The organism is Mycolicibacterium celeriflavum, assembly GCF_010731795.1.
Taxonomy (GTDB): Bacteria; Actinomycetota; Actinomycetes; order Mycobacteriales; family Mycobacteriaceae; genus Mycobacterium; species Mycobacterium celeriflavum.
On sequence record NZ_AP022591.1, the window covers coordinates 2,955,118 to 3,070,460 of the forward strand.

At 67.8% G+C, this 115,343-nt stretch carries 95 protein-coding genes, 1 tRNA gene and 1 pseudogene (2 of these 97 only partly in view); 48 read left to right on the top strand and 49 right to left on the bottom strand.

Going from position 1 to position 115,343, the window contains the following annotated elements; genetic code table 11:
• The 6 genes from G6N18_RS14430 to dcd all read right to left on the bottom strand — a co-directional run.
• Positions 1–480, bottom strand: the 5' portion of a protein-coding gene (locus G6N18_RS14430) for a maleylpyruvate isomerase family mycothiol-dependent enzyme (RefSeq protein ID WP_083007180.1). 264 nt of this gene lie to the left of the window's left edge; only the first 480 of its 744 coding nucleotides appear in the window; its start codon is at positions 478–480; its stop codon lies beyond the left edge, outside the window.
• 45 nt (positions 481–525) lie between these two features.
• Positions 526–1,836: a cytochrome P450 gene (locus tag G6N18_RS14435; RefSeq protein WP_083007188.1), complete on the bottom strand. Its 1,311-nt coding sequence runs from the start codon at positions 1,834–1,836 to the stop codon at positions 526–528.
• A gap of 81 nt (positions 1,837–1,917) precedes the next feature.
• Positions 1,918–3,255 carry a UDP-glucose dehydrogenase family protein gene (locus G6N18_RS14440; protein WP_083007182.1) on the bottom strand — a complete coding sequence of 446 codons (1,338 nt, stop codon included), beginning with the start codon at positions 3,253–3,255 and terminating at the stop codon, positions 1,918–1,920.
• 79 nt (positions 3,256–3,334) lie between these two features.
• Entirely contained in the window at positions 3,335–4,951 is a 1,617-nt protein-coding gene (locus tag G6N18_RS14445) for a DUF7159 family protein (RefSeq protein ID WP_163689890.1), read from the bottom strand.
• A 221-nt stretch (positions 4,952–5,172) separates the two neighbouring features.
• On the bottom strand, positions 5,173–6,498 hold the full coding sequence (locus G6N18_RS14450; protein ID WP_083005781.1) for an ammonium transporter: 1,326 nt from the start codon (positions 6,496–6,498) through the stop codon (positions 5,173–5,175).
• Between the two features lie 118 nt (positions 6,499–6,616).
• Positions 6,617–7,189: a dCTP deaminase gene (dcd, locus tag G6N18_RS14455; RefSeq protein WP_059098673.1), complete on the bottom strand. Its 573-nt coding sequence runs from the start codon at positions 7,187–7,189 to the stop codon at positions 6,617–6,619.
• Between the two features lie 45 nt (positions 7,190–7,234).
• On the opposite strand from dcd, the gene G6N18_RS14460 reads away from it, so the two are divergent.
• Positions 7,235–7,308: transfer RNA gene (locus G6N18_RS14460), tRNA-Gly, on the top strand.
• A 55-nt stretch (positions 7,309–7,363) separates the two neighbouring features.
• Here G6N18_RS14460 and G6N18_RS14465 read toward each other — a convergent pair.
• Positions 7,364–7,984: a LysM peptidoglycan-binding domain-containing protein gene (locus G6N18_RS14465; RefSeq protein WP_083005783.1), complete on the bottom strand. Its 621-nt coding sequence runs from the start codon at positions 7,982–7,984 to the stop codon at positions 7,364–7,366.
• A gap of 211 nt (positions 7,985–8,195) precedes the next feature.
• Here G6N18_RS14465 and G6N18_RS14470 point away from each other — a divergent pair, with 211 nt between their 5' ends.
• Positions 8,196–8,447 (top strand): hypothetical protein, encoded by a 252-nt coding sequence (locus G6N18_RS14470; RefSeq protein ID WP_083005787.1) that lies wholly within the window; start codon positions 8,196–8,198, stop codon positions 8,445–8,447.
• Between the two features lie 18 nt (positions 8,448–8,465).
• On the opposite strand, the gene G6N18_RS14475 is transcribed toward G6N18_RS14470, so the two are convergent.
• Positions 8,466–9,131: a VldE C-terminal domain-containing protein gene (locus G6N18_RS14475; RefSeq protein WP_179962308.1), complete on the bottom strand. Its 666-nt coding sequence runs from the start codon at positions 9,129–9,131 to the stop codon at positions 8,466–8,468.
• A 165-nt stretch (positions 9,132–9,296) separates the two neighbouring features.
• Between G6N18_RS14475 and G6N18_RS14480 the strand changes: the two genes are divergently transcribed.
• Entirely contained in the window at positions 9,297–10,466 is a 1,170-nt protein-coding gene (locus tag G6N18_RS14480) for a DUF7159 family protein (protein ID WP_083005790.1), read from the top strand.
• Positions 10,467–10,469: 3 nt separating this feature from the next.
• On the opposite strand, the gene G6N18_RS14485 is transcribed toward G6N18_RS14480, so the two are convergent.
• Positions 10,470–10,913, bottom strand: a complete 444-nt coding sequence (locus G6N18_RS14485) for a cupin domain-containing protein (RefSeq protein ID WP_067225892.1) — start codon at positions 10,911–10,913, stop codon at positions 10,470–10,472.
• Positions 10,914–10,937: 24 nt separating this feature from the next.
• Positions 10,938–12,659: an Hsp70 family protein gene (locus G6N18_RS14490; RefSeq protein ID WP_083005793.1), complete on the bottom strand. Its 1,722-nt coding sequence runs from the start codon at positions 12,657–12,659 to the stop codon at positions 10,938–10,940.
• Between the two features lie 110 nt (positions 12,660–12,769).
• Between G6N18_RS14490 and G6N18_RS14495 the strand changes: the two genes are divergently transcribed.
• Positions 12,770–14,275, top strand: a complete 1,506-nt coding sequence (locus G6N18_RS14495) for an FAD-dependent oxidoreductase (protein WP_083005797.1) — start codon at positions 12,770–12,772, stop codon at positions 14,273–14,275.
• A gap of 34 nt (positions 14,276–14,309) precedes the next feature.
• Positions 14,310–14,768 (top strand): nuclear transport factor 2 family protein, encoded by a 459-nt coding sequence (locus G6N18_RS14500; RefSeq protein WP_067225901.1) that lies wholly within the window; start codon positions 14,310–14,312, stop codon positions 14,766–14,768.
• Position 14,769: 1 nt separating this feature from the next.
• Here G6N18_RS14500 and G6N18_RS14505 read toward each other — a convergent pair whose 3' ends face one another.
• Positions 14,770–15,423 (bottom strand): L,D-transpeptidase family protein, encoded by a 654-nt coding sequence (locus G6N18_RS14505; RefSeq protein WP_083005801.1) that lies wholly within the window; start codon positions 15,421–15,423, stop codon positions 14,770–14,772.
• Positions 15,424–15,517: 94 nt separating this feature from the next.
• Between G6N18_RS14505 and G6N18_RS14510 the strand changes: the two genes are divergently transcribed.
• A complete protein-coding gene (locus tag G6N18_RS14510) occupies positions 15,518–17,008 on the top strand; it encodes a bifunctional phosphatase PAP2/diacylglycerol kinase family protein (RefSeq protein ID WP_067225906.1) in 1,491 nt (496 codons plus the stop codon).
• On the opposite strand, the gene G6N18_RS14515 is transcribed toward G6N18_RS14510, so the two are convergent.
• Positions 16,962–17,633: a phosphatase PAP2 family protein gene (locus G6N18_RS14515; RefSeq protein WP_083005804.1), complete on the bottom strand. Its 672-nt coding sequence runs from the start codon at positions 17,631–17,633 to the stop codon at positions 16,962–16,964. The genes G6N18_RS14510 and G6N18_RS14515 overlap by 47 nt on opposite strands.
• Before the next feature lie 48 nt (positions 17,634–17,681).
• On the opposite strand from G6N18_RS14515, the gene G6N18_RS14520 reads away from it, so the two are divergent.
• Positions 17,682–18,164: a hypothetical protein gene (locus tag G6N18_RS14520; protein WP_067225911.1), complete on the top strand. Its 483-nt coding sequence runs from the start codon at positions 17,682–17,684 to the stop codon at positions 18,162–18,164.
• Here G6N18_RS14520 and G6N18_RS14525 read toward each other — a convergent pair.
• Both G6N18_RS14525 and G6N18_RS14530 read right to left on the bottom strand, forming a co-directional pair.
• On the bottom strand, positions 18,161–19,642 hold the full coding sequence (locus tag G6N18_RS14525; protein ID WP_083005807.1) for an HNH endonuclease signature motif containing protein: 1,482 nt from the start codon (positions 19,640–19,642) through the stop codon (positions 18,161–18,163). The two genes, G6N18_RS14520 and G6N18_RS14525, sit on opposite strands and share 4 nt — an antisense overlap.
• A gap of 114 nt (positions 19,643–19,756) precedes the next feature.
• The gene (locus G6N18_RS14530; RefSeq protein WP_083005811.1) at positions 19,757–20,518 is read right to left on the bottom strand and encodes a trans-aconitate 2-methyltransferase; all 762 of its coding nucleotides are present in this window, start codon (positions 20,516–20,518) and stop codon (positions 19,757–19,759) included.
• A gap of 41 nt (positions 20,519–20,559) precedes the next feature.
• On the opposite strand from G6N18_RS14530, the gene G6N18_RS14535 reads away from it, so the two are divergent.
• Positions 20,560–21,756, top strand: a complete 1,197-nt coding sequence (locus tag G6N18_RS14535; RefSeq protein WP_083005814.1) for an alpha/beta hydrolase family protein — start codon at positions 20,560–20,562, stop codon at positions 21,754–21,756.
• On the opposite strand, the gene eccE is transcribed toward G6N18_RS14535, so the two are convergent.
• From eccE to G6N18_RS14600, 13 genes are all read right to left on the bottom strand, one after another.
• Entirely contained in the window at positions 21,743–22,660 is a 918-nt protein-coding gene (gene eccE / locus G6N18_RS14540) for a type VII secretion protein EccE (protein WP_083005818.1), read from the bottom strand. The two genes, G6N18_RS14535 and eccE, sit on opposite strands and share 14 nt — an antisense overlap.
• Complete coding sequence (gene mycP / locus G6N18_RS14545) at positions 22,657–24,063, bottom strand: type VII secretion-associated serine protease mycosin (protein ID WP_083005821.1); 1,407 nt, start codon at positions 24,061–24,063, stop codon at positions 22,657–22,659. Before mycP ends, eccE begins: the two co-directional genes overlap by 4 nt.
• 10 nt (positions 24,064–24,073) lie before the next feature.
• On the bottom strand, positions 24,074–25,459 hold the full coding sequence (gene eccD, locus G6N18_RS14550; protein WP_083005923.1) for a type VII secretion integral membrane protein EccD: 1,386 nt from the start codon (positions 25,457–25,459) through the stop codon (positions 24,074–24,076).
• Positions 25,460–25,518: 59 nt separating this feature from the next.
• Positions 25,519–26,385 carry an ESX secretion-associated protein EspG gene (locus G6N18_RS14555; RefSeq protein ID WP_083005824.1) on the bottom strand — a complete coding sequence of 289 codons (867 nt, stop codon included), beginning with the start codon at positions 26,383–26,385 and terminating at the stop codon, positions 25,519–25,521.
• Positions 26,386–26,391: 6 nt separating this feature from the next.
• On the bottom strand, positions 26,392–26,682 hold the full coding sequence (locus G6N18_RS14560) for a WXG100 family type VII secretion target (protein WP_067225929.1): 291 nt from the start codon (positions 26,680–26,682) through the stop codon (positions 26,392–26,394).
• 29 nt (positions 26,683–26,711) lie between these two features.
• Positions 26,712–27,005 carry a type VII secretion system protein EsxG gene (esxG, locus tag G6N18_RS14565; protein WP_067225932.1) on the bottom strand — a complete coding sequence of 98 codons (294 nt, stop codon included), beginning with the start codon at positions 27,003–27,005 and terminating at the stop codon, positions 26,712–26,714.
• Positions 27,006–27,057: 52 nt separating this feature from the next.
• Positions 27,058–28,569, bottom strand: coding sequence for a PPE family protein (locus G6N18_RS14570; RefSeq protein ID WP_083005827.1), 1,512 nt, complete (start codon positions 28,567–28,569; stop codon positions 27,058–27,060).
• Between the two features lie 2 nt (positions 28,570–28,571).
• The gene (locus G6N18_RS14575; RefSeq protein ID WP_067225939.1) at positions 28,572–28,880 is read right to left on the bottom strand and encodes a PE family protein; all 309 of its coding nucleotides are present in this window, start codon (positions 28,878–28,880) and stop codon (positions 28,572–28,574) included.
• On the bottom strand, positions 28,880–32,854 hold the full coding sequence (gene eccCa, locus G6N18_RS14580; RefSeq protein ID WP_083005831.1) for a type VII secretion protein EccCa: 3,975 nt from the start codon (positions 32,852–32,854) through the stop codon (positions 28,880–28,882). Before eccCa ends, G6N18_RS14575 begins: the two co-directional genes overlap by 1 nt.
• Complete coding sequence (eccB, locus tag G6N18_RS14585; protein ID WP_083005835.1) at positions 32,851–34,416, bottom strand: type VII secretion protein EccB; 1,566 nt, start codon at positions 34,414–34,416, stop codon at positions 32,851–32,853. Before eccB ends, eccCa begins: the two co-directional genes overlap by 4 nt.
• Positions 34,413–36,230, bottom strand: coding sequence for a type VII secretion AAA-ATPase EccA (eccA, locus tag G6N18_RS14590; protein ID WP_272937601.1), 1,818 nt, complete (start codon positions 36,228–36,230; stop codon positions 34,413–34,415). Before eccA ends, eccB begins: the two co-directional genes overlap by 4 nt.
• A gap of 108 nt (positions 36,231–36,338) precedes the next feature.
• A complete protein-coding gene (locus G6N18_RS14595; protein ID WP_083005841.1) occupies positions 36,339–37,229 on the bottom strand; it encodes an SAM-dependent methyltransferase in 891 nt (296 codons plus the stop codon).
• 38 nt (positions 37,230–37,267) lie between these two features.
• Entirely contained in the window at positions 37,268–38,158 is an 891-nt protein-coding gene (locus G6N18_RS14600) for an oxygenase MpaB family protein (protein ID WP_109749558.1), read from the bottom strand.
• An 81-nt stretch (positions 38,159–38,239) separates the two neighbouring features.
• Here G6N18_RS14600 and G6N18_RS14605 point away from each other — a divergent pair, with 81 nt between their 5' ends.
• A complete protein-coding gene (locus G6N18_RS14605; protein WP_083005844.1) occupies positions 38,240–38,854 on the top strand; it encodes a TetR/AcrR family transcriptional regulator in 615 nt (204 codons plus the stop codon).
• A 112-nt stretch (positions 38,855–38,966) separates the two neighbouring features.
• Here the strand turns inward: G6N18_RS14605 and G6N18_RS14610 are convergent, their stop codons facing one another.
• On the bottom strand, positions 38,967–39,542 hold the full coding sequence (locus G6N18_RS14610; RefSeq protein WP_083005928.1) for a VOC family protein: 576 nt from the start codon (positions 39,540–39,542) through the stop codon (positions 38,967–38,969).
• Between the two features lie 192 nt (positions 39,543–39,734).
• Here G6N18_RS14610 and G6N18_RS14615 point away from each other — a divergent pair, with 192 nt between their 5' ends.
• The 4 genes from G6N18_RS14615 to G6N18_RS14630 are packed head-to-tail and all read left to right on the top strand — an operon-like array spanning position 39,735 to position 44,483.
• Positions 39,735–40,877: an alpha/beta hydrolase gene (locus G6N18_RS14615; RefSeq protein WP_083005846.1), complete on the top strand. Its 1,143-nt coding sequence runs from the start codon at positions 39,735–39,737 to the stop codon at positions 40,875–40,877.
• The gene (locus tag G6N18_RS14620) at positions 40,874–41,866 is read left to right on the top strand and encodes a 2-hydroxyacid dehydrogenase (RefSeq protein WP_083005931.1); all 993 of its coding nucleotides are present in this window, start codon (positions 40,874–40,876) and stop codon (positions 41,864–41,866) included. The genes G6N18_RS14615 and G6N18_RS14620 overlap by 4 nt, the downstream gene beginning before the upstream one ends.
• Positions 41,867–41,875: 9 nt before the next feature.
• Positions 41,876–44,119, top strand: a complete 2,244-nt coding sequence (locus G6N18_RS14625) for an acyl-CoA dehydrogenase family protein (protein WP_083005848.1) — start codon at positions 41,876–41,878, stop codon at positions 44,117–44,119.
• Positions 44,120–44,171: 52 nt separating this feature from the next.
• Positions 44,172–44,483 (top strand): hypothetical protein, encoded by a 312-nt coding sequence (locus tag G6N18_RS14630; RefSeq protein WP_083005850.1) that lies wholly within the window; start codon positions 44,172–44,174, stop codon positions 44,481–44,483.
• 6 nt (positions 44,484–44,489) lie between these two features.
• On the opposite strand, the gene fadD2 is transcribed toward G6N18_RS14630, so the two are convergent.
• Positions 44,490–46,169, bottom strand: coding sequence for a long-chain-fatty-acid--CoA ligase FadD2 (gene fadD2, locus G6N18_RS14635; protein WP_083005852.1), 1,680 nt, complete (start codon positions 46,167–46,169; stop codon positions 44,490–44,492).
• Positions 46,170–46,224: 55 nt separating this feature from the next.
• Between fadD2 and G6N18_RS14640 the strand changes: the two genes are divergently transcribed.
• The 3 genes from G6N18_RS14640 to G6N18_RS14650 all read left to right on the top strand — a co-directional run bounded on the left by G6N18_RS14640 (position 46,225) and on the right by G6N18_RS14650 (position 48,547).
• Complete coding sequence (locus G6N18_RS14640) at positions 46,225–47,493, top strand: DNA polymerase domain-containing protein (RefSeq protein WP_083005854.1); 1,269 nt, start codon at positions 46,225–46,227, stop codon at positions 47,491–47,493.
• A gap of 135 nt (positions 47,494–47,628) precedes the next feature.
• The gene (locus G6N18_RS14645) at positions 47,629–48,039 is read left to right on the top strand and encodes an anti-anti-sigma factor (RefSeq protein ID WP_083005934.1); all 411 of its coding nucleotides are present in this window, start codon (positions 47,629–47,631) and stop codon (positions 48,037–48,039) included.
• Between the two features lie 136 nt (positions 48,040–48,175).
• Positions 48,176–48,547 (top strand): NYN domain-containing protein, encoded by a 372-nt coding sequence (locus tag G6N18_RS14650; protein WP_083005856.1) that lies wholly within the window; start codon positions 48,176–48,178, stop codon positions 48,545–48,547.
• On the opposite strand, the gene G6N18_RS14655 is transcribed toward G6N18_RS14650, so the two are convergent.
• Positions 48,531–49,166, bottom strand: coding sequence for a TIGR03086 family metal-binding protein (locus tag G6N18_RS14655; RefSeq protein WP_083005858.1), 636 nt, complete (start codon positions 49,164–49,166; stop codon positions 48,531–48,533). The genes G6N18_RS14650 and G6N18_RS14655 overlap by 17 nt on opposite strands.
• 51 nt (positions 49,167–49,217) lie before the next feature.
• Here G6N18_RS14655 and G6N18_RS14660 point away from each other — a divergent pair, with 51 nt between their 5' ends.
• Positions 49,218–49,652 (top strand): MarR family winged helix-turn-helix transcriptional regulator, encoded by a 435-nt coding sequence (locus G6N18_RS14660; RefSeq protein WP_083005860.1) that lies wholly within the window; start codon positions 49,218–49,220, stop codon positions 49,650–49,652.
• Positions 49,653–49,663: 11 nt separating this feature from the next.
• Here the strand turns inward: G6N18_RS14660 and G6N18_RS14665 are convergent, their stop codons facing one another.
• Positions 49,664–50,329: an IF2 family translation initiation factor gene (locus G6N18_RS14665; protein ID WP_083005863.1), complete on the bottom strand. Its 666-nt coding sequence runs from the start codon at positions 50,327–50,329 to the stop codon at positions 49,664–49,666.
• 22 nt (positions 50,330–50,351) lie between these two features.
• On the bottom strand, positions 50,352–50,900 hold the full coding sequence (locus tag G6N18_RS14670) for a prolipoprotein diacylglyceryl transferase (RefSeq protein WP_083005866.1): 549 nt from the start codon (positions 50,898–50,900) through the stop codon (positions 50,352–50,354).
• A gap of 76 nt (positions 50,901–50,976) precedes the next feature.
• Between G6N18_RS14670 and G6N18_RS14675 the strand changes: the two genes are divergently transcribed.
• The 12 genes from G6N18_RS14675 (at position 50,977) to G6N18_RS14730 (ending at position 61,652) form a co-directional block, all read left to right on the top strand.
• Complete coding sequence (locus G6N18_RS14675; RefSeq protein WP_083005870.1) at positions 50,977–52,020, top strand: CobW family GTP-binding protein; 1,044 nt, start codon at positions 50,977–50,979, stop codon at positions 52,018–52,020.
• 19 nt (positions 52,021–52,039) lie between these two features.
• Positions 52,040–53,023: a non-homologous end-joining DNA ligase gene (gene ligD / locus G6N18_RS14680; protein ID WP_083005874.1), complete on the top strand. Its 984-nt coding sequence runs from the start codon at positions 52,040–52,042 to the stop codon at positions 53,021–53,023.
• A 49-nt stretch (positions 53,024–53,072) separates the two neighbouring features.
• Complete coding sequence (locus G6N18_RS14685; RefSeq protein WP_083005877.1) at positions 53,073–54,038, top strand: YihY/virulence factor BrkB family protein; 966 nt, start codon at positions 53,073–53,075, stop codon at positions 54,036–54,038.
• 22 nt (positions 54,039–54,060) lie between these two features.
• Entirely contained in the window at positions 54,061–54,936 is an 876-nt protein-coding gene (locus G6N18_RS14690; RefSeq protein ID WP_234806234.1) for an MOSC domain-containing protein, read from the top strand.
• Positions 54,936–55,745, top strand: coding sequence for an SDR family oxidoreductase (locus tag G6N18_RS14695; protein ID WP_083005883.1), 810 nt, complete (start codon positions 54,936–54,938; stop codon positions 55,743–55,745). The genes G6N18_RS14690 and G6N18_RS14695 overlap by 1 nt, the downstream gene beginning before the upstream one ends.
• A 20-nt stretch (positions 55,746–55,765) precedes the next feature.
• Positions 55,766–56,674, top strand: coding sequence for an ABC transporter substrate-binding protein (locus G6N18_RS14700; RefSeq protein ID WP_083005885.1), 909 nt, complete (start codon positions 55,766–55,768; stop codon positions 56,672–56,674).
• Between the two features lie 12 nt (positions 56,675–56,686).
• Positions 56,687–57,397, top strand: coding sequence for a queuosine precursor transporter (locus G6N18_RS14705; RefSeq protein ID WP_083005889.1), 711 nt, complete (start codon positions 56,687–56,689; stop codon positions 57,395–57,397).
• Between the two features lie 75 nt (positions 57,398–57,472).
• Positions 57,473–58,150 (top strand): 5-oxoprolinase subunit B family protein, encoded by a 678-nt coding sequence (locus tag G6N18_RS14710; RefSeq protein ID WP_083005893.1) that lies wholly within the window; start codon positions 57,473–57,475, stop codon positions 58,148–58,150.
• A gap of 18 nt (positions 58,151–58,168) precedes the next feature.
• On the top strand, positions 58,169–59,053 hold the full coding sequence (locus G6N18_RS14715; RefSeq protein WP_067226014.1) for a 5-oxoprolinase/urea amidolyase family protein: 885 nt from the start codon (positions 58,169–58,171) through the stop codon (positions 59,051–59,053).
• A gap of 37 nt (positions 59,054–59,090) precedes the next feature.
• Positions 59,091–59,672, top strand: a complete 582-nt coding sequence (locus G6N18_RS14720) for a GNAT family N-acetyltransferase (RefSeq protein WP_083005897.1) — start codon at positions 59,091–59,093, stop codon at positions 59,670–59,672.
• A gap of 151 nt (positions 59,673–59,823) precedes the next feature.
• Complete coding sequence (locus G6N18_RS14725) at positions 59,824–60,972, top strand: uroporphyrinogen-III synthase (RefSeq protein ID WP_083005900.1); 1,149 nt, start codon at positions 59,824–59,826, stop codon at positions 60,970–60,972.
• Positions 60,969–61,652, top strand: coding sequence for a sirohydrochlorin chelatase (locus G6N18_RS14730; RefSeq protein WP_083005904.1), 684 nt, complete (start codon positions 60,969–60,971; stop codon positions 61,650–61,652). The genes G6N18_RS14725 and G6N18_RS14730 overlap by 4 nt, the downstream gene beginning before the upstream one ends.
• Before the next feature lie 19 nt (positions 61,653–61,671).
• Here the strand turns inward: G6N18_RS14730 and nirD are convergent, their stop codons facing one another.
• Together nirD and nirB are read right to left on the bottom strand one after the other, a co-directional pair.
• On the bottom strand, positions 61,672–62,019 hold the full coding sequence (nirD, locus tag G6N18_RS14735; RefSeq protein WP_083005907.1) for a nitrite reductase small subunit NirD: 348 nt from the start codon (positions 62,017–62,019) through the stop codon (positions 61,672–61,674).
• Positions 62,016–64,565, bottom strand: coding sequence for a nitrite reductase large subunit NirB (gene nirB / locus G6N18_RS14740; protein ID WP_083005938.1), 2,550 nt, complete (start codon positions 64,563–64,565; stop codon positions 62,016–62,018). The genes nirD and nirB overlap by 4 nt, the downstream gene beginning before the upstream one ends.
• Positions 64,566–64,787: 222 nt before the next feature.
• Between nirB and G6N18_RS14745 the strand changes: the two genes are divergently transcribed.
• A complete protein-coding gene (locus G6N18_RS14745) occupies positions 64,788–65,231 on the top strand; it encodes an Hsp20/alpha crystallin family protein (protein WP_083005942.1) in 444 nt (147 codons plus the stop codon).
• A gap of 55 nt (positions 65,232–65,286) precedes the next feature.
• Here G6N18_RS14745 and G6N18_RS14750 read toward each other — a convergent pair whose 3' ends face one another.
• On the bottom strand, positions 65,287–65,679 hold the full coding sequence (locus G6N18_RS14750) for a hypothetical protein (protein ID WP_083005910.1): 393 nt from the start codon (positions 65,677–65,679) through the stop codon (positions 65,287–65,289).
• Between the two features lie 9 nt (positions 65,680–65,688).
• Entirely contained in the window at positions 65,689–66,447 is a 759-nt protein-coding gene (locus tag G6N18_RS14755; RefSeq protein ID WP_083005913.1) for an isocitrate lyase/PEP mutase family protein, read from the bottom strand.
• Between the two features lie 111 nt (positions 66,448–66,558).
• Here G6N18_RS14755 and G6N18_RS14760 point away from each other — a divergent pair, with 111 nt between their 5' ends.
• Genes G6N18_RS14760 through G6N18_RS24260 form a run of 5 tightly spaced genes read left to right on the top strand, consistent with a single transcriptional unit; the run spans position 66,559 to position 70,685 of the window.
• Entirely contained in the window at positions 66,559–66,852 is a 294-nt protein-coding gene (locus tag G6N18_RS14760) for an Rv0250c family protein (RefSeq protein WP_059098733.1), read from the top strand.
• A 48-nt stretch (positions 66,853–66,900) separates the two neighbouring features.
• A complete protein-coding gene (locus G6N18_RS14765; protein WP_083005917.1) occupies positions 66,901–67,740 on the top strand; it encodes a succinate dehydrogenase subunit SdhC in 840 nt (279 codons plus the stop codon).
• Between the two features lie 33 nt (positions 67,741–67,773).
• On the top strand, positions 67,774–69,702 hold the full coding sequence (locus tag G6N18_RS14770) for a fumarate reductase/succinate dehydrogenase flavoprotein subunit (protein WP_083005920.1): 1,929 nt from the start codon (positions 67,774–67,776) through the stop codon (positions 69,700–69,702).
• Complete coding sequence (locus G6N18_RS14775) at positions 69,699–70,451, top strand: succinate dehydrogenase/fumarate reductase iron-sulfur subunit (protein WP_067226044.1); 753 nt, start codon at positions 69,699–69,701, stop codon at positions 70,449–70,451. The genes G6N18_RS14770 and G6N18_RS14775 overlap by 4 nt, the downstream gene beginning before the upstream one ends.
• A 60-nt stretch (positions 70,452–70,511) precedes the next feature.
• A complete protein-coding gene (locus tag G6N18_RS24260) occupies positions 70,512–70,685 on the top strand; it encodes a hypothetical protein (protein ID WP_165757354.1) in 174 nt (57 codons plus the stop codon).
• A gap of 92 nt (positions 70,686–70,777) precedes the next feature.
• Here the strand turns inward: G6N18_RS24260 and G6N18_RS14780 are convergent, their stop codons facing one another.
• Positions 70,778–71,887: an integrase core domain-containing protein gene (locus G6N18_RS14780; RefSeq protein ID WP_244960087.1), complete on the bottom strand. Its 1,110-nt coding sequence runs from the start codon at positions 71,885–71,887 to the stop codon at positions 70,778–70,780.
• 194 nt (positions 71,888–72,081) lie between these two features.
• Positions 72,082–72,570, bottom strand: a complete 489-nt coding sequence (locus tag G6N18_RS14785; RefSeq protein ID WP_067216845.1) for a flavin reductase family protein — start codon at positions 72,568–72,570, stop codon at positions 72,082–72,084.
• Between the two features lie 83 nt (positions 72,571–72,653).
• Between G6N18_RS14785 and G6N18_RS14790 the strand changes: the two genes are divergently transcribed.
• Positions 72,654–73,331, top strand: a complete 678-nt coding sequence (locus tag G6N18_RS14790; RefSeq protein WP_083003826.1) for a GAP family protein — start codon at positions 72,654–72,656, stop codon at positions 73,329–73,331.
• A gap of 16 nt (positions 73,332–73,347) precedes the next feature.
• On the opposite strand, the gene pe is transcribed toward G6N18_RS14790, so the two are convergent.
• From pe to G6N18_RS14810, 4 genes are all read right to left on the bottom strand, one after another.
• Complete coding sequence (gene pe / locus G6N18_RS14795) at positions 73,348–74,490, bottom strand: acyltransferase PE (protein ID WP_067216886.1); 1,143 nt, start codon at positions 74,488–74,490, stop codon at positions 73,348–73,350.
• A gap of 70 nt (positions 74,491–74,560) precedes the next feature.
• Complete coding sequence (locus G6N18_RS14800) at positions 74,561–76,306, bottom strand: AMP-binding protein (RefSeq protein ID WP_083003822.1); 1,746 nt, start codon at positions 76,304–76,306, stop codon at positions 74,561–74,563.
• 12 nt (positions 76,307–76,318) lie between these two features.
• Positions 76,319–79,321, bottom strand: a complete 3,003-nt coding sequence (locus G6N18_RS14805; RefSeq protein ID WP_083003819.1) for an MMPL/RND family transporter — start codon at positions 79,319–79,321, stop codon at positions 76,319–76,321.
• 25 nt (positions 79,322–79,346) lie between these two features.
• Complete coding sequence (locus tag G6N18_RS14810; RefSeq protein ID WP_083003816.1) at positions 79,347–80,768, bottom strand: condensation domain-containing protein; 1,422 nt, start codon at positions 80,766–80,768, stop codon at positions 79,347–79,349.
• A gap of 223 nt (positions 80,769–80,991) precedes the next feature.
• Here G6N18_RS14810 and G6N18_RS14815 point away from each other — a divergent pair, with 223 nt between their 5' ends.
• On the top strand, positions 80,992–92,004 hold the full coding sequence (locus G6N18_RS14815) for a type I polyketide synthase (protein WP_083003812.1): 11,013 nt from the start codon (positions 80,992–80,994) through the stop codon (positions 92,002–92,004).
• Between the two features lie 75 nt (positions 92,005–92,079).
• On the opposite strand, the gene G6N18_RS14820 is transcribed toward G6N18_RS14815, so the two are convergent.
• A complete protein-coding gene (locus G6N18_RS14820; RefSeq protein WP_083003808.1) occupies positions 92,080–93,159 on the bottom strand; it encodes an NAD(P)H-dependent amine dehydrogenase family protein in 1,080 nt (359 codons plus the stop codon).
• A gap of 238 nt (positions 93,160–93,397) precedes the next feature.
• Here G6N18_RS14820 and G6N18_RS14825 point away from each other — a divergent pair, with 238 nt between their 5' ends.
• Positions 93,398–95,233 carry an acyl-CoA dehydrogenase gene (locus G6N18_RS14825; protein ID WP_083003805.1) on the top strand — a complete coding sequence of 612 codons (1,836 nt, stop codon included), beginning with the start codon at positions 93,398–93,400 and terminating at the stop codon, positions 95,231–95,233.
• A 286-nt stretch (positions 95,234–95,519) separates the two neighbouring features.
• Here G6N18_RS14825 and G6N18_RS14830 read toward each other — a convergent pair whose 3' ends face one another.
• Positions 95,520–96,461: a TIGR03564 family F420-dependent LLM class oxidoreductase gene (locus G6N18_RS14830; protein WP_083003801.1), complete on the bottom strand. Its 942-nt coding sequence runs from the start codon at positions 96,459–96,461 to the stop codon at positions 95,520–95,522.
• 136 nt (positions 96,462–96,597) lie between these two features.
• Positions 96,598–97,896 (bottom strand): acetyl-CoA C-acetyltransferase, encoded by a 1,299-nt coding sequence (locus tag G6N18_RS14835; protein ID WP_083003863.1) that lies wholly within the window; start codon positions 97,894–97,896, stop codon positions 96,598–96,600.
• 47 nt (positions 97,897–97,943) lie between these two features.
• On the opposite strand from G6N18_RS14835, the gene G6N18_RS14840 reads away from it, so the two are divergent.
• Entirely contained in the window at positions 97,944–99,305 is a 1,362-nt protein-coding gene (locus G6N18_RS14840; RefSeq protein ID WP_083003798.1) for a 3-oxoacyl-ACP reductase, read from the top strand.
• Positions 99,306–99,336: 31 nt separating this feature from the next.
• A complete protein-coding gene (locus G6N18_RS14845; RefSeq protein ID WP_083003860.1) occupies positions 99,337–100,158 on the top strand; it encodes a MaoC/PaaZ C-terminal domain-containing protein in 822 nt (273 codons plus the stop codon).
• A 37-nt stretch (positions 100,159–100,195) separates the two neighbouring features.
• On the opposite strand, the gene G6N18_RS14850 is transcribed toward G6N18_RS14845, so the two are convergent.
• Both G6N18_RS14850 and G6N18_RS14855 read right to left on the bottom strand, forming a co-directional pair.
• Positions 100,196–100,825: a TetR/AcrR family transcriptional regulator gene (locus G6N18_RS14850; RefSeq protein ID WP_083003795.1), complete on the bottom strand. Its 630-nt coding sequence runs from the start codon at positions 100,823–100,825 to the stop codon at positions 100,196–100,198.
• 34 nt (positions 100,826–100,859) lie between these two features.
• On the bottom strand, positions 100,860–102,071 hold the full coding sequence (locus tag G6N18_RS14855) for a glycoside hydrolase family 3 N-terminal domain-containing protein (protein ID WP_109749494.1): 1,212 nt from the start codon (positions 102,069–102,071) through the stop codon (positions 100,860–100,862).
• Between the two features lie 121 nt (positions 102,072–102,192).
• Here G6N18_RS14855 and G6N18_RS14860 point away from each other — a divergent pair, with 121 nt between their 5' ends.
• A complete protein-coding gene (locus G6N18_RS14860) occupies positions 102,193–102,366 on the top strand; it encodes a DUF2613 domain-containing protein (RefSeq protein ID WP_082683956.1) in 174 nt (57 codons plus the stop codon).
• A 25-nt stretch (positions 102,367–102,391) separates the two neighbouring features.
• A complete protein-coding gene (locus tag G6N18_RS14865; RefSeq protein ID WP_276060548.1) occupies positions 102,392–106,546 on the top strand; it encodes a DUF3367 domain-containing protein in 4,155 nt (1,384 codons plus the stop codon).
• Here the strand turns inward: G6N18_RS14865 and G6N18_RS14870 are convergent.
• Positions 106,539–108,134 carry an MFS transporter gene (locus G6N18_RS14870; RefSeq protein WP_083003786.1) on the bottom strand — a complete coding sequence of 532 codons (1,596 nt, stop codon included), beginning with the start codon at positions 108,132–108,134 and terminating at the stop codon, positions 106,539–106,541. The genes G6N18_RS14865 and G6N18_RS14870 overlap by 8 nt on opposite strands.
• A 74-nt stretch (positions 108,135–108,208) precedes the next feature.
• On the opposite strand from G6N18_RS14870, the pseudogene G6N18_RS14875 reads away from it, so the two are divergent.
• Both G6N18_RS14875 and G6N18_RS14880 read left to right on the top strand, forming a co-directional pair.
• Positions 108,209–109,178, top strand: a pseudogene (locus tag G6N18_RS14875) (phosphotriesterase family protein).
• 1 nt (position 109,179) lies between these two features.
• Complete coding sequence (locus G6N18_RS14880; protein ID WP_083003783.1) at positions 109,180–110,658, top strand: AMP-binding protein; 1,479 nt, start codon at positions 109,180–109,182, stop codon at positions 110,656–110,658.
• Here G6N18_RS14880 and G6N18_RS14885 read toward each other — a convergent pair.
• On the bottom strand, positions 110,655–111,767 hold the full coding sequence (locus G6N18_RS14885) for an acyltransferase family protein (protein ID WP_083003856.1): 1,113 nt from the start codon (positions 111,765–111,767) through the stop codon (positions 110,655–110,657). The two genes, G6N18_RS14880 and G6N18_RS14885, sit on opposite strands and share 4 nt — an antisense overlap.
• Before the next feature lie 244 nt (positions 111,768–112,011).
• Between G6N18_RS14885 and G6N18_RS14890 the strand changes: the two genes are divergently transcribed.
• The 4 genes from G6N18_RS14890 to G6N18_RS14905 all read left to right on the top strand — a co-directional run.
• The gene (locus tag G6N18_RS14890) at positions 112,012–113,208 is read left to right on the top strand and encodes a cell envelope lipid trafficking protein PgfA (RefSeq protein ID WP_083003780.1); all 1,197 of its coding nucleotides are present in this window, start codon (positions 112,012–112,014) and stop codon (positions 113,206–113,208) included.
• An 8-nt stretch (positions 113,209–113,216) separates the two neighbouring features.
• Complete coding sequence (locus G6N18_RS14895) at positions 113,217–114,911, top strand: MmpA family trehalose lipid delivery protein (RefSeq protein ID WP_234806198.1); 1,695 nt, start codon at positions 113,217–113,219, stop codon at positions 114,909–114,911.
• Between the two features lie 78 nt (positions 114,912–114,989).
• Positions 114,990–115,223 (top strand): FitA-like ribbon-helix-helix domain-containing protein, encoded by a 234-nt coding sequence (locus tag G6N18_RS14900; RefSeq protein WP_083003777.1) that lies wholly within the window; start codon positions 114,990–114,992, stop codon positions 115,221–115,223.
• Positions 115,220–115,343, top strand: partial view of a type II toxin-antitoxin system VapC family toxin gene (locus G6N18_RS14905; protein ID WP_109749493.1) — the 5' end (the start) only. 296 nt of this gene lie beyond the right edge of the window; only the first 124 of its 420 coding nucleotides appear in the window; its start codon is at positions 115,220–115,222; the stop codon falls past the right edge of the window. Before G6N18_RS14900 ends, G6N18_RS14905 begins: the two co-directional genes overlap by 4 nt.

A 115,343-nucleotide genomic window follows, 5' to 3' on the forward strand; every position in this document is an offset into this window, starting at 1 on the left:
CGTCGTATTGCCCGCCATCAGCTCGACCCATTCGCTGATCGCATCGGCGGCGAGGTCGGGCGGCGGGTCGTAGTCGACGCCGAGCGCCAGCGCCGCATCCGCGTGGTGGACGGTCACCTCGTGCAGCCGTCGACGAATCCACCAGCCCGCCGGGCGCGGACCGCGGAAGGTCCACACCCGAGTGGCGGGGCCCGCCCGGTCGACCGCGTCGACGATCAGCCGCGCCCCCTGGTTGAGCCAGTCGGCCGCACCGTCGGGGTCGTCGGGCGGCCTGCCGCTGCGCACTTCGCGCGGATCGAGCGGAGCCATCCGGCGTTCGGCGATGATCTGTGCGGCCCAACGATTTCCGCGCCCGACATGACGGAACAGTTGTTTGAGCGTCCACTCGGGGCAAGTCGGCACGGGCGTTGACGGGTCTGCACCGCGGATCAGTTCCCCGAAGGCCCGGGTCTGGTCGAGCAGCGCGGCTCGGAAATCCACGTTCCGAACGTACTCAATACTCGATGCGGAAACCGCCCGATCGCGTCAGGACGCCGAACTAATCCGTGCGCGAGCAGTTCCCAGCGCAATCGGCAGCGACGCCCACCCGCGCAGCACCCGGGTCTCGCGCCTGCTGCCGGCACCGGCCAGCCGCGCATCGGGGAAGCGCTCGAAGAACGTCCTCAGCCCGACCTCGCCCTCGGCGCGCGCCAACGCCGCTCCCAGGCAGAAGTGCCTGCCACCGGAGAACGACAGATGCCTGCCGGCGTTCTCGCGTTCGAGGTCGAAGCGATGCGGGTCGTCGAACACGTTGGGGTCGCGGTTGGCGCCGGCGATGTAGAGGATCACGCCGTCGCCGGGCCGGACCCTCATGCCCGCGATCTCGGCGTCCTTCTTCGCCACCCGTGCGGTGAGTTGCACCGGGGGGTCGAGCCGCAGGATCTCCTCGACGGCGGTGGGCCACAACTCCGGACGCTCCGACAGCGTGTCCAGGTGCCACGGGTGGTCGAGCAGCATCCGAATTCCGTTGCCCAGCAGGTTGACCGTCGTTTCGAAGCCGGCCGCCAGCACCAGTCCCGCGGTTGCCATCAACTCACGCTGGTTGAGCCGGGCGCCTTCGTCGGACGCCACGATCAGCTGGCTCATCAGATCGTCGCCCGGATGGCGGCGCAGCTCTTCGAGATGCTCGGAAAGCCAGTCGTTGAAGCCTTCGACGCCCCGGTAGACGTTGCGGTACTGCGTCCAGGTCAGACCGATGTCGAGACTCGGCGCACCGAGCTCGCCGAACTGCAGGATGCGAGGCCTGGCCTCGTCGGGAACACCGAGGATGTCACCGATCACGGCGACCGGCAGCTGCGAGCAGTACCGGTCGACCACGTCGACGGTTCCGGCGCCTGCGAGGTCGTCGAGCAACGAATCGGCGGTGGTCTGCACCCGGTCCCTCAGTGCGGCAACGGCTCTGGTGGTGAACACCGAGGACACCAACTTGCGGTAGCGGGTGTGCTCGGGCGGTTCCACCGACAGCATCGACGGCGGTTCCAGCGGATACAGCAGGCCGGTCTTGGTGCGGTTCGCGACCCATTGCAGCGGCTTGGGCAGGTTCGATCCGATCGGCATCACGTGGTAGTCGTCGGACCGCAGCAGGTCGCTGGCGATCGTGTGGTCGACGGTGATGTGCATGACGGCGCCCTTGACCACCGGCCCTCGCGCGCGCAGTTCCTCGGTGAACGCCACCGGGTCGACGCGCACCGCCGGGTCGGCGATCAGCCTGCCCTGCACATCCCCACGGCGGGCGAGCAGCTTCGAGGCGCCGCGCACGAATCCGTGTACGGCGAGCCATCGGATCCGGTGACGGATGGGTCCGGCCCGCCGTGCCGGACGAATCGGTTCCACGTGGCCCTCCTTGACCCGATTGGCGTTCGGTCAGGTGGGCCCAGCCTACCGACCGGGCGAGACCGCCCCCCTACCGAGGCAGTGCACCTGCCAGCCGGCTTGGGTCCAGCGGTCAACATCGAGGCAATTGCGGCCGTCGACAACCACTTTCGCGTGCACGATGTCGGCCAGGTCGGCAGGGTCCAACTCGACGAACTCGCGCCATTCGGTGAGCACCAGCACGGCGTCGGCGCGTGCACAGGCTTCGGTGACCGATGTGGAGTAGGTCAGCGTCGGAAACACCCGCCGTGAGTTCTCCATCGCCTTAGGGTCGTACACGCTGACGGTGGCGCCGTTGAGTTGCAGCATGCCCGCGACGTTGAGCGCGGGCGAGTCACGCACGTCGTCTGACTCCGGCTTGAACGCGGCGCCGAGCACGGCGATGTTCGCGCCGAGCAACGAACCGCCGCAGGCGGCGGTCGTCAATTCGACCATCCGGGTGCGCCGACGCATGTTGATGCTGTCCACCTCGCGCAGGAACGTCAGTGCGTGGTTGGCACCCAGCTCGCCGGCACGCGCCATGAACGCGCGGATGTCCTTGGGTAGGCAACCCCCGCCGAAACCCAGGCCCGCGTTCAAGAACCGGCGGCCGATCCGCGAGTCGTAACCCAGCGCGTCGGCGAGCAGCGTGACATCGGCGTCGACGGCCTCGCAGACCTCGGAGATCGCGTTGATGAACGAGATCTTGGTGGCCAGGAAAGCGTTCGCGGACGCCTTGGCCAACTCAGCGGTCTGCAGATCGGTGACCAGCAGCGGCACCTGCTGGGCCAGCAGCGGCGCGTACAACTCGCGGATCGCCGCCTCGGCCGACGTCGAGTTCCGTTGCACCCCAAGCAGGATGCGGTCGGGATGCAGAGTGTCGTGCACGGCGAAGCCCTCGCGAAGGAACTCCGGGTTCCAGGCGATCTCGACGTCGACCCCCTCCGGCGCGAGTGCGCGCGCCCGGTCGCCGAGTTCGGCGGCGGTGCCCACCGGCACCGTCGACTTGCCGACGATGACGGCCGACCCTCGCAGCCGCGGCACCAGCGTGTCGATCACCGCGTGCACGTGGCGCAGGTCGGCGCCGTACTCGCCTTTCTTCTGCGGCGTGCCGACGCCGAGGAAGTGCACATCGGCGAACTCGGCCGCGGCTTCGTAGTCGGTGGTGAACGTCAGCCGACCGGCGGCGAGGTTGTCCCTCAACATGTCTCGCAGGCCGGGCTCGTAGAACGGGATCTCTCCGGAGGCGAGTTTGGCGACCTTGCCCGCATCGACGTCGACGCCGATCACCTCGTGGCCCAACTCGGCCATGCCGGCCGCGTGGGTGGCTCCGAGATAACCGGTACCGAAGACGGTGCACCGCATACGGCCTTGATATGCGGCCGGGATGAGCTAACCGCGACGCGACACTGAGCGGCAGGCCAACGTCAGGTTACGAGTGTGCCTATCCGCAGAAGATCAGGAAGCAGTTCGACCCGCCACCACCGGACGAGCCGCCCGAGCGGCGGGGCCCGTCGTCACCGGATCCCCTTCCTGGGTACCGACCGGAGCCGCTGCCGGAGTTACCGCCGGACCCGGAACCGGGGTAACTGCCCGAACCGGGATTGCTGCCCGAACCGTTGCCGGACCCGTTCTGCCACGGCGGCGTCTCGAGGTCCGGCCACTCCGGCTCCTCCGGTTCGTCCTGCCACGGCGGTGTCCACGGCGACGACTTCGGCGGGGTCCACGGCGACCGCGGTGGATTCCACGGATTCTGTGGCCGGGGGTAGTAGTACGGCGGCGGCGCCACTGCCGGCGGCAGGTAGGCCGGAACCGGCGCGGGCGCCACCGGCGCCGGGGCCGGGGGGGCGGCCGGAGCAGGCGGCGGGGCCGCCGGCGCGGGCGCGGGGGCGGGGGCTTGCGGCGCCGGGGCAGGCGCCTCGACGTAGACGGTCCGCGGAGACTGCGGCGCAGGCTGCTCCTGGACGACGGGCACCGGCGCCTTGATGGTCTCAGCCGGTGGTGGTGGCGCCTGGACCGGCTTCGCCTGCTCCACCGGCGGAGGCGGCGGCGCGGGTGCGACGGAGCTCGGCACGATCGCGCTCTGGCCGGGACTGGGTCGCTCGTCGGCGGTCGGGCGGATGCTGACCGCCAGTGAGATCACCAGCGCCACAACGCCGACGACGAAGATCGACGTCAAGGCGCTGCCGACGAGCAGGAACGGCTTGCGGTCGTCGTTGGAGGTCGGCGACAGGTCGGTTTTCGGCTCGTCGGCGTCGAGGTAGGCGCCGTCGTCGCCGGCGGGGGCGAGCTGCGTCTCCGCGCCAGCCAGCCCGGCGTACACCGAACCCGCCGTGGTGCCATCGGGGTCCTGCGAGTAGGCGAGACCGACGGTCGAGGCTTCGAACGCGGGCGCGTTGGCCGCCGCCAGCGCCGCGCCGCGGGCCAACGCCATCTCGGGCTCGTCGGGAGCATGCACCGGCAGGCTCACCAGGTGCTCGAGATGGCTCTTCACCGAGCTGACGTCGACGCCCGAACCGACGACGAACATGCCCTGGGGCCGCGTGTCCTGGGCGTCGACGGCGGCGGCCATGTCGGCGAGCACGGCCATCGCGTCCTGGCTGTGCAGGGTCCGGCCCAGCACCTTGACCACCGACCCGTCGTCGGTCTGCACGACCGAGAGCGTGGCGGTGTCGCGGTCGATGAACAGCAGCGCGGTGGTGCCGTAGCCGACCGCGCGGCCGACAGCCTGCGCGAGGGCGGCGGCGGCGTGGCCGTCGGAGACCAGCATGACGTCGTCGATGCCGCGGGCAGCAAGCAGCTCGCGCAGTTGCGCCGCTTCGGCGTGGTCGCTCCACGTGACACCGATGGCCTTGAGATCGTGGCCGCCCGCCTCGGCGCTCTCCTTGGTGCCGAGCACCGCATCCACCACCTGGGCGGCCGCGCCCGGCGTTGCCGAACCCTCAGCTTCGCTCACGTCGAAGACGTCGTGATCGACGGTCGCCCCGTCGGCTTTCTCGCCTTCGACCAGCACGATGCGGACCGTCGCAGGTGTCATCGACACACCCAGTACGATGTCCACTGCCCCTCCATGAGTATTTGCTATGTTGCCTGGATCGGCGACCGGTGCCTCGCTCCGCACAAGCCGCCGACTAGTGCTTAATCGTCCTGAGCAGCACGGGCGTTACACCCGAACCCGTATTTGCTAGGACGATCAGCCGGGCCGACTTGTGAACGGCACGGGTACGGCCGACGCCGGTATCTAGACCCTACTCGTGTCAACGACCGAAAGCGCCCGGCGGTTCAACTCTCGTCGGCGGTTTCCGCCGGTTGTGGTGTTCCGGGTGTGTCCAGCGCCCCGAGCCCGCCAAACCCCGGGCGCCTCGTCGGCACGTGGCCGTGCACACCCTCCGCGTAGGCGGTCTCGGCGTGCTGGGTGAAGTCGACACCGGTGGTCTCGTCCTCGGGGCTGACCCGGAAGCCCATCAAGCGATCGATCATCTTGGCGATCAGGTAGGAGGCGGTGAACGCGTAAGCGGCGACGACCACGACCGCCAGTGACTGCTTGCCGAGTTGCGTCAGCCCGCCACCGTAGAACAGGCCCGACGGACCAGCGGTCATCACCTCGGTGGCGATCAGGCCGATCAGCAGCACACCGACGACACCGCCGACGAAGTGCACGCCGACCACGTCGAGCGAGTCGTCATAACCCCAGCGGAACTTCAGTCCGACCGCGAACGAGCAGACCACTCCTGCGGCCGCCCCCACGATGAAGGCGCCGAGGGTGTTGACCGTCCCGCACGAGGGAGTGATCGCGACCAGGCCGGCGACCACACCCGAGGCGGCACCGAAGGTGGTCGGCTTGCCGTCGCGGATCCGTTCGACGGTGATCCAGCCGAGCATGCCGAGGCAGCCGGCCACCAGCGTGTTGAGGAACACGGCGGCCGCGGTGCCGTTGGCGGCCAGCGCCGACCCGGCGTTGAACCCGAACCAGCCGAACCACAGCAGCCCGGCACCGAGCAACACGAACGGCAGGTTGTGCGGGCGCATGGCGTCCTTCTTGAAGCCGATCCGCGGCCCGAGCACCAGGGCGAGCGCCAAAGCGGAAGCGCCGGAGACGATTTCGACGACCAGGCCGCCGGCGTAGTCGAGCACGCCGAACTCGAAGAGCCAGCCGCCCGGCCCCCATACCCAGTGCGCGACAACCGCGTACACCGCGACCGTCCACATCGGAACGAACACCATCCAGGCCGCGAACCGGGCCCGGTCGGCGATTGCGCCGCTGATAAGGGCGGCGGTGACGATCGCGAAGGTGAGCTGGAAGGTGGCGAACAGCAGTTCGGGGACTTCGCCGCGCAAGGTGGTCGGATCGATGCCGAGCATCCCGAAGTGGGTCAGGTTGCCGATCAACCCGCTGCCGGCGTCGTCGGAGAACGCGACGCTGTAGCCGGCAAGCAACCACGCAACCGTGCACAACGGGATCGAGATGAAGCACATCATGATCATGTTGAGCACGCCGGTTGTGCGGACCATGCCGCCGTAGAAGATCGCCAGCCCAGGCGTCATCAACAGCACCATCGCCGTCGCCGCCAGCAGCCAGGCCGTCGCGGCCGGATCGATCGCGTCCATGGGGCTCCTCCCGGTCGGGAAAGAGCATTTCGGCTTCAGGTTTCCGTCGCGGGGCGCGCGTGTTTCCTATTTGTTTCGTGTTTCTGGGTGGTTACCGCGTGCTCACCGTGCGCCGGGGTCAGCTGGACTTGATGAAGTTCTGATACGACCGCGACGGCGTCGGGCCCCGCTGGCCCTGGTACTTCGACCCGGCCTTGGCGCTGCCGTAGGGATGCTCGGCGGGGCTGGTCAGTCGCAGCAGGCACAGCTGACCGATCTTCATGCCCGGCCACAGCGTGATCGGGAGGTTGGCGACGTTGGACAGCTCGAGTGTGATGTGGCCGGAGAATCCCGGGTCGATGAAACCCGCGGTGGAGTGCGTCAGCAGCCCGAGGCGGCCCAGCGAGGACTTGCCTTCCAGCCGGCCGGCCAGGTCGTCGGGCAGCGTGCACAGCTCCAGCGTCGAGCCCAGCACGAACTCGCCGGGATGCAGCACGAACGGCTCGCCGGGTTCGGGCTGCACGAGGCTGGTGAGCTCGTCCTGCTGCTTGGCCGGATCGATGTGGGTGTAGCGCGTGTTGTTGAAGACGCGGAACAAGCTGTCGAGGCGCACGTCGATGCTCGACGGCTGGACCAAGGTGTCGTCGAACGGGTCGAGACTCAGTCGCTCGGCGGCGATCTCGGCGCGGATGTCGCGGTCGGAGAGCAGCACCCGACGAGCGTAGCCGCTCGGATGCTAGCCTTCGTGCTCAAACAAGCCGGTGTAGTTCAATGGCAGAACATCAGCTTCCCAAGCTGAGAACGCGGGTTCGATTCCCGTCACCGGCTCCACGCGGCGGCCGCCCACGGCATCTTTCGGTCCAGCCCACCGTTGCGTTGCGTTCAGTCAGGGAATCGTCAGCACCTGGCCGGGATGGATCAGATCAGGATTCGAAATCCCGCTGGCGTCCGCGATCACTTGATACTTGTTGCCATCGCCGTAGAAACGCTCCGCGATGGCCCACAATGTGTCGCCGGAGACGACCGTGTAGGTCCGCGGCGCGGGCGGCGGCGGCGGTGGTGGTGGCGGAGGAGGTGCGGGTGCCGCTTTGGGCTCGGGTGCCGGAGCCGGCTCCTCGACCGCCGCGGGGGCTACCTCGTCGGGCGCGGCTTCAGGCGCGGCGGGTGGCGCTTCCTTGGTGTCGGTCTTCGTCGACCAGGCCGGCCCGTCGGCGGCGTACAGCACCAGGTTGCGGTCGTCCTGCAGGACGAGCTTGACGTCCTTCTTGCCCTTGGTGTCGGTGTGCCACACCGGCTTATCGGACGTGTAGAGCACGAAGTTGCCGTCGGTCTGGACTTCGGCGCGTACCACGTTCTGGCCGTTGGTGCCTGTGGCCCACACCGCTTCCCCCCGTGCCGCCAGCACGAGGTTGCCGTCGTCTTGCAACGTCAACGTGTACGCCCCGTTGTTGGAGGTGAGCGATCCGCCCCTCTCGAGCTTCTGTCCCTCGGAGAGTGTGTCTGCCATGGCCTTACCTCTTTCTCGAAGGTTGCACTGCCGACCCTAGTGACCCACGGTGTGCCTGTATGGCGTTCTGCTCGACGCAATTCAAACGTTTGGCGAACGAACTGATGAGTCAGTTTTCTGCACAATCCGCCGCGCCTTCGCCGGTGCCGGCAATAGTCTCGACTTTGCCTCGCGTGCTTCTTGTCGAGACGCTCGATCAGGGAGGTATGACATGTTCGATCTGCCAAGGCCCGCCCGCAGACTTGCCGGTGCAGTCGTCCTCGGTGTTGCGCTGTTCGCGGCTCCCGCCGTGATCGCACTGACCGATACGCATCTGGAGTCGGTCGCGGAACCAGCATGCACCGGAAGCGAATCCGTCGTCGACGGCAAACCCACCTGTGTGCCCGCCCCCACCGCACCGGATGCGTCCAACCCGGCGAGCGGTCCCGTGGACAGCCGGGAACATGACGGCGGACACCACTGAGACCGACTTCAGGTCACCTCAGCGCAGGTAGACCTCGTCACCGTCGGGGTAGCCGCCGCCGTGGGTGGTGATGTGCACATGGTCGAAGTGGCCGTAGCCGCCACTCTGAGCACCGTCGGGGGTGTAATAAACGCCGCGCCAGATCGCGTCCTGTAATCCGAAACGCTTCGCGTTCCGCAGTGCGTACCAGACGATTTCGTTGCCGAGCGCGATCCCTTCCGCACTACCGGGATTCGGGATCATCACATCGAGCGCCAGACCGTTGGGGTGCCATCGAAGCGAATCCGGTCGCACCCCGCCGATGTTGCTGATCTCGGGGAACGCGTCGCTGATGGCCCGCGACGCCAGGATCGTCTTCACCTGAAGCCCGCGTTCGGGCGCGATCCCGGTCGGAAGCGAACGGTCGACGGTGCGGTACCGGGCCGCTGCCACCATGGCGTCGGGCATCGCGGTCAAAGGAACCTGGCCGGCCGACGGAGCCGCAAGCCGCGTCGGTGCCGCCGCCACGATCTCCACGCAACACGGCGTCGCGTCCTCGACGACGACGGGTTCGCTTTCGGGCGCCGGGCGAGCGGAGAAGTGGACGTCTCCGCCCACCGCGAAGAAGAGCGCTGCCGGGGCGATGGCTGCAGCCACGCCCATCGGTGGCGTGCGCCGCTTCTTGGCTACGGAGTGCCGTCCCACGGGGGGTTGTATATCAAATCGTTACCTTGACCGCAATTCTGCGGACCCGCCGAGCAGGTTCGGCCGCGCTCGAACGCTAACTGCTGCTCGACGCTCTCGTTCGGCACCGCGTCGGTCGGGAGGTAACCTCGGAACCTGATTCACCGCAAGAACGGGGACACAGATATGGACCTCGTGCTCGGCCTGTCGATGACGTCCAGCACGGTTCGGTGGGTGCTCGTCGAGGGCACGACCGGCGAGGGCGCCACAGTCGACCGCGGGTCGTTCGACTTCGACGCCGAGGTCGATCCCGACGATCTGCTCAACGTGGTGCTTGCCGACGTCGTCGACAGCCCCATCCATGCGATCGGCGTCACCTGGACCAACGAGGCCGAAGAGGTCGCGTCCGGTGTGCTCACGGCGCTCACAGCCCGCGGCTACGGCAATGCGATCGCGATCTCCGAACTGGAGGCGGGCGACGTGCTCGCGGCGGGCATCGCCGACCTCGCCGACTACGACGACGTCGCGGTGTGCATCGTGGAACCCGACGCCGCGGTGGTCGCGATGGTCACCGGCGACGGCGTGACCGTCGACCGCATCGCCCGACCTCTCGACGGCGCCGACGTCGTCGAGTTGCCGAGCAGCGTGATCGCGATGCTCGAGCTCAATGAATGGCAGCCGTCGGCGGTCTTCGTGGTCGGTTCGGCTCCGGACCTCGATCTGATCACCTCGACGCTCGGCGACGTCACGGAATCACCGGTGTTCTCCGCGGCCGAGGCCGACGTCGCGATGGCACGCGGCGCGGCGTTGGCGTCGGCGCGTGCGGTGAATGCTCTGGACGCGACAGGCTCCGACCAGCCCAAGACGGTGGGTGCGCTGACCTCGGTGCTCGTCGCCGCGGTGGTGACGTTCGTGGTGTCGATCTCGGCGGCGGTCGGCCTCAGCCTCACCCGTGACGACGATCCCGCACCCGCGGCCGCCAGCGCCGACGGCGAATCCGTTGCCGTCACCGAAGAGGCGCCCCCGGCCCTGAAGAAGGTGACGACGCCTGCCGAGGCAATCCCAGTGGTCGCGCAGACCATCGCCGTGGCCGCGCCTCCACCGCCGGCCGCACCCGCCGCGGAGCCGGCCTACGAACCACCGGCCTATGTGCCACCAGAGCCGGCGGCCACACCGCCCGCTCCGGCCTACACACCGCCCGCTCCGGCCTACACACCACCGGCACCCGTCTACGCACCGCCTCCGCCGGCGCCCGCCTATGTGCCCCCGCCGCAGCCGCGCCTGCGCGACCGCATCATCGAGCGGATTCCGATCATCAACCGGTTCCACGAACCGGACTACTCCTACGGGCGTTGAGCCCTACGGGCAGGCGGCCGGGGCATCATCCCGAATTGGCCGGTCGGCCGGCAGCGTGTAAGTGACCGTCGCTTCCGCGTGCTCAAAGCCCTTGTTGGACACCACATGCGGAACGCCGGCCGGGATGAAGATGGCCTGTCCCGCGGTGAAGGCAACCGGCGCGCAACCGGTCGCGGTTTGCAGGTTCACCGCGCCGGCGTTGATCACCGAGTGCTCGGGGCCGGGGTGGGTGTGCCAACCGCTGCTCGACGCCGGGGACAGCACGAGGTTCTGCACATACAGGGTCGTCGGCTGCCCCACCGCGACGATCGCGATCGGCGTGTCGGTGGTGCCCTTCGCCAGATCGGTGCGCTCGATGTCGCCCTCGGCCGGCGTGCCCGCTGCGGTCGGTGACACCGCTATCCCCGCAATTGCCATCGCCGCCGCTGCCCAACCCGCCCGGTTCATCACCGGATTATCCGACACCTGGACCTACGGGACCGGCTGGTACGGATTCTGTGGGACCTGGATCGGGATCGGAACGGGCACGAACGGCACCGTCAGATAGGTGGTTGTCATCGGCGTCGTCGTCGGGGTGGTCGTCGTGGGTGGAGTCGTCGTGGGTGGGGTCGTCGTCGTGGTCGTGGTTGTCGTGGTGGTTGTCGTGGTCGTGGTTGTTGTCGTGGTCGTTGTGGTTGTGGTTGTGGTGGTCGGTTCCGTCGTGGTGACGACCGTGGTCACCGGCGGGGGCGGCGCCTCACTGGTGACCGGCGGTGGCGGCGGCGCGCTGGTGACCGTGACGGACTCCACCGGCGGCGGCGGCGGTGCCTCGCTGGTCGCAGGGGGCGGCGCGGCCGGCGGCGGAACCGGCGAGGTGCGCGGCGCCTCGGTCACACCGGTGTTGCCCGTCGCGCTCGTCAACGCGATCGCGACACCGCCGACGGCCACGACCGCGACCGCCGCGGCGAGGCCGAAGACCATCCCCGGCAACCGCTGCCAGACGCGCGGTTCCTCGATCGGCCCGGTCGCGGCCACATACCGCACCGGCGGCCGCATCGACCCGGTGTCGTAGGGAGTCTCGTACGGTTCCACCCCGGTGTACGGCACGAGTTCGCCTGCCGCGTCGTCGTCCTGCGACCACGCCAGCGCCCGGAACGTCGCCGACCCCGGCGAGTCCACCTCCGCGGGCAGCACCGGCGCCAGCCCGGTCTGCGCTTCGGCGGCCGACGTATACGCCCCGATCAGCGCGGCGCCCACCGCGGCGGCGACCGAAGGTTGCGGTGTCGTGATCACCGCCATGCCGAAGTGCTCGGCGAGCCGCCGCCGGATCAGCGGAATGTTGGCGCCGCCGCCGACCGCGACGACAGCCCCAACATCAACGCGGTCAATTGCCTTGCGCTGCAACGTTTTATCCAACACCTGCAGAACGCCGGCGAGTGGTGTGGCGATCATCGCCTCCAGCTCACTTCGAGTCAACCGGACCGCCGCCCGGTGGCCGGGCAGCTCTGCGTCGACGTCGGTCGCTTCCTCCGCCGACAGCCGTTCCTTGGCGTGGCGGCACTCCTCTCGCAGGCGGGTCAGCGATCCCACCGCGGCCGTACTCGCAGGATCGACCCGCCCCGACGCCGCGAGCTCGTCGACGATGTGGCTGAGCACGGCCTGATCCAGCCAATCCCCGGAGAACTCCGCGTGCCGGACCGTCTCGTCGATCGGTTCCAACTCCGCGCCCGCGTCCGCCAGCGTGATGCTGGTTCCGCCGCCACCGAAGTCCAGCAGGACCACCACACCCTGCGCCGGGAGACCGGGATTGGCCTGCAGCGCCCTCAGCGACGCGGCGGCATCGGAAACCAGTCGCGCGGGCGTGCCGTCAGCGCCGAGCATCGGGTGCCCGCGCATCGCATTGCGCAACGTCTGCAGCGCCGCGGGTCCCCAGTGCGCGGGAACCGCGACGGTGACATCGTCCGACGGCTTGCCACCGGTGCTGTCGACCAGTTCGGCAAGCGCCTCGACCAGCAGCCGATCGGCCGAATGCAGCGATCCGTCCGGGGCGACCAGCGGCACCGAGTCGCCGACGCGCTCGACCAGACCGGTCATCACGACGCCGTCCGGCAGGGTGAACACCGGGCGTCGAGTCACAGGTTGATTGGCTTGATTGTCGATGCGCACCGCGACCAAGTTCGTCGTCCCGATCGACAACCCCAACGGGTCGCTCATAACGGACCACACGATAGCCGTCCGACCACGCGGAACCCGTCAGACACTCCGTGCGAACCCCGTTCGGCCGCCGCCGTTTTGGGCTGCCCCAAACGGGTATCTGCAAGGCCATGACATCTCTGTGGCTGGCAAACCGCGTCGAGCAGCCGACACCGCCCGACCCGCTGGACGAATCGGATCGGTCGGCCGACATCGTGGTGGTGGGCGCAGGGATAACCGGGCTCATCACCGCGGTGCTGTTAGCGCGGGCGGGCAAAGACGTCCTGGTGCTGGAAGCGCAACGGGTCGGCGCGGGCGCCACCGGCAACACCACCGCGAAGATCAGCCTGCTGCAGAGCACCAAGCTGTCGAAGATCGTCGACAAGCACGGTCCCAAGACGGCCGGCCAGTACGTCCAGGGCAATCGCGAGGGCCAGGAGTGGCTGATCCAGCACTGCGAGGCGCACGGGCTTTCCGTACAGCGCGAGGACGCCTACACCTATGCGCAGTCGGACAAGGGCGTCTCATCGGTGCGCCAGGAATTGCAGGCGTGCGAGACCGCGGGACTCGATGCGCAGTGGGTGGACGAGGCCGACGTGCCGTTCCCCTTCCACGGCGCGGTCCGATTGGCCGACCAGGCGCAGTTCGACCCGATGCCGTTGCTGGACAGCCTGGTCGTCGAACTCGAGGAGCGCGGCGGCCGGTTGGCGCAAGGCGTTCGGGTGCAGAAGGTCTCGACCGAGGGCGACGGACTGATCTTGACCGTCCGCACCAGCGCCGGTGAGGAATTCGAGGTCCGTACCAACCAAACCGTTCTCGCGACGGGTATTCCGATCCTCGATCGCGGCGGCTTCTTCGCCCGTCTCAAGCCGCAACGCTCTTACTGCATGGCCTACAAGGTGCCGGTCAACATCACCCGGGGGATGTACATCTCCGCCGACTCCCCCACCCGGTCGCTCCGGTACGCGCCGACCCCCGACGGCGACTTCCTGATCGCCGGTGGCGCAGGACATCCGGTCGGTCACCAGAAGAGCCCGGCGTCCTCGGTGCAGGAACTCGACCAGTGGACGAAGCTGCACTACCCCGGTGCGATGCAAACGCATTACTGGTCCGCGCAGGACTATTCGCCGATCGACGAACTGCCCTACGTCGGCCCGATCCTGCCGGGCAACGACAAGATCTTCGTGGCAACAGGTTTCGACAAGTGGGGCATGACCAACGGGACCGCTGCGGCGCTGGCGTTGTCGAGTCGCATCCTCGGCGGTCGGATGGACTGGGCGGAGGCGTTCGCCAGTTGGAGTCCGCACGAATTGTCCGGCATCCCAAAGGCGCTGCAGACCAACGCGCAGGTCGCTCTGTATCTGGCGCGCGGGTGGATCACACCGGTCACCCGAATCGCCAACCGCACGCCCGACGAGGGCGGCGTGGTCAGCGGCCCGCCGTGGGACCTCGAGGCCCGCAGCGTGGTCGACGGCCACGAGTACCGGGTGTCGCCGGTGTGCCCACACCTGGGCGGCATCGTCAACTGGAACGATGCCGACGAGTCGTGGGAGTGCCCACTGCACGGATCGCGCTTCGCGCCGGACGGCACGCTGCTCGAAGGCCCGGCCACCCGCAATCTGACATCCGCGCGCTAGCCCGCCCACACCCGTGTGTGCTGCAATGTCCGCCATGGGTGACATCGACGAGATCCAGCAAGTGAAGTTCCGGTACCTGCGTGCCCTCGACACCAAGCATTGGGACCAGTTCGCCGAAACCCTCACCGAGGATGTGGTCGGCAAGTACGGCGAGTCGATCGGCGAGGAGCATCACTTCACCAACCGCGACGAACTGGTGAAGTTCATGCGCGACTCGCTGGGACCCGAGATCATCACCGAACACCGCGTCACGCATCCCGAGATCACCGTCGACGGTGACGAGGCGACGGGTACCTGGTATCTGCAGGACCGGGTGATCGCGCCCGACTTCAACTTCATGTTGATCGGCGCGGGTTTCTACCACGACCGCTACCGGCGGACCAGCGACGGATGGCGGATCAGTGAAACCGGATACGACCGCACCTACGACGCGTCGATGTCGCTCGAGGCACTTAATTTCAAGGTCAAACCCGGTCGCGCGCTGAACATTTGATTCACTGAGCGACCGCGATCAACGCCCCCGGGCGTAGCCACCGCATGATCTCGACCAGTTTGTCGTCGGCGATCGCCACGCATCCTGCGGTCGGGCCGCCGTCGGTGGCGTGCAGAAAGAATGCGCCGCCGTTTCCGGGCACCCGTGCCTTGTTGACGCCCATCACGACCGCGTGCACGTACTGCGGGATGTCGAGATTCTCGGTGCCGCTGGCCGGATCGGTGTCGAACGGACACTGGGCCTTCTTGCAGACCTGCATGGTGTTGTAGGTGGGGCTTTTCATGTCGCCGTCCCACCAGTGGTCGGGTCCGACCTGGACATACGGCAGGCCCCCGCCTGGGTTGGGTGCGGTGCCGAACGCAAAGTCGAGTGTGAATACGCCCATGGGCGTTTTCATTTCGCCGTCATGGGTCTGCGGCGACATGCCATTCGCCCCTATCCAGGCCGGGATGCCCACCGCGACCGGTTGCCAACCGGCCGCAGACCGCTGGTAGACCTCCATTTTCGCCTTCGAACCGCCGGTGCCCACAACCGAGATCACCTGGGTGGCCGAGCCAACCGACTGGGCGAACCACGGCGCTGTCTGCGCTTGGCCGACGGGTGACGTCGCCAGAGTCATCGCGACCGCGCACAGCAGGGTCAGCAGTCGGCGCACCCGGTCATGCTATGGCCCAGCGCTGTGTCCGTCGGGTAAGCCACGCTTGGCGTCGCCAGGGTTAGTTGTTGCCGGGTGTGGATACGTTGGGGGGATGAACCTGCTGTCCAGGAGTCGCCACCGTGGTATCCGGCAGATCGGCCGGGGCCTCGGCACGCTCGACCGCGAGGTGTTCGAAGCGATCGCAGAGTCGCCGAGTCCGTTGCTCGACGCGGTGATGCCGCGCCTGACCCGGGCGGCCGATCACTCGAAGCTGTGGTTCGCCATTGCGGCGTTGCTGGCGGCGTCCGGGAGCGCGTCGGCAAAGCGCGGCGCGATCCGCGGCGTCATCACCCTGGCGGTCACCAGCCTGATCACCAACCAGGGCGCCAAGCGGGTGTGGCGGCGACAGCGGCCCAACCGCCTGCTGGTGCCGTTGGCGCGCCAGGCCCGTCGGACGCCGACGTCCAACTCGCTGCCGTCCGGGCATTCGGCCAGCGCGGCGGCGTTCGCCGTCGGGGTCGGCCTGGAGAGCCCGCCGCTCGGCCTCGGACTCGCGCTGCTGGCGGGACTGGTCGGCATGTCGAGGATCGCCACCGGTGCGCACTATCCCGGTGACGTGCTGGCCGGATTCGGCATCGGCGCCGGCATCGCGGTGCTTGGCGGACGGATAGTGCCCGCGGTGGTCCCGCCGAGGATCCCGACCGCCGATCCGCTCCGGGTGGAGACCCCGCCGCGCCCGGACGGAGCCGGCGTGGTGCTGGTCGTCAACCCGACATCCGGCAGCGGCACAGGCGCACGCATCATCGAGGAAGTGCGAAACGCGTTGCCCCGCACGGACATCATCGAGCTCACCGATGATGACGACATCGACGATGTGCTGCGTTCGGCGGCGCGGCGCGCAGAGGTCCTCGCGATCGGCGGCGGGGACGGCACGGTGTCGTGCGCCGCGGCGGCGGCTCTCGAAGCGGGCATTCCGCTGGCCGTCTTCCCGGGTGGCACGTTCAACCACTTCGCCAAGGACATCGGTTGCGAGACAGTGGACAAGACCATCGAGGCGATTCGGCAGGGCAGCGTCGCGTGCGTCGATCTGGTCTGCATGAACGAGAATCAGATGGTGGTCAACACCGCCAGTATCGGCGCTTACCCGGCGTTCGTGCGGACCCGGGAGAAGTACGAACACAAGATCGGTAAGCCGCTGGCCGGCCTGTACGCAATGTTTCACACCCTGCGCCACGAGAAACCGGTACGCATCCGCTACGACAACAAGACGTTGCAGACGTTCCTGTTCTTCCTCGGCAATTCGGCTTATCTGCCATCAGGATTCGCGCCGTCGCGGCGGACCCGCATGGACGACGGCCTGATGGACATCCGGATTCTCGAGACCGGCCGCCGGTTCGGCAGGCTGCGCATCCTCGTCGACGCCGCTCTGGGCCGACTCGAGCGCAGCCCGTTCTATCACGAGATGCGGGTCCCGGAGTTCGAGTTCACGGCGGTGGACGGCCCCACGATGCTGGCCCTCGACGGTGAAGTCGGAACCGAATGCACGACGGGCAGTTTCAGCGTGCGGTACCGGGCACTTCCGGTGTTTCGTCCGCTTCCGTGATTGGTCGCGACGGCGGTACCGCCAGCAGGCAGATCACGAAATACGCGTAGCCCAAGGCCCATCCGGCCACCACGTCGGACGGATGATGCACGTTGAGCACGACACGGCCGAGCCCGATCACGACGACGATGACTGCACCGAACGCGATCAGCAAACCTCGCGCGGGAGCGCGCACGACGGGCAGTCCCACAGTCAACAGCGCGAGCACGGCGACCAGCACGCCGAGCGCGTGCCCCGAGGGAAACGATGTGCCGAGCGCGAAGACGAACGCGGTGTCCGGGCGCGCGCGATCGGCCGCCGCCTTCGCCGCTTCGGTGACGAGACCGGAGAGTTCCACGCTGATCAGAAGGAACATCGCGATCCGGACATTGCGCCGCGCCAGCGCCACGATGATCAACACCACGGTGATCAACCGGAAGGCGTTAGGCCCCAGGATGGTGCAGAGGACGTCCCATCCGAGCACCCAGCCCGGATTTTCTTCGCCACGACGATAGAACGAGTCGAGCGCGGTGGAGTCGGCGGCAGTCAGCCACGTCCACTGCTGTGCATGTCCCACCCACAGCAGGGCGTACACCACGATCGCGCCGACAGCCGTTACCGCCAGCCAGCGCTTGTGTGATGCCACCGCTTCACCTCTACCACGTGAATCACTGTGCCGTTAGGGTGACAGCCCATGGCCGTGTTCCTGCGTAAGCTGCTCCGAATCGGCGGTCTGCCCGACGACATGCGGACCGAGGTGCAAGCCGAAGGCGTCATTTTCCTCGCCGAGTACATCGCGGTGACCCGACGGTTCAGCGGCAAGATCCCGGGCCGGCGCGCGAACGCCAACGTCACCAGCTACGTCGGCTCGTTGGCGCTGACAAACGAGCGGGTTCTCGGCACACTGTCGACGGTTCCGAAGTTGGCGTCCCGCACCATCGACCAACGGTGGGACGCCGCGCAGTCGGGCACCGTCACCGCCGAACTCTCGGCTACCGGCATGCAGATCGACGTCGACATCGCTGGAATCGATTCGCGCTTCAGCGGCCAACTTTCGATGCACTACAAAGTGGCGATCCCGGAGGATGTGCTGATGCGACTGCCCCGGCGATCGCTGTCGTTCGACGCACCGCCGGAGTACGTGTTCCGCGCCGTGGGAGTGCCGTACCACCCTTAAAAGGGCGGCGGCTTGTTCCGCTCCGCCACATACACCTCGTTGTGGCGGCGTTCCTCGTCGATGGCTCGGGCGCGGCTTTCGGCGCGGGTTTGCTTGCGGCGCGGCATCATCAACCCGCGGGTGTTCGCATCAGCCGTTGCTTGTGCCGCGGCGACGCGTGCGGGGTCGACCGGTGCGGTGGGCCGGCACAGTGAGGGGAACAGCACCTTCGAGCCGGGACAGGTGGTGACCCGCTGTCCGTGCCGTGAGGTCCAGACGACGGTGCCATCCGGATGCTGTTCATCGCGCCAGCCACCAAACGTTTTCAGCAAGTGATGTTTTCGGCACAAGCACTTCAGATTCGACGCCTGGGTCGGCCCATGCGGATACGGGATCGTATGGTCCAGATCGCAACGATCGGCGGGCTCGTCGCAGCCGGGGAACCGGCACGTCAAATCCCGACAGCGCACGAACCACGCCAACACCGCCGACGGGGTATAGCGCCGTTCGGGCGGACTGTCGCCGGGATGAACGACCGGTTTCAGTTTGGCGGTGCCGGCCAGTTTCGCCGCCAGCAGCGGCGCGGGCAACATTCCCCGGCCCATCAGATACCCCGGGTCGGTGGCGGCCGGGCTCATCGGTTCGCCCTGCGGGCGCGGCGCCTCCCCGTCCAACTGCGCCGCGGTGTCATCGGTCAAGGACTCCTCGCCAGCCACCACATGAACCACCACCGCACTCGCCGTCGCCGCAGCGGCCGCACAGTCCGCACGCCCGCACGCACACTGCAGCCGATCAGCGCCGCGGCCCCACGCGCCCAGCGCATCCGAACGGCGCTGCTCGACAGTGCGGGGATCAGCGTCGCAGACCGCGGCGGCCATCGCATCCAGGCGCTGATCCAAGGCGTCCGCGTCGGTGGCCAGCAACGACCCCTGAATCGAGGCGGTGCCCGATCCGTCGTCGGGGTCATAGATATCGACGTAGCGGCCGCGGGCATGCGATTCGCTGCGCCGCACCGCGGCCGGGTCGTAGCGATCCACCCAGTAGTCGATCGCGTTCTGCAACTTCTCCACCGACAACGACCCCCACCCGCCGATCTGGGCGGCCAGCTCGGTGTCGACCTTGGCCATCGCGTCCGGGTCGCGCACCAGCCGGGTACGCGCGGCCACCGCGGCGACCATCCGATACGAGATCGCCCCCGTCGCGAACACCTCGCCCACCCGCGGCAACCGGTGCCGCAACTCATCGGCAATCAACAGTTGATGCGAGGCCACCCCCAACGACACCCCTTGGGCGGCCGCGACCTCCGCGGCGGCCATCGACCAGTTGTCGATGCACCACTGTTCCCGATCCACCGCCCCAGCCTCCGACAGCAGCCGCTCGAGCACCTCAGCGCTGGCGAGCAGCCGGCGCGCGCAGGCGGCGTTTTCCACCCGCGCCCACGCCCCCACCGCCGCGGCACCACGAGTACCCCCGGCCGCCCCCACAAGCTGATCGAACATATGAGCGACATTACGTCGCTCCGGTGGCCCGGCCACCCGAGCCGACCAAGCCTGTGGATGAATTCGAACTTGGGGATAACGCGCAGATCCGGCGGAAGCCCTCGCCGACCTGATTCATTTGATCTGCGCTACCACGAAGATGCGGCGAAACGGGAAGAACGTCGTCCCATCCGGCCGCACCGGGTACGAGGCGTCCAGCAGCGGAATCAGTTCCGCGCGGAACGCATCCCACTGCGGATCGGTGAGCCGACTCCGTACCGGCCGTAGGGCGGTGCCAGTGATCCAGTCCAACACCGGATTCTCGCCGGTCAACACGTGTATGTAGGTTGTCTCCCAGGCGTCGACCGTACAACCAGCCTCGGTGAGCAGCTCCGCGTAACCGGCTGCATCGGACACTTGGCCCTCTCGGAACGGGAAGTCCCGCAAGGGTTCTGCCCACCGGCCGCGATCTGCGAGTTCACGTACCGCGCGATGTGACGGCGCATCGAAGTTGCCCGGCACCTGGAACGCGAGCCATGCCCCGGCGGGCAGTTCCTCGGCCCACCCGGCAAGCAACTCCGAGTGGTCTGGCACCCACTGCAGGGTGGCGTTGCTGATCACGACGTCGGTGTCGGGTTTCGGCACCCAGTCGCGGAGATCACCGACGTGCGCGTCGATCCCCCGCTCTCTCGCGGACGTCACCATTTCCGGTGAGTTGTCCAGCGCTTCGACCTCGGCGTGCGGCCAGCGCTGCCCCAGGCTGGCCGTGAGATTGCCCGGCCCACAACCAAGGTCCGCCACCCGCCGCGGCGCGTCGGCGTCGACCCGTGCCAGCAGGTCGAAGAACGGGCGCCCGCGCTGGTCGGCAAAGGCCAGATACGCCTCGGCGTTCCACATGTCGCCAGTCTGGCACCGCCGGCGCCGGTTACCATGCGGACGTGAGCCAATCGGACGCCAACCCGGTGGATCCACCCATCCCGGTTCCCGACGTACCCGGCGCGGACGCCACCACCCGCGGACTTCCCCGCCGTGCCGATCTCACGCTGCGCCAGCGGCTCATCGTCGACACGTCGGCCGTCGCCGACATCGCACTGCGCACCGCGATCGCCTCTCTGCTCGCGACCACGATGCTGCCGACCCTGGCGGGCGGCCTACGCCGATCGCAGTCGCGCGCCGAGCGCGAACAGTTGCAGTTCTACGCCGAACTGGCCGCGGCGAGAGATCCCGCGCAGTCGTTCCCGGCACCGAAATCGCTGCCCCGGGTCGCTTCGCGCACCGCAAATCCGCTCGCGGAATGGATAGCGAAGGGCCGCGTCGAGAACATCCGGTTCAACAGCAGCTTCGAGGCGATCAACCCGGCGTTGCGCAGCCAGTGCCGGGGATTTGAGCGCAACAACGTCGTCCACGCACAACACTGGCGGCACGACGACGGTCCGCACCCCACGCTGTGTCTGATCCACGGCTTCATGGGCTCGCCGTATCTGTTCAACGGCCTGTTCTTCTCCCTACCCTGGTTCTTCCGGTCGGGCTACGACGTGCTGCTCTACACCATGCCCTTTCACGGTCCCCGCGCCGAGAAGGGTTCGCCGTTCAGCGGTTACGGGTTCTTCGCCAACGGATTCGCCGGTTTCGCCGAAGCCATGGCGCAGTCCGTGCATGACTTCCGCTCGATCGTCGACTATCTCGAGTTCACCGGCGTCGATCGCATCGCGTTGACCGGAATGTCGCTCGGCGGGTACACGGCGGCGCTGATCGCGGGCATCGACGATCGCATCCAGGCCGTCATCCCCAACGTGCCGGTGGTGGCGCCCGATCAGACCGTCGACGAATGGTTCCCCGCCAACAAGGTGGTGGCGTTGCGTAACTTGTTGTCGGGCACCGATGCCGAGCTCAGCAGCGCAGCGACCCGGTTCTCGTCTCCGCTGAACTACGCGCCGCTGGTGCCGAAGGACCGTAGGTTGATCATCACCGGTCTCGGTGACCGGTTGGCGCCGCCGGAACAGGCCGAGATGCTATGGGAGCACTGGGACCGCTGCGCGTTCCACTGGTTCCCCGGCAATCACATCCTGCACGTCAGCCAACCCGACTACCTGCGCCGGATGACCCGCTTCATGCAGGCGTTCATGTTCGGCTGAACTCCGGCCGGCTCCCCGCCGGCCAGGCGATCCGCTCCAGCAGTTCACGCGATACCGGCTTACTCGGAATACCCAGACGTCCAACGGCTTTCGGGTCTAACGCCGTCAGCAACGGCCGTTGAAGTCCACGATGGGCAGTCAACCCGGACAAGGACGCCTTACGCTCCACGTCGGCGGTCCGGAAGGCGCACGCCGCCGCGACGACCGGTTGCGCCGCGGTGCCGCTGAACTCGATGGCGGTCCAGGTTTCACCGGACTGCGACCACACCTCGGCGAGGCGCTCACCCAACCGCTCATCGACCGGAATGCCGTGAACAGAGACGAAACCGTGGTCATCGACTACGCCCGACCACTTCTCGCGTCCTGCTGCACCCAGCGGCGCGGCTGTCTCGTCGACGATCGCGGCGTCGAGACCGGCCTCCCGGAGATGATCGGTGAGTCGCCGACCGGCGATCTCAGCGGTGTCGCGCAGCGGAAGTTCCGGGGAACGTGCCTGCAGTGCAACCAGATTCGCCTTGGCGTCCAGGGTCAGGCTGATCCAGGTGGTACGAACACCATCGTGATCGCGGTTGGTGACCCGAACTTTCTCGCTGCGGACACCGAACCGCTCGACGTATCCGGCCACCAGCGGCAGCGACACCTCGGCGCCTTGCGGGCCGTCGACGCGCACCACCACGGTTGCCTGATCCGTCCTCTGCGCCTTCGGCTTCGAGTGGTTGCGTCGCCACACGGCCAGTCGGCGGCCGATCATGGTCGTCACGAACTGCCCACGCCACCAGGCAAACACCACCACCACGACGGCGGCCGCGATACCGAGGATCCACCAGTCAGTGGTGGACTCCCACGGGTACGCCATGGCCGCCAACACCACGGCCAACGACGCCAACGCAATTCGAACGGTCACGATGCCTCCGGTTGATTGTCGAGTTTCCTTCGCCGGTGCACCGCCATGGCCGCCGTCACGACCGCGATCAACGCCAACGCCCCTGTCCCCGCGAACGCGACGACCTTCGGGGTGGAATCGGGCGTCGGCGGCTCCGGCGGCGCGGCGACCGGTTGGGGTTCGGGGTCGGCGTCGTCGTCGATGGCCGCGGTCACATCCCAGGTCAGGGAGGCGACGGGGTCGACGAGGCCGAATCCGGTCAGGTTCGACGGCGCACGGGCCGCCCCCTGCGCGCCCGCGGTGAGCCGGTCCCTGACCTGTTCGGCGGTCAACTGCGGGAACCGGCTGCGCACCAACGCCGCGACACCGGACACATAGGCCGCCGCGAAGCTCGAACCGTTGAGCGGGAACAGCCGACCCTGGCTGTCGGGCAAGGCGTTCGCGAGCCCGCCGCCGTCACCGTTGCCCACCGACGCGACGTCCTGCCCCGGCGCCGCTATGTCCACCCACGGACCGGCCATCGTGAAGTCCGTCGGCCTACCCTCCGGTGTCAGCGCCCCGACCGAGAGCACGAACGGCTGCCAGGACGACGGGATCGACACCGACGTGACGCCCGACCAGTTGCGGGGGTCCTCCGGCCGGCCCGGATCCGACAACGGGTTCGACGGGCACGCCGACCCCGGGTTGAGGCCCGCTTTGTTGTTCCCCGCCGCGGCGACGATCACCGCGTCCTTCTCGACGGCGGCGTACCGCAGGGCCGCGCCGAGCTGACTCTGGTCGACGGTCTCGGTGGCGGGCAGACAGGTGACCGCGGAGATGTTGATCACCCGCGCACCCAGATCCGCGGCGCGAACGACCGCGCGGGCCAGCGTCGCGACCTCGAGCGCGACGCGCGCCACGGCCTGGTTCTCCGCCGACTCGGTCGGTGAGAACCGCGCCGAGGTGGATCGGATCGACAGCACGCGGGCCCCGGGCGCCACGCCCGAGAACCCGTCGGGCCCCGGTTGGCCGGCGATCAGCCCGGCCACCAGCGTTCCGTGCCCGTCGCAGTCGGTCAGCCCGTCGGTGGCCGCGACGAAGTCGCCGCCTGGATCGACGTTCGGCAGCCGCGGGCCCGGCCGGACGCCGGTGTCGATGACGGCCACGACTTGTCCGTCCCCGCGGCTGTACTCCCAGGCGCCCTCGAGGTTGAGCAGCTTGCGGTTCGGGCCGGGCGCACCGGGATCGGTGCCCGGCAGCACACCCGCGCTGACGCACGGACCGCGCTGCGTCATCGGTTGCACCGGCCCGGGCGCACCCGACGGTGGTGGCACCGCCGGATCCACTTGCGGCGGTGTGATCGCCTGTGCCATCGGACAACTCATGCTCAGGACGGTCAGCCCCACCGCCGTGGCGGCGAATACGGTGCGCAGTCCGTCGCGCATCACCGACGCCTCATCGATTCAGCACCCAGGCGAACAGTCCGACCAGGTACGCCAGCACCGGGATGAGCGATGCGTCGACGGCAGACCCCAGGAAGCCGACCACGCGACGCATGGGCAGCGAGTAGGTGTCGGGCGATGCCACCCGCGGGAACAATGCGGCGATCACCCACACCGCCGTCAAGCCCGCGAGCGCCGCCAGCGCCCACCACGCGGCGGTGTAGCGCTCGTCGACACCGAACACGACGAGGAACGAGATCGCCAGCAGGAACGGCACACTCAGCAGCCACGCCTTGCACGGCGCGGAATCCCACACCCGTGCCCGCAGCACCGAACCCAGCGCGACCGCGGCCACGACATACCACGCCCAGCTCGAAACACCTTGTGGGGCAGCCAGTGTCAACGCTCCCGCGGTGGACAGCAGCACCCCGCCGGCGATGAAGCCGCTCTGGTGGGAGTCGCTGATCCGGACCCGACGCGGCAGGTCCGCGAGCACCTTGAGCGACAGCGCCGAGGGCGTCGGGTCACCGGGGGCGGGGATCACCGGCATCGGCAGCCGCGACCACAACGCGGAGAGTTGGGCGGCTTGGACCGTGACCACCAGCGCCAGCACCACCAGCACGGCTCCGATGACGACGTGGTCCAGGGCCCAGATCATGGCGGCGCCCGCGGTGATCAGGGCGCCGGCGCCGACGACGGTCGCCGCCGTGAAAACCGCGATGGCGCGTTGGGCGACGACGATGCTCATGATCGACCAGGCCGTCACGCCCGCGGCGGCCAGCAGCACGTGTGACGGCCCGAACTCGCCGGGCACCGCGAGCGCGAGGGCCACGGCGATCGGCGCCAACGCCGTCACGGCCAGCGCCGTGCCGAGCCGAGGTGCCCGGCCCCAGGTGATCAGCGCGGCCAACACCGTGAGCACCGCGATGCCGCTGGCCGCCATGAGGCCGGCGAAACCGCCGACGACCTCGCTGTGCACGGCGGCGAACGTCGTGGCGACCAGGATCAGCGCGACGACGGCCGCCCCCGCACCGCGAGCGATGTGCGCTGCCCCCCAGGGCTTTTCGCGAGCAGCCGAGAAGATGACCGTCGCATCGCCGATGTCCTCGACGATTCGCGGTGCCGCGGGCCCGGCGGGTAGCGGCTGCAGCGCGAGAAGGTCGCCGTCGACGACCCCGACGGTGTTCAGGGTCGCGTCGAGGCTGAACGGCGCGCCGCCGACCGGGGCGAGCGACAGCACGACCGGTGCGGCGTCGTCGTATTCCTCGTCGGCCGGCATTGCCATCCGGCGTACCGCAGGCAGGATCTCGCGCAGAGGGAGTTCGGTCGGCAACGCCATGTCCGTGACTCGGCCGCCGGCCTCGCCCGCGGCGAGCACGGCGACCCGAACAACCGGCATCGACGGCGCCGACCCCTCGGTCCTCCCCGGCGGCCTGGTTGCCAGGGAGGTGGTGCCGGTCATCGGATGGTCTGCCATTGCGGTTCCGTTCTTTGGGTTGAATCGAAGTCTCGGGTGAGTTGCTGCTCGGGGAACCACCCCCCGTCGGGCAGCGTTGCCGTGAGCCGCTCGACCGCGGTCGCGATCGCCAGCGGCGTGCCGGGGGTGAACGTCGACACCCATTCGCCGTCGAACGCTTTCGACGGGTGGACGAGGACTCTGCCTTCCCGGGTGTCGACGACGCTGACGCCGACGTCGGTGCTGACGCGGTGACCGTCGCGGTGGTCTCCCGCGACGATCTCCACATAGCTGCGGTCCGGCGCGTAAGCGGCTTCCACGACGGCGCGCGCGCTCGGCGGGATGCCGAGGAACTCGACGACGTCGTCGAGCGTCGCGCCGTTTCGCAGTTGCTCGTCGGCGCGCGCCCCGATCCGCGCCGGGATGGCGAACTCGTCGAAGCTGGCCGGCGGCCGGCCCGACAACCCGGTCGTCAGGATGGGCACCAGCGCCTGCGGGTGGTCCACGTCCAGCGCGGTTAGCGTGACGAGGCCGCCGGCGCGGAGCGCGACGACGGTGTGCTCGCCACGACGCGCGACGTGCCCGCGCAGCATGCTGTCGGCGCCGCGGACGAATCTGAGTTCGAGCCACCGCCGAGGCCGGCATGTCGTCGTAACCCATTGCCGGACATTGGGATCGATGATCCGGTCCGCGGTCATCACGCCCAGCTCCACCAGTTCGGCGGACAGCCTGGACTCGAATGTCGCTCGGTCAGCGTGATCGCTGTACGGCGGGGTGATGGCCAGCACCCAGGGATAGTTCCCTGCGCCCGACGCATCGGCGACGAACCAGGCCTGCTCCGCGGTCAGCTCGACTGCGTTAACTGCCACCGCCGATCAGGCACCCCATTTGGCGCCTTCGGCCTGGTCGCGGGCGCTCATCGTCATGGTGTTCTGTTCGTGCGTGGCGGCCATCGCGCGGTACGCGCGCACCAGTTCCTCGAGGCTGGCGTTCCACTGCGCCTGCCATGCCTGGTACGTCATGCCGGTATCGCCCTGCCACGCGCCGGCCAATGCCGCCTGCTCGCTGGCGATGTCGGCGCCGACCGCATGCAGAGCGCCCGCGTAGCCGGACATCTCGCCCGCGTGGGCCAGCATTGCCGGGTAGTTGTACATGATCTGAGACATCAGGTTCTCCCTCTAGGTCAGTTCGGAGTTCAGATACCGGTGTAGGTGCTGGCCGCTGCGGCGTCCTGCGCCACATAGGTGCCCGCGGCGTCGCCGAGATTCACCTGGGCGATGTCGAGCAGCGAGTTGATCTTCGCGGAGACCTCGATGAAGCGGGCGTGCGACGCCTGGAAGGCGGCCGACGACTCGCCCATGTGGAACGCCTGCGACGACTGCGCGGCCTGTTCGGCCTGCGCCATGGTGCTGCGCATCAGGGCGGCCTTCGCCGAGAATGCGGCCTCGGAGGCGACGAGTTGTGGGATGTGAGCGTCCAAGAGGCTCATGGTTTTTCCTTTCGGTTCGTGGTTCGACGGTTCGGGTTTCGCTCAGCTCTGTTCAGTCGCGCTCTCCCCCCTTGTGGTCCCAGTCACTGGGCAGCATGGGTTCTTTCGGTCCCCCGCCGAACGGGTCGCCGGCCAGCTCGGTCAGCCCGGCCGCCTGCTCGGTGTCGGATTTGGTCGCTGCACCGGTGAAACCCACTGCGCCTGCGCCCTTTTCCGATGCGCTCACATGGGGGCGCCGTACCGGTTCGGGCGGCGGGGTGTCGTCTTCCGGCTCGTAATCCATGTAGGCGTCGGCGTACTGGCGTTGGTGGATGGGCTGGGCGCGTTTGCGGCGAGCCTTGCGTTTCGCCAACGCCGATGCCGCGGCGGCGGCCGCCGCGGATGCTGGGATGTCGGACGCGGGTGCCTTGGCGCCGATGCCGTCCCGGAACGTCGGGGAGACGCCGTCGTCCGGGCCGGGGCCTGCGACCGCGTACGGCACCACGGCCGGCACTGCCGGGGCAGGCGCAGCGCCCGCGGGGGCGGCGCCGGCACTGACCGACGTTGCCGGAGCAGCAGTTCCAGTAGGAACGGTCGGCGCCACCGCGGTGACCGGCGGCATGCTCTCAGCCCGCGTCACCGGGACCGGCTGCGCCGGGACGGGCGCGACGGCAGGCGCGGGCGCGGGTGCGGGTGCGGGCATTGGCGGGGGGTTCAGTGCCTGGACGATGAGGCCGATCATTATCGGCAGCAATATCGGAGCACTGAAGATCAGCGACCACGTGGTCCATCCGAGCGGCTGAGTGATCGCCTGGTAGAGGACGAACAACAGCACGACTCCCGACCCCGGATTGAAGAGCCACGCGAGAAAGCTGCCCATGAAGTCGTCGATAGCATCGAACAAATCCTCGAAGAACTTCTGAAGCTCTTGCAGAAAGCGCGCGATGGAGTCGGCGAGATTCCGTGCCGAACCGGAGTCGACGGCAGTGGCCATCGCCGACGCCTGCTGTGCATCGGCGGCGGCCGAACCGGCCTCTCCCACACCGGGAGCCAGCAGCATCGGCGCCGGTGTGGTCATGGGCGTGGCTGCCACCGCCGCGCCCGACACCGCCTGGTAAGTGCTCATCGTCGTCGCGGCCTGGATCCACATCCGCACGTAGTCGGCTTCGTTCAACGCGATCGGGATCGTGTTGATACCGAGGAAGTTCGTGGCCGTCAACACGGCGTGCGTGGTGTGGTTGAGCGCCAACTCGGGCAACGTCGGCATCATCGCCAACGCCGTCGTATACGCCGCGGCTGCGGCCTCGTGTTGAACAGCCGACGCCGCGCTGTTCGCGCTGGCCTGGGCCAACCACGCGAGATACGGCACGTGCGCAGCGACATACTGCTCGGCGCTCGGCCCTTCCCAGGCGCCACCCTGCACCGCCCCCAGCACGGCGGTCAACTCCGCTGCGGCGGAGGAGTATTCAGCGGCCAGCGACCGCCATGCACCCGCGGCCGCCAACAGCGAACCCGGCCCGGGTCCGCTGCTCAGCATCGTCGAGTGCACCTCCGGAGGCAGCGCCATCCAGATCGGAGCCGTCATGATCAGCTACCGGCGACCAGGTATGTCGAAGCGGCCATGGCGTCACCGGTCGCGTAGCTTATGCCGGACTGCCCGACGCCGACGCCGGAGCGGCCCAACTCCTCGACGCCCAGCGCGGCCATCGTGTTGTGTTGTGTGCCATGCGCGCTCAGGCCCGCCGCGGTCTGCAGCGACACCGCGTCGACGGCCGGTGGCACCACCGTGCTCACCAATGGCGCGGCGGCGGCGTGCGCTGCCGCCAATCGGGCCGTCAACGCCTCGACGGCGGAACCCGCCGCGGCCAGACCCTCGGGAACGACGCGAAGAGTCATCAGTTGAACTCCCTTCCACTAGTGCCGTTGTTGCCGGTGCTTTCTGCGACCGCGTCGGCGAACGGGTTGACGAGTTGCAGGAACGTCGGGCCATCGCCATCGTCCAGCAACATCGCGCGCCCTGCAGGCATACGGCGGAACCGATGGCCCCGGATCTTGCCGCTGTCCTGCGGGTTGCCCGACAGCATGAGGATGGCCGCCTGCAACTCGTTGAGCCGGCGCAGCAACGGTGCCGTCATCAAGGCGTGCGCCGAACCCGTGGCCCGCGCGGTCACGATCACGCGCAGGCCCAGTTCACTTGCCTGCGAGAGCAAGCCGATGATCCCGGTCCACGGCCGCTGCCCGACGAACGGTCCGCTGACCGCGGGGGCGTCCGGGATCTGGTCGACGTCGTCGATGATCAGGTAGTGGGTGTGGCCGTCCTCGCCGGACTGGTAGGTCCACTTGCTCAGTTCCTGCGGGGACATGCCGGCCGGCGGGCGGCGCCTCTCCAGCAGTGCGCTCAGCCCGAGCATCGCCGGGGTGATCCGGTCGATGTTCGGCGTGTACTCGTTGTCGGGGAACAACGGTTCGTCGACCAGATGCAGGCGACGGTCAATCACCGTGAACGCGACGCGGTCCGGCGTGGAGTGCTCCCGCACGGTGCGGATCACATGACGCAGCAGCGTCGTCTTGCCGGACTTGGCATCGCCGAACACCATCAGCAGCGGGCTCTGGTCGAAGGCCATCGACACGGCCGCGAGGTCCTCCTCGCGCTGGCCGATGACGACGCGCTCCGGTGCCGGATACAACGGCGCCACCACGGCCGGCGCCAGGTCGTGCGGCAGCAGCCGCACCGGCGGCGCGGTCACACCCTGATGGCGGGCGTTGATCACCCCGATGTCGCGCAGCGACGGCTCGGCGAAAAGGAAGTGCTCGGCGGCCATCGTCAGGCCGCGGCCCGGCTGGTCGGCGGGCACCGCTTCGGCGGGTCGGCGCAGCGCACCGGTGATCCGCACGTTGCTGTCGCGCGCGTCGGACAGCTTCAACTCGAGGCGCAGACCCAGGCCGTCGCGCATCGCCAGCGGCACCTCGAGCCAGTTCGGCGTGGTGACCACGACGTGGATGCCGTAGGACATCCCGGTGTTGACCAGCTCGGTCACCTTCGCCAGCAACGGGTTCCGGGTGTTGAAGGTGTCGGTGTTGTCGCGGCTGAACGCATACAGGTTGTCGATGACCAGAAACACTTCGCCGTACTCGTCGCGCTGACCGTTACCCGAGTGGCCACGTGCCTGGCGGCCGCGCAGCAGCTGTTCGAGCTCGCCGAACGTGCGCCGGATGCGCTCGGGTTCCAGCGGCGAGGCGACGCTGCCGACGTGCGCCAGGTCCGCCAGCGGGCGCAGCTGGCCGCCGCCGTAGTCCAGGCAGTAGAACGACACGTCGCGCGGTGAGTGCAGCGCCGCCGCGGACAGGATGAACGTCTGCAGCGCCGTGGTCTTACCCGATTTCGGGCCGCCGTGGATCAACATGTTGGCCGCAGCGGACCTGGCGTTGAAGATCAGTGGGTCGCGGCGCATCGCGAACGGGCGGTCGATCTCGCCGAGCGGCCAGCGCCACTCGCGTTCTGCGACGTCGGCGCGGGCGAGCAACTCGTCGAGCGGAATCGGCTCGTCCAGCGGCGGCAACCACAGCCGCGGCGCCTTCGGACCGTAGTTCGCGAGCTGATCGCCGATAGTGGCGACCAGCTTGCGCGGCGGACGCTCCTCGTGGGCGGCCGGATCGGACACCACGATGGTGTCGGCGGGGGCTTCCACGTGACCCGCGGTGAAGTGTTGCGGGACCGGGACCGCTTGCACGACAACGGATCTCTCGATCCGCGGCGGGTCGTAGATGCCGTCGACGTAGGTGCTGCGGAACTTGACCGGCATCGCGCCGGGCGTCGGCACCAGAAAACCCTCACCCTTGTGGTCGGGGCCGGCCTCGATGTGGAAGGCGTCCTCGACACCGATGATCTGGCGGCTGACCGCCGGGCTGGCCACCTTGAGCCCGATGCGGTAGGAGGTGTTCTTGTCGATGTCCTTGATCCGGCCCACGTCCAGCGTCTGCGACGCGAACAGGATGTGGATGCGGAACGAGCGGCCCTTGCGCGCGACGTAGTCGAACAGGTCGGCATACTCCGGGTGGTCCGACAGCATCAGCGAGAACTCGTCGGCGACGACGAGCAGCGTCGGCATCGGCGGCAGGTCGTGGCCCGCCGCGATGGCGGCCTCGTACTCGAGCACCGAGTTGAAAGCACTGCCCTGCACCCGCCGGCCGGCCTCCATCAGCAGTTGCTCACGGCGAGCCACCTCGCCGCGCAGTGTGTCGGCGAATCGGTCGGCCAGCGAACGCTTCTCGGCCATGTTCGAGATGACCGCGACGACCTGCGGGAAGTCACGGAAGATGTCCGCCCCGGCCTCGCCCTTGAAGTCGGCGTAGATGACGATCAGCCGATCTGCGGAGTGCGTCGTCAACAGCGACAGCAAGATCGACATCAACGTCTGCGACTTGCCCGAGCCCGTCATGCCGATCATCAGGCCGTGCGGGCCCATGCCGCCCTCCGCCTCGTCCTTGAGGTCGAAGAGGAGCGGCTCGCCCGTCGCGGTCACACCGATGGGGACTCGCAGTTCGTCGGCGCGCGCCCGCGGTGCCCACAGGCTCGCCACGTCCAGCGCCGCGGCATCCGGAATGCCGAGCAGTGTCGAGAAGGTGGCGACGCCCGCGCTCGCGGTCCGCGCATGGCTCGGGTTCGAGTCCCACCTCGACAGCCGGCGTGCGATGTGCCGTGCGGTGGCGACGTCGAGCCGGTCGGCGGCGTCGACGTACGGCTGCCACCCGCCGGTCTGCCAACGCCGCAGCTTCCCGTCGCTCACCTGCAGGATCGGCCGCTCCGGGTCGGGGTACTGCTCGCGGTGCGGCGGTTCGGCGGTCCGCTGCACCAGCGTCACACCGGCCAGTCCGCCCCGCGGGACCAGCGCCGCGGGATCCACGTCGGGATCGTCGATGACGATGAGCAGGTGCTTGGCCCCCGTTTCGTCGGGGTCGCCGAACGGCGGCCGATCGTCGAGCGCAGGCGCGAGCAGCGAGCGCAGTTCATTGACATCGGAGGCCAGATAGCGGGCCGGTCCGGCCCCGTCCACGGATCCGGGAATGTCGTTGTGCGGCAGCCACTTCAGCCACGACCATTCGTCGCTCTCGATGTCCGGCGCGAGCAGCGCGACACCCAGCACCGCCGGGTCGTGCCAGGTGACCGCCTGGGTGATCCATGCGCGCAGTGCCGCGCGGACGTCGTCCGACTCGCCGAGCACCGTGATGCGCGAGACCTTGCCCAGGTCGATGCCCGTCGGCACCGCGCGCACCGTGCGCTGCACGTCGAGCAGGCCCCGTAAAGCGCTGTGCGACACCGGTTCGAGGTCGACCTCGTCCGCGGTGTCCTTCACTCGAAGCGTGGCGTTGAGCGGGGCGTCGTGCAATCCGGTGCGCACCACCAGGAAGTCGGGGTCGTGCGGATCGCGCTCCCACTGCCTGCGCGTGCCGGGCACGTCGATGAGCAAGCCAGGATCCGGGTGCGACCACTCGAGCGCGGCGCGCTGTTCGGCGGCATGCGCGCGCACGTTGTCGCGAACCACCGACAGGTAGCGCAGGTAGTCGGCACGCTCGGCGTCGACCTCTTCGGTGCGCATCTTGTTGTCGGTGCCGCGGTAGAGCGCGGTGGCGGCCAGCAGCAGGACGAACGGGAAGAACAGCGTCGTCGGGGACATCAGCCGCATGCCGGTGGCCACCAGCGCCACGATCATGCCCACGATCAGGATGACGATCAGGTACGGCAGCACTCGGCGCAGCAGCGACGGCGGAACGACCCGCGGCAGCTCAGGCGGCGGCTCGATGGTGATGGTGCCCTTGCGCGTCGTCGGCACCGGGATGCGGCGACGCGCCTCGAAAATGAGCCGGCTCACGGACTCTCCCTCACGACGGCGGGGCGGGGGTCGGCGGCGAGCGCGTCATGGGCCAGCAGCGCGTCAGCGCGCGACAACGTCGGACCTGGCGCGAACTGGCTCAGCATCGACCATGGAATCGGGACCGCAGGCGAAGTCAGCCCGAGCGCGGAGATGGTTTTCTGGTCACCGTTCTCGTCGAGGCCGTAGCGGACCCCGACGTCGCTGAGCCAGAAGGACGCGCCGCCAACGGGTGGGGTCGACGCACCGCCACCGTCCTGGCCGACGGTCTGGACCAGGTAGCCGCGACCAGGCGTCAGCACCACCCGGTTCGCGGTGGTGCCCGAACCCGCTCCGACCAGTGGGACGGCGTGTAGGTCGTCGGACACCGGAAGTGTTACGCCGGAACGGAGGTCCAGCGTCGCGCTGGTGGCGTCGGCGGGCCGCGTCCACCGAGCGCATGTCAACGGCGCGTCCGCGGCGTCGACGAGCGTGAGCGGTTCACTCGGATAGGCGTCGGTGTCGATGACGTTCGCGACGGGCAGACGCGCGATGTCGTCGGCGCCCAACCTCGGCGGCCGGTCGAGCCCGAACGAGTTCGCGTTGCGCATGATCGCGGCGATGACCGGTGAAATCGGTTGCAGCCCTTCGCTGAGAACCGCGTAATGGCGCAGCGTGTTGTCGGCGGCGAAGGCAGCCACCACCGCGCCGACCGGAGCGGGCGCCGGCAGCGGGTATCGCGGCGGTTCGCCTGCGCCCGGGACCGCCGGCGGGCTCAGCGCGGGGGCTTCGGGTACCGCATTGAACAGCCCCGGCGCGATCGGACGGGCGACGGCGGGCTCGGTACCGAAGCCCAGCGCGCTGGTGACCGCGCGGTCGTTCATGTCGATCGGGCTGCGACGGCCGTCCCACAGCAACCAGGTGCCGGCGTTGGGGCCGCTCGGGTTGGAAACCAGAATCGCTTGGTCGCTGGGCAGCGGCGCGGCGCGCTCGCCGCCGTCGGCCAGCGGGCCAGCGATCATCGTGACACCGACGCCAGGCCCCGAAACCCCGTCGCACACCGTCCAGTCGGCGTCGCGGGTGGTGTTCTGCACCATGCGTTCGGGTGCGCCGGGGATGCCGATCAGATTGCCGCGCGGGAACTGGTCGATCTCGCTTGTCTTGACCTGCGAAGGGTTGTCCGGGCGACCCGTGATCAGGCGCGCGGACGTCAGGTTCAGCACCGGGTGCAGCTGCTCACCGAGGCGGACGTAGAGCGCCGAGGTGGTGCGGTCGGCCAAGATCGCGTCGTTGCCCGCCGCCCCGCCGGGCCGGATCAGCGAGAACACGAAACACGCTGCCAGCCCGGTGATCAGCACCAGCGCGCCGACGAGCACCGAGCGGGTCTGGGTGCGCAGCGGATCGACGAGCATGCGGGTGTCGTGCAGTGCGACGCCGGATGCGATGCGCCGCATGATGAATCGCCATCCGGTGACCTGATGGCGGGTGACGAACCCGCGGCGGTACACCACCCGGTCGGGGTTCTCGTTTGCCGGTGTCCGCGAGGCGAACGCGCGGCGATCCGAATTGTCGGGAGTACTCATTCGGGCACCGCCAGGCCGAGGCCGCGCAGCAGCGGAATGGCGGACTGGGTGACGTCTTCGTCGGTGATGGTCATCAGCTCGTCGTCGGTGAAGTCTTCGGAATCGGAATGGTCGAGTCGGTACTCGCGCTCCTCCTCGGAACGCTCGACCAGGTTGCGGACGAACCGGCCGTTACCGGCGATGTCCAGGTTCCGCCGCTCGATCCCGGCGGCGTCCGGCGTTGTGGCCGCAGCCAATTGGCCGAACAACGATTCCATGTGGGCAAGCGCCGCCGGCTCGAAAACGCTGTCGCGCTTCTCGGCCATCCGCATCGCGATCTCGACCAGTTCGTGCGGTGAATACGACGGGAATTCGATGCTGCGGGTGAAGCGGGACCGCAGACCCTCGTTGGTGTCGAGGAACGCGTCGAGGTCCTTGCGGTAACCGGCCACGATGACGACCAACCGCTCGCGGTCGTTCTCCATGCGCGCCAGCAGCGTGTCGATGGCGACCAGACCGAAGTCGTTCTTGGCGCCGGTCGACACCAGCGCATAGGCCTCGTCGAGGAACAGCACGCCGTCGAGCGCGCTGTCGATGATCGCGTTGGTCTTGGCCTCGGTCTCGCCGATGTGCTGGCCGATCAGGTCGGCGCGGTGCACCTCGCGGACGGTTTCCTTCTTGAGAATGCCCAGCCCGCAATAGATTTTGGCGACGACGCGCGCGATCGTGGTCTTACCGGTACCGGGCGGGCCCGCGAACACCAGGTGGTTGGTGCGCTGGGCGACCGTCAGCCCGCGCTCCTGGCGGCGGATCGCCATCGCGACCGAACTCTTCAGGCGGGCGACCTGGTACTTGACCTCTTCGAGGCCGATGAACTCGGCGAGCTCGGCCTCGGCTTCGACCAGCAGGTGCGCCTTGCGCTCCTTGGCGCCCGGGTCGACGAAGTCGGCCTCGGTCGGTTCGGTGGCGGGATCCCACGGATCGGAGCGGCCCTCGATGCGCGCGGCCGTGGTGGTCACGATGCCGTAGGAGGTGTCCGACAGCGCGATCTCGACCTGCTCGTTCTCGGGGTTGGCGGCGTAGAGCTCGGCGAGCACATCGGCGGCGTCGAGCTCTTCGCCCTGCGCGCGCAGGCACAGCGCCTTGACGAGCGTGCCGTCCGTGGTCGCGACATCGACCGGCCCCGCCGGGTCCTCCAAATACGACAGCGCCGGGGCGAACATGCCGAGGCGGGCCAGTGAGATGCCGAGCGTCACGCGCACGGCGTGCGCATACGTCTCGTCGAGCTTCTTGTCGTTGACGATCGGGGTGAGCAGCCGCACCACGTCGGTCCAGCGCTCGGCCCGGTAGTACATCGCGACCCGTACCCACCGCGCCTGGAGCCAGCCGGGGCGCCTGGCGATCAGCGGCTCCACCAGTTCGTCGGCCGCGGGATAGTCGCCGGCGTCGCACAGCGTGACGGCGTAGGCCAGCTGGAAGTCGTCGGGCGCCGAAGCCGAGAACTGTAGGTAGAGCCCGGTGTCGTAGGTGAACGCCAGATCACCCTCGGCGAGTTGCACGTGACGCTGCAGCACCCCCGCCGTGGCAACGGTCCGCCAGATGGCTTCGACGACCCTCGCGCTGGTGTCACCCGCCGCTGCGAGCCCCGTCCAGGCATCGCACTGTTCGCGCGCGATGCGGGTGAGTTCGGCGAAGCCGGCCCGGGCGGCGGCGGGATCGGACGGACGGCGGCGGTCGTGCACGGAGAGCCCCAGGGCTCGGCAACACGTGGCGAACCGACTCACCACGTCGTGATCGACGCGCGAAGTCGCAGCAAAATCGGTTGGTAGCGGCACGCGCCGTGATCTCCCCGTGGTTATCGCAGGCTAACTTTCGTGCCCGAAGTTAGCATTGACTAAGCTAACTTGTACAGACGCACCTCTTTTGCCTCAGCCGGTGAGCCGTTACCCGGTTTTGACGGCGCTGACCAGGCTGATCGTGCTGACCATCGTGGCGGCCTCGGAATCGTCCGCCGGCACCGGCCGGTCGTTGCTGCGCAGCCAGTCCGTCAGCGGTGTGGTTTCGGCGCGCCACCCGCGGGCGCCGAACCAGTCCGCGGCGGGTTCGTGCTGTTCGTTGTAGACCAGGTTGAAGAAGGTGTCGTCCCCGCCCGCGGCCTGCTCCTCGGCCTTTTTGGCCTCGAACGCCGCGGCGTCCATCGGCGCCGCTTCCTCCACGGCGGCGTGACTACCGGGTGCGGCCATGGCGTCGATCCCGGTGAACAGCTGGCGTTGAGCGGCGGCGGGCAGATAGATCAGCAGGCCCTCGGCGATCCAGGCGGACGGCTTGGCAGGGTCGAACCCGTGGTCGCGCAGGGCTTGCGGCCAGTCGTTGCGCAGGTCGACCGCGATCTCCCGGCGTTCGGCCCGCGGCCGGTGTCCAGCCAGCGCCTGCCGCTTGAACTCGAGCACCTGCGGCTGGTCCAACTCGAACAGCACGGTGTCGTCGGGCCAGTCGAGTCGGTACCCGCGCGAGTCCAGGCCGGCGGCCAGAAGAACGATCTGCCGAACGCCCGCTGCGGCCGCGGCGCGGAAATAGTCGTCGAAGTATCTGGTGCGCACCGCCTGGAAGTTGACGAAGTCGGCGCCGAACTCGGTCATCAACGGGTGTTCGGGTGCGCCGCCGTCGAGCAGATCGGCCCACTCGCCCCCTACCGCGCGACAGAAGACCTCGGCGAACTCATCGACCGCGACGGGGTCGGGCTTCTGCGCCTCCAGCGCACGGGCGGCGGCGACGAACAACGCGGTCGAGCCGACGCTGGTGGTGATGTCCCAGGTGTCGTCATCGGTACGCATGTACCTCTTTGTACGCCGCGATTCCGACAGCGGGCTCGCTACACCAGCGGGCGTCCCGTGCGGACGCGCCAGTCCAGATCCTTGAGCAGCACATTGAACGGGAACTGCCGGACGAAGCGCGGCATCACGTTGTTGACTCGGCCCAGCGCCCACATCACGCGGTTGAACCGGCGCTGTTTGGCCGCATCCCACGACAGCCCCATCTCGTCGCGGAAGCGCTGGGGCAGAAAACCGGTCGTGATGAAGAGGTTGACGGCGTCGGTCCGCCGCTGCAGCCACGCCGGCGCCTTCACATCGCCGAGCCGGCCCGCCGCAATCGGCCAGAGGTACTCGCGCACCGCGGCGTCGATGTGCACCTTGTCCAGCGACTCCTGCCAGTACTCGTCGAACGCCTTGCGGTCCGCGGGCCACATCTCGGCCGGCACCTGCAGCGTCGTGCCGAGCGCGGCGGCGTCGCGGTAGTGGCGGTCCGCGGATTCATCGTCCATCTCGCCGACGAAAATCCGGAACACGTCGACGAAACCCTTGTACAGGCACGCGGCCACCCACAGCTGGAGGTCCTTGTTGAAGGCGTTGTATTCGACCGGGCTGTCCGGCAGCGAGTACACCTCGGCGTGCGACCGGTTGACGGCGCGGCGGTACACGGCCTTCTGTTCCTCGCTGCCCGCGAGCGCCACGGCCAGGTAGGTGAACGTGGTTCGCGCCCGCTTGATCGGATGCCGGTCCGCGCGACCGCTTTCGACACGGCTGTCCTTCACGCCGTATCCGACCCCGGGCCGCGCGAGTTCCATGATCACGTTCGCGGCCCCGGACAGCAGCCCGATGCCCAGCATCGCGTCATCGGGTCCGACGTCTCGCCGCAACGGGCGCCCGGACAGGGGCGCATCGTTGACCGCGCGTCCGACGTGGTCGATCGGCTCGGAGACCATCAGCACCCCTAAATCGCACAAATGTGAGAATGGTTGTTTCCTGATATTGCTCCTGCTCGGCGCGGGTGTCAAGATGGCGACATGGCACAGGTCCGCCCCTACCGCGGCGTCGACGCGGCCGAGCGCCTCGCCCAGCGCCGTCGCCGCCTTCTCGACGCGGGCCTCGACCTGCTCGGGGCCGGCGGGAACGACCCCGCCGAGTTGACGGTGCGGGCGATCTGCGGCACCGCGGGTCTGGGGGTCCGCTACTTCTACGAGAGCTTCACCGACAAGGACGACTTCGTCGCCTCGGTATTCGACAGCGTGGTCGCCGACATCGCCGCCACCACCCAGGCCGCGGTCGCGTCCGCGCCGCCGCAGGAGCAGTCGCGGGCGGGCATGGCCAACGTGGTGCGCGCGATCGCCGCCGACGCCCGGGTCGGTCGCCTGCTGTTCAGCGTCGAATTGTCCAACACGGTGATCGTGCGCAAGCGCGCCGAGTCCACGGTCCTGTTCGCGATGCTGCTGCTGCAGCACGCCGGCACGCTCGGCGCGCAGGACAGTGAACTCACCAGAGCAACCGCGCATTTCGCGGTCGGCGGCGTCGGCCAGACCCTCAGCGCATGGCTGTCCGGCGACCTCGCACTCGAGAGCGACCAGCTCGTCGACCGGCTGGCGGCGACCCTCGACGTGTTGTCAAGCCTGTCGACCAGCTGAGACCTGACCCCGCGCCGCCTCGTGTGAAAGCTGGGCGGAAATCGGGCCGGATTTCCGCCCACGTTTCACAAATGAAGTGGTGTCTGTGTGAGAGACACCGCTCCGCGAGGGGCTAGCCGGTGACCCTCGGGCGGCGGTCGGCGGCCGTCTTAGGCGTCGCCTGTGCGTCGCTGTCGGTGAATTCCTTCGTCCAGCAGGCGAATTCGAGCGTGACGCCGTCGGGGTCGTGAAAGTAGAACGATCGGACGTAGACGCCGGGATGCACGGTGGGCGAGACCTGTGCCTCGCTCTCGTCGTGGTTGAGCACCGGACCGACCCGCACGCCCTTGTCCTTGAGGCGCTGCCGGTACTCGTCGAACTTCTCGGCGGGCACGTGAAAAGCCAGGTGATTCATGGTGCTGACCGCGCTGACGATGTCACCGATACCCGGGATGGCGTCGGGCGAGGAGATGCCGGGGACCCGGTCGGGCGCGTCGGCGAACCAGAAGAACGCGACGCAGTCGCCGTTGCCCGCATCGAAGAAGAAGTGCTGGCCCATGCCGCCCGGCAGGTCGAGCGACTTGATCAATGGCATGCCGAGGACGTTGCTGTAGAAGTCGACGGTCTTCGCCATATCCGAGCACACCAGCGCCACATGGTTGATGCCGCCGAGTTCGAATTCGGAGTTCGGATTGTCGGGCCTGATCATCTGGCGCCTCCTCGGGCGAATCTCTGGCCAGAAACGCAAACTGAACTTAGCATCAGGTTCAAGCTCGAGCAATGACGAACGGACCGGCACTGCCATGACGATCGCCCCGCGCGTCCCGCGCCGTTCCCGTCCGTCACCGGGACGGTTGAACATGTTCACCACCATGGCTTTTGGGTCGGTGCCGAGGCCCGCATGAGCAGAACGTCCTCGAGCGCCGGAACGCCGGGCGTCACGCGCGAGTTCATCGGTCTCGACTCGCCCACTGCCCGACGCGCCGGCGCCGGCGGACACCCGTGCCAAGGTCTCTATCACCGCGGAGTGGGCCGCAAACCGAAGGTCGCGATGATCGCCACGCACTACCAGATCGACTTCTCCGAACACTATCTCGCCGACTACATGGCCACCCGCGGCATCGGATTTCTGGGCTGGAACACGCGGTATCGCGGGTTCGAGAGCAGCTTCCTGCTCGACCACGCGCTCGTCGACATCGGTGTCGGCGTGCGCTGGCTGCGCGAGGTTCAGGGCGTGGAAACCGTTGTTCTGCTTGGCAACTCCGGCGGCGGGTCGTTGATGGCGGCATACCAGGCACAGGCCGTGGATCCGCATGTGACACCGCTAGCCGGGATGCGCCCGGCGGCCGGGCTCACCGACCTGCCGCCCGCCGACGGCTACGTCGCGACCGCCGCACACCCGGGCCGCCCCGACGTGCTCACCGCGTGGATGGATGCCGCCGTCGTCGACGAAACCGACCCGGTCACAAGCGATCCCGAGCTCGATCTGTTCGACAAGAGCAACGGCCCGCCGTATTCCGCCGATTTCGTCGCTCGGTATCGAGCCGCGCAGGTCGCGCGCAACGATGCGATCACCGACTGGGCCGAAGCGGAGCTCGAGCGCGTGCAGGCTGCGGGTTTCTCCGACCGCCCGTTCACGGTGCTGCGCACGTGGGCCGACCCGCGCATGGTGGACCCCACCCTGGAACCGACGAAGCGACCCCCGAACATGTGCTACGCCGGAGTGCCGGTGCAGGCCAACCGATCCGCGCGCGGCATCGCAGCGGCGTGCACGCTGCGCAACTGGATCGGCATGTGGAGCCTGCGCTGTGCACAGACGCGCGCCGAACCACACCTCAACCGGATCACCAGCCCCGCGCTGGTCGTCAACGCCGAGCAGGACACCGGCGTGTACCCGTCGGACGCGCAGCACATCTTCGACGCACTGGCCAGCGCCGACAAGGCGCAATGCTCGATCGACACCGACCACTACTTCACCACCCCCGGGGCGCGCAGTGAGCAAGCCGATACCATCGCCAAGTGGATCGCCAAGCGGTGGCGTTGAGAGTCCTCGCCCATTTCGACCCCGGTCCGAAGGTGCTCGCTTTTGTTGCGCCGGAGGCTGATTGGCTCGATATCCGCTATTGCGCAGAGGACGACGACGTCACCTTCTACCGGGAGCTGCCCGAGGCCGAGGTGATCTGGCACGTCCTGCGGCCGATCTCCGGCGAAGACCTCGCCATGGCCGGTCGCTGCCTGCTGGTGCACAAGATGGGCGCCGGGGTCAACACCGTCGACGTGGACTTCGCGGCCGGCCACGGGATCGCGGTAGCGAACATGCCCGGCGCGAACGCCCCGTCGGTCGCCGAGGGGACCGTGCTGCTGATGCTGGCCACCCTGCGCCGGCTGACCGAACTGGACAGCGCCACCCGCGCGGGCCGGGGTTGGCCGTCCGACCCGAGCCTGGGCGAGACCGTGCGTGACATCGGCGGCTGCACCGTCGGATTGATCGGCTACGGCAACATCGCCAAACGGGTGGAGCGGATCGTGCTGGCGATGGGCACCCCGCCCGAACAGATCCTGCACACCGGTACCCGTGACGACGGTCATCCCGGCTGGCGCAAGCTGCCCGACCTGCTGGCGGCCAGTGACATCGTCTCCCTGCATCTTCCGCTGACCGAGCACACCGCGGGCATGCTCGACCGTGCGGCGCTGACGCTGATGAAGTCCGACGCCGTGCTGGTCAACACCAGCCGCGGCGCCGTCGTCGACGAGGCGGCGCTGATGGAGGCGTTGCGCGCGGGCCACCTGGCCGGCGCGGGCCTCGACGTCTTCGAAACCGAGCCGGTCGCGGCCGACAACCCGCTGGTGAAACTCGACAACGTCGTGCTGACTCCGCACGTCAGCTGGTACACCGCCGACACGATGCGGCGGTACCTGGAGTTCGCGCTGGACAACTGCCGCCGGCTGCGGGACGGCCGTGAGCTCGCCAATGTCGTGAACGGTATCGTGTTTCCCAACCGACCGGTTAATAGGGAAACCCCGTCACAGTGAGGTGTAGGTATGCCCATCGCCATCAACCCTGAGCACAACGACCTGGCCGACTCGGTCCGGTCCTTCGTCGCGCGGGTGGCGCCGTCGGAAGTGCTGCATGAAGCGCTGGAGACGCCGATCCCGAATCCGCCGCCCTACTGGAAGAGTGCCGCCGAGCAGGGCCTGCAGGGCGTTCACCTGTCGGAAGACGTTGGCGGACAAGGCTTCGGCATCCTCGAGTTGGCGATCGTCATCGCGGAGTTCGGCTACGGCGCGATGCCGGGGCCGTTCGTGCCGTCGGCTATCGCCAGCGCGCTGATCGCCGCGCACGACCCCGAGGCTGTGCTCCTGAACGACCTGGCCTCCGGTGCGACGATCGCGGCCTACGCCATCGAGTCCGGCCTGACCGCCACGCGGCACGGTGACGACGATGCCGCCGGGCTGGTCATCCGCGGCGAGGTGCGCGCCGTACCCGCCGCCGAGCAGGCCTCCGTGCTGGTGCTGCCCGTCGCTGGGCTGGAAGAGGGCACCAGCGGATACAAATGGGTGGTCCTCAACGCCGCGGAACTCGAGATCGAACCGGTCAAGAGCCTGGACCCGCTGCGCCCGATCGCCCACGTCCGCGCGAACGCCGTCGAGGTCGGCGACGACCGGGTGCTGAGCAACCTGAGCCGCCCGCTCGCCCGCGCGCTGATCGCGACATTGCTGTCCGCAGAATGCATCGGAGTGGCCCGGTGGGCGACCGACACCGCGGCCGAGTACGCCAAGATCCGCGAGCAGTTCGGCAGGCCCATCGGCCAGTTCCAAGCCATCAAGCACAAGTGCGCCGGCATGATCGCCGACACCGAGCGGGCCACCGCCGCCGTCTGGGACGCGGCCCGGGCCATCGACGAGTTCACCGCGCACGCGAAAAGCGGTAAAGACAGCGAAACCAGCTCAACCGAAAGCGCTTTCGAGTTCGCAGCGGCGGTCGCGGCCACCCTGGCGCCCGAGGCCGCCCAGCACTGCGCCCAGGACTGCATCCAGGTGCACGGCGGTATCGGCTTCACCTGGGAGCACGACGCCAACGTCTACTACCGCCGTGCGCTGGTGCTGGCGGCCGGTTTCGGACGGCACGCCGACTACCCGCAGCACGTCGTCGACGTCGCGACCAGCACCGGAATGCGCAAGCTCAACATCGACCTCGACCCGGAGACCGAGAAGCTTCGCGACGAGATCCGCTCGGAAGTCACTGCGCTGAAGGACCTTCCACGCGAGGAGCGCACCGTCGCGATCGCCGAGGGGGGCTGGGTGCAGCCGCATCTGCCCAAGCCGTGGGGCCGTGCGGCGGGTCCCGTCGAGCAGATCATCATCGCCCAGGAGTTCGAGGCCGGCCGGGTCAAACGCCCGCAGATGGGCATCGCGGCCTGGATCATCCCTTCGATCGTCGCGTTCGGCACCGACCAACAGCAACAGCGCTTCCTGCCGCCGACGTTCCGCGGCGAAATGATCTGGTGCCAGCTGTTTTCCGAGCCGGGCGCGGGTTCGGACCTGGCCAGCCTGACCACCAAGGCGACCAAGGTCGACGGCGGCTGGCGCATCACCGGACAGAAGATCTGGACCACCGGCGCGCAGTACTCGCAATGGGGCGCGCTGCTGGCGCGCACCGACCCGAACGCCCCGAAACACAATGGCATCACGTACTTCCTGCTCGACATGGCCAGTGACGGCATCGAGGTCAAGCCGTTGCGCGAGCTCACCGGCAACGCGATGTTCAACACCGTGTTCATCGACGACGTGTTCGTCCCCGACGAGCTGGTGCTGGGCGAGGTGAACCGGGGCTGGGAGGTCAGCCGTAACACGCTCACCAACGAACGGGTGTCCATCGGCAGCAGCGAGCCGCCGTTCCTGGCCACCCTCAACGGCTTCGTCGAGTTCCTCCAGGACGGCCAGTTCGACCAGATCGAGCAGAACCACGCGGGCAGGCTCATCGCCGAGGGCCATGCCGCCAAGATCCTCAACATGCGGTCGACGCTGCTGACGCTCGCCGGTGGCGATCCGATGCCGGCCGCGGCGATCTCCAAGCTGCTGTCGATGAAGACCGGTCAGGGCTATGCGGAATTCGCGGTGTCGACGTTCGGCACCGACGGCGCTGTCGCCGACCCGAAAGAGTTGCCGGGCGTGTGGTCGGAGTACCTGCTCGGCAGCCGGGCCACCACGATCTACGGCGGCACCACCGAAGTGCAGCTCAACATCATCGCCGAACGCCTGCTGGGGCTGCCGCGCGACCCGTAGCGGCGGCGCCGGCCGCACGTTTAACAACCCGGCCGAAGGCAACCCGGCTGTCATGACCAACGACGTCGAGAAGCGCTGGGACCGCCCGGGCGCATTCCGCGCCGCCGCCATCTACGTGGCCGTGGTGGTCGCGGTGGCGGCCCTCGCGTTCGTGATCTACGCAGTCGTGTCGAAGACCTCGGTGGTCGGCGCGTCGACCGTGCCGGCGATCCTGTTGCTCGGCGGGTTGGGCGCGTTCGTCAAGACCTACCGCGAGTGGAAGGCACAGGGCCAATGGGTGCAGTGGCAGGGTGCCGGCTGGTTCCTGCTGCTGCTGATGCTGGTGTGCCTGTCGATTCCCGGCGCGGCCGCGATGGCCGACTAACGGCGCCTACTCCACTTCCATTTCCCGGAGCTCGCGCTTGAGGATCTTGCCGGTCGGGTTGCGCGGCAGCTCGTCGATGAAGACCACTTCGCGCGGCACCTTGTACCGGGCCAGGTGTTCGCGGACGTAATGCTTGATGTCGTCCTCGCCGATCGAGGCGCCGTCGGCCTTGACCACAAAGGCCCGCAGCCGATGGCCCCACTCCTTGTCCTCCACGCCGAGCGCTGTGGCCTCGACGACCTCCGGGTGACCGCTGATCAGGTCCTCGACCTCGGCCGGGAACACGTTCTCGCCGCCGGACACGATCATCTCGTCGTCGCGGCCGCTGACGTAGAGCAGGCCGTCCTCGTCGAGATAGCCGACGTCGCCGGACGACATCAGCCCGTCGACGACCTCCTTGTGGCCGCCGCCGGTGTAGCCCTCGAACGGGAAGAACGTGCCGACGAAGATGCGTCCCACCTCGCCCCGCGGCAGTTCCTTGCCGTTGTCGTCGAGGATCTTGACCTTCACACCCTTCACCACCGGGCCGACCGTGGCGGGGTTCTTCTCCAGATCCTGGGGCCGCGCGATGGCGGCGAACGCGATCTCGGTGGACCCGTACAAGTTGTAGACGACGGGTCCGAGCATCTTGAGTGCCCGCTGCGCCATCTCGGCACCCAACTGCGATCCCGACACGAACACGATCCGCAGCGACGACAGATCCGGCTTCCGCTCCAGACCGTCGAGCGCATCGAGCATCCGCGACAGCATCACCGGCACCACCACCACGGCGGTCACCTTGTGCTTCTCGATGTCCTCGAGCACGGTCGCCGGCTTGAAACGTCGGCGCAGCACCAACGTCGTACCCAACATCATCGCGATCGTCAGGTGTAGGAAGCCCAGCGCATGGAACATCGGCGCGGGCAGGGACGTGACCTCGCCGCCCTTGAACGGCACGTGCGAGAGCACACCACCGATCGGGGCCAGGGTCGGCGGCGTACTTCTGTTGGCGCCCTTGGGAGTTCCCGTCGTACCGCTGGTCAGGATGATCACCGACGAGTGCTTGGTCGCCTTCGGCGCCGGCTTACCCGTGTGACGGTTGACGAAGTCCTCAAGCGTCTCATCGGTGCTCTTCGAGGGCTCGTCTTTGTCGGGGTTCACCCCGAGCGCGCGCAGCTTGCCCAGCGGCGGGTCGGCCTTGGACACCGCCTCGCAGTACTCGTCGTCGTAGATGATCAGCTCGGCGCCTTCGCGGTCGGACACCTCCTTGACCTGCGGACCCGAGAACTCGCTGTTGAGCAGGATGACGCGTGCGCCGGTGCGCGCCGCGCCGTAGAACGCGACGAGGAACCACCGGTGGTTGCGGGCCAGGATCGCAACCCCGTCACCGCCCTTGACGCCCTTCTCCAGCAGGCCGTGGGCCAGTGAGTGCGCGGCGTCGTCGAGCTCTTTGAAGGTCATCTCGCCGAAGTCGTCGATGACCGCGGTGCGGTTGGGGGTGCGACGGGCGTTGAGCGCCGGCATCATCCCGAACTCGCCCCAGCGCCGAATGTCGGCGAGCATCGCGGCGATGTTATGCGGTGGTTCGATCTTGAACGCGCCTGCGCCGAACATCTTGCTGGCGTAGTGCAGCTCGGCCGACCCGCGTTCGACGAGCTGTTGAGCCTTGGCGACTGCTTGCAACGGGAGATCGGTGAGTCTGGCCATGGACCCACAATATGTGACCGGCGTCGCACTTCGGCCGGGAAACTAGCATGACGATATGGCCTCTCGGCGACAGCTTGCCCAGTCCCAGGAGGTCGACGGTCTAGCGGTGCCCATCACCAACCCCGACAAGGTCGTGTTCCCCGAGATCGGGGTGACCAAGTCCGACCTGATGCACTACTACATCAGCGTCGCCGACGGCGCCCTGCGCGGCGTGCAGGACCGACCGATGATCCTCAAGCGGTTCGTCAAGGGCATCACCGAGGAGGCGGTGTTCCAGAAACGGGCACCACAGAAGCGGCCGGATTTCGTCGACGTCGCCGAGTTGAAGTACGCGTCCGGGACCTCGGCGGCCGAAGCGGTGATCCGCGATCCGGCAGGCCTGGTCTGGGCGGTGAACCTCGGCTGCGTCGACCTCAACCCCCATCCGGTGCGGTCGGACGATGTGGCCCATCCCGACGAGCTGCGCGTCGACCTCGATCCGATGCCGGGGGTGGCGTGGCCACAGATCATCGACGTGGCGATGGTCGCCCGGGAGGTTCTCGAGGACCACGGATTGACGGCGTGGCCGAAGACCTCGGGGTCACGGGGATTTCACATCTACGCCCGGATTCAGCGGAGGTGGCCGTTCAAGTTCGTCCGGCTCGCCGCGCAGGCGATCGCCCGTGAAGTGGAACGCCGCGCGCCCGACATCGCGACCGCCCGCTGGTGGAAGGAGGAACGCGAGGGCGTGTTCGTCGATTTCAACCAGAACGCCTTCGACCGGACCGTCGCCTCGGCCTACTCGGTGCGCGCGACCCCGGACGCCCGGGTGTCCACGCCACTGAGCTGGAGTGAGGTGCCCGGCTGCCGACCGGAGGCGTTCACGATCGCGTCGGTGCCGCAGCGATTCGCCGAATACGGCGATCCGTGGGAGGGCATCGACGATTCGGCGGGGTCGCTGGACGCGCTGCTGGACCTAGCCGACCGGCTCGGCCCGGCGGAGAAGGCGCCGCGCGGGGCCACACGGTCGGGCGGTGGGAATATCCGCGGCGGCGCGGGCCGCAAATCGTCGAAGCCGCTGATCGAGATCGCCCGCACCAAGACCAAGGACGAGGCGATGGTCGTACTCGAACAATGGCGGCGACGTTACCCGTCGGTAGCCGAAAAACTAGAGCCCGCAGATGTTCTCGTCGACGGCATGCGGGGACCCAGTTCCATCTGGTACCGCATCCGGATCAACCTGCAGCATGTGCCCGAAAATCAGCGTCCACCACAGGAAGAGCTGCTGGCCGACTACAGCCCCTGGGAGAACTACTCGGGTCCCCAGTGGATGCGCCGCGGCTGAGGGATTTGCTGGCCGGTGCGAATGCGGCTTCTTACCAAAGTATTAGCCGCCGCTCCCGGTTGCCTTAAGTTGGCCGCTTAGGTTGGGCTCCAAGGTCAAGTTGAGGTGCTGCAGGAGGCAGGGATGCCCGGAAAAATGTACGGCAATCCGACATTCGACTGCGCCGGCGCCCAGCTTCACGCGGTCTGTCGTCAGTTGGCGACGGTCGTGGCTGTGGACGGGGTCATCGACGATACGAACATCGAGCGGATCACCGCGTTCGCTCACCGGTTCGTGCTCGCCGAGAAGCCGTTCGTTCTCGACCTCAGCGGCGTGAGTTCATGTACAGGACAGATTGTTTCCCTGATGTACGAAGTCGATGAGTGCTGCTTCCACGCCGGTGTGGAGTGGTCGGTCATCGCCAGCGATGGTGTGCATCGCGTGCTGCGCGGTTCCGTAGTGAGCTTCCCGGTGGCCGAGTCGGTGCCGGACGCGCTTCACCACTTCGCCGACAGCATCCACCAACGGCGTCGCCTGTTGCCGCTGTTGACCAAGAAGACCGCATAGCGGAAGGCGACACACGTGCTACTCGACATTCGTTGGCTCGGTTACCTGCTTGGCCGTCGGCATCCGGCGGCCAAGCAGACCGGCCACTGCGCTCACTGAACCGCCGACGCTCCTCGACTGACGCCCGGCCCGACGGATGCGATGGATCGTCGACGGGATGAACGTGATCGGGTCGCGCCCCGACGGCTGGTGGCGCGACCGGCACCGCGCGATGGTCAACCTCGTCGAGCGACTGGAACGGTGGCAACCCTCCGGTGACGACGTCACAGTGGTGTTCGAACGTCCGCCGAAGCCACCGATCGTCTCGTCGATCATCACCGTCGCGCATGCGCCGCGGCCGGCGGCCAACTCTGCCGACGACGAGATTGTGCGGCTGGTGAACGCCGACACCCGGCCGGCCGACGTTCGCGTCGCGACGTCGGATCGCGCGCTCGCCGGGCGCGTGAGCCCCGCCGGCGCATCCGTCTGTCCGGCGGAGAGGCTGCGCGATCTCATCGACCCACGGTGACGCCCTCCGGCCGCCAGTCGGGTGAGCGGCCGAGGTGGCGCAGCACCCGATCGAGGTCACTCGCCCCCTCTTCCCCAGTGACGGCGTGGGCGAACGGCGAATTGTCCACCTCGCGGATGTCGCCGTCCGGAACCGCCAACGCCAGCGGAACGACAGCCTCGATCACCTCGGCCGGCAGCACGAACGGCACACCGACGCTGCGGGCGACGTCCCAACCGTGCATGACGTAGTCGACGAAGTGGAAGGCTATCGCCATCCATGCCGGAATGGCGGCGTCCTGGCCGAACTCGGGCAGCGCGAACGTCGCATCCGGCACGCCGCCGGCGGAGAACGCCTCGAGCACGTCGGCGGCCGCCGCGGCGTAGGCGCCAGCGGGGTCCGCTCGGACCGCGTCGGCGACGGTCGCAGGGTCCCATACCGCGAGGTCTGCACCCGAACCGCGCGCGGCGGCGGCGAACCCGTTGTGCTGCACGGTCATATGTGTCAGCAGATCGCGGAGGTCCCAGCCGGCACACGGGGTCGGCGAAGCGAGGTCGGCACGGGTGACGTCCGCGACGATGTCGACGGACACGGTGACCGCGAGCCGGTGGAGCGGTCGAAGGTCATAATTAGTATGCATGTGCTTACGATATGCGTCTACTTATCATCAGTCAATGCTTAATATCCGCTCATGCCTCCGAAGTCGAGACGACCGGACCTCGCGGCGATGCTCGCCCCGCTGCTGCGCCGGCTGATCGCCCTCGAAACCCCGATTCTGGCGTCACACGACGTGTCGATGTGGGGCTACAGCGTGCTGGTGGCGCTCGACGAGTCGCCGGTGCGCACTCAGGCCGCGCTCGCCGAGGCGATCGGCGCCGACAAGACCCGGATCATCCCCACGCTCGACGAGTTGCAGGCCAAGGGCTATATCGAGCGGCGGCCCGATCCTGCCGACCGGCGTGCGCGGCTACTGGCCATCACCGAAGCGGGCCGCGCCCGCAAAGATGCGGTGCAAGCAGAGATTCAGCGCGGAGAGGAGCGGTGGCTGTCGGTGTTGTCGGCCGCCGAGCGCCGAACGTTCCTGCGGGCATTGCAGGAGATGACGCGCGCCGACGGCAATCCATAGGGCGCGCCGGGTCAGCGGTCGGCTTGCCGCGTCTCCTTCTCCGTCTCGGCGAGGTCCTCGATTTTGTCCGCCTGCGCCTGCGTCACCGCGGCGTCGACGCGCTTGTCCGCAGCGTCGTTGAGCTTGGCGGCTGCGTTCGTGGCGACGCTGCGCTCGGCCGCGTCGATCTGCGCCTCTTCGCGGCGCTTCGCGGTATCGACGTTCCTCTTGCGTTGGGCACCGATCTGGTCGGCCTGCTTCCTGTCCGCGGCGATGCGCTTCTCGGCCTCCTCGATGGCCGAGCGCTTACGCTGCTGCGCCTGCTTGCGGGCCTCGCGGGCTTCGCGTCCGGTCTCCTCGAACGCATCCTGCTTGTCCTGCAGCGCCTTCTCGCGCGTCACCTCCAACTCGGCCTCGGCCTGCTTGGCGTTCTCGTCGGCGGCCGCATCCAGTTCGGCCGCGCGGCGCAGCGCGTCACTGCGCTCGATGAGTGTGGCGCCCCGCTTACGAAGTGCGGGATCGCCGAGCGCGGCGCCGACCGCCGTGTCCAACATGCCCAGGGAGCGTTCGTAGAACAGCCGGGCGGGCGCCTCGGAGTCCATCCGCGCGACGAACCTTTCGTCGATCAGCTGCAGTGGCATGCGGGCCACCTGGTACTGAAGTCTCAGCACCGCCCTCGGGATAGCGGTGAGGCTCATGGTTAGCTCCTTCGTGCCCTGGTCAGGCGTCGTTGTTGAGATTGTCGGCCTGCCGCCGGATGCGGGCGGCTTCCGCGTGCGCGCTGGCCGACTCCGCGGCGGCTTCGCGATGTTCTTCGAGCGCGTCGGCGAGTTGGCTGTCGGCGTCGTGGATCTCGGCGCGTTGTTCGGCTTTCGCTTCGCGCTCCTTGCGCTCCGCCTCCCGGTCGGCCTCGTTGCGCTCTTCGGCGAGTCGCTGATGGGCGGCCTGCTCGGCGGCGCGCTTCTGCGCGGCTTCCTGGTTGTCCACCGCCGCCTTGTCGGCGTCCGCTTCGGCGTTCAGCGACCTGCGTTCCTCGGCGCCTTCGCGGCTGGCCTCGGCCACATCGGCCCGGGCCTCCCGGGCTTCGGCGTCGGCGACCGCCCGCTCTTTGTTGGCCTCTTTGCGCTGCTCGGCCTCGGCCTGCTGAAGCTGCCCTTGCGCGGTCAGCGAGTCGTTTCCGGTGACCGCGCCGAACAGCTCCTTGGCCTTGCCCTTCACCGAGTCGATCAAGCTTTCGCGCGCCTGGCCGGCCTTGTCATGGTCCGTCATTCGGGCCTCCTCTCGGGGGCTTAGGTTCCACATCTGGTGGTGTCCGAAACACGGCTGTGGGCGAATCGCTGACATCATGTGTGCCGTGGTGGCCCGCGTCCTGCAGCCGACGGTTCCAGTCATTGCGCTCACCGGCTACCTCGGCGCGGGCAAGACGACCCTGCTCAACCATGTGCTGCGCGCGCCCGGCGCCCGCATCGGCGTGGTGATCAACGACTTCGGCGAGCTCAACGTGGACGCCGCACTGGTGAGCGGCCAGGTGGACGAACCGGCCTCGATCGCGGGTGGTTGCATCTGCTGCCTGCCTGACGACGGCGGACTCGACGACGCGCTGGCCAAGCTCGCCGACCCGAAGCTGGCACTGGACGCGATCATCGTCGAGGCGAGTGGCCTGGCCGACCCGATCGCGATCTCCCGCATCATCCGGTTCAGCGGCGTGGACCGCATCCGGCCTGGAGGCATCGTCGACGTCATCGACGCCAAGGCACATTTCGACACCGTCGACCCACACGCCACCCCGCCGGCCCGGTACGGCGCGGCCTCGCTGGTGGTGGTGAACAAACTCGACCAAGTCCCGCACGACGACCGCGACGGCGTGCTGGCCCGCATCGCGGACCGGGTGCGCGAGCGCAATCCGGACGTCCACCTGGTCGGCGCCATCGCGGGACGCGTCGACCCGGCGCTGCTGTACGACGTGTCCGAGGCGGCCACCGAGGACGGCCAGTTGTCGCTGCGCGAACTGCTGGTCGACGCCGAACCCGACGAGCATCCGCACGTGCACGCCGACTCCGTCACCGTGACCACCGACGGATGCGTCGACCCCGACGCACTGTTCGACGTGCTCGAGCAGCCACCCGACGGTGTGTACCGGCTCAAGGGCATCGTCGCGGTGCGCTACCGCGACCGCGTCCGCAGCTACGTCGTCAACGTGGTCGGCACGTCGGTGCACATCGCGGCCGCACCGTCGTCGGCGCGGACCAACAGCCTCGTGGCGATCGGCACGCACATCGATGCCGATGACGTCCGCGGTCGCGTCCAGGCCGCGCTGCGCCCGCGCGACGGCACACCGTCCGTCTCGGGTGTGCGGCGCCTGCAGCGCTACCGCCGGCTCAGCGTGTGACGCTGCCTAAGGTGGGCCTATGAGCGTCGCCGAGGAGCGCGCCGGGGTTCGGCTGACAAACCTCGACCAGCCGTTGAGCGAAGATGCCGGGGCGACCAAGCGCGATCTCGTCGACTACCTCGACGCGGTGGCCGATCGGATCCTGCCGGGTCTGGCGGGGCGTCCGCTGACCGTGTTGCGGGTGCTGCGCGGCCAGGCGCCGTTCATGCAGAAGAACGTTCCGAAGTACACGCCGGACTGGGTGAAGACCGTGTCGATGTGGGCCGAGTCCTCGCATCGCGAGGTGCGCTACGCCCTGTGCGACGATCGGCGGACCCTGCTGTGGCTGGCCAACCAGCGCGCGGTCGAATACCACCCGACGCTGGGGCTGGCCGACAACATCTACCGCCCGACGCATCTGGTGCTCGACCTCGACCCGCCACCCGGCAGCGCATTCGACGCGGTGGTGGCTACGGCTGCTCTTGTGCGCCAGGCGCTTTCGGACTGCGGCCTGACGGGCGTGGTGAAGACCAGCGGTGCCAAGGGGCTGCACGTGTTCGTGCCCGTCGACGACAGCGCCCCGGTCGACGACGTCGCCGCGGCCACCCGCGCGCTCGCGACGCGCGCGGAGCAACTCGATCCCGCCCGCGCGACAACGGCTTTCATCGTCGAGGACCGCGAAGGCAAGGTGTTCATCGACTCCACCCGTGCCGGCGGCGCGACCGTCGTCGCCGCCTACAGCCCCCGACTGCGCCCCGGCACCCCGGTGTCGTTCCCGGTGCACTGGTCGGATCTGGACCGCATCACACCGGCCGACTTCTCCGTGCACACGGCGCTCGGCGTGCTCGGCGACCGCGACCCGTGGGCCGAGATGATGCCGGCACCGCAGACGCTGCCACCGGATCTGATCGAGCACGGCCGGACCATTCCCGTGGCGCGGGTGGCCGCGATGCACGAAGGCAAGCGCCGGGCGCGGGCGCGCCGCGCCGAGGACGGCAAGACGTCAGATTTGCCTGGCCGGTAAACGGGTATCGACCAGCGCATCAGCGAGGCCCGGGTGAGGGGGTCCGAAAATGGTCGGCTGGCTGGACAGGCTGCAGCGACGTCACCGTCGCATCGGCTTCCTCATCGCGGTCATCTACAAATACGTCGATGACCAGGGCGGCTATCTGGCCGCGCTGATCACCTACTACGCGTTCGTCTCGCTGTTTCCGTTGTTGCTGTTGATGACGACCGTGCTCGGCGTCGTGCTGGTCGGCCGTCCCGAGTTGCAGCAGCGGGTGGTGGAGGCGACAGTCAGCCAGTTCCCGGTCATCGGCAACCAACTGCAGCGTCCGGAAGAGCTCAGCGGCGGCGCCGTGGCGGTGTTCGTCGGCGTCGCGGGTGCCCTCTACGGCGGCATGAAGGTCGGCCAGGCCCTGCAGAACGCAATGGACTCGGTGTGGGCCGTACCGCGCAACAACCGGCCCGACCCGATCCGGTCCCGGCTGCGCAGCCTGTTGTTGCTGTTGGTGCTCGGGTCGGCAGCGATCGCTGCGACCGTCCTGTCCGCGGCCGGCCATGCCACCGCCTCCCTTGGCTGGTTCGGCAAAGCCGGAATCATCGTCGCCACCGTGGCGATCAACGCCGCGATCTGTCTGGTGGTGTTCCGGGTCACGAGCACACGACAACTCACCTACCGGCAGGTGCTGCCCGGCGCGCTGGCCGCAGCGGTGATCTGGCAACTGCTGCAGTGGTTCGGCGCCACCTTCGTTGCGCAAATCGTTCGGTCTTCGAGCGTAACCAACAGCGTGTTCGCCCTCGTGCTGGGCCTGCTGGCGTTTCTGTACCTCATTTCGGTGACGCTGGTGATGTGCGCGGAGGCCAACGTCGTGCGGGTCGACAAGCTGTATCCCCGGGCGCTGATGACGCCGTTCACCGACGACGTCGACCTCACCCCCGCCGACCGCCGCACCTACACGCGCAGGGCGAAAGCCGAACGCGCCAAAGGCTTTCAGCGCGTCAGCGTGCACTTCGACGGTTCTCGCGAGGAGCCGTAGCGCCGGCCTGTACGGTCGGTGCGTGAGACGAGACCGAGACGGGTTGATGGACAGGGTCGGACGTGTCGCCGCGCTGAGGCGCTATCCCGTGAAGTCGATGCTCGGGGAGCAGTGCGACTCCATCGAGCTCAGTCCGCTGGGCGTGTCCGGAGACCGGCGGTATGCGGTCATCGACGACGCCACCGGGCACGTCGCCACCGCCAAACACCCCAGGCTTTGGAGCGCCCTGCTGCAGTGTTCGTCGGCGACCGGACCCGACGGCGTCACGGTGAGGATGCCCGACGGCCGCACGGTGCCCATCGCCGAGGCGGCAGCGCCGCTGTCAGGTCTGCTCGGCCGCACGGTGCACCTCGCCGACGAGCGAGCGGCCGGCGCCTTGCTCGAACGGTCCGATCCCGTCGACGTGCTCACCCACGGCACCGACGCCGAGATCGATCCCGTGCTGATGGAACTGGCCAAGGGCGCGCCCGGCGGCGCCTTCGTCGACCATTCTCCCGTGCACCTGATCAGCACCGCCACGCTCGACGCTGTCGGCGTCGACCGCGCGGAGGCCATCCGGTACCGGCCGAACATCGTCGTCGAGACCAAGGACGGGGCGTTGCCCTTCATGGAGAACGACTGGGTCGGTGCGCAGATCCAGCTCGGGGACGTCGTGTTGCGTGGCACGCTGCCGACGCCGCGTTGCGCCGTGCCGACCCTGAAACATGGCCGCTCCGAACGTCTTCCGGGAGCCGTCCGGTACCTGCTCGAGCACAACCGGGTCGAGGTGCCCGGGTCCGGTGCGCTTCCCTGCGCAGGTCTGTACGCCGAGGTCGTCACCGCCGGCACCGTCGACCTCGGTGACGAAGTCCGCATCACGGTCGACGTCGACGTCGTCGAAAGGGGTATGAAGATCTGATGACGCAACACTGGGCAACCCGCAAGTCCGTCTTCATCACCGGGGCCGCCGCCGGTATCGGCCGCGCCACCGCGCTGACGTTCGCCCGCAACGGGTTCGTCGTCGGCGGCTACGACATCGACGAGGTCGGTCTCAAGAGCCTGGCCGACGAGGTCGACGCGCTGGGCGCCACGGCTGTCGTCGGGCACCTCGACGTCACCGATCCCGACGAGATGGCACAGCGCGTGCGCGAGTTCGTCGAAGCCGCCGGCGGCCGCCTCGACGTCATGATCAACAACGCCGGCATCCTGCGTGCGGGCCGATTCGAGGAGATGGACATCCGCGGCCACCTCAAGGAGATCGACATCAATGCCAAGGGTGTCGTCAACGGTCTGTACGCGGCGTTCCCCTATCTCAAGGCGACGCCGAACTCCGTCGTCGTCAACCTCTCCTCCGCTTCGGCGATCTACGGTCAGGCCGAGCTGGCCAACTACAGCGCCACGAAGTTCTTCGTCCGCGGGATCACCGAGGCGCTCGATATCGAGTGGAGCCGGTACGGCATCCGGGTCATCTCGATGTGGCCGCTGTACGTGCAGACCGCGATGACCAAGAGCATCAAGACCGGCACCACCGATTCGCTCGGCATTCGGCTGACGGCTCAGGACATCGCCGACGCGATCGTCAAGGCCACCGACCCGTCATGGTTGCGCCGGGCCATTCACCAGGTGCACTTCCCGGTCGGATCGCAGACCAAGGTGCTCAGCGCGGGGTCGCGGTTCTCTCCCGGCTGGCTGACCCGGCTGGTGAACAAGAAGTTGGCGCACTCCTGACGTCTGGCTAGGCTCGCCGAGTGGCCACACGGCTGACTCGGCGAGGTTTTCTGACGGTGACCGCGGGCGCGGCGCTCGTCGTCGCCGGTTGCGGTTCGGACAAGCCCGGCACCGTCGCCGAGGACGGCTCGGTGACCGTCAAGCATGTCTTCGGCGAGACCAAGATCCCGGCACCACCCGCCCGGGTGGTCAGCGCGGGGCTGACCGAGCAGGACGACCTGCTGGCGGTCGGGGTGGTGCCGATCGCGGTCACCGACTGGTTCGGTGCCCAACCGTTCGGGGTATGGCCATGGGCGCAGCCGAAACTCGGTGGCGCCCAGCCCACTGTGCTCAGCCTCGCCGACGGCATCCAGGTCGCCCAGATCGCGTCGTTGAAGCCCGATCTGATTGTCGCCGTCAACGCGGGACTGGACTCCGACACCTATACGAAGCTGTCCGAGATCGCGCCGACGGTCGCGCAGTCCGGGCACGCCGCGTTCTTCGAGCCGTGGAAGGACCAAGCCGGCACGGTCGGCCAGGCGGTCTTCAAGCACGACGAGATGCAAGCCCTGATCGCGAGCGTCGACCAGAAGTTCACCGCGGTGGGTGAGAACAACACCGCCTGGGCCGGCAGGAGTGCGGCACTGCTGCACGGTCGGCTGGACGACGGTGAGCCGCAGGCCCTGAGCCCCGATTGGCGCGCCGAGTTCCTCACCCAAATGGGTCTGCGCGTCGTGGAGAATCCCGATACGGCGGACGTGCTGATCTGGGCCACCGAGAGCGACGAGGAACAGGCCGCGCTGCTGGCCGACCCGGCCGTTGCGAAGCGCGGTGAGGCCAACATCTTCACGGGCAAGGAACTCGCCGGGGCCATCGCGTTCGCCTCACCGCTGTCGTACCCGGTGGTGGCCGACCGACTGCCGTCGCTCATCGCCCAGGCACTGAGCTGAGAAGATGGCGCGGTGACGGTCACCCCCGACACCCAGCAGACCGAACACCGCGGCTTCGCCACCACGGGATCGGCCTACTATCCGACGCTCGTCGCCGTGTTCACCGGCCTGGTGCTGATCTCGAACGTGGCGGCGACCAAGGGCATCGCATTCGGCCCGATCATCGGCGACTGGTCGCTGATCACCGACGGCGGCTTCATCGTGTTCCCGCTGACGTACGTGATCGGCGACGTGCTGTCGGAGGTGTACGGCTTCGCGGCCACCCGGCGCGCGATCTACATCGCGTTCATGATGGAGGCACTCGCGGCGTTCACGTTCTGGCTGACCGCCGTGCTACCGGCCGCCGACTTCTACACCAACCAGGCGGCGTTCGAGGCCGTGGTGAAGCCGTTCACGCAGTTGATCATCGCGGGCCTGGCCGGTTTCATCGTCGGGCAGACGCTCAACGCCTGGGTCGTGGTGAAGGTCAAGTCCCGGGTCGGCGAGAAGCATCTGTGGGCCCGGTTGATCGGGTCGACGGTCATCGGCGAGTTCGCCGACACCCTGGTGTTCTGCAGCATCGCCGCGGCCGCGATCGGGATCGACACCTGGCGCGACTTCCTCACGTACGTGGCCCTGGGGTGGGTCTACAAGACCGCGGTGGAGGTGCTCGTACTCCCGGTGACCTACCGCGTCATCGCGTTCATCAAGCGCCGCGAACCGTCCTATCAGCCCGCCTCCTGAGGCTTCGTTAAAACTCCTCTGGCAAGGCTCACAGAGCACGGGATTTGGTAGCTACTCGCGGGTAAGTTCGGTGCTATGAGCGTGACAGCCGAAATGGACCGTGGCGTACGGGGCGCCGGCGCCATTCCCATCCGCGACTACGGGGACCGGGCGCTGCTCCTCGAGTTCGACAGCACCGCCGCAGTATTGGCGTGGACCGACGCGATCCGGCAGGCCGACCTGCCCGGCGTGCTCGACATCGTGCCGGCTTCGCGCACGGTGTTGATCAAGCTCGCCGGGCCCCGGTACCAGGCGCCGACGCGGCAACGCCTGGGCGGCCTGCGTGTCGATGCTGACTTCGCCGCGGAGTTGACACCGCCGGCAGACCGCCGCCCCGACGTCACGATCGACGTCGTCTACGACGGCCCGGATCTCGACGAGGTGGCCCGGCTGACGGGCCTGACACCCGAGCAGGTGGTATCCGCGCACACCGGCAGGCTGTGGCGGGTCGGGTTCGGCGGGTTCGCACCGGGTTTCGCCTATCTCGTCGGCGGTGATCCGCGACTGGAGGTGCCGCGGAGGTCCGAGCCGCGGACCAAGGTGCCGGCCGGCGCCGTCGGTCTGGCAGGAGAGTTCAGCGGCATCTATCCGCGCGAGTCCCCGGGCGGCTGGCAGTTGATCGGCCGCACGTCTGCGGTGCTCTGGGACGTCGGCCGCGAGAAGCCGGCGCTTCTGACGTCGGGCATGTGGGTGCAGTTCCGGGCGCTTGGATAGGACTGGGTAGGAGGGGCCATGACCACGCTGGAGATCCTTCGGTCCGGGCCGCTGGCGCTGATCGAGGACATGGGCCGCCCAGGGCTGGCGCACATGGGCGTCGGCCGATCGGGTGCCGCCGATCGCCGGTCGCACACGCTGGCCAACAGGCTGGTGGCCAACCCCGGCGACCGGGCCACCATCGAGGTGACGTTCGGCGGGCTGGCGGCGCGGGTGCGCGGTGGCGACATCGCCATCGCCGTCACCGGCGCCGACACCGATCCAGCCGTCGACGGAATACCGTTCGGCACCAACAGCATCCACTTTGCCCGCGACGGTGAGGTGATCACGCTCGGCGCACCGCACTCCGGCCTGCGGACCTATTTGGCCGTGCGCGGCGGTATCGACGTCGAGCCGGTGCTGGGGTCGCGCTCATACGATGTGATGTCAGCGATCGGACCGCAGCCGCTGCAGCCAGGCGATGTGCTGCCGGTCGGCGAGCACACCGAGGAGTTCCCCGAACTCGATCAGGCGCCGGTCGCGGCCATCGAGGACGACGCGCTCGAGTTGATGGTGGTGCCCGGCCCGCGCGACGACTGGTTCGTCGACCCGGACGTGTTGATCCGCACCAACTGGCTGACGACCAACAAGAGCGACCGGGTGGGCATGCGACTGGTCGGGATGCCGCTGGAGTACCGCCGGCCGGATCGGCAACTCCCCAGCGAGGGGGCCACCCGCGGCGCAATTCAGGTACCGCCGAACGGTTTTCCGGTCATCCTGGGGCCGGACCATCCGGTTACCGGCGGCTACCCGGTGATCGGTGTCGTCGCCGACGAGGACATCGACAAGGTGGCTCAGGTGCGGCCCGGGCAAACGGTGCGGATGCACTGGTCGCGGCCGCGCCGGCCATTCGCGGACTGCTAGACCGACAGCGAGCGCGCCGCGCTGGTAGAAAAGCAGTGTGCATGTTCAGGAGTCCCTTGTTCCCGTCGTGCGCATCCACACCGCGCGGCTGATCCACACGTCCGACCTCGACCCCGAGACGCGCGAAGACGCCAAAAGCATGGTGATCGAGGCGTTCGACGGGGATTTCACCGACGTCGACTGGGAGCACTCCCTGGGCGGCATGCACGCGATGATCTTCGACCACGGCGCGCTGATCGCCCATGCGGCGGTGGTGCAGCGGCGGCTGCTGTATCGCAGGACCGCGCTGCGCTGCGGCTACGTCGAAGCGGTCGCGGTGCGCGAGGACTGGCGCGGACAGGGCCTGGCGCGAGCCGTGATGGATGCCGTGGAGCAGGTGCTGCGCGGGGCGTATCAGCTCGGCGCGCTCAGCGCCTCCGAGGCGGGCAGACACATCTACACCGCCCGCGGCTGGCTGCCGTGGCAGGGACCGACCTCGGTGCTCGCGCCGGCCGGGTTGACCCGCACTCCCGACGACGACAACGCGTTGTTCGTGCTGCCGGTGAGCCTGCCGGACGGCATGGTGTTGGACACCAGCGCCGAGATCACCTGCGACTGGCGCGACGGCGACGTCTGGTGAGACCCACGCCTGGGTCGAGTGTTGGATGAGGCGAAGGTCACGAGCAGAAAAGTCCAGGTTGGCGTCTGTTTTCTGAGTGCCCGGAGCCGCCGACACGACTCCGCAACGGTCAAGTAATCGCTCGGAAACATGCGCTGCATACACATGTCCCATGACTGAGCCCGACTGGGCGCCGCTCACCGGATTCCGGGTGGCGGTGACTTCCGCTCGGCGTGCCGACGAGTTGAGCGCGCTGCTGCGCCGCCGCGGTGCGACGGTGACCAGCGCGCCGGCGATCCAGATGGTGCCACTGCCCGACGACGACGTGTTGCGCGCGCACACTCGAGCCCTGATCGACGCGCCACCGGACATCGTGATCGCCACCACCGGCATCGGCTTCCGGGGCTGGGTCGCGGCCGCCGACGGCTGGGGCATCGCCAACGACCTGATCGCCGCGCTCGCCAAGGCGCGCGTGCTCTCCCGTGGGCCCAAGGCGACGGGTGCCCTGCGCGCGGCCGGCCTGCCCGAGGAGTGGTCGCCGGACTCGGAGTCGTCGCGCGAGTTGGTGCATTACCTCGTCGAGGGCGGGATCGCCGGTCAGCGCGTCGCGGTCCAGTTGCACGGCGCCACCGACGAGTGGGACCCGTTCCCCGAGTTCCTCGACGAGTTGCGTGCGGCCGGTGCCGAGGTCGTGCCGATCCTGGTGTACCGCTGGCATCCGGCGCCGCACAACGGAGACTTCGACCAACTGGTGGCCGGCATCGCCGACGAGAAGTTCGACGCGGTCAGCTTCACCTCTGCGCCCGCGGTCGCGTCGGTTCTGCTGCGGGCCAGGGAAATGGGGCTGGAGAGCCGAGTGCTCGCGGCGTTTCGCGGTGACGTGCACGCGATGTGCGTCGGGCCCGTGACCGCCCAGCCGTTGACGCGGCTCGGGGTCCCGACGTCGGCGCCGGACCGAATGCGGTTGGGGGCGTTGGTCCGTCACATCACCGACGAGCTGCCGCTGTTGTGCTCGCGGACGGTTCGGGTGGCCGGACATCTGCTCGAGATCCGTGGCACGTGCGTGCTGGTCGATGGGATCGTCAAGCCGGTGTCGCCGGCCGGGATGGCCACGATCCGCGCGCTGGCCCACCGGCCCGGCGCGGTGGTGTCACGCACCGACCTGCTGCGGGCGCTGCCCGGCAACGGCACCGACACCCACGCCGTTGAAACCGCCGTGTTGCGGCTGCGAACGGCGTTGGGCGACAAGAACATCGTGTCGACGGTCGTCAAGCGGGGCTACCGGCTGGCCGTCGAGGAGAGTCTGGCGGTCAGCCCATGAGCCTTCTGCTGGTGGCTCACGGCACCCGCAAACAGAGCGGGGTGGCGCTGATCGGGAACCTGGCTGACCGGGTGTCGACCGCGCTGGGCGCCCGCGTCCACGTCGCGTTCGTCGACGTGCTCGGCCCGACGCCCAGCGAGGTGCTGGGACGCCTGCCCGATCGCACGATCCTGGTGCCGGCGTTCCTGTCCCGCGGATATCACGTCAACACCGACATTCCCGCGCACGTCGCGGCCAGCGGACATCCCGGCGTGACAGTAGCCGAGGCGCTGGGTCCCAGCCCCGCGCTGACCCACGTGCTGACCGATCGGCTGATCGAATGCGGATGGCGGCCCGGCGATTCCGTGGTGCTCGCGGCCGCGGGTACCTCCGACGCGGGTGCGCGCTCGGATCTACGGCGCATGTCGGCGCTGCTGTCGGCGGTGATCGGCGACCGGGTCGAGCTTGCGTATGCCGCCACCGGCGAGCCGCGAGTGGCCGACGCGGTGGCGCGTTTGCGCCGCACCGGAGCGCGGCGGGTGGTGGTGGTCGCTTCATACCTTCTGGCCGAAGGTCTTTTTCAGGACCGGCTGCGCGACAGCGGGGCCGACGCGGTGGCCGCCCCGCTGGGTACCCATCCCGCGATGGTGCGGTTGATCGCCAACCGGTTCCGCCGCGCCCGGCTGCCGTTGGCGGCCTAAAGTTCTTTCGGCAGGAGAGCTAGCCGCCGATTTCGATGTGACCGTCGGCGGTGAGCCGCGTCGGGTAGACCGGCAGCAAGACGTCGGGGTCGTCGAGGCACACACCGTCGTCGAGCGCGAACGCCTGCTTCTTGATCGGCGACTGCACGGTCGGGCGGCCACCGCGGTCACCCACGATGCCGCGCGACATCACCGCCGCCCCGGAGAACGGATCGACGTTGCCGACCGCGTGCAGTGATCCGTCGTCGAGACGGAACAGCGCCGCCTGACTACCGTCAGCCAGTAGCACGCCGACGCCGCGGTTGGGGATCAGGAAGTCGTAGCGACAGGCGGACGTCCATACCTGGGTATCGTTGAGCACGGTCATCTTTGCGGCACCTTCGGCATCGCGAGCGGGACCTTACGTCCCGAACTCTCGGTGAACTCGACAGTGGGATCTTCGACATCCGGGGCGTTCACGAACGACACGAACCGCGACAATTTCTGCGGGTCCTCCAGCACGCCCTTCCATTCGCAGGCATAGCCGGCGACGTGGCGCTCCATGGCGTCTTCGAATTCGCCGGCCAGGCCGAGCGAGTCGTTGCAGACCACGTCGCGCAAATGCTCCAGGCCGCCGTCGAGCGCCTCCAGCCACGGCGCCGTGCGCTGCAGCCGGTCGGCGGTTCGAATGTAGAACATCAGGAACCGGTCGATGTAGCGGATCAGCGTCTCGTCGTCGAGGTCGCCGGCCAGCAGCTGTGCGTGCCGGGGCGTCATGCCGCCGTTCCCGCAGACGTAGAGGTTCCAGCCCTGTTCGGTAGCGATGACGCCGACGTCCTTGCTCTGCGCCTCCGCGCATTCGCGGGCACAGCCGGAGACGGCCATCTTGATCTTGTGTGGCGCGCGCAGACCGCGGTAGCGCTTCTCGATGGTGACCGCCATGTCGACCGAATCCTGTTGACCGTAGCGGCACCAGGTGCTGCCCACACAGCTCTTCACCGTGCGCAGCGCCTTGCCGTAGGCGTGACCGGATTCCATGCCACCCTCGACCAGCCGGCGCCAGATCTCCGGCAGTTGATCGACCCGCGCGCCGAACATGTCGATGCGCTGGCCGCCGGTGATCTTGGTGTAAAGGTCGAAGTCCCTGGCGATCTCACCGATCAGGATCAGCTGCTCGGGGGTGATCTCCCCACCGGGCGACCGCGGCACCACCGAATAGCTGCCGTTCTTCTGGATGTTGGCCAGGAAGTGATCGTTGGAGTCCTGCAGCGAGGCCTGCTCGCCGTCGAGGATGTGCTCCGAACTGGTCGACGCGAGGATCGACGCGACGACGGGTTTGCAGATGTCGCAACCCTTTCCGGTGCCGAATCGCTCGATCAGCCCGGAGAAGGTGCGGATCTCGGTGGCACTGACGATCTCGAACAGCTCTGCGCGTGACTGGCTGAAGTGCTCGCACAGCGCCTTGGACTGTTCGACACCCTCGGCCTCGAGCAGTTGCTTGAGCAGCGGCACGCACGAGCCGCACGACGTGCCCGCCAGCGTGCACTTCTTCAGGCCGGGCACATCGGTGCATCCCCCGCCGATCGCTTCTTTGAGATCACCCTTGGTGACGTTGTTGCACGAGCAGATCTGCGCGATATCCGGTAGCGCGCCGACTCCCAGACTCGGCGCGCTGCCATCGGAGACCGGTGCGATCAAGGACAGCGGGTCGCCGGGCAGCTCGCTGGCGACCATCGGACGCAGCACACCGTAGGCCGAGGCGTCACCCACCAAAATTCCGCCCAGCAGGGTCTTCGCGTCATCGGAGAGCACCAGCTTGGCGTAGGTCTGCTTGACCGGGTCGTTGACCACGACCTCCAGGCAGTTGGGCGTGCGGCCCTGGGCGTCACCGAAGCTGGCCACATCGACGCCGAGCAGCTTGAGCTTGGTCGACATATCGGCTTCACCGAACTCCGCGGCACCACCGAGCAGCCGGTCCGCCACCACTTCCGCGCTGGTGTAGCCGGGGCCGACCAGCCCGTAACAGCGGCCCTCGATCGCGGCCACCTCGCCGATGGCGTAGATGTCGGGATCGCTTGTGACACAGGCTACGTCGGTGAGCACCCCGCCGCGCTGGGCGACATCCAGGCCGGCTTCGCGGGCCAGTTCGTCGCGCGGACGTACCCCGGCGGCGAACACGACCACGCCGGTGTCGATATGGCTGCCGTCGTTGAGCGACAACCGCACCGAATCGTCCCGGTCGGATTTGCGCAGCGGCTCATTGCGCTGCACCGGCACGATGCTCTCGGTGCCGACGCCGGTGTGCACCTCGATGCGCAGGCTTTTGATCATCCGGCTCAGCAGCGCACCGCCCGCCTCGTCGAGCTGCGCGGCCATCAGATGCGGCGCCATCTCGACGACGTGAGTCTTCAACCCGAACGTGCGCAACGCATTCGCCGCCTCCAGGCCGAGCAGGCCGCCGCCGATCACCACGCCGACCGGCGTTTTGGAATCGCGAGCGGCGTTCGCACCGGCCCGGATGGCGTCCAGGTCATCGAGGGTCCGGTAGACGTGGCAGACCGGCAGGTCGCGGCCGGGTACCGGCGGGACGAACGCATACGATCCGGTCGCCAGCACCAAAGCGTCGTAAGGCACCCGCTGACCGTCGGCGGTCAGCACCTCCTTCGCGGTCCGGTCGATCCCGGTCACTCGCGTGGCCAACCGCAGGTCGACCAGATCGTCGCCGACGTAGTCATTACCCGGTAGCGCGAGCAGGTTGCGGTCCCAGTGGTCGGTGTAGCCGGTGAGCCCGACGCGGTCGTAGGCGGCGTCGGCCTCCTCGGCGAGGACGGTCACACGCCAGTCACCGTCGGCGTCGCGCGAGCGAAGCGCCTCGACGAACCGGTGACCGACCATGCCGTGGCCGACAACCACCACGTTTCTCGTTGACCGCATGACGCCGACGTTAAGCAGCCGATATTGCCGCAATGTCGCCTCGTGTGAAGCGCCGATCACGGTGTGCTCACAGGGTTCGTCGGCCGATGTGAGACGGGTTTTGGAGGTCTGCGCTGTGGCTTCGCTCACAGCGAAAGCGGGCCGGGAACATGAGCGTAGGTCACTCAAGTTCAATTCAGTGAATGACCGGTACGGTGCCGGTCAACTGCGAGGAGGATGTACATGAGCACTCTGGCATTACGGACTCGTCCCGCGTGGGACATCGACCGGTGGGTACGCGACTTCTTCGGTCCGGCCACCGCCGACGACTGGTTTGCGGGCGCGTTCACCCCCGCCGCGGAGATCGTCCGGGACGGCGACGACGCGCTGGTGCGCGTGGAACTGCCCGGCGTCGATGTCGAGAAGGACGTCAACGTCGAGGTCGACCGCGGTCACCTGGTCATCCACGGCGAGCGTCGCGACGAGCGCGCCACAGGAGATCCGGCACACGATGCCCGATACGTCCGCGAGGTGCGGTACGGGTCGTTCCGCCGGTCGTTCAAGCTGCCGGCCCACGTCACCGGCGAGGCCATCTCGGCGTCGTACGACGCCGGTGTGCTGACGGTTCGGGTGGCCGGTGCCCACAAGGGCGCCGAGTCCCAGCGCATCGCGATCGAAAGCAAGTAGCGCTCACGACGCCGAAGCCGGTGGAACCGCCGCGGTTCCACCGGCTTTCGTCGTCTCAGCCGCCGGGCGTCTCCGTCGTCGTCTCATATGTCGTTTCGTACGTCGTTTCGTAGGAATCCGACGTCGTCGTTTCATACGGATCCGACGTGGTCGTCGTGGTGGTCGTCGTGGTCGTCGTGGTGGGGGTCGTGGTCGGGGACGTCTGTGGCGCCGGGACTTCCGTGGTCTGCACGCTCGGTGTGGTGTAGCTGCTGGTCGTCGTCGGCGAGGTGGTGTACACCGACGGCGTCGACGACGGCGCAGGTGGCGGAATGGTTTCCGGCACCCGGGCAGCGTCCGCGGTACGGATCACCGCGTAGATCAGGATCGCCACCAGCACCACCGCCGCCACGCCCGCCGCGATGATCAGCGGCTCCTGGTCCTCCCAGTTCCGATCGTCGTCAGCCACGGCCGCCCCCTAAGCCCAACGCTGCAACAGCTCCTTGGCCCGCGTCGACAGCGCGGCCTGCAGGAACGGCCCGAAACTGACGCGTGCCACCCCCAACGGGCCGAACGACGCGGGGTCGTCCTGATCGGGCACACCGATCGCGTTCACCGGTAGCGGCAACTCGGATGTCAAGCGGCGCAAGGTGTCCGGATCATGACGGCCCACCGGGTAGAGCACGTCGGCGCCCGCGGCAGCTGCCTCGGTCAGCCTGGCGACCGCGCGGTCGACGCGGTCGGCGTCGTCGCCGTCCTTGCGCAGGAACAGGTCCGTGCGGGCATTGATCACCACGTGCACACCGGTGCCGTCGGCCGCCTCCCGCAGCGCGCCGACCAACTCCGCGTGCTCGGTGGCCGAGCGCAACCTGCCGTTCTCGCTGTGCACGGTGTCCTCGATGTTCAACCCGACAGCGCCCGCCTCCAGCAGTCCGTCGATCAGGCGTCCCGGGGATTGGGCGTAGCCGGATTCGAGATCGACCGACACGGGCACATCGACGGCCGCGGTGATCTGCTTGACGCGGGTGACCACGTCGTCGAACGCCATGCCTTCCTGGTCGGGTTTGCCGACCGAGTCGGCCATCGGATGACTGCCGACGGTGAGCGCAGCAAACCCCTCGCCGACCGCGAGCCGCGCCGACCAGGCGTCCCAGACGGTCGGCAGAATGACCGGGTTTCCGGGCTGGTGCAACGCCAGCAGCGCCTCGGCGCGCTCTTTGAGTACCTGGTCGGGCATCGAGCCGTCTCCTTCGGTTTGAAGTGATCTGTCTCACGGTGGACTGCATGATGTAGCTAGCATCGGGTGTCGTACTGTGATGCCTGACACCCTTCAGCCCAAGGAGGTCAATTGTCCAGCACTACCGAACTTGCCGAGCTGCATGAGCTAATCGGAAGCCTGCGGCGGTGCGTGACATCGTTGGCGTCGAGGTACGGGGATTCCCCGGCGACGCGTCGCATCGTCAATGACGCCGAACGCATCCTCAACGACATCGACCGTCTCGACATCGACGCCGAAGAGCTGGAGCTGGCCCGCGGCGTGGTTCACCACCACGCCGGCGACCGCATCCCGATCCCGGACACCCAGTACGACACCGATTTCTGGCGCGGTGTCGATGACGAGGGACTCGGCGGCGTCCGCTGACGCGGAGGTCCGCCAGCACCCGGGACAACTCGACACCGAAAGGCAACAGTGAGCGCACCCACCGCCGACCGCAAGGCGACCGGCGTCTTCTCAGCGAGCCGTGCCCAGATTCCGCAGCGCACCCTGCGCACCGACCGCTGGTGGCAGTCACCGCTGATCGTGAATCTCGGCTTCGCCGCTTTCGTGATCTACGCGACGGTGCGGGCGTTCCTGCAGAACAACTACTACGTTGCCGAGTACCACTATCTGACGCCGTTCTACTCGCCCTGCGTCGTGAAGTGGTCCGAGGCAGAGCAATCCGGCTGCATCCCCGAAGCCAGCCACTTCGGTCAGTTCCTGCCGGACGTCTGGTGGCTGCCGTACGCGGCGGTGTCCCTGCCGTTCCTGCTGCTGTTCCGGCTCACCTGCTACTACTACCGCGGGGCCTACTACCGGTCGGTGTGGCAGTCGCCCACCGCGTGCGCAGTGGCCGAACCCCATGCGACCTACACCGGCGAGACGCGGTTCCCGCTGATCATCCAGAACACACACCGCTACTTCTTCTACATCGCCGTGCTGATCTCGGTGATCAACACCTACGACGCGATCGTGGCGTTCCATTCGCCCTCGGGCTTCGGATTCGGTTTGGGCAACGTCATTCTCGTGACAAACGTGATCCTGCTGTGGACGTATACGGTTTCGTGCCACTCCTGCCGCCACGTCGTCGGTGGGCGCCTCAAGCACTTCTCCAAGCACCCGGTCCGGTACTGGCTGTGGACACAGGTCAGCAGGCTCAACACCAGGCACAAGACCTACGCCTGGATCACGCTCGGCACGCTGATGCTCACCGACTTCTACATCATGCTGGTGGCCAGCGGAACCATCTCTGACCTGAGATTCATTGGCTGAGCGCTTCATTCAATCGGTAGTGAGGTTTATTTAATGGCGGAACTAGAACGGCACTCCTACGACGTGGTCGTGATCGGTGCCGGCGGCGCAGGACTGCGTGCAGTCATCGAGGCGCGCGAGCGCGGCTTGAAGGTTGCGGTGATCACCAAGTCGCTGTTCGGCAAGGCGCACACGGTGATGGCCGAAGGTGGCTGCGCCGCGGCGATGGGCAACGCGAACCCGAAGGACAACTGGCAGGTCCACTTCAAGGACACCATGCGCGGCGGGAAGTTCCTGAACAACTGGCGGATGGCCGAACTGCACGCCAAAGAAGCGCCGGACCGGGTGTGGGAGCTCGAGACCTACGGCGCGCTGTTCGACCGCACCAAGGACGGCCGGATCAGCCAGCGAAACTTCGGCGGCCACACCTATGCGCGGCTGGCGCACGTCGGTGACCGCACCGGGCTGGAGATCATTCGCACGCTGCAACAGAAGATCGTCTCGCTGCAGCAGGAGGACAAGGCCGAGTTCGGCGACTACGAAGCCCGCATCCGGGTGTTTCACGAGTGCACGATCACCGAACTGTTGAAAGACGGTGACCGGATCTCCGGGGCGTTCGGTTACTTCCGTGAGACCGGCAAGTTCATCCTGTTCGAGACGCCCGCGGTGGTGCTTGCCACCGGCGGAATCGGGAAGTCCTACAAGGTGACCTCGAACTCCTGGGAGTACACCGGCGACGGGCACGCGCTGGCGCTGCGGGCGGGCGCGACTCTGATCAACATGGAGTTCGTCCAGTTCCATCCGACGGGCATGGTCTGGCCGCCCAGCGTGAAGGGCATCCTGGTCACCGAGGGCGTGCGCGGCGACGGCGGGGTGCTGAAGAACTCCGAGGGCAAGCGGTTCATGTTCGACTACATCCCGCAGGTCTTCAAAGGGCAGTACGCCGAGTCGATCGACGAGGCCGACCAGTGGCTCAAGGACAACGACTCGGCTCGGCGCACCCCTGACCTGCTGCCCCGCGACGAGGTCGCCCGCGCGATCAACTCGGAGGTGAAGGCCGAGCGCGGCACCCCGCACGGCGGCGTCTACCTCGACATCGCCTCGCGGCTGCCCGCCGAGGAGATCAAGCGCCGGCTGCCGTCGATGTACCACCAGTTCATGGAGCTCGCCGAGGTCGACATCACCAAGGAGCCGATGGAGGTCGGGCCCACCTGTCACTACGTGATGGGCGGCATCGAGGTCGATCCCGACACAGCCGCCGCCAAGACGCCCGGCCTGTTCGCCGCCGGCGAGTGCGCGGGTGGCATGCACGGTTCCAACCGGCTGGGCGGCAACTCGCTGTCCGACCTGCTGGTGTTCGGCAGGCGGGCAGGGCTGGGCGCCTCGGACTACGTTCGGGCGCTGTCGGACCGGCCGACGGTGTCCGACGACGCGCTTTCGCAGGCCACCAAGCTGGCGCTGGAACCGCTCGAGCGGGCTACCAATCCAGACGCGGCCGAAAATCCATACACGCTGCAGCTCGACCTGCAGGACACGATGAACTCCCTGGTCGGCATCATCCGTAAGGCCGAGGAGGTGCAGGAGGCGCTCGACAAGCTCACCGAGCTGCGCGAACGCTACAAGCACGTCCAGATCGAGGGTGGTCGCGAGTTCAACCCGGGCTGGCACCTGGCGATCGACCTGCGCAACATGATCCTGGTCAGCGAGTGCATCGCCAAGGCTGCGCTGGAGCGCACCGAGAGCCGCGGCGGCCACACCCGCGACGACTACCCGTCGATGGAGTCGTCGTGGCGCAAGACGCTGCTGGTGTGCCGCGCCGTCCAGGGCGCGGGGGCCGACACCATCGTCCCGGAGATCGACATCACCCGCCAGGACCAGGTGCCGATGCGCGACGACCTCCTGGAGCTGATCGACATCGAAGAGCTGGAGAAGTACTTCACTTCCGAAGAACTCGCCAACCACTCGTCTAGGAGAGGCGCATGAGCTACCAGGCAAAGATGCGCGTCTGGCGCGGCGACGACGACGGGGGCGCGCTGCAGGACTTCTCGGTCGAGGTCAACGAGGGCGAGGTGGTGCTCGACATCATCCACCGCCTTCAGCAGACTCAAGCTGGCGACCTGGCGGTGCGGTGGAACTGCAAGGCGGGCAAATGCGGCTCCTGTTCGGCCGAGATCAACGGCAGGCCGCGGTTGTTGTGCATGACCCGGATGTCGACGTTCGACGAGACCGACGTCATCACCGTGACGCCGCTGCGCACCTTCCCGGTGATCCGGGACCTGGTCACCGACGTGTCGTTCAACTACGAGAAGGCGCGCGAGATACCGTCTTTCACGCCGCCGAAGAATCTTCAGCCCGGCGAGTACCGGATGGCACAGGAGGACGTGAACCGGTCGCAGGAGTTCCGCAAGTGCATCGAATGCTTCCTGTGCCAGAACGTCTGCCACGTGATTCGTGATCACGAGGAGAACAAGGAGGCGTACGCCGGTCCGCGCTACCTGATGCGCCAGGCCGAATTGGACATGCACCCCCTCGATGTGCACGAACGGCGTGCCGAAGACGCGCAGGACGTGCACGGCCTGGGCTACTGCAATATCAACAAGTGCTGCACCGAGGTCTGCCCGGAGCACATCAAGATCACCGACAATGCGCTGATCCCGATGAAGGAGCGGGTCGCCGACCGCAAGTACGACCCCGTGGTATGGCTCGGCGACAAGATCTTCCGGCGACGGTAGGAGCCGGTTAGTCGTGGGTAGTCTGCAGTCAGCGGCCAATCAACGACGAAAGGCGGCACAGTGACTGCTCACAAGCCGGATCAGAGACCACACAGCATCAACGACATTCGGACCGCGATCCGCGAGCTTTCCGCCCGCGCCGAGTTGGCGCGCAAGGAAGGCCGCGCCGCCGACGCCGACGAGCTGGAGCGCCGCGTGGCCGGCTACCGCGAGGAGCTCAGCACGCGTCCCTGACAATCGGCGATTTCGGTGCGCAATCGATCGCTCAGCGACATGTGGTGTCTCGGGACATCGCTGACAGATATGTCTCGGGACATCGCTGACACTCATGATGACGGTTTTGGTTCGCGGGTGCGGTAGGTCCGTGTGTTGGGTGCGCACCGCTGGTGGTAGCGGGTGGGGTCGGCGGTGAGTTCTCGGATCAGGGTGGTGCCGCTGAAGATGGCGATGTGATCGCCTTGTCGGATGACGTCGCAGCTGTGTCCGGCCCAGCGCAGACCGATTCCGATGCGGTAAGGCTTGACGTGGAGGTTGCCGGACTGTTCATCAACGCTGTGGCGGCTGACGAAGACCGGTGCTGGCAGCGCGTGTTGGGCGGGGTGGGCTTTGGCGGTGGCGTTGAACGCTTGGGCCGGTGTGGCCCCGCGCAGGGCGCGGTGGGGGCGGTGGTAGTTGTAGAACTCGCGGAACTGGTTGAGCAGCTCGTTGAGCTCGTCGATGGTGGCCGGAGCAGGGCGCGCGCGTAGCCATTTCTTCAGCGTCTGCCAGAACCGTTCGATCTTGCCGCAGGTCTGCGGATGAAACGGGGTTGAGTTGATGGTGCGTGTCCCCAGAGCGCGAAGGTTGGCCTCGAACGACGCCTCATATCCTTTGCGTCGGCCGGTGTAGACGATCCCGTTATCGGTCAATGACATTGCTGGGACACCGCATTCGGTGATACCGGCCAACATCGTCGACCACACCAACTCGGCGGTGCCGTGCCCGATGTCGGCCGCCAGCGCGGGCAGGTACCGGGAATGGTCGTCCAGGGTGCCAGCGATAGCCACAGCGGTGCCATCGGCGAGCATCCATTGTGTCCAGTCGGACTGCCAGCAGTCGTTGGGCCGGGTGAAGCAAAACCGTTTTGTCGCCGATTTGGGCCGCTTCTGGGGCTGAGCGACGATCACCCCATGGCGGGTCAGAATCCGCCACACCGTCGCCCGCGACGGCACCTGTGGGTGCTTTTCGCGTTGCAGGGTCCACACGATCGACTGTGGACCGTGATCAAGACCAGCTTCGAGCAGCTGTTTGCGTTTGCGCAGCACCGCTTCTTCGACCTCGGCCGCGGTCTGACCCGGCGAGGATATGGGCCGGCGCGAGCGCTCCTCGAGCCCGTCCAGACCGTCCTCACCGAAGCGGCGGCGCCACTTAGAACGTCTGCCGGCTGATCTGCTGATCGCGGCAGAACTGCGACACGTTGCGGATCTGTCCAAATGCCGTCGCAACAAGAATGTCCATCGCCGTCACCTTCTGGGCCATGAACCATCCTGGCCAGGCCCTTACTCAGGTGTCAGCGATGTCCCGAGACATACACCTGTCAGCGATGTCCCGAAACAGGACAGAACGCTCAGCGACAGGTAGCGCACCGAAATCACTCTCCGCCGAGGCGGCGAAACGTACTGCGGTGGAACACGATCGGCGCCACGTCGGCGTGGACGGTGATGTCGCAGACCCGCAGAATCACGATCGTGTGGTCGCCGGCGGTGACCAGCTGCTCGATCGCGCTCTCCAGCCACACCGGGGTGCCGTCGATGAACACTGCCCCCGACTCGCGCGACACCGTCTGTAGGCCGGCGAACCGGTCGCCGGTCTTGGCGGCGAGTGTGCGCGCGGCCGCGTCGTGCGCCTCGCCGAGCACGCTGATCCCGAGGCTCGGGAGATCCTTGAGTTTGGGCCATGTCTCCGAGGTGTTCTGCACGCAGAACGACACCAACGGCGGATCCAGCGACACCGGCACGAAGGTGCTCGCCGCCAATCCGACGCGGGTGCCGTCCACCTCCGCCGCGATCGCGATGACGCCGGACGGGAAGTGCCCGAACGCTTCGCGCAGCGTCGCCGGGCTGAAATCGGTCGCGCTCATATCTCGTCCATCTTCACACGCGGCCGTACGCGGCGGCCATGTCCGGGTACGCCGTTCCCGCTGAGCGGTAGCCTGACCTCGACATGTGGATCACGCTCCTGATGATGGCCGTTGCGGTCAGCCTGGAGCCGTTCCGGATCGGCATGACGGTCCTGATGATCAACCGGCCGCAGCCCGTCCTGCAGCTGCTCACCTTCCTCATAGGCGGTTTCGTGATGGGGATCTCGGTGGGCGCGATCGTGTTGTTCGTGCTGCGACCGGCTCTCGGTTCGGGCCATTCCTCGACGTTGCCGAAGGTCCAGATCGTGGTCGGCGCGGTGGTGCTGGTCAACGCTGCGCTGGTGGCCACCGGCCTGCTTTGGGGTGGCCGTGACGACGGGGCGCCCGGCCGCACGAACCGGATGCTGGCGCCACTGGCGACCCGGGCGCGGCAACTGCTCAAGAGCGGCTCGCTGTGGACGGCGGGTGTCGCGGGGCTGGGCATCGCATTGCCGTCGGTCGACTATCTGGCCGCGCTGGCGCTCATCGTCGCCTCCGGCGCCGCTGCCACCGCCCAGTTCGGCGCCCTGATTCTGTTCAACGTGGTGGCGTTCGCGCTCGTGGAGATCCCGTTGCTCTGTTATCTGGCGGCCCCGGACCGCACGCGCGCGTCGCTGTCGGCACTGTACGACTGGGTGCGTGCGCAAGGCCGTCGCGGGGTTTCCCTGCTGTTGGCCACGGTGGGCTGTGTGCTGCTCGGGGTGGGACTCGCCGGCCTGTAGCGCGGTCGGGCCTCGGCTATCCGCCCGGCTGCTCCTTCAGCACGTACTGGAACCCGGCGAGCATCTGCGATATCGGATCGGCGGCGCCGCCGAAGGCCGCCTGCGTCGCCGGTGCGGTGACGGCCGCGGGGTCGTAGCCGTTGCCCGGAGCCACCGTGATCGGTGCCGTCAGCGGGTTGTCCGCGCGTGAATATCCGGCGTCCACATACGGCTTCAGCACGCCATCGAGCTTGATCAGCGTCTCCTCGGGCACGCCGAGGTACTTGAAGGGCAGTACCAGCGGGAGGTGTTCTTCGGGAATCAGATACGTCGTCGTCTTCGCACCCCGGGAGTTCACGGTGGTCCGGATGTTTCCGGGCGGCACCATGCTCGGTTTGGTGAACGCAACCGAGGTGTGACCGGACGCGAGACCCGCGAGCGCATTGAGCACAGAGATCCAGTTGTCCGGCCGGTCCGGCCAGTCGGCGATGCTGTCGTATGCGGTGACGAATTGGTAGGTGTCGTACTGGCTCTCGACCGGTGGCGGGACCCGATAGTCGAGGAACGGCGTCAGGGTCCCGACCGGGAATGACCGGGTCAGAAAGCTCTCACCGAATGCGTGCCGAGCCACCGGGTCGCCGTACATCGCGAAGCTCAACTGATCCGGAGGCGGGGCGGCGGGGTCGTACGCGAGTCGCGCCTGGACCTCGTTGAGCACCATCGCACCCTCGGACAACCCGAGCACGGTGCCGGGGCCGCCCTGTTTGATCGCATTGATGACGTTCGGCGCTCCGACGTCGACCGATTCGGCGACGCTGGGGCCGTCGAGGCCCATTCCGGGCATGATTTCGTCGTCGAGCTTGCCGATGCCCGGGAACAGCCGTTCCAGGGTGTGCCCCTGCACCTGCCCGGAGGGATAGTCGACGATCTGCCGGTCCAGGCCGGGAAACCAGTCCGCGCCGGTGCGATTGATGTACTCGTCGTAGGGGATGCCCAGGACGCGAGCGCCGCCCAGCGCGTAACCCTTGCCCGGGGTGCCCTCTGGCAGCGGAACGTCGGTTGGGCCGCCAGGGGTCGGCGGTACGACCGGTGGTTCGTCGGCCGTCGCGATGCCGAGTCCGAAGCAGCCTGTCGCGCCGATGGTCGTCACTGCAACGCCGAATGCGAGAAGTCGTTTCATGACTGTCTGATACGCCCCCGCCCACTTCGGCTGCACTGCTTTCGAACCTTACTCCGGTCCGCCGGCTCCCTCAGGCGTCCAATCGAATGAATTGGTCTGCCCGATACTGCTCGGCACATGCCGCGCGGCGGATCTTGCCGCTCGTCGTCGTGGGGATCGCGCCGGGAGCCACCAGCACGAGGTCCGCGACATTGAGGCCGTGTGAATTGGATATCGCGGCGGTGACATCGCTTTTCACCGCACTGAACCGGCGCAGCGCTTCGGCGTCGGCCGGCTTCCTGAGCTCGATGATGGTGACCAGGTTTTCCGTGCCGTTCACCGGAACCGATACCGCCGCAACCCGACCACGGGTGACCTCTTGGACGGTCGCTTCGATGTCCTCGGGATAGTGATTGCGGCCGCGGATGATCAGCAGGTCTTTGATGCGGCCGACGATGAACAACTCGCCTTCGTAGATGAAGCCGAGATCCCCGGTTTTCAACCACGGCCCATCCGGCGTACCGGGCGACGGTTCGACAAGCGTTGCGCCGAAGCAACTCTGCTCCTCCGGCGGCTTGCGCCAATACCCGTCGGCCACATTCTCGCCGTGCACCCAGATCTCGCCGATGACGTCCGACGCGCACTCGCGGTGTGTCGTGCTGTCGACGATCCGCAGCGTAGGTGCCTGCGGCACCGAATATTTGACGAGTGCGGTGCCCTTTCCGGGAGCGCACGGTCGAACGCGACCGGCACCCAGTTCTTCGGCATCGAAGTACGCGGCCGGCGACGTTTCGCTCCAGGTGCCCGACGCCACGAAGACCGTCGCCTCCGCCATGCCGTAGGCGGGACGCATCATGTGGTCCCGCAAATTGAAGTGCGCGAACCGATCCACGAAGCGATGCAGCGTGGCCGGCTCCACTCGTTCGGCGCCGCTGAACACGCCCACCACCCCACCGAGGTCGAGCCCGGCCAGGTCGCGGTCGGTGGTCTTGCGGGCGGCCAGATCGAACGCGAAGTTCGGCGCTGAGGACAACGCGTGCGGATTCTCGGCCAACGCCAGCATCCACCGGGACGGCTTCTCCAGGAAGGCAAGTGGGCTCATCAGCTCGGCGCGACGTCCGCACAAAATCGGCGCGCAGACTCCCAGCACCAGACCCATGTCGTGATAGAAGGGCAGCCACGACACGATCGTGGCGTCCGGCGGCAATGGGGAGATGGCGAAAAAGCACTTCATCAGCTGCTCGAAGTTCGCGGTGAGATTGCGGTGCGAGAGCATGACCCCGGTCGGCGTGCGGGTCGAGCCAGAGCTGTACTGCAGGTACGCGATGCTCGGCCATTCGGTCGGCGCAAGGCTTGTCGGGTGCTCGACGTCCAGACTCAGCGCATCGATCTCGACGATCTCCGGCGGTGTGTCCCAAGGTGACCGAGCCACGAAATCAGCGACGTCGGCCGCGGACGCTGACGTCGTGCAGACAACCGAGGGCTCGGTGTCGGCAAGCACCGCGGTCACCCGGTCATGGCCCGAGCCGGGATGGGGCAACGGAAGCGGCACCGCCACGAGTCCGGCCTGCATGGACCCCAGGAACGCCAGGATGTACTCCAGGCCCTGCGGGGCCAGAATCACCGCCCTGTCCCCGGGCGACCCATGGCGTCGGATCTCGTGTGCCACGTTCATCGTTCGACGTGCCAACTGCGACCAGGTGAGGTTTTCGGCGACCACCGAGTCGTGGGCGTACTCGGTGAACGTGAACGCGATGTCGTCGGGTCGCAGGCTGGCGCGTCCATGCAGCATCGACAGAATCGATGACTCCGACGTGGGGGCGAGCTGGTTCAGCATGTCCTCCGGTTTCTAGGTGATTTCGGCCGGCTCCCGCGACACGGGCGGTCGCGGCTCGAGGCGGGACGGCCACCAGTTCGCCCGCCCGACCAGCGCGGCGACGGCCGGCACCGTGATGGTGCGTACCACGAACGTGTCCAGCAGGATGCCCACGCCGATCACGAAACCGCCTTGGACCACGGTGCCGATGCTGGAGAACAGGAGACCGGCCATCGAGGCGGCGAAGATCAGGCCCGCCGCCGTGATCACACCGCCCGTCGAACTCAACGTGCGGATGACGCCGTACCGCACGCTGTGCGGGGATTCGTCGCGCATCCGCGAAACAAACAGCATGTTGTAGTCGGCGCCCACGGCGACCAGCACCACGAAGGCCAGCGGAGGCACGCTCCAATGCAATTCCTCGCCGAGTATCACTTGGAACGTCAGAACGCCGATACCGATGGCCGCGAAGTAGGAGAGCACCACCGAACCGACGAGATAAAGGGGAGCGACGATCGAACGCAGTAGCACGACCAATGTCGCCAACACCACGATGAGCGCCATGAGGATGATGAATCGGATGTCTTGCTCGTAATAGTCGCGGGTGTCCCGCAGGGCAGCGGGAAACCCGCCCATCGATATCGAGGCGTCGGCGAGTGCGGTGTTGGGCTGAGCACCCCGCGCGACGTCGTTGATCGCCGTGACCTGATCCATGGCCTCGGAGCTGAACGGGTTGAGTTTGGTCTGCACCAGGTAGCGCACCGAGTGGCCGTCCGGCGAGACGAAGGCCTCGGTGGCTTTCTTGAATTCCACGGTGTTGAGCACCTCGGGCGGGATGTTGAACCCCGCCATCGCAGGGTCGGCCGCGTCGTGTCGCATCGTCAACAGAAAGGCCGATGCCTGGTCGAGACCGTTGGCCATCAGTTTGACCTGCTGGACGAGTTCGTCGACTCCAGCGGCTACTTGATGGCTTCCGCCGGCCAGGCGGTCGGCGCCTTGCTGCAGGTCGGCCAAACCCGCTTCGAGGCCCCCGGGTTTGTCCAGCCCCATCTCACTGACCGCCTCGCCAACGACGGTGAGCGCACTGTTCAGCTTCTTCATCGTGGCGTTGAGGGTCTGCCTGTTCTCGACACTTTCCAACTCGGCGGCCAGCTGGTTGATCCGGTCTCGACTTCCGTCATGACGCGCGTCGACAACCCGCTGAAACTGGGCACGGGTGGCGCTGCAGGAGGGATTCGCATCGCAGACCGCATTGCCGTTCAACGCAAACAAGACGGGTCCCATCCAGGCGAACATGTCCTCGACGGCGCCGAATCTCATGCCCGTGGCGGTGCCCAGCTTGTTGAGGCTGTCGATGAGTTCGGCGGCGACTTCGACGTACCGCACCAGCCGGTCGCCGCTGTACTCGGTTTTCATCGACGAGACCGTCTCGAGCAGGCTTTGAACACTGGGCGCGATCTCATTGACCTGTGCGCGCATGTCGCTGAGCGAATCGGCCAGCGTGTTGGCCCCGGTTGCCAGTTCGTCGAGGTCGTCGGTGCGCCCGGCGATCTGGGCGGAACCGGCGGCCAGCCGGTCACCGACAATGCCCGCCTGGAAGGTGGCGCGGAACTCTCTGGGCACCTCGCCCAGCGGTCTCGTGACGCCGCTGACCAGAGAGACGTCCGGCAACTGGGCGATGCGCGATGCCATCTGCTCCAAGTCCGCGAGGGCCCGCGGTGTGCGTAGGTCATGCGGAGACTGGACGAGGAGGTATTGGGGGATGGACTGGCTGACGGGGAAATGGCGTTCCAGCGCGGCGTACCCGATCGAACTCGGCGCCGAGGCCGCCACGGCCTTGCGATCGTCATAGTTGAACCGCGCGAACCCCGCGAAGCTGGCCAGGAGTATCAACACGAGCAGGCTGGCGACCAGGTGCGGCACGGGTCGTCGCACGATCCGGATGCCGGAGCGGCGCCAGAACCGCGAGGTCAACTCGCGTCGCGGCTTGACCCAACCCCGCGGCCCGGCCAGCGCCAGGATCGCCGGCAGCAGGGTCACTGCGGCAAGGAACGCCACGCCGATTCCGATCGCCGACGACACCCCGATCGTTCGGAACACGCCCATCTGGGTGAAGCTCATGAGCAGGAAGGTGAGTCCCACCGTGGCCGCAGACGCGGTGATGACCTTTCCGATCGAGATCAGCGCGGCCTTGACTGCCCGGTCGAAATCGGCTCCTCCCCGCAGATAGTCGTGATAGCGGCTGATGAGAAAGACCGCGTAATCCGTCCCGGCGCCGGCCATGATCGCGCTGAGGAAGACGATGGACTGGTTCGAGACGCCCGAGCCGGTCAGCTGGGAGTAGCCGGCGACCACGGCTTGCGCGATGATCAGCGACGATCCGATCGTCACCAACGGCAGCAACATCGTGACCGCGCTGCGGTAAACCAGTAGCAACACCAGCAGCACCAGGACGGCGATCGCGGCCTCGATGGGCAGGCGGTCCTGCTGGCCGGCGACGGTGAGGTCCGCGACGGTCGCCGCGGGGCCGGTGATGTAGACCCGCAGTGGTCCCTCGTTCTCGCCGACGTTTTGTTCGACGACGTCGGACACCCGGTTGAATGAGTCGAAGCCCCGCGGTGTGCCCAACTCACCTTCGAGGTTGACCGGCAGCACCCACGTCGTCTTGTCCTCGCTCGTCAGGAACGGGCGCAGTTGAGGCGTGCTGAAGAAATCCTGCACCGCCACGACATCGGTCACGTCGTCGCGCAGCGCATCCACCACCTTGCGGTAGGTGGCTTCGTCGGCGGGCACCAGCCCGGCTTCGTTGATGAACGCAATGACCAGGAGATTGTCCGAACCTGACTCTTGGAAAGCCTCGGCCATCTTCTTGGCGGTGACGCTCGAGGGTGCATCGCTGGGCAGGATGACGAGCGGATGCTTCTCCGACATCTCGTCCAGGGACGGGAATGCCAGCGGTAGGGCCAGAGCCATCGCGAGCCAAACCCCGATGACCACCCAAGGCCACCGCACTACGAGATCGGCTAACCGCCGCATATCGTCCTCACCCCCGCCGCTTCACCTAGGCGACACGCCCCCAGTGCCCGCTGTCGGCGACCAGTTCGGAAACGGACTTCATCGTGTTCATATAGCGGGCAACCGACTTTCTGGCGACCGGATTATCGGGATGCATGATTGCCATCACCGTGCCTTCGCCATAGCGGAATATGTAGATGGTGAGCTGATACGAGAAACGGCCGTCCGGATAGATTCCGATGTTGTTCGCAAGCCCCATGTCGGCCGCTGCCAGCACAGCGTTGAGCGGCGCGGCGCCACCATGAAAGAAATTCGACACGGGGAAATTCGGTTGCGGCCACCTCAGCGATGGCGCCAACTCCAGCACTCGGTAATACGGCACTTTGGCCATATTCAGATTCGAGTCGAAAGAATCCTGCGCCGCCCACGCGGCGTCCCCGAATGACGCCGCGCCTATCGGCACGGTGATCGGAATCAACCCCGTGAACCAACCCTGCGTCATGAAATTGTCGGTGGCGGTGCGCGAATCCCGCGGCGTGAGCCCGTAATAGGTGAGAGCACCCGTCAGCTCGTGTTCCACCTGGGCGAGGCAGGCGAACAAGCCGCCGATGAAGCGCGCGCCTGCCGCCGTGCAGGCCGATTCGAAGCGCTCCGTCTGCGCGGGGTTCATCAGGACTTCCGACGTCATGTCGCTGGTGGTCGACTCCAGCGGATTACCCAGCGGCAGCGGGAATTCGGGGAAGCCGCCGTCGTTGTCTTCGGCGAATTCGATCCATGCCCGAACCTCAGGCGAATCCACGGTCAACGCCGATGTGCGCTCGCGCTCGCGGACACAGAAATCGTCGAAGCTACCGGCATCGGGAAGCGTGAGCGAATCTCCGCCTTCGCTCATCGCCGAATACATTCCGTTCGCTTCCAGCATTGTTGTGCCGATCAATGTCGCGTCCCCGTGGACATGATCCATAGCGGCGAAGAAAGTGAAGTAGTCCTCGTTCTGGATTATTCCGAAAGTGAAGCAGCCCCACTCCAATGGAGGCGGTATGCCCACCACATGTGCGTGTATCTCGTCGACCGTCATGTTGCCGTGGTTGATCGGCATGAATTCGATGTCAGCCGGATCGACGATGGCGTGCCGAATGAACTCGCCATCGCCGGCCGGTTCGAACCAACTGCGAAAGGTGTCGTGTCGGCGTAAATAGGCATTGACGGCGTGGTCCATCGCTGCGATATCGCACTGGCCGGACACATCGCAGCTCGCGATGATCTGCCGGGAGAAGTTCAGCCCTGCCGCGGCCCGTTCGGAGAAATTGCGAAGATGTTGACGTTGCATGTAACTGATCGGCACCGCACTGACGGGCGCGTGTCGCGCTTTTTCCGCAGCGGCCGCCGTCGGATGCCAGGAAGTGACGGTGCCCGGCTTCAGCGACCATTCCTCAAGTGCGCCAACCGTGATCTTGCCGATCCGCAAAACGTCGTCCTCCCGCTCGGCCGACGGACCTGAACATCAGCCGTGCGGCATCAACATACCCCCGCTTCCGCCGCGGTCGCCGGGCGTTGACCAACCTCGGAATCCCAACACCCCCATGCCACACGCATAGATGCCATAGTCTCCGGGAGAGTTGCACTTCAGGCGCGAGACGCTGCCCCTCCGGCCACCGTCTGACCGCCGACGCATTGGGGAGGACAACGGCATGGAATCCGCCGTACATCCGATCGAGCCAAGCCCGCGTCTAGCAGTCATCGGCTACGCAGCACGTTTCCCGGGCGCCCGGGACGCCGACCAGTTCTGGGACGTGCTGCGCGAAGGCCGCGACGCGGTGTCGGAGGTGCCGGCGGACCGCTGGGATGTCGACGAGTTCTTCGACCCCGATCCCGATGCGCCCGGCAAGGTCGTGACGCGTCGCGCCGGTTTCGCCGACGACGTGACGGGGTTCGACGCGCCGTTCTTCGGCATGTCGACACGCGAGGTCAGGTTGATGGATCCGCAACATCGGCTGTTGCTGGAGACCGCGTGGCACGCGTTGGAGCATTCCGGGACGGCGCCGACCGCTGTGGCCAACACCAACACCGGGGTGTTCGTGGGAATGTCAACCCACGACTACCTGGGAATGGCATCCGATGAGATGACCTACCCGGAGATCGAGGCCTACATGGCCATCGGCACGTCGCATGCGGCGGCGGCCGGCCGGATCAGCTACCGGCTGGGACTGCAGGGCCCCGCGGTCGCCGTCGACACGGCGTGCAGTTCGTCGCTGGTGGCCATGCACCAGGCGGGCCAAGCACTGCGCTTGGGCGAATGTGACCTCGCCCTGGTCGGCGGCGTGAACCTGCTGCTCACACCGGCGACCATGATCACGTTCTCCAACGCCCACATGCTCGCGCCCGACGGCCGGTGCAAGACGTTCGACGCGGCCGCCGACGGCTACGTGCGGGGCGAGGGTTGCGGCGTCATCGTCATCAAGCGACTCGAGGACGCGATCCGCGACGGTGACCGTGTTCGGGCCGTGATCCGCGGAAGCGCGGTCAATCAGGATGGCGCGTCGGGTGGCTTGACGGTGCCCAATGGCGTTGCGCAACAACGGGTCATCGCCGATGCCCTGAAGGGCGCCGCCCTGCAACCCAGCGACGTCGGCTATCTGGAGGCACACGGCACCGGGACTTCACTGGGTGACCCGATCGAGGCCCAGGCCGCAGGTGCGGTGCTCGGCGCCGGACGCGAGGCCGGCCAGCCGCTGTTGATGGGCTCGGTGAAGACGAACATCGGTCACCTGGAGGCGGCAGCAGGTGTCGCGGGCGTCATCAAGGTCATCCTGTCGCTCGAGAACGAGTTGCTGCCGCAACATCTGCACTTCCAGAATCCGTCGCCACACATCCTCTGGGACCGGCTTCCCGTGGAGGTTGTCAAACAGGCCACCCCTTGGGAACGCAACGGCGTGCCCCGTATCGCCGGCGTCAGCTCATTCGGATTCGCGGGGACGAACGCTCACGTCATCATCGAGGAAGCGCCGGAGCACGCAACGCGGCCCGCTGTACGCCCCGTCGCCCAGACCGCAAACCGGGAATTCAGTCTCCTTCCGCTCTCTGCGCGGACGCCGGACGCTCTGGTGCAGCTCGCCGGCCGATACCGCGATTGGTTGACCGCACACCCGGAGGCCACCCTGGCGGACGTGTGCTTCACCGCCGGCGCCGGTCGAGCGCATCTGGAGCACCGGGCCGCCGTGGTAGCCAATTCGAGAGAATCCGCCATCGAGCTACTCGCCGCGCTGGCGGAAGACCGCCCGGCCCCGGGCCTGGTCCGCGGAGAGTCGTACGAGGCACCCAAGACGGCGTGGCTGTTCACCGGCCAGGGCAGCCAGTACCCCGGCATGGCGCTGGAGTTGTTCGACACCGAGCCGGTGTTCGCCGAGACGGTCAAACGGTGTGCGGCCGCGGTGGCGGATATTCTCGAAAAGCCGCTGCTGGACGTGATCTTCGAGATGGACAGCCCGGCGAGCGAGGGGACGCTGCGGCAGACCTCCTATGCACAGCCCGCGTTGTTCGCGGTGGAGATGGGCTTGGCCGCGCTCTGGCAGTCGTGGGGTTTCGAACCGGACGTAGTGCTGGGCCACAGCGTCGGTCAGTATTCGGCGGCCTGTGTCGCAGGGGTCCTCGGTCTCGAGGATGGCGCGCTGCTGATGGCCGAACGCGGACGCCTCTTCGGCAGCTTGCCCGCGGGCGGTCGGATGATCGCGGTGTCTGCCCCCGCCGATCGTGTCGAGAGCCGCGCTGATGAGTTTCCCAGCCTGTCGGTCGCCGCCTACAACGGTACGAACACCGTATTGTCCGGTCCCGCACGGGATCTGGAAGAGGTGGCGGCGCAACTGGCGGCCGATGGCGTCCGTTGCGACTGGCTGGACACCAGCCATGCGTTCCACTCGTCGCTGCTGGATCCGATCCTCGACGACTTCGAGGCATATGCGCAGCAGTTCGAATTCCGCACGCCGCAACGGATTTTGATTGACAACCGCACCGGCGTCGCGCTCGGCAGGAGTGTGAAGCTGGACAGCGCCTACTGGCGCCGTCACGCACGACAACCGGTGGAGTTCGCCAAGAGCGTACGCACCCTTGCCGACCTGAACTGCAGGGTGTTGCTCGAAATCGGTCCGCGGCCGGTGCTCACCGCCGCGGCCCTGGGGGCATGGCCAGACCCTGCCACCGCGCCGCGGGTGATCGCTTCGCTGCGCCGAAACACCGCCGACCACAGGCAGATCACCGAAGCGGTCGCCGACGCCTATGTCCTGGGCCACCTGCCCGACTTCGGCGCATTGCGGCAGGCGCACGCGCGAAAGATCGACCTGCCCAGTTATCCGTTCGAGCATCGCGAATATTGGTATCGAGACAATCGGGAGCGCCCCAACCAACAGCAGAACCTCGACGCACCGCGCACCGACGTCATCCGGCTTCTCGAGGACGGCCGGATCGAGGAACTCGCGGGTCTGCTCAACGGCTCAGGCGATGACCAGCAAGCTCTCTCTGTGCTGACCAAGCTTGCGGCGCAACACAACCGACAACGAACGACGCAATCCATCGCCAATGACCGCTACGAGTTCCGCTGGGAGAAATCCGCTGCGCCAACCCTGGTCGCGGATGCCGGATCCACCTGCGTACTCGTCGGCGACGACTCCGAGGCGATCCAGCCTTTGGTCGATGCGCTGACCGCGAGCGGCCACCGGTACCAGATCGTCGGGTTACCGGTATCCGACGCCGATGAGGAACGCCTCGCAGAGGTATTACGCGCTGCGGCAGCAGACGATCCGACGCTCCGTATCGTGCATGTCGCGGCCATCGACTTCGAGACCACACCGTCGATGCAGTCACTGCTGCGGATGCAACACCGAATCCTGGGCGGAACACGGCGGCTCTTGCACGCCGCGGTCGCCACCGAACTGCGCACGCCCATCTGGCTGGTGACCACGGGCGCGCAGCGGGTCGTTGACTCGGACTCCGTGGCTCCGGATCAGAGCTGCCTGTGGGGATTCGGTCGCGCCGCAGCACTGGAGCTCCCCCAAGTGTGGGGCGGGCTCGCGGACATGCCGCACGGCAGGGAAATTCGTGCCGATGAGTGGTCTGCGCTCATCAGTCGCATCACGACGTCGAACGGCTCGGCCGCCAGTGAAGACCAATTTGCGATACGCGACCAAGCGGTCTACGTTCCTCGGCTGGTTCGGCGGGCGGGCGAGCCGAGCGGTGCGCCGCTGCAACTGCGCGATGGCGCAACGTATCTGGTGACCGGCGGGCTCGGTTCGATCGGACTGGAGGTCGCCGGATACCTGGCCGCGCACGGCGCCAAGCACCTGGTGCTGACCAGTCGGCGCGCGCCCAGCGATGCGGTCCGACGTCGCATCGACATACTGAGTGAACTGAATGGCTGCGAAACCCGGGTCATGGCCACCGATGTCGCCGATGCGCACGACGTCGCACGCCTGTTGACCACCGTGCAGGCCGAGTTGCCGCCGCTCGCGGGCATCGTCCATGCAGCGGGAGAGATCAGTACCGCTGCGCTGAGCAACTCCGACGATTCCGAAGTTGACCGCGTCTTCGCTGGAAAGGTTTGGGGTGCTTGGCATTTGAGCGAAGCAGCGGCCGACCTTCGCCTCGACTTCTTCATCAACACCTCGTCGATCGCGTCGGTGTGGGGTGGGTACGGTCAGACCGCGTACGGTGCGGCGAACGCCTTCCTCGACGGCCTCGCATGCCGTCTGCGTGAACAGGGTGTTCCGGGGATCAGCGTCAACTTCGGTCCCTGGTCGGTCGGCATGGCCGACGCGGAATCCCGCGCACGACTGGATCAACGCGGAGTGAAGACGTTGTCCCCCACCGACGCGTTGGCGGGTCTGGCCGATGTCGTCTCGACGTCTTCTGCACAAGGAGTTGTGGCCCGCATCGACTGGGGTCGCTTCCTGCCGCTCTACCAGCAGGCGGGCAGGCGGGCATTCCTGGCGGAGTTGGAGCGCGAGGCACCCACCCAACAGGCGGCGCCGACTGTCCTGCCGTCGGGCAAGACCCAACTGGTCGAGCAGCTCACCAATGCGCCGGTGCAGCAGCGCAAGAAGCTTCTGACCGATTATCTGCGCGACGCGGTAGCAGAGGTGACGCGCGTAGATGCCGCGCAGATCCGCGAGGACGCGGGCTTTTTCGACCTCGGAATGGATTCGCTGATGGGCGTCGAGCTGCGGCGCCGCATCGAACAGGGAGTGGGCCGGGAGATTCCCATCACGCTGGTGATGGACCACCCCTGCCTGTCCGACGTGGCCGAGTACCTGCTCGGCGACGTGCTGGGCCTGCGCGAGCAGACCGAACCAGCGCCGCAACGCGTGTCGGCGCTGACACGTACGGACGAACCGATTGCCATCGTCGCGGTGTCGTGCCGTTTCCCGGGCGCGCCGGATCCGGAAGCCTTCTGGGAAGTGCTGTCCGGCGGTGTCGATGCGATCGGGGAGGTCCCCGAGGACCGCTACGACATCGACGAGTTCTACGACCCGGATCCGGAGGCGCCGGGCAAGATCTACACGCGCAGTGGTGGATTCCTCGACCAGATCGACGGATTCGACCCTGAATTCTTCGGCATCTCACCGCGCGAGGCCGTGTGGATCGAGCCGCAGCAGCGGCTGACACTGGAGGCGGCGTGGGAGGGTCTCGAACGGGCTGGATATGCGCCATCCGCATTGCGTGGCAGTCGAACCGGCATCTTCATGGGAGTCGCGGCCAACGAGTACGCACACCTGCTGTCCTCAGAGTCGGTGGACAAGATAGAGCCGTACTTCATCACCGGCAATGCACTCAATGCGGTTTCCGGTCGCGTCGCCTTCGCCCTCGGACTCGAGGGACCGGCAGTCGCGGTCGACACCGCATGTAGTTCGGCGTTGGTGGCCGTGCATCAGGCCTGCCAGGCATTGCACGTCGGTGACTGCGATATGGCACTGGCCGGCGGGGTGAACGTCCTGCTGAGCCCGGTGACCGTGATCGCCGCTTCGCGCGCCAGGATGCTCTCCCCCGCCGGGCGGTGCAAGACCTTCGACGCCTCCGCCGACGGCTATGTGCGCAGCGAGGGCTGCGGCATGTTGGTGCTCAAGCGACTGAGCGACGCGGTCCGTGATGGCGATCGAGTCCAAGCGGTCATCTCCAGCAGTGCAGTCAACCAGGACGGCGCATCCAGCGGGCTGACGGTACCCAATGGTGGTGCACAACAACGCCTTATCGGGACTGTGCTGGCTCGTGCCGGTCTGGCGGGCGGTGAGGTCGATTACCTCGAAGCGCATGGAACGGGCACCCCGCTGGGTGATCCGATCGAAGTCCAGGCCGCCGCAGCCGCCTATGGCGCCTCGCGTGACTTCGACCGGCCGTTGCTGATGGGATCGGTGAAGACCAACATCGGTCACCTCGAATCAGCTTCAGGGGCAGCAGGTCTGATCAAGGTCGTGTTGGCGCTGCAGAACGAACTGCTGCCGCAGAGCCTGCACTTCGACAACCCTTCGCCCCACATTCCGTGGGACTCGCTGCCGGTGCGGGTCGTCGACAAGGCGACGCCCTGGCACGCCAACGGCAGGCCGCGGCGCGCCGGCGTGAGTTCCTTCGGCTTCACCGGCACCAACGCGCATCTGCTGATCGAGGAAGCGCCGCCATCAGCGGTGGCAACCCACGTAGAAGCGACGGGCGGTTCAGAGGCTTGCGCTTCGGACACCGATGAGCAACCTGTCAATGTGCTGACGCTGTCGGCGCGGTCACCGGAAGCACTGGTGGAGTTGGCGCAGCGGTACGGCGCCTGGTTCGAGAAGTACCCGGACGCCGACCTGTCCGGTGTATGCCTCACCGCCGGCAAGGGCCGTTCGCATTTCGAGCATCGAGCCGCGCTGGTCGTGGATTCGTTCGAGAGCGCCCGCGAAGGCTTGGCCGAGTTGGCCCAGGACCGGCAGCGACCGGGTGTGCTGCGTGGCGAGTGCACCGATCGACCGACGACGGCATGGTTGTTCACCGGGCAGGGCAGCCAGTATCCGGGGATGGCGCGTGAGTTATTCGACGCCGAACCGGTTTTCGCCGAAACGGTGCAACGTTGCGCGGACGCGGTTGACGGTATGCTGCCGCGACCGCTGCTGGAGGTGCTGTTCGCCACCGACAGGCGCGATGGAGAAGCGCTGCGGCACACGTCTTTTGCGCAGCCGGCGCTCTTCGCCGTGGAGATGGGCCTGGCCCGGCTGTGGCAGTCGTGGGGCATCGAGCCCGACGTGGTGCTGGGCCACAGCGTGGGCCAGTACGCAGCGGCATGCGTGGCCGGGGTGTTCAGCCTCGAGGACGGGGTGCGGCTGATGGCCGAGCGCGGCCGGCTGTTCGGCAGCCTGCCCGAAGGTGGGCGGATGGTGGCGGTGTTCACCGACGCCAAGCAGGTCGAGGAGGTCGCCGGCGAGTTTCCTCGAGTGTCGGTCGGGGCCTACAACGGGCCCAACACTGTGCTGTCGGGCCCTGGTGAGGATCTGGAGCAGATCGTCACCAAGTTCGGTGCCGAGGGAATCCGGTGCACCTGGCTGGAAACCAGCCACGCCTTCCACTCCGAACTTCTGGACCCGGTGCTCGATGAATTCGAGTCATACGCAGCGCAGTTGCAGTTCGCTGCCCCGACGCTGCCGCTGGTCTGTAACCGCACCGGCACCGTGCTCACGGCCCAGACGCCGCTCGATGCCCAGTACTGGCGCCGTCATTCCCGCCAGCCGGTGCAATTCGCCGAGAGTGTGCGCACGGTGGCGGCGCTGGGGTGCTCGGTGTTGATGGAAATCGGGCCGCAACCGGTGCTCACCGGGGCCGCGGTGCAGGTCTGGCCGGAGCACTTGGCGGCCCCTCGCGCGGTCGTCTCGCTGCGCAAAGGTGTCGGTGACCGGCGCCAGATCGCCGACGCGTTGGCCTCGGCCTACGTCGGCGGCCACCGCCCCGATTTCGCTGCGGTGCATCGTGTGCCGAGGCGCCGATTCGAACTGCCGACCTATCCGTTCCAGCGGCGCCGCTTCTGGCCCAGGACGGGCGGCATCTCCGTAGACGGTCCCGCGGTGTCGGGATTGCTCGGCAGCGCGAAGGATCTGGCCTCCGGCGACTCGGTCTACACCAGCAGGCTGTCCGTCAAGTCGCTGCCGTGGCTTTCCGACCACGTCATCTATGGCACGGTCGTCGTTCCCGGGGCGACGTATGCGGCGATGGCATTGGCCGCGGTGGGCGCCCCGGCGGCCGTCAAGGACGTCTTCTTCTACGAGCCGATCATCCTGCCCGACAAGAGTTCTCGCGAGGTGCAGCTGTCGTTGCATCCGCTGGAGGACGACGGTGAGTGGCGGTTCCAGGTGCACAGCCGGCCCTACGGTGAACGCGGCGCCGAATGGTCGTTGAACGCAGACGGCACTGTCCTGAGCGGGGACTCGGCCGTCGCCGACGAGCCGGTATCTGAGAGTGCGGATCCGATCGACGAAGTGGTCGAGCGGCTGAACCGCATGCGCCCGCAGGATTTGTTCGAAGCCTTTGCCGACGCCGAACTGGTGTGGGGGGCGACCTGGTCCGGTTCCCTGAAGGCGCTGTGGGTCGGTGAGGGTGAGGCGATCGGCGACCTCCTCGTCGGCGAGAAGCTGGCCGAACAACTGGGATCCGAGCCGATGCACCCGGTGCTGATGGACCTGTGCACCGGGGTCACCTTCCCGGCGTTCCCGTCTCACCTTGCGCTCGAACGTGGCGTGAACGATCTGTTCCTGCCGTTGCGGTACGGGAAGGTGACGCTGCGAGAGAAGATTCCGCGCAGGTTCTATTGCCGCGCGAAGTGGCACGCCAGCGACGTCGACAACGAAACCCAGGTCTTCGATTTGGAATTCGTCGATCGAGATGGCCGCGCGCTGGGCGGAATTCGCGAGTTCACGGTCAAGCGTGCGCCACGCGAGGCGCTGCTGCGCGGCCTCGGCGGGGATGCCACCCGGCTGCTCTACACGCTCGGCTGGCACGAGCTGGCGTCGGCTGCATCGATCAGCGAGACCGACGGCGCCGCAAACGTCGACGGCACCTGGCTGATTGCCGGGTTCGACGACCTGGCCGCCAACGTGCCCGGCTGCATCCCGTTCGACCGGGACACCGATCCGGAGCTGGTGGGGCAGCTGTTGACGCAGGCTCACGAGCGCGGTCTGCCGTTCTCCGGCGTCGTCTGGCGTAGCGCGGGGCCGGGAGCAGAGGAGTCGAGCGCAGGCCTGCGCGAACGGATCGAGACCGAGCTCGCAAACCTGCTCAGCGTTGTGCACGCCACACAAGGTGGCCTCAAACTGCCCGGCGGGCTGTGGATCAGCACCGAGCGGGCCGTGGCCACCGAATCCGGCGAGCCGGTCGACCCGGTGCAGGCCGCGCTGTGGGGATTCGGGCGCACCGTGATCAACGAGGAACCGGCGCTGCGTTGCAAACTGTTCGACAGCGACGGATCACAAGAGGCCGTGCATGTACTGGCGAGCCTGCTGGCCGCATCGGTCGACGAGCCGGAACTCGCTCTGCGACAAGGAAAACTGCTGGCTTCGAGGTTGTTGCCCTGGGCGCGCAGCGGGCATCTCACGGTGCCGCGCTCATCGGACTACGTCCTCGCGCCCACCGAGCGCGGCGCGATCGACAACCTGCGTTTGACCGAAGCCGACGTGCCGCCGCCGGGCGAGGGCTACGTGCAGGTCCGGGTGGAGGCCGCGGGGCTCAACTTCCGCGATGTGCTCAACGTGCTCGGGCTCTACCCGGGAGACCCCGGACCGATCGGCGGGGACTTCGCCGGCATCGTCACGCAGTTGGGCAGCGGGGTCACCGGCGTCGAGGTCGGCCAGCGCGTCTACGGCTTCATGCAGGGCGCATTCTGCAGCCGCTTCAATGTTCCGCTCCAGTTGGTGGCGCCGTTGCCAGAGGGGCTGGGCGCGGTGGCGGCGGCGACCATTCCCGCCGCGGCGCTGACGGTTCGGCTCGCGTTCGACTGGGCGCAGTTGCAGCCCGGTGACCGCGTGCTCATCCACGCCGCCAGTGGCGGCGTCGGGCTGTACGCCGTGCAGATGGCGCAGCAGCACGGCGCCGTCGTCTTCGCCACCGCCAGCACGTACAAGCGCGCGACGCTGCGCAAGATGGGTGTGAAGTACGTCTACGACTCGCGCACCACGGATTTCGCCGACCAGATACTGGCGGATACCGACGGCGCGGGCGTTGACGTGGTGCTCAACAGCCTGACCAACGAAGGGTTCGTCGAAGCGACGGTGCGGGCCACCGCCCAGAATGGCCGTTTCGCCGAGATCGCCAAGCGCGACATCTGGACACCGGAGCAGATGTCTGCGGCCCGTCCCGATATCGCCTACGAGATCGTAGCGCTCGATGCCACCGCGCTGCACAACCCCGACCACGTCAAGCGTTTGTTGACCGAAGTGTCGGACGGGATGGCCAGTCGCGAGTGGACTCCGCTGCCCGCCGAGATCTACCCGATCACCGAGGCGAGGGCGGCGTTCCGCCGCATGCAGCAGGCGCGGCACATCGGAAAGATCGTGCTGCAGATCCCAAATCAGCTGCAGCCCAGAGCCGATCGGAGCTATCTGATCACCGGTGGCCTGGGTGCGATCGGTCTGCACACCGCGGCATATCTCGCCCAACTCGGTGCCGGTCACATCGTGCTGACCAGCCGGCGTGAACCCGACGCGCACGCACAACGGGCGATCGACGAGATCACCGAGCGCTACAAGTGCCGCGTCCACGTTTTCGCGGCCGATGTCGGCGACGAGTCCGAGGTCGCGGAGCTGCTCGAGCGGATCCGCGGACAGTTGCCGCCGCTCGCCGGGGTGGCGCATCTGGCAGGTGTGCTCGACGATGCGCTGCTGACGCAGCAGAGCCTGGAACGGTTCCGAACGACGTTGGTGCCCAAGGCGTTCGGCGCCTGCCACCTGGACCGGCTGACGAAGGACGATCTGGACTTCTTCATCGTGTCCTCCTCGGTGTCCAGCGTGTTCGGCTCGCCTGGCCAGGCCAACTACGCGACCGCCAATGCGCTGCTCGACGGCTTGGTCGCGCTGAGGAGGGCGCAAGGCCTGCCCGCCACTGGGATCAACTTCGGGCCCTGGGCCCAAGGCGGCATGGCCTCTTCGGAAGCAGCGAGCGCCAATCTCAGTGCGCAGGGCCTGATTCCGCTCGACCCCTCGGCGGCGCTCAGCGCTCTGCGCGAGGTCGTCGCCAACGGCACCGGGCAGGCCACCGTCATCAAAGCCAACTGGCAGCGCGCCGCGAAGTTGTTGGGCGCGTCACGTCCACCGATTCTGGATCTGGTGTTGCCCCGTCCCGAGGGCGAGGTGACCGGCGACAGCGAGTTGCTCCGGCAACTGCAGGAGATTCCCGTGCCGCAGCGCGCCGATTTCGTCACCGAATTCCTGCAGCGCGAAGTGCAGAACTTCCTGCGACTGGCGCAACCGCCCGCCGCAACCAGTCGATTCCTGGACCTGGGTACGGATTCCCTGATGGCGATCGAACTCCGCAACCGGTTGCACAGTCAGTTCGGCGGCGCGTTCACGATCAACGCGACCGCGGTGTTCGACTATCCGAGCATCGGCGGGCTCGCCGAGTATCTCGTGGGTCAGTTGCCCGATGCGGAATCGCCGCCGCAGGAGGAGGCGGAAACCGCGACGGAGTCCGAACCGGCGGCCGACTGATCCCGCCGAGACTGCGGGCAGATCGCCGATCTGGCGGAAATTGCGATCTGTGAGCAGTCTCGGCGAAGCACAAGATCAGGCCCACCGCTGGGCTTGCACCTCGGGCGGCAGGGCGGTCTGCAGCGGCACGTCGAGCCCGTCATAGATGCCGGGCTTCTGGTTCGACAGCCAGTCGAGCGCGCCGAGCAACCGGTTGGCCGCGGTGGTGTTGCCGCCGTCGGCGCGGGTGCCGCCGGGCACGTCGGCGCGGGTCGTGATCGTCAGCTGCGGATCGCCGTCGACGATCACCCGATGGTCGCCGACACCTTGATCGGGATAGGGCCAGTCGGGCGCGCACGACGCGTCGATGCGGGTGATGTGGTCGATCACGATGCGTTCGCGGCCACCCGATTTTCCGATGACCTTGAGCCAGAACGCGCCCTGCGTGCCCTTCTCGAACCGGCCCATCACGGTGTCTACCGACTCCTCGAGTGGGCGCCGCTCGACCTCCTCGGTGATCTCGTCGATCTCCATGCCGAGAGCCCGCCCGACGAGCCGGATGTTGCCGCCCCACACCATCGTGGGGATGGTCGGCAGCAGCATCATCGGGGTCTCGTCCATGGACCCGCCAAACCCGCACGACACCTTGACGGCGAACGGTTGGTTGTAGGTGGAGTAGTCGAAGATCTCCTGGCAGTGGATCGTCTTGATCCTCGTACACAATCCGGCCGCAAGAACCGCGAGCGCGTCGTTGCCCCAGCCAGGGTCGACGCCGCTGACCAGCAGCGAGGAGTTGCCCTCCTCCGCGGCCCGGGTGAGCCGGTCGATCCAGTCCGGCGGCGCCGAACGCGGGTCGTAGAGCGAGTACAGCGACGGGGTCACCACGTGACTGCCCGCGCGTAGGCAGCGTTCGATGTCGCCGACGGCCTCGTCGGGGCGGATGTCGCCCGAGGCCATGTAGGCGACGGCGTCGCAGTCCGCCAGCGCGGCGTCGACGTCGGTGCCGGCGCTGACGCCGGTCGGCGCCTCGATACCGGCGAACGACGCGGCGTCGCGCCCGGCCTTCTCCGGTGACGACGTGATGACGCCCGCCAGCTGCAGACCGGGAAACGCCACCGTCGAGCGGATCGCGCTGGCCCCCATGTTCCCCGTCCCCCACACCGCCACGCGAAGCATCGCAACACCATATCGGTGCGCCGGGTGACGATTCTCACAGCATGTCGAAGAGGCCGGTCGAAGGCCTGTCAACTGCGGATTCGACGGCCCGACCAACCGGGCGGTTAGTTAGCCTCCGGAAATTGTTCCGCGGTGGTTTGAGTTGAAGTTACTGATGGGTATAGTTCGGGGCAGTTACTGGTGGGTAACTTAGCCAGAAGTACCCAACCGTGAGTGGCTATCTCACCGAGGAGGAACTGTGAGCCACTATAAGAGCAACGTTCGTGACCAGGTATTCAACCTGTTCGAGGTCTTCGGCGTTGACAAGGCGCTCGGCGAGGGTGACTACGCCGACCTGGACATCGACACCGCCCGCGAGATGCTCGGCGAGGTCGCCCGGTTGGCTGAGGGCCCGATTGCCGAGTCGTTCTCCGAAGGCGACCGCAACCCGCCGGTGTTCGATCCGAGCACGCACTCCGTGACGCTGCCCGAGCCGTTCAAGAAATCGATGCGGGCCCTGTTCGACGGTGGCTGGGACAAGATCGGCCTCGACGAGGAACTCGGCGGCATGCCGATGCCCCGCGCGCTGCAGTGGGCCCTCATCGAGCACATCCTCGGCGCCAACCCGGCCGCATACATGTATGCGATGGGCCCGGGCATGGCCCAGATCATGTACAACCTCGGCACCGAGGAGCAGAAGAAGTGGGCCGTGCTGGCCTCCGAGCGCGGGTGGGGCGCCACGATGGTCCTCACCGAACCCGATGCCGGCTCCGACGTCGGCGCGGGCCGCACCAAGGCGGTCCAGCAGGACGACGGCTCCTGGCACATCGATGGCGTGAAGCGCTTCATCACCTCGGCCGACTCCGATGATCTGTTCGAGAACATCTTCCACCTGGTGTTGGCGCGCCCCGAGGGCGCAGGACCGGGCACCAAGGGTCTGTCGCTGTTCTTCGTGCCGAAGTTCCTGTTCGACCCCGAGACCGGCGAGCCCGGTGAGCGCAACGGCGTGTTCGTCACCAACGTCGAGCACAAGATGGGCCTCAAGGTCTCCGCCACCTGTGAGCTGACCTTCGGCCAGCACGGCGTTCCGGCCAAGGGCTGGCTCGTCGGCGAGGTCCACGAGGGCATCGCGCAGATGTTCGAGGTCATCGAGCAGGCCCGGATGATGGTGGGCACCAAGGCGATTGCCACGCTGTCCACCGGCTACCTCAACGCGCTCGAGTACGCCAAGGAGCGTGTGCAGGGCGCGGACATGACGCAGATGACCGACAAGACCGCGCCGCGGGTGACCATCACGCACCACCCCGACGTCCGCCGGTCGCTGATGACCCAGAAGTCCTACGCGGAGGGTCTGCGTGCGCTGTACCTGTTCACCGCGACGTTCCAGGATTCTGCGGTCGCCAAGGCGCTGCACGACGTCGACGCCGAGCTGGCGGTCAAGGTCAACGACCTGATGCTGCCCGTCGTCAAGGGTGTCGGCTCCGAGCAGGCGTACGCCAAGCTGACCGAGAGCCTGCAGACCTTCGGTGGTTCGGGCTTCCTGCAGGACTATCCGATCGAGCAGTACATCCGCGACGCCAAGATCGACTCGCTCTACGAGGGCACCACCGCCATCCAGGCGCAGGACTTCTTCTTCCGCAAGATCGTGCGGGACAAGGGCCAGGCGCTGGCGTACGTGGCCGGCCAGATCGAGCAGTTCGTCAAGAGCGAGTCGGGCAACGGCCGGCTCAAGGCCGAACGCGCGCTGCTGGCCACCGCGCTGGAGGACGTCCAGGGCATGGCCGCCACGCTCACCGGCTACCTGATGGCCGCGCAGGAGAATCCGGCCGAGCTGTACAAGGTCGGCCTAGGCTCGGTGCGCTTCCTGATGAGCGTGGGCGACCTGGTCATCGGCTGGCTGCTGCAGCAGCACGCCGCGGTGGCGATCGACAAGCTCGACGCCGGAGCCAGCGGTGACGAGCGCGCCTTCTACGAGGGCAAGGTCGCGGTGGCGTCGTTCTTCGCGAAGAACTTCCTGCCGCTGCTCACCAGCACGCGCCAGATCATCGAGAACCTCGACAACGAGGTGATGGAACTCGACGAGGCGGCTTTCTAGAGCCCTGAGACCGCTTCACGAAACGCCCCCGGACTCTTCCCGGGGGCGTTTTCGCGTCGTATTCAGCGTCGAGATTGCAGTCACGCAGGGACCTACTCGAACTTTCTCTGCTTGGATGCAATCTCGCGATAAAAGGCGGGTTCGGGAGGGCAAATAGGTGCGTCACGTCAGTCTCGCGCGGTCGGCTTTCAACCCTTGCCGACTCTTCGGAATAGCCACTCCCGAACCCGTCGTGCGATCGATCGTACGCCCGTGTTCTAGATCACACCAGAGGAAATTTGGGCGATCAGTTGTCCTTCGATCGCAGCAGTGCGCGGGTGCGCGCCCGGGTCTCGGCATCGGGGTCGAACACGCTCGCGACGAACTCGTCGACGCCGGATGCGGCCAGTTCGTCGAGCCGCTGCGACACGGTTTCCTCGTCGCCGATGATGGCTGCGTCCTCCGGGCCGGCGTGACCTTCGCGGTCCAGCATCGCGCGGTACGACGGCAACTGCCCGTAGACCGCGAACTCCTGGGCGGCTCGTGCCCGGGCGCCTGTGACGTCGTCGGTGACGCTCACCGGCAGCGACGCCACCACCCGCACCGACGCCTCCGGCCGGCCGGCTTCGGCGGCCGCGGTGCGCAGCGTCGGGACGACGTGATCGGCCAGCGTCTTGGGTCCGGTCATCCAGGTCATCGTCCCGGCGCTGCGGCGGCCCGCCAGGCGCAGCATCTGCGGTCCCAGGGCAGCGAGGTACACCTCCGGCGTCGGGGCGCCCGGCACCTTGAGTGAACCGTGGGTGGTCCAGAATTCGCCCGCGGTGTCGGCGGGCTCACCGGCCAGCAGCGGCAGCAACGCGTCGAGGTACTCGCGCATCTGGCGCACGGGCTTGTTGTACGAGATGCCCCACACGCCTTCGGTCACCATGCGGTGGCTCAACCCGATGCCCAGGCTGAACCGCCCGCCGGCGATCGTGTTGAGGGTCAGTGCGCGCTGGGCCAGCTGAGTCGGATGCTGGATCTGGATCGGCACTACTCCCGAGGCCACCTCGATGGTGTCGATCTCGCGGAAGGCGACGGCCAGGATGGTCAACAGGTCGGGGTCGTAAGGCAGCTGCGCCATCCAGACCCGGCGGAATCCTTCGTCACGCAGCGCGGCGAGCTTGTCGAGAGTGGCGTCGAGCGGGGACTGGCCTTCGGCGTCGGCGAGGAGTCCCACGAGGGACATGCTGATCTGCATGCCCACCATCGAAGCATCCGCGGCAAAAGTTGAGAGCCCCGTACTGCCGTCGGGTCGGGGGGTCAGACGGCAGTACGGAGCTATCTGTCTATCGACATGCCTGCGAGGGGCGTTACAACCGTCGACACAACTTTTTTCCGGCTTTCTACGCCTCGAGGATCGCTGCGACGCCCTGCCCGCCGGCCGCGCAGATCGAGATCAGCCCGCGGACCGGTTGACCGGTCTGCTTCTTCTTCTCGGCGAGCTGCTTGGCCAACTGCGCGACGATGCGCCCGCCGGTCGCGGCGAACGGATGCCCCGCGGCCAGTGACGACCCGTTGACGTTGAGCTTCGACCGGTCGATCGAGCCGAGCGCGGCGTCGAGGCCGAGCCGCTCCTTGCAGTACTCCTCGGACTCCCACGCCTGCAGATGTGCGAGCACCACCGACGCGAACGCCTCGTGCACCTCATAGAAATCGAAGTCCTGCAGGCTCAACCCGTTTCGGGCGAGCAGCCGCGGCACCGCATACGTCGGCGCCATCAGCAGCCCGTCCTTGCCGTTGACGTAGTCCACCGCCGCGGTCTCCGCGTCGACGAAGTATGCGAGCGGTTCGACGCCGTGGGCGGCAGCCCACTCCCCGGTGGCCAGCAGGGACACCGAGGCGCCGTCGGTCAGCGGGGTGGAGTTGCCTGCGGTCATCGTCGCGTCACCGTTGCGGACCCCGAACACCGGCTTGAGCTTGGCGAGTTTCTCGGCCGACGAGTCCGCCCGCAGGTTGTTGTCGCGGTACACGCCGAGGAACGGCGTGACCAGGTCGTCGAAGAAGCCGCGGTCGTAGGCGGCGGACATGTTCCGGTGGCTGGCGGCGGCCAGTTCGTCCTGGTCGGTGCGCTTGATCCCCATCTCCTTAGCGGTGACGGCGGCGTGTTCGCCCATCGACATCCCCGTGCGCGGCTCGCTGTTGACCGGGATCTGGATGCCCAATGACGCGGGCAGTTTGCCGACCAGTTTCAGCCGGTCCAGGTTCGACTTCGCCCGGCGCAGCCCCAGCAGCGTGCGACGAAGGTCGTCGCCGAGTGCGATCGGCGCATCGGAGGCGGTGTCGACACCGCCTGCTGCCGCCACCTCGTAGCGGCCCGCGGCGATGCCGTCGGCGGCGCAGACGGTCGCCTGGAGACCGGTCCCGCACGCCTGCTGGATGTCGAAGGCCGGCGTATAGGACGACAACGCGCTGCCCAGCACGCACTCGCGGATCAGGTTGAAGTCGCGGCTGTGCTTGAGCACCGCGCCGCCGATCACGGCGCCGAGGGTCTCGCCGGACAGGTTGAAGCGGTCGATGAGGCCGCCCAGCGCGGCGGTGAACATGTCCTGGTTCGACGCGCTGGCGTAGGCGCCGTCGGAGCGGGCGAACGGAATTCTGTTGCCGCCGAGAATGGCGACGCGTCGGCGGGTATCACTAGCCATGAACCCCATAGTACCCACCCTTCTTACTCAGGAGTAAGTTCGTCCCCATGGCTTCCGATCTGTACACGCAAATCGTCCATTCGACGCCCGGATCGTTCCTCGCCAAGCAACTCGGCATCCCCCAGCCCGAGACGCTGCGCCGCTACAAGCCCGGCGATCCGCCGCTTGCGGGCACGCTGCTCATCGGCGGGGAGGGCCGCCTGGTCGAACCGCTGCGCACCGCGCTTGCCGAGGACTACGACGTCGTCTCCAACAACCTCGGTGGCCGCTGGGCGGACTCGTTCGGCGGGCTGGTGTACGACGCCACCGGCATCACCGAACCGGCCGGGCTCAAGGGCCTGTACAAGTTCTTCACCCCGCTGCTCCGCAATCTCGGGCCGTCCGGCCGCATCGTCGTCGCCGGCACCACCCCCGAGCAGGCGGGCAACGAACACGAGCGCATCGCACAGCGCGCGCTCGAGGGCTTCACCCGGTCGCTGGGCAAGGAGTTGCGCCGCGGCGCGACGGTGAACCTGGTGTACCTGTCCGCCGATGCCAAACCCGCGGCGACGGGCCTGGAGTCGACGATGCGCTTCCTGCTGTCGGGCAAGTCGGCCTACGTTGACGGGCAGGTGTTCCGGATCGGTGCGGACGACTCGGCGCCGCCGGCGGACTGGGACCGGCCGCTGGACGGCAAGGTCGCGATCGTGACCGGCGCCGCCCGGGGGATCGGCGCGACGATCGCCGACGTGTTCTCCCGCGACGGCGCCAAGGTGGTGTGCATCGATATGAAAGGCCCAGAGGGTGCTTCCGACAGCCTCGGCGTGACGGCCACCAAGGTCGGCGGCACCGCGCTCGCGCTCGATGTGACGGCCCCCGACGCGGTCGACCGCATCACCGAACACCTGAAGGAGAACCACGGCGGACGCGCCGACATCCTGGTCAACAACGCCGGTATCACCCGCGACAAGCTGCTCGCGAACATGGACGAGGCGCGCTGGGACTCCGTCGTCGCGGTGAATCTCGTTGCGCCGCTTGCCCTCGCCGAAGGGCTGGTCGGCAACGGCTCGATCGGTGAGGGCGGCCGGATCGTCGGGCTGTCGTCCATGGCGGGGATCGCGGGCAACCGCGGGCAGACCAACTACGCGACCACCAAGGCCGGCATGATCGGATTGACCGACAGCCTGGCGCAGGCCTACGCGGACAAGGGCGTCACGGTCAACGCGGTGGCCCCCGGATTCATCGAAACCAAGATGACCGAGGCGATCCCACTGGCCACCCGCGAAGTCGGGCGACGACTGAACTCGCTGTATCAGGGCGGCCAACCGGTCGACGTCGCCGAGACCATCGCCTACTTCGCAAGTCCCGCGTCCAACGCCGTCTCCGGCAACACGGTGCGGGTGTGCGGCCAGGCATGGCTGGGAGCCTGACGTGCCGAGCGAGACGCAACCGTCGGGCCTGATGAACCTGGTGCGCGCCGCGGCGGGCGCGCTGCCCTTCGTGCCGCGCGGCGACACGCTGCCCGACCGCACGCTGCGCGTCGACGACCTGAGCATCGACCCCGAGAACGTGGCGGCATACGCGGAGGTGACCGGTCTGCAGTTCGGCGACACCGTTCCGCTGACGTATCCGTTCGCGCTGACGTTTCCGACGCTGATGTCGTTGGTCACCGGCTTCGACTTTCCGTTCGCCGCAATGGGATCGGTGCACATCGAGAACCACATCACGCAGTACCGCCCGATCGCGGTAACCGACACCGTGTCGGTGACGGTGCACGCGGAGAACCTGCGCGAGCACCGGCGCGGCCTGCTGGTCGATCTCGTGACCGAGGTCAACGTCGGCAACGAGCAGGCTTGGCACCAGGTGACGACGTTCCTGCACCAGCAGCGCACGAGCTTGTCCGACGAGCCGAAGCCCCCACCGCAGAAGCCACCCAAGCTGGGCCCGCCGAACGCGGTGCTACGCATCACGCCCGGCCAGATTCGGCACTACGCCTCGGTGGGCGGCGACCACAACCCGATCCACACCAATCCCGTCGCGGCCAAGCTGTTCGGCTTTCCGACGGTGATCGCGCACGGGATGTTCAGCGCCGCAGCGGTTCTCGCCAACATCGAAGGGCAGCTGCCGGGCGCGGTGAAGTACTCGGTGAAGTTCGCCAAGCCGGTGGTGCTGCCCGCCAGCGCCGGACTCTACGTCGACCGCGTCTCCGACGGCTGGGATCTGACGCTGCGCGACATGAAGAAGCGCGACCCGCACCTGTTCGGCACGGTCCGGTCGCTGTAACTTCCTCGCCGAGACTGCGCACAGATCGCGATTTCGCCTAGTTCGGCGATCTGCCCGCAGTCTCGACGGTATGCTCGGACGGGGCGCCTTTCAGGCCACGCCAGAACAGGTTGATCATCAGCTCGGCGGCCTCGTCGACGCCGGCGTCGCCCGTGCTGACCCGGCTGGCCACCGCCTCGCCCGCACCGACCAGCGCGACGGCCATCATGTCGAAGTCCGTGTCGGGCTCGGGGTGTCGCGTACCCGCCCGCAGCAACCTGCTCACCAGATCGATGATGCGTTCGCGGCCCTCACGCACTGTGTGGGCGAACGCCTGAGAACTGGTGGCCTGACTATAGAGCACCATCCACGACGCCCGGTTGGCGTCGATGTAGTTCAGGAACGCCAGAACCGCGGTGCGCAGAAGGTCTTTCGGGCTCTGCTTGAAGTCGATCCGGCTGCGCACGTCGTCGACGAACCGGGCCAGCTCACGATCCAGGCATGCCGCGAACAACTCCTCCTTGGAGCCGTAATACAAGTACAGCATCGGCTTGGAGATCTGTGCTTCGGCGGCGATCGCGTCCATCGACGTCTCGTGATACCCGTTGACCGAGAAGATCTGCACCGCGGCGTCAAGCATCTGCTGCTCGCGCACGGCGCGCGGTAACCGCTTGGTCCCACCGGCCATTACACAAGGGTAAGCAATCGGTGGACGCCAGGTGTCAACAGCGCGGGTTGGGCCCCTTCATGGCAGCCAACCGCAGCACCGATGCGTCGACGCTGGATATCGACAGCTCGCCGGCCGCCACGGCCTTCTCCAGCCGGTCGAGCACTGCGGGCACCTCACCGGTCGTGACCCACAACGCGTTGTCGGCGCCGGCCTGCAGGGCGCGCAGGGCAGCCTCGGCCACCCCGAATCGGTCGGAGATGGCCTGCATGGATGACAGGTCGTCGGTGAACACCGGACCGTTGAACGGCGGGCCGCCGTAATTGCCGGACCGCAGCAGCGCGTACGCCGCCGGGCTCAGGCTCGCCGGGTCGCTTCCGGTCAGCCCGGGCACCTGCATGTGCCCGACCATCACGCCGACGGGTGCCTGCGTGGTCAGCGTCCGATACGGCACCAGGTCGGTCTTCTGCAGCTCGGCGAGATCCGGCGTGGAGACGCTGCCGGTGTGCGAGTCGCCAGAGCCCGAGCCGTGGCCCGGGAAGTGCTTGAGCACCGGGAGCACCCCCGCATCGCGCAGCCCGCGAGCGTAGGCGCCGGCGAAATCGGTGACGACGGTCGGGTCCGAACCGAACGACCGGTCGCCGATCACCGTGGCGTCGGGGGCGCCGGTGACGTCGACCACGGGGGCGAAGTCGATGGTGATACCCATCCCGCGCATCTGCTGCCCACGCTTGAACGCGATGTCGTACACCTGCTCGGGGGTGTTGGTCTGCGCCAGCACCCGCGGGGACGGCTGGGAACCGATCAGCGGGGCCAGCCGCGACACCCGGCCGCCCTCCTCGTCGACGCTGACCGCCAGCGGCAGCGGGTTCGCCGCACCTGCGATGTCGGCCAACGATCCGTCGGAGAGCATCGACAGGTCCGTCCAGCTGCCGATCATGATGCCGCCGACATGGTGGCTGTCGACGACCGCGCGGGCGTCGGCCGCGCCGGTGACACCGACCATCAGCAATTGCGCGAGCTTGTCGCGGGTCGACATCGCCGAGAGCAACTGCTCGCCGGCTCCGCACGCGGGTGCCGCCGGCGCGTCGGGCAGCCGAGCCGGGGCGTTCGGCACGGCACTGGCCGCCTTCGTCAGTGGCGCCTCGGAGATGGCGGACGGGTCGGCGGGTTGCTCGCCGGGCGAACAGGCCACCACGAGCCCGGTCAGTGCCACCAGTGCGCAGAGCGTCCTGATCCGCGATGTCTTCCTCGATGTCAAGGCCATGGGCCTCGACACTAACGGCACTGGACGCTCAGTTCTATCTCCTGGTCGGCGAGCCGGGTCCGCTCGACCGCCGGAACACATGTTCATCTGCGGACATCGGCCGCGTGCTACTTTTGCCCCCATGGATCGGTTCCTCGTGCCCGCCGCCGCCAGCATCGTGGTCGGCCTGCTGCTGGGCGCGGCAGCCGTATTCGGCGTGACGCTGATGGTGCAGCAGGACAACAGGCCTCCTCTGCAAGCGGGCGATCCGGCGTCCTCGGTGCTCAACAGGGTCGAGTACGGCGACCGCAGCTGAGACCGCGCCGCTCCCGCGGCGTTGGCTGTGGGTGGCCGCTGCCGCGGCGCTGGTCCTGACTTTCGCCCAGTCACCCGGCCAGATTTCGCCCGACACCAAGCTCGACCTGACCGCGAATCCTCTGCGGTTTCTCACCCGCGCGTTCAACCTCTGGAACAGCGAGCTGCCGTTCGGGCAGGCCCAGAACCAGGCGTACGGCTATCTGTTTCCGCACGGCGCGTTCTTTCTGATCGGTGACGTCGTCGGGCTGCCCGGATGGGTGACTCAGCGGTTGTGGTGGGCGCTGCTGCTGGTCGTCGGGTTCTGGGGCGTGCTGCGGGTGGCCGAAGCTTTGAACATCGGCAGTCCGACGTCACGGGTGATCGCTGCGGTTGCCTATGCGCTGTCACCGCGGGTGCTGACCACGCTCGGAGCGATCTCCTCGGAGACGCTGCCGATGATGCTGGCGCCGTGGGTGCTGCTCCCGATGATCCTCGCGCTGCGCGGCGATCCGAGGGTGCGGGTGCTGGCCGCGAGGTCGGCGGTGGCGATCGCGTTGATGGGTGCGGTCAACGCGGTGGCCACACTCACCGGCTGCCTGTGCGCGGTCATCTGGTTGGCATGTCACCGCCCCACCCGACTGTGGTGGCGGTTCGCCGCATGGTGGGCGGCGGGTATCGCGCTGGCGGTGCTGTGGTGGGTGGTCGCGCTGGTGCTGTTGGGCCGGGTCAGTCCGCCGTTCCTCGACTTCATCGAATCCTCCGGCGTCACTACGCGGTGGATGTCGCTAACGGAGATGCTGCGCGGCACCGACGCGTGGACGCCGTTCGTCGCACCGAACGCGACGGCTGGCGCGTCGCTGGTTACCGGTTCGGTCGCGGTGTTGGCCACCACCCTGGTCGCGGCCGCCGGGCTCGCCGGGTTGGCGATGCGCACGATGCCGGCCCGCGGTCGGCTGATCACCATCCTGCTGACCGGTGTCACGCTGCTGGCGATCGGCTATTCCGGCGGACTGGGATCGCCGGTGGCACTGGAGGTTCAGGCGTTCCTGGACGCGTCCGGAACGCCGTTGCGCAATCTGCACAAGCTCGAACCGCTGCTGCGCCTGCCGCTGGCGTTGGGGTTGGCGCACCTGCTCGGCCGGATCCCGCTGCCGGGCAGTGCGCCGCGCTTGGAGTGGACGAGCGCGCTGGCCCACCCCGAACGCGACAAGCGGGTCGCCGTCGGGATCGTGGTGCTGGTCGCGCTGGCCGCCGGAACCTCGCTCGCGTGGACCGGACGGCTCACTCCGCCGGGCGCTTTCGACGCCATCCCGCAGTACTGGCACGACACCGCCGACTGGCTCGACGAACACAACACCGACGGCCGCGTCCTCGTTGCGCCCGGCGCGCCGTTCGCCACCCAGGTGTGGGGCAACAGCCACGACGAACCACTCCAGGTGCTCGGCGACAGCCCGTGGGGCGTGCGCGACTCGATTCCGCTGACGCCGCCGCAGACCATCCGCGCGCTGGACTCCGTGCAGCGGCTTTTCGCGACGGGCCGCCCGTCCGCGGGACTGGCCGATACCCTTGCCCGACAGGGCATTTCGTATGTGGTCGTGCGCAACGACCTCGACCCGGAGTCGTCGCGCTCGGCGCGGCCGCTGCTGGTGCACCGGGCCATCGACGGCTCGCCCGGCCTGGAGAAGGTCGCCCAGTTCGGCGATCCGGTGGGGGCCGGCACCCTGGCCGGTTTCGTCGCCGACAGCGGCCTGCGCCCCCGCTACCCCGCCGTCGAGATCTACCGCGTGCACGCCGAAACGCCGGTGACGCCGTACCTTGTCGACACCGAGAGGATGGCGCGCGTCGACGGTGCGCCCGAAGCCCTGCTCCGACTCGACGAACGCCGACGACTGCTCGGTCAGCCGCCGCTGGGCCCCATGCTGCTCACACAGGACGCCCGCGCGGCCGGCCTGTCCACTCCGGTCGTCACCGTCACCGACACCCCGCTCGCGCGGGAAACGGACTATGGCCGCGTCGACGACCACTCGTCGGCGATCCGCACGCCCGACGATGCCCGGCACACCCACAACAGGGTCATCGACTACCCTTCTCCCGGAGCCGATCTCGTCTACGGGCAGTGGAGCGGCGGCCGGGTCACGGTGTCGAGTTCGGCGGCCGATTCCACCGCGCTGCCCAACGTCGCACCCGCCGCGGGTGCGGCCGCGGCGATCGACGCCGACCCGTCAACGAGTTGGGTGTCCAACGCGCTGCAGTCGGCGATCGGGCAGTGGCTACAGGTCGACTTCGAACATCCGGTGACCAACGCGACGATCACCGTCACGCCCAGCGCCACGGCGGTCGGCGCGCAGATCCGCCGCATCGAGATCTCGACCGTCAACGGAACCAGCACCCTGCGTTTCGACGAGGCCGGTAAACCGTTGACCACGGCGCTGCCCTACGGGGAGTCGCCGTGGGTGCGGATCACCGCGGTCGCCACCGACGACGGGTCGCCCGGCGTGCAATTCGGCCTCACCGACATCGCCGTCACCCAGTACGACGCGAACGGCTTCGCCCATCCCGTCAGCCTGCGCCACACCGTCGCGGTGCCCGGACCTCCGCCGGATTCCACTGTGGCGCAATGGGACCTGGGCTCGGAGTTGCTCGGCCGATCGGGCTGTGCGGAAAGCCCGACGGGTATCAGGTGCGCCGCCGCGATGGCGCTGTCGCCCGAGGAGCCGGTGAACCTCAGCAGGACTCTGACGGTGCCGACGCCGATCGCGGTGACCCCGAAGGTGTGGGTGCGGGCCCGCCAGGGGCCCAAGCTGGCGGACCTGGTCGCAGCGCCGGGCGCCGCCCGCGCATTGGGCGACGCCGATCCGATCGACATACTGGGCTCGGCCTACGCGGCGGCCGACGGCGACCCCGGCACCGCGTGGACCGCCCCGCAACGCGTCGTGCAGCACCAGACGCCACCGACGCTGACGCTCAAACTGCCCCGGCGCAGCGAGGTCGCCGGGCTGCAGGTGACACCCAGTTCCTCTGAGCTGCCCGCACATCCGACGCTGCTGGCCATCGACCTCGGTGACGGGCCGCAGATCCGGCGGGTGGCCGGGGACGCGGGCGCGCAGGCCCTGAACCTCGAGCCGCGGGTCACCGACACCGTCACGGTGTCCATCCTCGTGTGGGACGATGTCATCGACCGCACGGCGCTCGGCTTCGACCAACTCAAGCCGCCGGGGCTGGCCGAGGTGACAGCGCTGGACATCCGGGGCGCGCCGATCGCGGCCGCCGATGCGGCGCGAAATCGGGACCGCACAATCGAACTGCCCTGCGGGCGTGGGCCGGTCATCGGTGTCGCCGGCCAGTTCATTCAGACCTCGCTCACCACGACCGTCGGCGCCCTGCTCGACGGCGCGCCCGTCGAGGCGCAACCGTGCCGACGCGAACCGATTCTGCTGCCCTCTGGTCAGCAGGAGCTGGTGATCAGCCCGGGTGCCGCGTTCATCGTCGACGGTGCGCAACTGTCCGGACCGCTGGCCCGCGAGATACGCCCGGCGCCAACGACACCCGCTCGGACCGGTGCATGGGGCGCGGACCGGCGGGAGGTGAGCGTCGCGCCGTCTCCGGCGTCGCGGGTGCTCGTCGTGCCCGAAAGCATCAACCCCGGGTGGGTCGCACACGACAGCGACGGGACCGCACTGACGCCGATCACCGTGAACGGCTGGCAGCAGGGTTGGGTGCTGCCCCCGGGAACGTCGGGGCCGGTCACGCTGACCTTCCCGTCGAACGGGCCCTACCGCGTCGGCCTGATCGGCGGGTTGGCGCTGCTGCCGATACTCGCGCTGCTGGCGTTCCTCCCGGTGCGCAGACGCCAGCCACCCCTTGACGCCGTGCCGGTGTGGCGGCCGCACGCGATCGCGTTGGCCGCCGCGCTTGCTGTCGGAGCGGCGATCTCCGGGCTGGCGGGTGTCGTGGTGGTCGGCGTCGCGTTGGGCGTTCGCCGCCTACTTCGCGACCGCGAAAAGCTTTGCGAAGCAACTACTGTCGGCATATCGGCCGGTGGACTGATTCTGGCCGGCGCGGTACTGAGCCAGAACCCGTGGCGATCGGTCGACGGCTACGTCGGACATTCGTGGGGGGTGCAGCTGCTGGCGTTGGTGTCGGTCGCCGCCGTCGCCGCCTCGACCGTGCCGGTGAGCGCGGACAAGCGGGTCAGTTGACGGCGATCAGGTGCACGAGCGTGGACTCGCCGATGACGAACTTGTCGACCGCCTGCTCGACGAGCAGGTCCTGCCGGGTCTGACGGGTCATGTGCTGGTGCAGATGCTCATCCCACGACCGCACGACGAACGCCTCGACGAACGTGTTGGGCGATTCGCCGCTGCGGAACAGCCGCCACTGCACCGCACCGGTGCGCTGTCGCGAGCGCCTCACCCTTTCCATCGCCGCGACGAAGGCCTCCTCGTTCTCCGCCGCGACGCGATAGCTCTTCAGCACCACAACCGGTCCATCGGGTGGTGCGGGTTCGAACACCAGCGCCGGCTCCGGCCAGTGCGCTGACGGTTCCACGTCCAGATCGCCGGTGCCCCGGTGCAGCGGCCACCACAGCACCGACACCGCGCAGGCAGCCAGCAGCCCCGCACTGATCAACAGCGCCGTCACACTGGTGGTGGCGCCGGCCACCAGGCCCCATACCAGCGAGCCGATCGCCTGCCCGCCCATGAAAACCAACTGGTAGACCGACAGCCCGCGCGCCCGCACCCAGGCCGGAAGGCTCAGCTGCATAGACGCATTGAGCGTCGACAAGGTGAGCAGCCAGCACAGCCCGCCGAGCAGCATCGCGACGACGACCACCGCCAACACCGGCACCAGTGCCAGCACCACGGTGGCGATCGCGAAACCGACCGCGCCGCCGGTGAGAAGCGCGTTGCGCCCGAACGCCGTCTGCAGCCGCGACAAAAACGTCGCACCGCACACCGCTCCGACCCCCAGCGCGCCCAACAGCACGCCGTATCCCGCCGACGACAGGCTCAGTTGCCGGCTGGCGATGACGGCGAGCAAACCCCACAGTGCGCTGGCCGGCGCGATGAACAGCAGCGCGCGCAACAGGATGCGCCGCACCACCGGTGAACTCCGGATGAATCGCCCACCGGCGCTCAGCGCTGACAACGGTCTCTCGGTCGGCAGCAACCGTTGCGCGGCCGGGCGGCGCCAGACCACCAGCGCCCCGACGATGCCGACGAACGAGACCGCGTTCAACGCGAAAACCAGCGTGGGCCCCGACAGCGACACCAGCGCGCCCGCGATCGCCGGCCCGATCGCCCGGGCGCCGTTCATGGCCAGGCTGGTCAGCGCAGCAGCGGCCGGGATCTGTTCGCGGGGAACGAGTTCGGGCTGGATCGCCTGCCACGCCGGTGCGGTCAGCGCCTGACCGCAGCCGATCAGGAACAGCAGGATCAGCAACACCGCCGGGGTGGCCAGACCGACGCCCGTCAACGCCGCCAGCAGCGAGACGCCGGCCGCCATCGCCGACTGGGTGGCGATCAGCAGCCGTCGCCGGTCGACGAGGTCGGCCAGCACACCGGAGGGCAGGGCGAGCAGCATCACCGGCAACGCCGTCGCCGTCTGCACCAGCGGCACCAGCACAGCCGCGCCGGGATCGGCGACCAGCATCCACTGCGCGCCGACCGTCTGCATCCAGGTACCGAGGTTCGACACGAACTGCGCGATCCACAGCGCACGGTAGATCGGCGAGGACAGCGGCGCCCACGCCGACGGCGCGGCGTGGACAGTGGACGATGCCGCCATGCGGTTGTGGCCTTTCTGTATGAACAGTTCTCAAGTACCCGATTGACCGATCGCTATCTCGTAGCATCGGCCGAGTGCCGCAGCTGAACACCGCCCGCGGGGCGATCGACCGGAGATCTGGGCGTCACGCTCATGCACGAGCACGTCTTCATCCAGTCCCCCGACATCTCGGCCAACTATCCCGAAGTCTGGGGCGACGAGGGCAAACGCGAGGCCGACGCCGTCGTCCGCCTCAACGAGCTCAAGTCGCGCGGCGTCGACAGCATCGTCGACCTCACGGTGATCGGAATGGGGCGCTACATCCCGCGCATCGAGCGCATCGCCGCGCAGACGGACATCAACATCGTCGTGGCGACCGGCGTGTACACCTACAACGACGTGCCGATGTTCTTCCACTTCAGCGGGCCGGACACCCCGCTCGGCGAGCCGATGGTCGAGATGTTCGTGCGTGACATCACCACCGGTATCGCAGGAACCGGTGTCAAGGCGGCGATCCTCAAATGCGCCACCGACGAACCCGGTGTGACCCCGGGTGTCGAGCGGGTCCTGCGGGCGGTCGCGCAAGCCCACCGGGAAACCGGCGTACCCATTTCGACCCACACCCATGCCGCGACGAAGCGCGGCCTGGATCAGCAAGCCATCTTCACCGAGGAGGGCGTCGACCTCTCGCGCGTGGTGATCGGTCACTCGGGCGACACCACCGATCTCGACTACCTGGAAGAGCTCATCGGCAACGGCTCCTACATCGGGATGGACCGGTTCGGTGTGGACGTGTTCCTCGGATTCGAAGACCGGGTGGACACCGTCGCGAAGATGTGCGAGCGCGGGCATGCCGACAAGATGGTGCTGTCGCATGACGCGTCCTGTTTCATCGACTGGTTACCGGAAGCGCTTGTCCCGGCGACCATGCCGAACTGGCACTATCTGCACATCCACAACGACGTGATCCCCGCACTCAAGCAGCGGGGTGTGACCGACGAGCACCTGACCACGATGCTCGTCGACAACCCGCGCCGGATCTTCGAGACCCGGGGCGGCTACTGAGATGACCGGACCGATCCCACCGATCGGGACCCAGGTGTCGCTTCTCGCCGCGGCCGCACCCGACGCACCGGCGGCGACCTGCGAGGGCGTCACGATCACGCGGGGTGAGCTCGACAAGTCGACCAACAGGCTCGCCCGCGCCTACGCCGAACTCGGTGTCCGGCAAGGTGATTACGTCACCGTGGTGCTGCCGAACTCGATCGCGTGGGTGCAGGCGGTGCTCGCGACGTGGAAGCTCGGCGCCGTTCCGCAGCCGCTCTCGCCGCGGCTGCCCGACGCCGAACTCGCCGCGTTACTCGAGCTCAAGCCGCGGGCGCTGCTGGTGGGCCGTGACGACCCGACCGGCCAGACACCCAGCGTGCCAACGGGTTACGTACCCGACGATGGGCTGTCGGATGCGCCGCTGCCCGAGGCGGTGTCGCCGGTGTTCAAGGCGATGGCCTCCGGCGGGAGCACCGGCAGGCCGAAGCTGATCGAATCCGGTGGCGACGGCCGATTCCCGCCGGCCGCCGGGTACCCGCTCGGCGCGCAGGAGGGCGACGTCAACTTGCTGTCGGTGCCGCTGAGCCACAACACCGGTTTCACCACGTTCGCGATCGGCCTGGTGCAGGGCCATCACCTGGTGCTGATGCCGAGGTTCGAACCGCACGAGTTCCTGCGTCTTGTGGCCGAGCACCGGGTGACGTTCCTGACGACGGTGCCCACGATCATGCAGCGGCTGCTGCCGATCTACCGGGCGAACCCCGACGCCTACGACCTGTCGTCGATCCGGCGGTTCTGGCATGTGGCCTCGGTCTGCCCGCCGACCGTCAAGCAGGCGTGGATCGACATCCTGGGTCCGGCCGCAGTCTGGGAGTTGTACGGCGGCACCGAGTTACAGGCGCTGACGTTCATCTCCGGCGACCAGTGGCTGACGCACCCGGGTTCGGTCGGCGTCGTCGTTGCCGGGGAGATGAAGGTGCTCGACGACGACGGCAACGAGTGTCCGCCGGGGGTCGCCGGCGAGATCTACATGCGCCCGTCGCCGGGTAGCGCGCCGACCTACCGCTATGTCGGCGCGACCGCGAAGTCCCGCGACGGCTGGGACTCGTTGGGCGATCTGGGCTATTTCGACGAAGACGGCTTCCTCTATCTCAACGACCGTCGCGTCGACATGTTCACCGTCGGCGGCCGCAACGTCTACCCCGCCGAGATCGAGTCGGCGCTGGCCGAACACCCGGCAGTGCTGTCGTGTCTGGTCGTGGGTGTTCCCGACCCCGACTTCGCGGACCTCGGCCAGGTGCCGCATGCGCTCGTGCAGGCCGATGGTGATCTCGACGAGGCGACCGTCATCGCGTTCCTCTCGGAGCGCCTCGAGCGCCACAAGGTGCCACGCACGGTCGAGTTCACCGATGTGCCGTTGCGCGATGATGCGGGCAAGGCGCGTCGCTCCGCGGTGCGCGAGGAGGTCATCGCGCGGCGGGCCGCGCAAACCAGCTAGCGCGCGACGGGCTCAGGCGCGCCGCTGACCGACGAGTCCAGCGCCGGTACCGGGCGTTCGTGACGAAACTCCCACCGCCGCAACGCCGTCCGGCACGGCGACTCCACCAGCGCGTAGCTGACCGCGGCGATCGCGAACCCGAACACCACCGTCAGCACCAGCACCACCGGCATGTGCCCGTTGAACGCGAACTCGCCGATCACCGGGAACACCATCGCCAGCGCGGCAAGGTGCCAGATGAACAGCCCGTAGGACCACCGGCCCAACGTCACCATCGTCGTGTTGCCGAGAAGTCGGTGCGAGGTGTCGGGGCGGTCGAGCACCAGCGGGGCCACCAGCGCGGCGGCGACCACCGTGCCCATCGCGATCTTGACGGTGAACTGGCTGACCGTGCCCGGGGTGAGCCCCTCGGGGCCCGCGATCGGTGACGCCGCGACCAGAAAGGCGGCCACCGCAATGACCGCCATCAGCACCCGCCGCCGCGCTAGGCGGTGCGGCCATCCGACCGGCGCCACCGTCAACTCGGCGAGCAGCATGCCCGCGGCGAACCAGGAGAAGAAGGCGGGCGGCCAGTTCAGGTGGTTGACGCCGGCGGACGTGGCGATCGGCAGCACCGCCCATCCGAGGCTGGCGACCGCTGCGACCCCGATGACGGAAATCCGGGCGCGCACCGGCACCCGTCGCACCAGCAGCGCGAGCAGCGGTAGCGCGAGATAGAACGCCACCTCGACCGACAGGCTCCACATCTGCGTCAGCCCCGAGGTCAAGGTGAGCGGCACGTAGATCTGGGTGAGGGTGAGGTTGGCCAGCCACACGGTCAGGTCGGCCTTCGCATCGGGCAGCAGCGACAGGATCACCACCACCGCAACCAGGTAGCCGGGCATGATGCGGACGATCCGCGAGCGCAGGTAATGGCCGGTCGGCGGAATCGGCCGCAGCCCGCGCGCGGCCGCGGCATGCCCGCGCCACAGCAGGAAGCCCGACAGCGCGAAGAACACCGCGACCGCGAGGTCGAAGCGGCCGAACAGCCGGCCGCTGATGCCGCCGGTGTGGCCGGTCTGAAAGGCCACGTGGGTGACGACGACGCCGACCGCCGCGCAGGCCCGCATGCCTTCGACGGCAGGCAGGAATCCGCGAGTGCCGCCGACTTCCTCCACGTTTCCGATGCTGCCCACGGCAATCAGTGTGCCGGGACGATCGAAACCCGCTGAATACGGGTAGTCCGGGGCCGCGGGTAGATGCGCTCGGACTAAACGACGACCTTAAATTGTGCTGTTAGGGTCAAACGGGTTTTTGCGGGCGTACCACCGGGTGAAGCCGCGGACGCGAGGAGCGGGATATGGGAGGCACGGTTTGAACCGCGCAGTGGCGCTGCGTATTGCGGCGTGCGGGATCCTGGGGCTGGGTGCCGCCCTACTGATCGCCGCGCTGTTGCTGTCCACCTACACCCACAGCAAGATCGCCAAGATCCCGCTGGACCTCGATGCCACGCTGATCAGCGACGGCACCGGGACGGCGTTCGACCCGGCATCGCTCAACGCGGCCAAATTCGTCATCGACCGCGACGTGCCGATGGCGATGCAGGAGCAGATCTCGGTGGAGTCCCCGTCGAACGCCGACGTGGTGACGCTGCAGGTCGGCAGCACGCTGCGCCGAACCGACAAACAACAGGACACCGGGCTGCTGCTGGCGCTGGTCGACACCGTGACCGTCAACCGCAGTACGGCCGAAGCGGTGTCCAGCGAGAGCAACCCGGGCGGCGCGGTGCAGAAGCCGCGCGCCATCAACGATGACAAGCCGCCGACCAACATCGCGCTGCCGCACGAGGGGCTGGCCTACCGGTTCCCCTTCGACACGGAGAAGAAGACCTACTCGGTGTTCGACCCGATCGCGCAGAAGGCGTTCGACGCCAACTACGAGGGCGAAGAAGACGTCAACGGCATGAAGACCTACCGGTTCAGCCAGAACGTCGGCTACGACGCGGACGGCAAGCTGGTCGAGCCGGTGAAGTACGCCTCGCTCTACGAAGACGACGCCGACAGCGAGGTCACTGCGCGCGCGGCGATGTGGGGTGTGCCCGGTGAGCCCGACGAGCCGATCACGATGTCGCGGTACTACGCCGCGCAGCGCACCTTCTGGGTCGATCCGGTGTCCGGGACCATCGTCAAGAAGGACGAGCACGGCTACCACTACTACGCCCGCGAGCCGCTCAAGCCCGAGGTGACGTTCGTCGACTACAAGGTCTCGTACAACGAGGAGACCGTCGAATCCCAGGTCGCCAGCGCCAGCGACGAGCGCGACCGGGTCGCGCTGTGGGGCCGCATCCTGCCGATCACGTTCACCGCGATGGGCCTGGTGCTACTGGTCGGCGGCGCGCTGCTCGGCTCGTTCAGCCTGCGCGCGGAGTCGGCGCTGATCGATCCCGGGCTTGACGAGGCCGACCACGGGTTCTTCGACACTCAGGGCATCAAGGTGCCCGGCGCGGAAGCCAAGACCGAGAAGATACCGACGTCCAGACCACCCGACCTGCCCCCGGACAGACCGGTCTGATCACGCGTTTGGCCGCGCCGTTGCGGGCGCAGTCGCTGGTCGCGCCGGCTTATGCGCTGGTGCTCGTCCTCGCCGTGACGGCGCCCCTGCTCGCACCTGGGTACCTACTGTTGCGTGACGCGGTGTCGACGCCGCGTTCCTATCTGTCCGACGCCGCGCTGGGGTTGTCCGAGGCGGCACCGCGGGCGCTGCCGCAGGACTTCTTTGTGGCAGTCGCGTCGTCGGTCGTCGACGGCGCAGTGGTGGTCAAATCGCTGCTGATCGCCGGATTGTGGCTGGCGGGCTGGGGCGCGGCCCGCCTGGCCGCCGCGGTGGTGCCCGAGTCGGGGGTGGCCGGTCAGTGCGTGGCGACGACGATCGCGGTGTGGAACCCGTATGTCGCCGAACGCCTTCTGCAGGGCCACTGGAGCCTTCTCGTCGGCTACGGATGCCTGCCGTGGGTGGCCGCCGCGATGCTCGGGATGCGGGCTCGGCCGTCGTGGTCGGCGGGGGCAGGTCTGGTGTTCTGGATTGCGCTGGCCGGGCTGACGCCGACCGGGCTGATGCTGGCCGCGACCGTCGCGCTGGTCTGCGTCTTCGCGCCCGGCGACGGATGGTCGCGGTGGCGGTGCGCGGGGCTTGGGCTGGCGGTGGCGGTCGTCGCGGCGCTGCCCTGGCTGGTCGCGGCGACGGTGGCGCAGTCGTTGGAGTCGTCGCAGGCCGAGGGTGTCGCTGCGTTCGCGGCGCGGGCGGAGCCGGGCCTCGGGACCCTGGTCACCCTGGCCGGGCTGGGCGGCATCTGGAACGGAGAAGCGGTGCCCGCCTCGCGCACAACGCTTTTCGCAGTCGTCGGCACCGCGGTGTTGCTCGGCGTGGTGGCGTTGGGTCTGCCGGTCGTGCTGCGTCGACCTGCGTCGGTGCCGCTGCTGGCCCTGGCCGCGGTCGCGGTGGTGGTGCCCGCGCTGATGGCCACCGGGCCGGGGCTCGCCGTCGTCGAGGCCGCGATCCGCGCGCTGCCGGGACTCGGGGTGGTACGCGACGCGCAGAAGTGGGTGGCGTTGGCGGTGCCCGGTTACGCGCTGGCCGGGGCGGCGGCGGTGCTCACCGCGCGCCGTTGGTCGCCGGGCGCGGTGGCCGCGCTGGTGTGCTGCGCGGCGCTCATCGCGACGCTGCCGGACATGGCATGGGGGGTGGGCGGCAAGGTTGCGCCGGTGCAGTACCCGCCGGGCTGGGCGAAGGTGGCCGCGATGATCAACACCGATCCGCGCCCCGTCGCCGTTCTGCCGGTTGGCAGCATGCGGCTGTTCGACTGGGCGGGTGACGCGCCCGTGCTCGACCCGTTGCCGCGCTGGGTTCGCGCGGAGGTGCTGAGCACCGGCGACCTCGAGATCGGCGGCCAGATCATCCACGGGGAGGGGCAACGGGCGCGCGAGGTGCAGGAAATCCTTGTCGAGGGCGCCGATCGCGACGCGTTGGCCGATGCCGGCGTCGGATGGGTCGTTGTGGAATCAAGCGGCGTCGAATCCGGCTTTCCGACAACGCATTTGCCGCTACCCGTGGCGTATACCGACGACGACCTCACGCTGTACCGGGTCGGTGGCTCGTCGCCACCGGCCGACGGGCGCGGCGTCGTGCTGGCCGCTCACATCGCGTGGCTGGCGCTGCTCCTCGTCGGTGGCGGCGTCGCACTCGTCACGGCGGTTAGAGGCCGTCAGGGCCGTTGAAGTCTCGTTGATTCAACCGAGATGCCCTCGTCGACGAGGGCGCCTGCATATTGACAGCAATGCAGCTAAACTGCAGGGATGGTTGCCATCACTATCCGTGACATCCCCGACGACGTGCGCGATGAGTTGGCTGTTCGGGCGGCCAGGTCCGGGAAGTCGCTTCAGGAATACCTGCGCGGAATGCTTGTCGAAACCGCCGCCAAACCGACGGTGCAGGACACTCTTGCCCGGGCACGAGCGCGCGTTGCTGCAACCGGAAGCCGACTCGACGCGGCGACGATCCTCGCCGACAAAGATGCGGAGAAGCGTTGAGATTGCGCGTCGTCTGCGATGCCTCCACGATCCTGGCCGCTCTACTGGACTCCGGCGATGACGGTCGATGGGCCACCGCCAAGATCAGCGAAGGAGATCTCTACGCCCCGACCTTTCTGC

Coding starts and splice junctions, on each gene's coding strand:
- G6N18_RS14440 (WP_083007182.1), bottom strand. CDS start 3,255: ATGCGGTGCACCGTCTTCGGTACCGGTTATCTCGGAGCCACCCACGCG.
- G6N18_RS14450 (WP_083005781.1), bottom strand. CDS start 6,498: ATGGACGCGATCGATCCGGCCGCGACGGCCTGGCTGCTGGCGGCGACG.
- G6N18_RS14465 (WP_083005783.1), bottom strand. CDS start 7,984: ATGGCAGACACACTCTCCGAGGGACAGAAGCTCGAGAGGGGCGGATCG.
- G6N18_RS14470 (WP_083005787.1), top strand. CDS start 8,196: ATGTTCGATCTGCCAAGGCCCGCCCGCAGACTTGCCGGTGCAGTCGTC.
- G6N18_RS14480 (WP_083005790.1), top strand. CDS start 9,297: ATGGACCTCGTGCTCGGCCTGTCGATGACGTCCAGCACGGTTCGGTGG.
- G6N18_RS14485 (WP_067225892.1), bottom strand. CDS start 10,913: ATGAACCGGGCGGGTTGGGCAGCGGCGGCGATGGCAATTGCGGGGATA.
- G6N18_RS14490 (WP_083005793.1), bottom strand. CDS start 12,659: ATGAGCGACCCGTTGGGGTTGTCGATCGGGACGACGAACTTGGTCGCG.
- G6N18_RS14495 (WP_083005797.1), top strand. CDS start 12,770: ATGACATCTCTGTGGCTGGCAAACCGCGTCGAGCAGCCGACACCGCCC.
- G6N18_RS14500 (WP_067225901.1), top strand. CDS start 14,310: ATGGGTGACATCGACGAGATCCAGCAAGTGAAGTTCCGGTACCTGCGT.
- G6N18_RS14510 (WP_067225906.1), top strand. CDS start 15,518: ATGAACCTGCTGTCCAGGAGTCGCCACCGTGGTATCCGGCAGATCGGC.
- G6N18_RS14520 (WP_067225911.1), top strand. CDS start 17,682: ATGGCCGTGTTCCTGCGTAAGCTGCTCCGAATCGGCGGTCTGCCCGAC.
- G6N18_RS14525 (WP_083005807.1), bottom strand. CDS start 19,642: ATGTTCGATCAGCTTGTGGGGGCGGCCGGGGGTACTCGTGGTGCCGCG.
- G6N18_RS14530 (WP_083005811.1), bottom strand. CDS start 20,518: ATGTGGAACGCCGAGGCGTATCTGGCCTTTGCCGACCAGCGCGGGCGC.
- mycP (WP_083005821.1), bottom strand. CDS start 24,063: ATGCGCGACGGACTGCGCACCGTATTCGCCGCCACGGCGGTGGGGCTG.
- eccD (WP_083005923.1), bottom strand. CDS start 25,459: ATGCCGGTTGTTCGGGTCGCCGTGCTCGCCGCGGGCGAGGCCGGCGGC.
- G6N18_RS14560 (WP_067225929.1), bottom strand. CDS start 26,682: ATGTCTCAGATCATGTACAACTACCCGGCAATGCTGGCCCACGCGGGC.
- esxG (WP_067225932.1), bottom strand. CDS start 27,005: ATGAGCCTCTTGGACGCTCACATCCCACAACTCGTCGCCTCCGAGGCC.
- G6N18_RS14570 (WP_083005827.1), bottom strand. CDS start 28,569: ATGACGGCTCCGATCTGGATGGCGCTGCCTCCGGAGGTGCACTCGACG.
- G6N18_RS14575 (WP_067225939.1), bottom strand. CDS start 28,880: ATGACTCTTCGCGTCGTTCCCGAGGGTCTGGCCGCGGCGGGTTCCGCC.
- eccB (WP_083005835.1), bottom strand. CDS start 34,416: ATGAGTACTCCCGACAATTCGGATCGCCGCGCGTTCGCCTCGCGGACA.
- G6N18_RS14595 (WP_083005841.1), bottom strand. CDS start 37,229: ATGCGTACCGATGACGACACCTGGGACATCACCACCAGCGTCGGCTCG.
- G6N18_RS14600 (WP_109749558.1), bottom strand. CDS start 38,158: ATGGTCTCCGAGCCGATCGACCACGTCGGACGCGCGGTCAACGATGCG.
- G6N18_RS14605 (WP_083005844.1), top strand. CDS start 38,240: ATGGCACAGGTCCGCCCCTACCGCGGCGTCGACGCGGCCGAGCGCCTC.
- G6N18_RS14610 (WP_083005928.1), bottom strand. CDS start 39,542: ATGATCAGGCCCGACAATCCGAACTCCGAATTCGAACTCGGCGGCATC.
- G6N18_RS14615 (WP_083005846.1), top strand. CDS start 39,735: ATGAGCAGAACGTCCTCGAGCGCCGGAACGCCGGGCGTCACGCGCGAG.
- G6N18_RS14625 (WP_083005848.1), top strand. CDS start 41,876: ATGCCCATCGCCATCAACCCTGAGCACAACGACCTGGCCGACTCGGTC.
- G6N18_RS14630 (WP_083005850.1), top strand. CDS start 44,172: ATGACCAACGACGTCGAGAAGCGCTGGGACCGCCCGGGCGCATTCCGC.
- fadD2 (WP_083005852.1), bottom strand. CDS start 46,169: ATGGCCAGACTCACCGATCTCCCGTTGCAAGCAGTCGCCAAGGCTCAA.
- G6N18_RS14640 (WP_083005854.1), top strand. CDS start 46,225: ATGGCCTCTCGGCGACAGCTTGCCCAGTCCCAGGAGGTCGACGGTCTA.
- G6N18_RS14645 (WP_083005934.1), top strand. CDS start 47,629: ATGTACGGCAATCCGACATTCGACTGCGCCGGCGCCCAGCTTCACGCG.
- G6N18_RS14650 (WP_083005856.1), top strand. CDS start 48,176: ATGCGATGGATCGTCGACGGGATGAACGTGATCGGGTCGCGCCCCGAC.
- G6N18_RS14655 (WP_083005858.1), bottom strand. CDS start 49,166: ATGCATACTAATTATGACCTTCGACCGCTCCACCGGCTCGCGGTCACC.
- G6N18_RS14660 (WP_083005860.1), top strand. CDS start 49,218: ATGCCTCCGAAGTCGAGACGACCGGACCTCGCGGCGATGCTCGCCCCG.
- G6N18_RS14665 (WP_083005863.1), bottom strand. CDS start 50,329: ATGAGCCTCACCGCTATCCCGAGGGCGGTGCTGAGACTTCAGTACCAG.
- G6N18_RS14670 (WP_083005866.1), bottom strand. CDS start 50,900: ATGACGGACCATGACAAGGCCGGCCAGGCGCGCGAAAGCTTGATCGAC.
- G6N18_RS14675 (WP_083005870.1), top strand. CDS start 50,977: ATGTGTGCCGTGGTGGCCCGCGTCCTGCAGCCGACGGTTCCAGTCATT.
- ligD (WP_083005874.1), top strand. CDS start 52,040: ATGAGCGTCGCCGAGGAGCGCGCCGGGGTTCGGCTGACAAACCTCGAC.
- G6N18_RS14685 (WP_083005877.1), top strand. CDS start 53,073: ATGGTCGGCTGGCTGGACAGGCTGCAGCGACGTCACCGTCGCATCGGC.
- G6N18_RS14695 (WP_083005883.1), top strand. CDS start 54,936: ATGACGCAACACTGGGCAACCCGCAAGTCCGTCTTCATCACCGGGGCC.
- G6N18_RS14710 (WP_083005893.1), top strand. CDS start 57,473: ATGAGCGTGACAGCCGAAATGGACCGTGGCGTACGGGGCGCCGGCGCC.
- G6N18_RS14715 (WP_067226014.1), top strand. CDS start 58,169: ATGACCACGCTGGAGATCCTTCGGTCCGGGCCGCTGGCGCTGATCGAG.
- G6N18_RS14725 (WP_083005900.1), top strand. CDS start 59,824: ATGACTGAGCCCGACTGGGCGCCGCTCACCGGATTCCGGGTGGCGGTG.
- G6N18_RS14730 (WP_083005904.1), top strand. CDS start 60,969: ATGAGCCTTCTGCTGGTGGCTCACGGCACCCGCAAACAGAGCGGGGTG.
- nirD (WP_083005907.1), bottom strand. CDS start 62,019: ATGACCGTGCTCAACGATACCCAGGTATGGACGTCCGCCTGTCGCTAC.
- nirB (WP_083005938.1), bottom strand. CDS start 64,565: ATGCGGTCAACGAGAAACGTGGTGGTTGTCGGCCACGGCATGGTCGGT.
- G6N18_RS14745 (WP_083005942.1), top strand. CDS start 64,788: ATGAGCACTCTGGCATTACGGACTCGTCCCGCGTGGGACATCGACCGG.
- G6N18_RS14755 (WP_083005913.1), bottom strand. CDS start 66,447: ATGCCCGACCAGGTACTCAAAGAGCGCGCCGAGGCGCTGCTGGCGTTG.
- G6N18_RS14770 (WP_083005920.1), top strand. CDS start 67,774: ATGGCGGAACTAGAACGGCACTCCTACGACGTGGTCGTGATCGGTGCC.
- G6N18_RS14775 (WP_067226044.1), top strand. CDS start 69,699: ATGAGCTACCAGGCAAAGATGCGCGTCTGGCGCGGCGACGACGACGGG.
- G6N18_RS14785 (WP_067216845.1), bottom strand. CDS start 72,570: ATGAGCGCGACCGATTTCAGCCCGGCGACGCTGCGCGAAGCGTTCGGG.
- G6N18_RS14790 (WP_083003826.1), top strand. CDS start 72,654: ATGTGGATCACGCTCCTGATGATGGCCGTTGCGGTCAGCCTGGAGCCG.
- pe (WP_067216886.1), bottom strand. CDS start 74,490: ATGAAACGACTTCTCGCATTCGGCGTTGCAGTGACGACCATCGGCGCG.
- G6N18_RS14800 (WP_083003822.1), bottom strand. CDS start 76,306: ATGCTGAACCAGCTCGCCCCCACGTCGGAGTCATCGATTCTGTCGATG.
- G6N18_RS14805 (WP_083003819.1), bottom strand. CDS start 79,321: ATGCGGCGGTTAGCCGATCTCGTAGTGCGGTGGCCTTGGGTGGTCATC.
- G6N18_RS14815 (WP_083003812.1), top strand. CDS start 80,992: ATGGAATCCGCCGTACATCCGATCGAGCCAAGCCCGCGTCTAGCAGTC.
- G6N18_RS14820 (WP_083003808.1), bottom strand. CDS start 93,159: ATGCTTCGCGTGGCGGTGTGGGGGACGGGGAACATGGGGGCCAGCGCG.
- G6N18_RS14830 (WP_083003801.1), bottom strand. CDS start 96,461: ATGGTGGGCATGCAGATCAGCATGTCCCTCGTGGGACTCCTCGCCGAC.
- G6N18_RS14835 (WP_083003863.1), bottom strand. CDS start 97,896: ATGGCTAGTGATACCCGCCGACGCGTCGCCATTCTCGGCGGCAACAGA.
- G6N18_RS14840 (WP_083003798.1), top strand. CDS start 97,944: ATGGCTTCCGATCTGTACACGCAAATCGTCCATTCGACGCCCGGATCG.
- G6N18_RS14845 (WP_083003860.1), top strand. CDS start 99,337: ATGAACCTGGTGCGCGCCGCGGCGGGCGCGCTGCCCTTCGTGCCGCGC.
- G6N18_RS14850 (WP_083003795.1), bottom strand. CDS start 100,825: ATGGCCGGTGGGACCAAGCGGTTACCGCGCGCCGTGCGCGAGCAGCAG.
- G6N18_RS14855 (WP_109749494.1), bottom strand. CDS start 102,071: ATGGCCTTGACATCGAGGAAGACATCGCGGATCAGGACGCTCTGCGCA.
- G6N18_RS14860 (WP_082683956.1), top strand. CDS start 102,193: ATGGATCGGTTCCTCGTGCCCGCCGCCGCCAGCATCGTGGTCGGCCTG.
- G6N18_RS14870 (WP_083003786.1), bottom strand. CDS start 108,134: ATGGCGGCATCGTCCACTGTCCACGCCGCGCCGTCGGCGTGGGCGCCG.
- G6N18_RS14880 (WP_083003783.1), top strand. CDS start 109,180: ATGACCGGACCGATCCCACCGATCGGGACCCAGGTGTCGCTTCTCGCC.
- G6N18_RS14885 (WP_083003856.1), bottom strand. CDS start 111,767: ATGCGGGCCTGCGCGGCGGTCGGCGTCGTCGTCACCCACGTGGCCTTT.
- G6N18_RS14900 (WP_083003777.1), top strand. CDS start 114,990: ATGGTTGCCATCACTATCCGTGACATCCCCGACGACGTGCGCGATGAG.